Here is a 115,343-nt window from a genome sequence, read left to right as displayed (position 1 = left end):
GCGGTGCATTTGACAAGTTCGGTCTGCCAGGCGGCATGATCGGTGACTCTCTGCCAGCTAACGTTGGCCCTGATCTGGACGGTTCGTTTGGTCAGATTGCCGGTTCCGGTGGTCAAGGCGCCGAAGCCTATTTTGCAATGGCAAAAGAAGCTGGCTTTGACGGTTCTTCGCCTTACTCGCCAGAATCCTATGACGCTGCTGCGCTGGCAATGCTGGCTATGCAGGCTGCCAACTCCAAAGATCCAGCTGATTACGGCGCCAAGATCATGGATGTTGCCAACGCTCCCGGTGAGAAAATCTACCCTGGTGAACTGGCAAAAGGTCTGGAACTGCTGAAAGCTGGCACTGACATCGACTATGTTGGCGCATCAGATGTTGAGCTGATCGGCCCAGGTGAAAGTGCTGGATCCTACCGTGAGATCGAAGTACAGGCTGGCAAGAACGAAACCGTAAAGTTCCGCTAAGTGCGGTTGTAACGGTTACTAAAGAACAGCCCGGGTTTTTCCCGGGCTGTTCCAAATCTAGGGCTGCAAATTTGCAGTTGGGGGAAGAATGAAATGATCGTCGTCGAAGACGTGCACAAGCACTTCGGCGGGTTCCATGCCGTTGATGGTGCAACGCTGGAAATCGCCAAGGGCTCTATAACCGGTTTGATCGGACCAAACGGTGCCGGAAAAACCACTCTTTTCAATGTAATCGCGGGCGTTCTTCCACCCACTTCTGGTCGGGTGACCATGGATGGTGAAGACATCACAGGCCTGCCTCCGCACACCTTGTTCCACAAGGGTTTGCTGCGCACTTTCCAAATCGCGCACGAGTTTTCATCCATGACCTGCCGGGAAAACCTGATGATGGTTCCCGGTGGCCAATCTGGTGAAACATTGTGGAACACTTGGTTTGGTCGCAAGCGGATTGCCGACGAAGAGCGCGCCCTACGTGCCAAGGCCGATGAGGTGATGGAATTTCTCACCATCGAACACATCTCGGACCTAAAGGCCGGACAGATCTCAGGCGGTCAGAAAAAGCTGCTGGAACTCGGACGCACCATGATGGTGGATGCCAAGATCGTGTTCTTGGATGAGGTCGGCGCCGGCGTGAACCGCACCCTGCTCTATACCATTGCAGATGCCATCAAGCGCTTGAACGAAGAGCGTGGATATACCTTTGTCGTCATCGAGCATGACATGGAGTTCATCGGCCGTCTGTGTGACCCGGTGATCTGTATGGCCGAGGGAAAAGTGCTGGCTGAGGGGACCTTGGACGAGATCAAAGCCAATGAGCATGTGATCGAAGCGTACCTGGGCACAGGGCTGAAAAACAAAGATAAACTGGAGGCCGGAGCATGAGCGGCAATCCATACCAAGACGATCGCGGCAACAAAGACGCGACGATCACAAGAACCGAGGGCATGAGCTCGATGGAAGCCGGGCTAAAGCACAGCGGTGAAGTTAAGCCCGCTGATCCAGGAAGTCCGTTCCTGATCGGCGACACCATGACTGGTGGCTATGGCAAAGGCCCTGACATCTTGCATGACTGTACAATCGCCGTGAACCGCGGCGAAATCGCAGTGATCGTGGGCCCTAATGGCGCCGGTAAATCCACCGCCATGAAGGCGGTGTTTGGCATGCTGAACGTCCGTTCTGGCAAGGTGCTGTTGGACGGCGAAGACATCACCAACCTCAGCCCGCAGGATCGCGTGGTCAAAGGCATGGGGTTTGTTCCCCAAACCAGCAATATCTTCACCTCGATGACGGTGGAAGAAAACCTGGAGATGGGGGCGTTCATTCGTACCGACGATATTCGCGACACCATGGAGCAGGTCTATCACCTGTTTCCGATCCTCAAAGACAAGCGAAACCAGCCTGCTGGCGAGTTGTCTGGTGGTCAACGCCAACAGGTGGCCGTAGGTCGTGCTCTAATGACACAGCCCAAAGTTCTGATGCTCGATGAACCTACGGCCGGCGTGTCACCCATTGTCATGGACGAGTTGTTTGACCGGATCATCGAGGTTGCCCGCACCGGCATCCCGATTTTGATGGTGGAACAGAACGCCAGACAAGCGCTTGAAATCGCAGACAAAGGCTATGTCCTTGTTCAGGGGCGCAATGCCTATACTGGCACAGGGAAAGAACTATTGGCCGATCCCGAAGTCCGCAAATCGTTCTTGGGAGGGTGACGTAATGAGAACTGTAGCAGTTTCATGTTTGCTTTTAGTCACCGCATCCGAAATAGCATTCGCGACTTCGAGTAATTCGACATTTCTTACTAACGAATCGAAGAGTGCAAAGGCGCAGTCAGGTATCGTTCTAAACTGCACTTTCTCTCAGCTCTGCGAGCGCACTAGCTGTAGCGATATGCCGGAAACTCGCAAGCTAATACTTAGTCCAGTAAGTCTTACTGGACCGGAAAACCAAGCTTATCGTGACGGCGTTTGGCGTGGCGTTTGGGCGAATGACAAATCGATCCTGGGTGTTTCCGGTGCGATTTCAGAAGGCTCGTTCACTGGTTTTGTAACTGGACAGAACGGCGCGCGCACGATGCTCACGACATATTTTGACGATGGTTCCACGCAATACACATCGCACAACTTAACCGAACGGACGGCTGTTAGCCACTTCGGGCAATGTAAGGTTGAAGACTAATGGATCTTCTTAACGCCCTTGTGGCGCTCACCAACTATGTGATGATCCCCGCAGTTGCCTATGGCAGCCAGCTGGCGCTTGGCGCGCTTGGGGTCACTTTGATTTACGCTGTGCTACGGTTCTCCAATTTCGCCCACGGTGACACAATGGCCTTTGGCGCCATGGTGACCATTCTGGTGACCTGGTGGATGCAGTCGATGGGGATCAACCTCGGCCCACTTCCCACCGCCCTGCTGGCCCTGCCCTTTGGTATCTTGGGCTGTATGGCACTGCTGCTGTTCACAGATCGGGTTGTCTATCGGTTTTATCGCGACCAAAAAGCCAAACCGGTGATCTTTGTGATGGTCTCGCTCGGCGTGATGTTCATCATGAACGGTCTAGTGCGCTTTATCATTGGGCCTGGTGATCAACGTTTTTCAGACGGCGAACGTTTCATCATTTCCGCGCGAGAATTCAAAGCGATGACGGGCCTACAAGAAGGCTTGGCGCTGAAAACTAGCCAGGGTCTTACCGTAATCACCGCAGTTGTGGTGGTCGCAGCCCTGTTCTGGTTCCTGAACCGCACCCGCACAGGCAAATCCATGCGCGCCTATTCCGATAACGAGGATCTGGCGCTGCTGTCGGGCATCAACCCTGAACGAGTGGTGATGTACACGTGGATGATCGTCGCCGGCTTGGCGACCATTGCCGGCGTTCTGTACGGTTTGGATAAATCCTTCAAACCTTTCACCTACTTCCAGCTGCTGCTGCCCATCTTTGCGGCCGCAATTGTGGGTGGTTTGGGTAATCCAATTGGCGCCATCGCTGGTGGCTTTGTTATCGCGTTTTCCGAGGTTTCAATAACTTACGCCTGGAAAAAGGTGCTCAAATATTCGATGCCAGAAAGCCTGGAGCCTGACGGATTGGTGCAGTTGTTGAGTACGGACTACAAATTTGCCGTGTCCTTCGTGATCCTTTTGATCGTTCTTCTGTTCAAGCCAACTGGGCTTTTCAAAGGAAAATCAGTATGACCGATACTGTAAAACACTCACTTATGTTTGCCTTTGTCGGTATGCTTCTTATCCTTGATGGCACTACCAGCTATGGCATTTTCTCCGGCTCTTGGAACTCTTCCCTTGGCATCCTGAACATGGGTCTGGTTTCGGCCATCATGGCCTTGGGCGTAAACCTTCAATGGGGTTTCGCTGGTTTGTTCAACGTCGGCATCATGGGCTTTACAGCTCTTGGGGGGCTGGCGGTTGTGTTGGTTTCCACCTCTCCTACACCAGGTGCTTGGAGCCAGGGCGGTATTGGCATCATGATGGCCTTGATTCTGGGAGCACTGACAGTCATTGCGGCAGTTTTTGTCACCAAATCAATGCCTAGCGGCAAGAAGCGCCTTGCTGTCCTTGCGGCGGTACTGATTGGCGGGTTCTTTCTCTACCGAGCTGTTTTTGATCCTGCCGTCGCTGGAGTTGAAGCCATCAACCCGGCCGCTACAGGTAATCTTGGCGGCTTGGGCTTGTATGTTTTGCTGGCGTGGCCTGCTGGCGGGCTGCTGGCTGCAGGAGCCGCATGGTTGATCGGTAAAACGGCATTGGGACTGCGTTCAGACTATCTGGCGATTGCGACCCTTGGTATTGCTGAGATCATCATCGCGGTTTTGAAGAACGAAGACTGGCTGTCGCGCGGCGTGAAAAACGTCGTTGGTTTACCACGTCCTATGGCTTACGAAATCGACTTGCAGAAAAGCACTGACTTCGTGGAACGCGCTGCGTCTCTGGGCTTGGATCCTGTCACGGCATCCACACTATATGTCAAAGTCACCTACTCTCTGTTGTTCACAGCCGTGCTACTTGCTTTGCTGTGGATGGCCCAAATGGGACTAAAAAGCCCTTGGGGCCGCATGATGCGTGCCATTCGTGACAACGAAGTTGCAGCCGAGGCTATGGGCAAAGATGTGACTCGTCGCCACCTGCAGATCTTTGTGATGGGATCTGCCATCTGTGGCATTGCAGGTGCGATGATGACAACACTGGACAGTCAGCTGACCCCTGGAACCTATAACCCGCTACGGTTTACATTCCTGATCTGGGTGATGGTTGTGGTTGGTGGATCCGGCAATAACTTTGGCGCGGTTTTGGGCGGATTGTTCATTTGGTTCTTTTGGATCAAGGTTGAGCCAATGGGCGTCGCACTTATCGAGTTGGTCACATCTGGAATGTCAGAAGATAGCCCATTGCGTGCACATCTGCTTGAGAGCACGGCCCATATGAGATTGTTCACCATGGGTCTGATATTGCTACTTGTGCTCAGGTTTAGTCCACGAGGGCTCATACCTGAAAGATAGACAATAAAAACGCCACCCAGAAAAACCTGGGTGGCGTTTTACTTTTCCAGCTGCCGAAACATCCCGGCAGCGTCAGCGGCCTTTGAACAGCCCACCCAAAATTCCGCGTACAATTCGGCGCCCAGTTGTACCTTTGAGCTCTTTGATCACCGCTTCGCTCATTGCTGAACCAAACGTATCTCGTGGTCGGTTCACCCTTGAGGAAGAGCGGCTAACTCTTCGGCCAGTATACCGTCGCGCTGAATGATACTCCCGCTCCATCGGAGGCATGGTTTCGGCCTTTTCCTCAGAAGCCTCTGCCTCAGTCGCGGCTTGTTGAGCGCGTTGGGACAAGATCTCATAAGCCGAGAGTCGATCTACCACCTTGTTGTACTTGGTTCCCATGTCAGATGACGACATGATCTCAGCTCGCTCTGACGTAGTAATTGGCCCCAGCTGCGAACTTGGAGGACGGATCAACGTACGTTCAACAACTCCGGGAATTCCTTTCTTCATCAACATCGATGTAACAGCTTCGCCAACGCCAACCTCGCGTATGGCCTCTTCTGTCGAGAACAAAGGATTCTCTCGGTAGGTTTCTGCTGCCAACCTTAGATTCTTACGATCACGCGCTGTAAACGCGCGCAACGCGTGTTGTATGCGGTTCCCGAGTTGGCCAAGAATATCCTCGGGCACGTCAGCGGGGTTTTGGGTGATGAAATAGATCCCAACACCTTTTGAACGGATCAGCCGAGCAACTTGTTCCACTTTGTCGACCAAGGCCTTGGGCGCGTCGTCAAACAACAAATGTGCTTCGTCGAAGAAGAAGACCAACTTGGGTTTGTCCGGGTCGCCAACTTCTGGAAGTTCCTCGAACAGTTCACTCAGCAGCCACAGCAGAAACGTTGCATATAACCCCGGAGAAGCCATCAGTTTGTCAGCCGCCAGTATATTCACCATCCCCTTGCCCGAGGAATCGCAACGCATTAGATCACTTAGCGCCAGCGCAGGTTCGCCAAACAACTTGTCTCCACCCTGGTTTTCAAGCACCAGCAATCGGCGTTGAATTGCGCCAATCGAAGACGTCGACACATTGCCATACCGAAGCGACAGCTGATCGCGATTTTCACCAATCCAGACCAACAAGGCCTGCAGGTCTTTCAAATCCAGCAGCGGCAGCCCTTCGGTGTCTGCAAGTCTGAACGCGATATTCAGTATACCTTCTTGCGGCTCGCTCAGTTCCAGCAACCTAGCCAACAGCAAAGGACCCATCTCAGCGATTGTTGTCCGGACGGGATGGCCCTGCTCGCCGAACAAATCCCAGAACGTTACCGGGCACGCATGATAGGAATAGTCGTCAAATCCGATCTGTTCGGCGCGCGACATAAACGCATCGTGCAATTTGTGTGAAGCGTCGCCAGATTTTGCGAGCCCTGACAGATCACCTTTAACGTCCGATAGGATTACCGGCACACCAGCGTTAGAAAATCCTTCGGCAAGTATTTGTAAGGTTACAGTTTTCCCCGTTCCGGTCGCTCCGGCAACCAGGCCATGCCGATTGGCGTATCTAAGGCTGAGCGTTTGTTTGGTGCCATAATCGACACCACCTCCACCTACAAAAATTGTCTCATCCATGCCTTAGGTATCCTGCTCAAATTCAGTTTTTCGCCTTCAAATACAAAGTTAACCTTTGTGTGCAAAACTAACAATTGTCCACAGCTACTATCCTGGTAGCAAGTGGGCATTCCTCCCTGTCAGACTGGGCCGTGCTTTATGAGCACGGCCATTTTTTTACTTCAACAGGACACACGCTTTTCATAAAAAATCAGAGATATACAGTCTGTGGACGTTTTTTTTCTCCGTAGCTGTTGACCGATCGTCGCCCCTTTCGTAACGTCTGTCCCAATAACTAAGTCGGCCAGTCCGACGGGGAGAAAAAAAACGGAAAAGGGGACCTTATGGGTTCCCTTTTTTGAATTTGTTTCCAGCGTGTTCGTGGCACGCAAAGCAAACCTTGAAACTCCCCCCAAAAACCATCGTTAATTTAACTGACACTGCTTAAACGTCATGATATTGCCAATGCGGAAGTCCATAAAAACGAGGCATTCATGTTTAAATTCCTGCCCCCACTTTCGCTTGCTGCTATTATGGCGCTAGCAGTCCCATTGGCAGCACAAGACACCACTACGGATGCCGATGGCTCCGACGTTACACAAACAGACCCATCTTCGGAAGCAACAGCTGATCAAGGCCTCGACCTTGGCCAACCAGTCGACGCTGGACCGCAGGTTGGTGACCGGTACTCTCAAGAGAAACATGGGGACTGGGATCTTGCATGTGTCAAAACAGACGCTGAGACAGACCCTTGCTCACTCCTGCAGATTTTGACTGACAGCAACGGGAATCCCATGGCGGAATTTTCGATGTTCCGCCTCGGAGATCAGGGAGGTCAGGCTGTCGCGGCAGCTACTGTGATTGTACCATTGGAGACGCTTCTTCCTGCAGCTTTGACAATTTCTGTCGATGGCGCACCCGGAAAACGCTACAACTATTCCTTCTGCAGTCCGCTGGGGTGTGTGGCTCAAATTGGGCTTACTGCTTCAGATATCGAGGCCCTGAAAAAGGGAAGCCAGGCGACACTTTCTCTACGCCCTGCCCCTGCTCCAGATCAGATTATTGAGATGCAGCTTTCGCTCAAGGGCTTCACAGCAGGCTACAACGTAGTAGACGTTGTTCAACAATAAGCCCTTTGCCTAAAACATATTGCAAAGCCGCCGTATCATTGTCATCGGCGGCTTTGTTGTTTCTGCGCTTTCAAATTTTCCTGAGTGCCAGCACAGCATTGAGTCCACCAAACGCAAAAGCATTGCTAAGGGCAACGTTAACCTGGCAATCTCGTGCCTCGTTTGGAACAACATCCAGCGCACATTCAGGATCCGCCTCTTCATACCCAATTGTTGGTGCAATCACTCCATCACGCAAAGCCATAATGCAGGCCAACAACTCAACAGCCCCGGTTCCCCCGATAAGATGACCATGCATCGACTTTGTAGAGGACATCATCAAACGATCTGCGTGCGGACCAAAGACATCAGCAACTGCAGCGCATTCGGTTTTATCATTGGCTGCGGTGCCGGTACCGTGGGCGTTAATATAGCCCACCTCTTCAGGGTTTATCTGAGCGTCCTTTAGGGATCCCGCGATCGCCCGAGCTGCACCGTGCTTGCTAGGCATAACAATATCCGAAGCATCGGAAGACATCGCAAACCCGATAACTTCACACAGAACCTCGGCACCGCGGGCTTTGGCATGATCAAAATCTTCAAACACAAAAATACCGGCACCTTCACCTTGTACCATTCCATTGCGGTTCGCACTAAACGGGCGACAGGCGTCTTTTGACATAACCCGTAACCCCTCCCAGGCTTTTACACCGCCAAAGCACAGCATCGACTCGGATCCGCCAGTTACCATTGTGGGCGACATTCCCGAACGAACCATCTGAAATGCTTGAGCCATTGCATGGTTCGATGACGCACAGGCGGTAGAAACCGTAAAACTTGGGCCCTTTAGATTGTGTTGCATCGAGATGTGGCTTGCGGCAGCATTGTTCATCAACTTCGGGACCACAAAGGGGTGAACACGGTTTTTTCCGTCTTCATAAACGGATCGATAGTTGTCGTCCCATGTGGAAACACCGCCGCCTGCAGTTCCAAGCACAACCCCCGCTTTGGCTGCCAGTTCACCGGTGAACTCCAACCCGGATTGTTCAATAGCCTCTTTCGCGGCAGTCAGCGTAAACTGAGTAAACCGATCATACAGACTCATTTGTTGCCGATTAAAGCGTCCTTCGGCTTCGAAACCGCGAACTTGCCCGCCGATTCTGATCGTTAGTCTCTCAACGTCCCGGAAACGTAATTCACCGATACCACAGCGGCCTTCACGCATGGCTTCAAACGTTTCTTCTACCGAGTGGCCCAAAGCATTGATTGTGCCCGCTCCAGTGATGACTACCCGTTTCATAAATCAACCTTCGGCATGTAGGTTCTTGTTATTTTTCAGAAACAAGCTTTTCGATGCCGACGATAATCGCGCCAACGCTAGAAATATCGAAGTCACTTTTTTCAGGTTCGTTGGCATTGAAGGGCACAGTAATGTCGAACTCTTCTTCAATAGCAAAAATGCTCTCAACTATCCCAAGGCTGTCAATGCCAAGGTCAGCCAGCGTACTGTCCAGCGTAACGTCAGAAGGTTCAAGCACTGCCTGCTCTGCGATTATGGCAATCAATTTGTCCTGAATACTCATGTTCGACCTCTAAAGCCTGATCTTGGGTTGATTTAGCGTTTCGGCGTTTATTTGAAAACAGCCTTTTTCAAGGCCTCGATGTCTCGCATGATACGCGGCAGCCTACGTTGGGCTTTGTACATATCGGTGTGCGTGTCCATTTTGACGGCGGGGTACCCCATCACCACACGACCAGCCGGTACATTGGAGATGATTTTAGTGCCACCACCAGCGACAACACCGTTACCTATGAAGATATTGTCGTTAACCCCACATTGGCCAGCCAACACCACATTGTTCCCGATGTCGGCGGAACCGGCGATCCCAACTTGCCCACACAACAGGCAGTCTTTACCAACGCGCGTGTTGTGGCCAATGTGAACTTGGTTGTCCAACTTGCTGCCACTTTCAATCGACGTGTTTCGAATGGTTCCGTTGTCGATCGTGCAATTTGCGCCGATCTCGACATCATCACCAATTTCAACAGCGCCCAGCGAGTGGATGCGCATCCAGGCTTGCGCCCCGGCCTCGCCCTGATCCGAAAGGGACTTGCGTACATTCTCAACAGCTGAGACTTCGGGTGTTACAAACGAAAACCCATCACTGCCAACACGCGCACCTGGTTGCGCAATAAAGCGATCGCCAATTTTGGCACGCGCCCCGATGGACACCATTTCCCGCATATAGGCGTTGGAGCCAATTTCCACATCAGCGCCAATAAAACAATGTGGGCCAATCTCAGAACCAGCGCCAATACGAGCTCCAGCGCTGATAACAGTAAGTGGGCCAACCGAGACATCACTGGCAATTTCAGCGCTTGGATCAATTACAGCAGAGGGATGAATACCGGCAGCAAACCCCTGCCCTTGGTCTAGAACGGCCGTTACGCCAGCCATGGCCATCCGTGGGCGTGGTGTAAAAATCGCCGCCTTAAGCCCCATCGACTGCCAGTCAGCATCAGGCCAAAGCAAGGCAGCTTGGGCGCTACCTTGGCCCAATGCGTCTGCATATTTGGGGGACATAGCCATGGCCAGATCTTGTGGACCCGCATCACCCGGTTCAGAGGCATGCGCAATTTGTAAGTCCAATTCACCCTGGGCGTCCGCGCCCAAGGCATCGGCAATCTGGCTAATGGTAAACATTTTCAGGCCCTTCACAGTGCTTCGGCGTTGGGCCCGAGGATTACCCCTGAACGCCGCTTAACACCACCCCTGCTCGTTCAAGCGCATTCCAAATTTTGACATCCCGACCATAAACGTCGCGGCGATACTCGGCACGCCCACGGGGTGAAACAACAGCTGTTCTATAGATTATGTGAACGGGAACGTTCTGGTCCAATTCAACTTTGGTTTCCTTCCCGCTGTCCAAAACGCGGTGAAAAAACTCTTTTGGGCTCTCTTCTTGCAATGCCAAAAGCGCATAAGCAAATTCAAAGGGTTGCGCCAGCCTGATACATCCGTGGGAATAGGCTCTCACCTCATGCGAGAACAAACTTTTTTGCGGGGTGTCATGTAGATAAATGTTGTATTTGTTGGGGAACATAAATTTCACAAGTCCCAGCGCATTCCGGCGGCTAGGAGGTTGGCGCATAGCAAATGGAAAACTTCTTGTAGTAAACTGAGTAAAATCAACTGCACTGCGATCTACCCGGCGGCCACGGCTATCAGTAATTTCTATGTGGCCAACAGCGTTAGGATTCGCCTTCAATTTTGGCAAATATTCTTTTGTCACAATGGAACGCGGCACATACCAGCTTGGATTAATCACCATATGTTCCATCTCGTCCGAAAACTCTGGAGAACGGCGGTCGCTTTGATTTTTCCCAATCACCGAACGAGTTTCAAAAGTCACGTCACCATTGTCTATGATTTTTGCGGTGAAATCAGTTTGGTTGACCAAAACGTGGCGAGTACCGCGATCTGCTGGCAACCAGCGCTCGCGCTCAAGCGCTACAATAACTGACTTCAGTCGGGCCGACACCGGCTTATTGATCTCTGCTATCGTGCCTTTGCCGGCCACGCCATCTGCTTCCAGGCCATGATCAGACTGGAACTGCAACACGGCACTAACCATAGAGGCATCATACGTCCGGGTGGCGCTCCGCTCCATGTACCCCAAAGAAATCAAACGATTACGCAGGGAAACCACATCCTGCCCAGTGTGCCCGGGTTCCAGTTTTCCATTTGGAACACTGGGTCCCCACCCGCCGACAAGGACAAGTTGTTCAAGGCGAAGCTTCTCTTTCAGCAGCGCCCTGTATTGTGGAGTTTGCGGCGGCAGCTGACGGATAAACGATTGTGGTTGCTGGTCTCGGATCCCGGTTAAGAACAGGTTCCCATCGACTTCTGGTTTTTTGCGCACCATGCCATCATCGATTTGCGATGGAACAAGGTAGCCTGTTTGAATATCGGTTGCATACTCAACAAACGCACGGCTTAACGCCACCTCGACCTGACCAAGGTCACGGGTGGTTTTAGCGGCTCGCATCTGATCAATGAGTTTAGCAATTTCGACCGAACGATCCGGCAACCCATGAACTGGTGCGTTTCCCAGCGCCTCAAGCAAAGCTGCGCGGCGGAATCGGTCTTCGTCGCCATCACCAGTCCAAATCGACTGATAGTTATTCTCACGATAAAACGCCGCAACACCATCGTCAGCCGAAGCGGCAGCCGCTACGGCTTGTTTGAAAGCTGTAACCTGGGCATGTGCAGCAGGAGCCCCGCCCCCCAACGCCGCACTTCCAAGCGCAAGCACAACAAGGCCGGCCCTTAGCTTTGGCATTAGTTCAGATTGGGATAAGCACATCATATCTTTAGGTCCTTGAACAGTTCGCGCGTCAAATTAGGCCTCTGCCTATATGAAATTCTGGTAAATACTAGGGGGAGAAGTCTATTCACATTTGCATCAGTGACATCATTCTGTGCGTGATGATGCAGGCCTGTCGCACTCGGTTAACCTTACGGAAACTACTTGCCCCCCCGTCATGGTTAATGCCTCTATTTGCGCAGAAATTCGCCGAAAATGCGATGTACATACAAGTTGTCACAAACATTTCTTGGCACACGAATCAAGCTATGGCATACACGTTACATCCGGGGATGGATGAAATAGCGCTCGTAACATCGAGCGCAGGCAGGAATATAGCGTACGGGACGGCGCAGTAAATATGGTAGAAACCAAATCATCGGGTATCACCCGACGGAGCTTATTGGGCGCGTTTGCAGCAACCACTCTTGTTGCAGCGCCAACTTTCACAAACGCAGCAGGGTTCTTACGAGGTGCAGGCGACATTCGCCGCATTCGGATGTACTCAGGGCGAACGGGTGAAAGAATAGACATGATTTACTGGATCGAAGGTAAGTACATCAAAGATTCAGTAAAAGAAATCAACTACTTCATGCGTGACTGGCGCAATGACCAAATCAAAAAAATCGATATGAGAACGATCGATATCATGGCGGCATCACATAACCTACTTGATGTGAATGAGCCCTATATGATGTTGTCGGGCTATCGCAGCCCTCAGACAAATGCGATGTTACGTCGACGTTCACGGGGCGTAGCCAAGAACTCTCTTCACATGCGTGGACAAGCTGCTGACTTACGGTTGGCCTCACGCTCTGTGGGCCAAATGGCGCAAGCCGCGCAGGCCTGTCGCGCTGGTGGTGTAGGCAAATATCGCCGCTCCAACTTCGTTCACATGGATTGTGGACAGGTGCGGAGCTGGAACGGCTAATCCCCTTCTAGTACACTTCGAATAGATAAAGCCCACTTCTTTCTGACGTGGGCTTTTTTATGGTTGGTTATCGTTAGTTCAAGTACCCTAGCAGCAAAATGGACCATGGAGTCGATACACAAATTGCCCACGCCAACAGCGCCCGTTTTTGATGAACAAACGACTAAATTTGCCATTGCAGCGGTTAGTTTCCCCAGATATACCGCCGTTCAAAGATGCACCTGTAGCTCAGCTGGATAGAGCGCTGCCCTCCGAAGGCAGAGGCCAGAGGTTCGAATCCTCTCAGGTGCGCCATTTCCTCCTGACCGAAACAACATCAGATTCGCAGGGTTCGTTGAACTTGGCGAACACCACATCAAAAATCTTTTCGCCACAACCAGATCACACTGTCAGTTCTGAGCGGTTAGGAATTTGGTTTGAACGCCACAACTCAAAATCCTTTTCCAGTAAAGAACCCGTATTGACTAACAGGTGAGTTTCCGTCGCAGTGTTGCAAAAGGATTAGGCCGCGCCGTTACTAATTTGATGCCAGAAAATTCAACCCACGATATCTGGCAATAAGTCATGTGTAACTAAGGCTTGAAAAGTGTTTAGTGAAAATCACTGTGCATAAACAGCAAACAGCCCCAACCAGTTGGTCGGGGCTTTGTCACGCATTCATGCGATCTATTTGTGTAACGAATGTATTAGGCGTCGTTGCCTTTTGGAGGGAGCGCCTCGGCCAGTTCTTCCCAAGACCGACCGGATGCTACCAAACAAGTCTGTCCATTGGGTGTGGTAACTGTAATTGTCCATGTGCCGGTATTCTTGGAAGCAAAAGTTTCGATCAACATGCCTTGCTCACCCAGGCCAATGCTCTGACGGCTTTCGCCATATGTGGTTGCAAGACGTTCGATAACAGCTTCACGAGGAGCGCATTTTCTATTTGCTTGGGCGGTGGCCTGCTGTGCTACCAAAACTGTCAGACCCAGGCTCATTGTCAGTTTGATTATAGTCGTTTTCATGGCTTTGTACCCTTTTTTTGGACTTTGGACGCTGCTCGCGAATTTGCGATTCTGAAATTGGTAGGATTGGGAGTGCCCTAGGAGGCGGTAAGGCAGCACCAGACAGCTACCTGCTTTGGTCAACGTTCTTCGCAATAAGCATTGAAAGGAAACGCTATATTGCGTTTGAGTTTTTAGGACCTTAGCAATCATTGTAACCTCCTACTGTTTACTGTGCTTCACTGAATACAGATTACCTAATATCATGGTTAATCGTCCATGGGTGCAAAAGGCGAAGGGTTCAATCTTCAGTGCAACTGAATGACCAAAAGGATAGTCAAAGATATCCTGCACTGCTTTAAGAGGTCACCTAAAGGCAAAGACCTCAACCCGCATGGGCGGAATGAGGCTTTAGGGACCGCGAAAGCAGAAAAAAAGGCCTCTAGCTGCCTGTCACAGCTTCAACCTGTGCACGTTGCTCTGGATTTCCCATCGCGATCACAAGCGGATCCTGGGCTTGCAGCCGTTTAAAATCGTCTTTCGAAGACATCCCGCGCCACTCTCCAAGAACCAAGGACTGTGCAACAGCACCGCCGAGTGTTGTTCCAGGACCTGTAATAATAAACATATCAGGTGCAAACTCGCGTGCGGCCGTCTGGATCGCACAAGTGAAATCGTAAGATTGCACAACCTGGTGGTCTAATGTGTACTTCCACAAAGACAGGGTGTCACAGGCGCCTGGCCACCATGTATGACCGCGTCCGTCGATCAAAGGCAGATCTGGCTGTCTAAATAGCTCCGACGAAAGCAACTGACGGCCCTGCTCAGCAACAGGCGATTGCAAATCAGTATGAAACGCCGCGTGATTACGCAGCCGCATTGGAAAACGCTCATCCATTGGGGGAACAGCCTTCTCAAACGCCGTTAGTCCGGCTTCATTCCCAGCCAAGACCAACATGCCGCCCAAATCGATGGAAAGCGCAAGGCAGTGCCCCTCCAAACGGTCAACTTCCGACATTATTTCGAGGAGTTCTTGCTTCCGGTCCCCAGCAGCCTGCCAATCGGCTCCGACATAGGGATACACCAGCTGCCCACCAATGAGGTGCTGCTGCATCAAAGTCCCCATAGTGTTCACCAACTGAAACCCATCCTGCGCGGTCAAAGCCCGCGCTGCGGCCAGAGCAATATACCAACCCATTGAGTTTCCAGTTACGGCAACGATTTCGATATCGTCGTCCAATGACTGAACATCAGCCACAGCACTGGCATAGATCAGCGGAGACGCTACATCGCCACGAGAGTATTTGGCCATCGAAAACCGATCAGCCCCATCAAGGTCGGTAATACTCTCCTGCCCCATTTGGTGTCTCTGCTGGTCAAACCCTGAAAACAAAGCCCCCTTGTCGGCGTGATAACGCTTTAGATATCCAAGTTCTGCTTTGTTATAGGTGCCGCGTCCTGGACACACCAATACAGCTGTACGAGTCATTTGTTGTCTCCCAGCAGGTCGAGTGCGGCACTTACGATGCTTTCTTTAGACGGTAGGCTTGCAGCATAGGCAGGACCCGTTGCGATAAAGCAATCTCCAGCAACATGACGCGCCACCTCTGTTTCACTTCTCTCGCCATACAGCGCCATCAACGCCTCGGACTGGCTTCCGGTCGTTCGGCACTCGTCTACGATAAGAACATGGCTGCAGCCTTCTGTAGCCTCCAGCAGCGCGTCAGATGGCATTGGTGCCAGCCAGCGCATATCGATAACGCGCGCCTTGATACCCTTCTCAGCCAGTTCTGCCTGCGCCTGCGTCGACAGGTAACGCCCGTTTCCATAGGTCACGATGGCCAGATCGTCTCCGTCGCCATGTACGCCGACTTGGCCCAAAGGAATCGAACGCCCAACCTCGGGGTAGGTTTTCATCCATCCGCTGTCTTTGGCCTCATGCAAATCGCGCATCGGGTAAAGCGCAATCGGCTCGACAAAAACCACGACACGCTGCTCTTCATGTGCCAACCTTACACATTCACGCAGCATCATCGCCGCTTCGGCGCCGTTAGATGGGCAAGCAATGATCACACCGGGAATATCGCGCAACACGGCCAAGGAGTTGTCATTGTGGAAATGGCCGCCAAAGCCCTTTTGGTAGCCAAGACCTGCAATCCGCAACACCATTGGGTTGGTAAACTGCCCGTTCGAGAAAAACGGTAAAGTCGCCGCTTCACCACGTATTTGGTCTTCGGCATTGTGTAGATAAGCAAGGAATTGAATTTCCGGGATCGGAACAAACCCATTGTGGCCCATGCCAATTGCAAGCCCAAGAATAGATTGCTCGTCCAGCAAGGTATCGATGACCCGGTCAGATCCAAACCGCTGCTGCAATTTTTGGGTAACACCGTAGACACCACCCTTGCGGCCGACGTCTTCTCCCATCATCACCACTTCTGGATGGTCCAGCATCAAGTCAGTGAGTGCCCAGTTGATCAGGCGGCTCATCGGTTGCGGATCCTTCATGGCCCGCAAGTCACTGCCAAACGCCTTGGCACGGGCTTCCTCACTCGGGCCATTGGAAGAGCTGCAGTCTCGACGCGGAGGAATAAGGCTTGCGGCTACCTGTTCCGCCGTCTCCAGATGCGGACGCGATACCACCTCACCTGCGATCCGCTCAACACGGGCACAGGTCTGCTCATAAATCTCCAGCCCGGCCTTTGGCTCTAACGCTCCGGCATCCTTCAGAAGACGCAGTGAATGCAGCACTGGATCATTGGCCTCATCTGCCTCAACCTCAGCCTTGCTCAAATAGGTGGTTGGAACATCGGCACCTGCGTGCCCATACAATCGCACTGTACGCAGATGCAAGAACGCTGGTTTACGCTGGGTTCGAACATATTCAGCCGCTTCCTCAGCAACCTCGTAGGCTTGGTAAAGGTTCAAACCGTCTGCCTGAAAATATTTGATTCCCGGACGGTGCTCCATCGAGGCTTGTATCCACCCCTTGGGCGTCTTGGTCGAAATCCCGATACCATTGTCTTCGCAGACAAACAGCAACGGAAGTGGAACAGATTGGATCGCCGTCCAACCGGCTGTGTTGATCGCACCCTGTGCCGTTGAATGGTTTGCAGATGCATCCCCAAAAGAGCACATGACAATAGCATCGTCGGGCAACTGCTGATGTTGGGGTTTTAAGCGTCGCGCCGCACCTACGGAATAAGCCGCACCAACCGCCTTGGGAAGATGGCTGGCAATGGTCGACGTCTGCGGAGGTATCATAAGAGCCTTGGAGCCAAGCACCTTATGCCGCCCACCAGACGTTGGATCTTCGCTGGAGCAGGCAAAGGACAACAACATGTCCCAGGCAATCTTCTGGCCCTCAACCTGGCCCGCACGGGCAATCTGAAAGGCCGCATCTCGATAGTGCAAAAACGCCATGTCGGTGGGTCGCAACGCCTGCCCCACTGCGGCCATCCCTTCATGGCCACTGGAGCCGATGGTATAGAACCCCTGCCCTTTTTTCTGCATGGCACGGCTTGTAATATCCAATGCTCGGCTCAGGCATTGCGCACGGAAAATTGAAACCGCTTCGTGGTTTTCCAGCGCTCCAGTTGGCAAGTCCCCCTGGGGTAAATCACCGGAAATAGCACGACTTCGTATATTGCTGTCAACGATCTGAGCGCGATCCATTTGCAGTCCTAACTTGGGGTCAATTCTGTTAACCCGTATCGGACAAATCCCGGTCAATAACCAATGATTTTGTGTCGTGAACCTATGCATAAAGCGAATGGTTCAGCTCACAGATCAATTGCTGCAAACAAAAAAGGCCGGGGCTTGTGCCCCGGCCAATTCGAACTCTAATTGGTTGGTTCAGCCCCGGCGACGACGACCACCACCGCGTCGCCCACGCCCCTCGCCTTCACCATCGGCAGATGGCGGTTTGTTCGTTTTGATCCACTCGCCACCGTGTGGGTCATTGTTGGTCAGGAAATTGGCAGCACGAATAGCAGTCATTTCGCTACCCGACCGCGCCTTGGTGGATCCCATGCCAAACATGGTCACAAACGCCTCGTCATCCATACCTTCTGGCAGAATAATACCAGACGCTTCGACCAGGGCTTTCTTTTCAGCGATTTTCTTTTGGGTAACCGGCAAGGCCACTGGGTTCATAATCGCACTGGTCATACCGGCGCCAACCGCCATGGGCAGGAAGGCATTGTTGATACCATGACGATTGGGCAAACCAAACGAGATATTCGATGCACCACAGGTGGTATTCACGCCCAGCTCTTCACGCAACCGCCGAACCAAAGCAAACACCTGCTGACCAGCAGTTGCCATTGCACCAATTGGCATAACCAGTGGGTCTACAACGATGTCATGGGCAGGAATGCCAAAATCAGCAGCCCGTTCTACGATCTTTTTTGCGACAGCAAAACGCACATCCGGATCTTCAGAAATCCCGGTGTCATCGTTTGAAATTGCAACAACGGGCACGTTGAACTTCTTCACCAATGGCAGCACCAGCTCCAGCCGATCTTCTTCACCGGTTACTGAGTTCAGCAATGGACGCCCTTCAGCGGCTTCCAAGCCAGCCTCCAATGCCCCAGGAACCGAGCTATCGATACACAAAGGAACATCTACCAGACCTTGCACCATGTGCACGATCTTGGACATCAAAGGTGGCTCTGTTTCGTTTGGATTGGGATTGGAGTTATACACCACTCCAGCATTGATATCGAGAATGTTTGCCCCAGCCAAAACCTGCGCTACCGCATCCTTTTCTACCGTCGAAAAATCACCGGCCTCCAGTTCCGCCGCCAGTTTTTTACGACCGGTTGGATTAATACGTTCCCCGATCACACAGAACGGCTCATCAAAGCCTAGGACTGCGGTTTTTGTTTTTGATTCTACGACAGTACGGGTCATTATTGATCCTTAGGAGTTGACCGGCTTTGCCGAAGCGCCGCCATTGTTGATGGCCCATGTGGCATTTGTCTTGATGCCGCCCAATGGGAAGAAATGTACATTTGTGATGTTGAAGTCAGGATTGGCAGCCTTGTGCGCAGCCAGCTTAGTAATCACATCCGAGGGCTCATATGGCAGCAGCAGCTTGGTCACATCCATCGCGCGTTTCTGCAGAACTTTAAGCGACGGCCCAACACCACATGCAATTGCGAACTTGATCAGCGTTTGCAGTTTAGCAGGACCGGCAATGCCAATATGGATCGGAATATCCACACCAGCGTCCTTCAGCCCTTCAGCCCATTCAATGATCGGCTCAGCTTCAAACGCAAACTGCGTCGCCAAGGCCATCTTGGCATCCGTACGTTCCGAGAATTTTTGTTTCCACATCAGGGCTTCAACGACATTCTTGGTCGATCCATCCGGATCAATGTCTTTGTTGCCTTCCGGGTGTCCAGCTACGTGCAAGTTCGAAAAACCAGCCTTGTCAAACAAACCAGTTTCCAACAGCTGCATCGAGCTGTCGAACTCACCCACCGGGGTATGAACCCCGCCAGCAAGCAACAGTGCTTGGCTGACATTTGCTTCACCTTGATAGCGCGCAATCCAATCCGCCAGTGTGGCTTGGTCTTGAATAATCCGCGCAGGGAAATGTGGCATCACAGGGAAACCCTGCTCATTCAGCTTGCTGGCTGTCGCGACCATGTCTTTGATCGGTGTGCCTTCGATATGGGCAACGTAAACACGTGTTCCAGCTGGCAAAAGATCACGAAAATCGTCAATCTTGGCAGCCGTACGTGGCATCACTTCAATCGAATAGCCTTGCAAAAAGGCCTCAACCTGAGGATTGAAAGGCTGCGCGCCAACCGCATCACGCCTTTTAAAGTTCAACAAAGCCATCACGGCCTCCCATAATACTGTTGAGCCTACGCCCATCCGTCGTTTTGTATCAATGTCTTGAGACGGTCCTGATCGAACTCCGCTTCAAGACGGTTGGCTTCGGAAACAACAATCTCAGCCGCATCACCCTCAACTGTGTAAGGATCTGCTTTGCGCCATTCAGCCAAATATGCATCGGCGTCCTTGGCGTTCACTTTCATAGCTGCCCGATCAATTGCTTGTTCGAACCTCTCTTCAAGTTGACGCTTTGATCCGCGACGACCTTTGCCAACGATTACCTGCGCAGGGATATCCCTCCAGTAAACGATAGTAACCTCAGGCATTGTTGTGTCCTTCCAGATAGCTCTGATACTTCGGTTCTAGTGCGCCTATGGGAAGCGCGTAGGTCGAATTTCGACAAGCCGAGAGTTCTGAGCGACGTTTTCAGTGATTGGAATTTACATTTTTGCGATCCCAATAGCCACAGCGCCGGATCCTCAAAATATTCAACTGGTTTATGAGTTTGACGCAGAGAATCTGAGTCAACTCAAAAGACCGCTTCACAGCGCCTTGCGCACGCTCTCTTGCGCACCTATTGTCAAAACCAACACGATTATCGGAGGGCGTGACCAATGGCGCCCAGGCGTTCTAATGGTACGGGCGCGTTCCCCAATGCGGTTGAGACCCCCGTGCCTGCCCGACCCGATCCAAATGCGCTTTATGCGGCGCTGGATTTGGGTACAAATAGTTGCCGGATGCTTATTGCCCAACCCAAGGGCAGTGGGTTTCATGTGGTAGACAGCTTTTCTAAGTCGGTGCAGCTTGGCGCCGGATTAGAAAGGACCGGACGGTTGTCTCGGTCATCGATGGCGCGCACCATCCAGGCATTAAGAATCTGCCAGCAGAAACTTAAGCGCAACAAAGTTAAACACATGCGACTTGTTGCCACCGAAGCCTGCCGCCGCGCAAAAAACTCCCGCGAGTTTATCCGTCAGGTAAAGCGCGAAACAGGGCTAACTCTGGAAATCATCCAGCCCGAAGAAGAGGCTCGGCTGGCCGTTATTTCCTGTGCGCCGTTGGTTTCCACGAAAACCGAGCAGCTTTTGGTGGTGGATATTGGTGGCGGCTCAACAGAACTTGTCTGGATCGACATTTCCTCAATTCCCAAACGCGACCGACCTGCCTCTATTATGCGGTTGCACACTGGTTTCCACGCTGTTGAAAGCCTGTTTCCAGCAGCCAAAGTGGTGGATTGGATATCTGTACCACTGGGCGTTGCAACGCTACGTGACCAATTTAACGACGTCGACGATGACGCCGCGCGTTTCGCTCTGATGAGCTGGTTTTTTGAGGAAAATCTTGCCGAGTTTGGCCCCTATAAAAATGAACAGTCTCGCGTTGGATTTCAAATCGTAGGCACTTCGGGAACTGTAACAACTGTCGCAGCCTCACATCTCGGCCTAAAACGCTACGACCGCACCAAGGTTGACGGGTTAAGAATGACCAGTGACCAAATCGACAAGGTTATTCGGGGATACCTAAGCCTTGGCCCACTTGGTCGCCGAAAGGACCCGCGTATCGGTGAAGACCGACAAGCGCTTATCATGTCCGGCTCCGCCATTCTTCAGGCGTTGTTGCGATGCTGGCCAACCGACCGCCTGTCCGTCGCCGATCGAGGGCTAAGAGAAGGTCTGCTTTATGCTCAGATGAGTGCCGCTGGCGTCCTTACTGAAAGACCGTCCTAATAGTTTCGAACCAAAGTTCCCCTATTTATGTGAAGGAGACATAGATTCAGAGAAGGCGGCTTTGGCGACATTACAACTTATGCCCCTTTTCCTTTGGGTCATGTTACCCTAAATCGGCATACAACACGTGCTGGGACACCCCAGTGTACCGCCGCGCGGCATGAAACGGATCTTTGTGATGGCTAAAACACCAACTGGTAAAAACACTTCGGGACGCGGCCAACGTGACCTCAAAGTCAAAGTTAAAACCGCCCGCGGACGCACCACCAGCTCAAGCCGGTGGCTACAACGCCAGCTCAACGACCCCTATGTGAAACGTGCACAGTCCGAAGGGTACCGGGGACGCGCCGCATATAAGATCATGGAAGTGGACGATAAATATCGGTTTTTGGTGCCCGGTGCTCGTGTTGTAGATTTGGGATGCGCCCCCGGAGGCTGGTGTCAGGTGGCGGTCAAACGGATCAACGCGCTTGGTGAAAGAAAAGGCAAAGCCGTGGGAACGATCCTAGGCGTTGATCTGCAGGAAATGGAAAGCCTGGCCGGCACAGAACTCTTTCAACTCGATTTCATGGACGATGGAGCCGACACTCAAGTGAAAGAGTGGCTTGGCGGCAAAGCTGATGTTGTCATGTCAGACATGGCTGCCGCCAGTTGCGGACACAAGCAAACAGACCACCTGCGGATTATTTCACTATGTGAAGCCGCCGCCTACTTTGCTTTTGACGTTCTGGAAGAAGGAGGCACATTTGTCGCTAAGGTTCTTGCGGGCGGTGCCGAGGGAGACTTGCAAAAACTGCTGAAGCAAAAATTCACAAAAGTTGCGAATATCAAACCTCCGGCTTCACGCTCTGACAGTTCGGAAAAATTCGTTGTTGCGATGGGGTTCAGAGGTTAGCACGGGTTTGAGCTAGGCTAGCTATGCTGCCCCTGAGGCAGCAATAAAGACCGTTCAGCAATCGAACGCAGGGCTAGGGTTTCAGTGCCCTCTCCTTCACTCCGGCGAGAGATATTTAGACGCTTGACTACATTCTCAGTCACGTTCTTTTGGCGCAGCACATCAAAAATCTGCGCATAGCGGATTTTATCACCAAGTTTGGTCATCAAAAGTCCTTTCCAGCCAAAACACACATCATCAACTTGGTTAATAAATGGCCAACAACTACGCCAAACGAATGGCGCAAATATGGCGATATTGCCACATTTCAGAAATGAGGCATTGTTAGTTGTTGGGAAGCTTCTGTTTTTGACCTTCAAGAACCCGGATCAGTGCCCCATTAAATTCAGCACCAAAAATCAAAATCGCTGCGTTGAGGTACAGAAAAATCAACGCCGCCATAGCACCTGCCAAACCAGCATAAGTGGCTGAATACCGTGCAAAACCACCAACATAGGCCGCAAACCCCCAACTTGCTGCCCACCACAATAGTACTGTCAGAACCGCACCTGGAATAATTTGACGAAACCCATGCACGTGCCCCGGTAGCCAAATATGGCATGCAAGCACAGCAACCATTGGTGTCAGGGTCACGAGCAAGCCGTTCAATCCTGTTTCCCACCTCATACTGATCTCCAGCTGAGGTAAGAACTCGGCCAGGTAACGTGCGGAAAGTGGCAGCAAGAATTCAAAGAACGCCGTTGCCATGATCCCTGCCCCACCCAGAATAACAAACGTAATGCACAGCAGCCGACTTTTCCAAAATGGCCTGGGATCTTCGTCCCGATAAGCCTGAACCATAGCCAAGCGCACAGCATCCACGCCATTCGACGCAAAATACAGCGCCAAGGCCCCACCAAGGGTCATCAGCTTGGAATTGGAAGCTGCCAACACAGAATAAAGCTCACTGACAATGGGTTCCGCAACCGCTGGTGGCCAGCCTCCAAAAACCAAATCAACCATATCATCAAGTTGCACATCCTGAGACAACATGTCGGCAATGGCGCCGGCTAACGCCACGGTGAACAACACAAATGGAAACAGCGCCAGCATCATGGACATCGCAATATGGCTGCTCAGCACCCATCCTTGCTTGTTATTGAACCTTTTGAACGCCGCCAGAAAAGCGATGGCTAAAGCTTGAAAATATGACGCCATAGAATGTGTTCCAGTCTTACCCACGCCCCACGATCCAGTAACTTCTTCAAAAACGAAGAACCAGAACAGAGGTAATTAAGTCTTGTATTACCAAAAGAAGCACCATCAATATGAAGGTGTTACCCTTTAAACCGAGTGCTTTGATGTCAGTTATAGATCAGATCCAAGAATTAAAAAACCACATGCGACAATCCATTGTCGGCCAAGAAGATGTGATCGATCGGCTTCTGATTGGCATATTGGCAAATGGCAATCTTCTGATCGAGGGCCTGCCGGGGCTGGCAAAAACCCGAGCCGTCAAAGCAATGGCCAAAAATCTCGATGCCAAGTTCAGCCGCATTCAGTTCACGCCCGACCTGCTGCCGTCTGATGTTACAGGCTCTGAAGTGTACAGCCAGACCGAGCACGGCGGCACCTTCCGTTTTGATCCCGGGCCCATTTTTGCCAATATCGTATTGGCAGACGAGATCAATCGTGCCCCTGCCAAAGTTCAGGCCGCCTTGCTTGAGGCTATGGAAGAACGCCAGGTAACGGTGGCGGGAACCACGCATATAATGGAGCCGCTATTTTGTGTCATGGCCACCCAAAACCCCATCGAGCAAGAAGGCACCTACCCCCTGCCCGAGGCGCAGATGGACCGTTTCCTGCTACACGTGGAAGTCAAATACCCACCTGTTGAGGACGAAGTTGAAGTCATCCGCATGGTACGCAACGAGGAAATCTCGGCCCATAATCAAAATCAATCGGGCAAGCCGAAAAGGGAAAAGCCACCAGCCATTCCGCAACAGGTGGTTTTTGATGCCAGAACCGAAATTGGCCAGATCCATGTGTCCGATGCAATGGATCGCTATATCGCCGATCTTGTCCATGCCACGCGTGCGCCTGCCAATTTTGGCGATGACCTAGTTCGCTGGATCGAGATCGGATCGAGCCCACGCGCCTCACTGGCGCTCGACAAGGCTGGCCGTGCCCATGCCTGGATGAAAGGCCGCGACTATTTAGACCCAATTGATATTCGCGCCATCGCTCCAGACGTGTTTCGCCACCGCCTGACGCTCAGCTTCGAAGCGCAGGGTGACGGCGTTAGCCGCGACCAAGTCATACAGGAAATCATCACCCAAGTTGCCCTGCCCTAACGAGTGTGAGTGCCAATGGCGCAGCAAAGACACCAGCTTAATAACGAATTGGATCCGCGCATTTACGTGGACGTCAAATCGCTGCAAGCCTTGGCAAATCCTGCGCGCAGAATCAGCCTTTTGCCCCGCCAATCGGTCGGCTCGCTTCTAAACGGTCGCAATGCCTCAAAACTGCGTGGCCGCGGCCTCAACTTCGAAGAGCTCCGCACCTATCTGCCCGGTGACGATCCACGCACCATCGACTGGCGCGTAACCGCGCGCACCAGAACACCACATGTTCGGGTCTATAGCGAAGAACGCGACCGCCCCGGACTTGTTGTGGTTGATCAACGCATGTCGATGTTCTTTGGCACTGTGGCCTACATGAAATCAGTTGTGGCTGCCGAAGCCGCGGCAATTCTGGCACATCGCCTGCTGGGGCAAGGCGACCGTGTCGGCGGGCTGATATTTGGCGACGATGTGATAAGCGAACACAAACCCAAACGAAGCCGCGCAACGCTGTCCCAGTTCCTCACCGCCTTGGCCCGTGCAAACCACCTGCTAAATGCGCAGCACAAGCAGCCTTCGGTGATCCCCCTAGCGCAAACTCTGCAACGTACGTGCAAGTTGATGCATAAGAGCAGCCTGGCTGTGATTATCTCTGATTTCGATGGAGTCGACGGCAATTGCGAACCCCTGCTTCGGCAACTGTCACAACAGGGCGATCTTATTCTCATTCATGTCTCTGACCCGGCATCAGAAAAACTCACACACGGAATTTTCCCAGTTAGCGACGGCGACCTACAAGCCTCGCTCGACCTGACAGACCCAACTGTCCACGATCGCGTACAACACGCCTCTGACAGCCGCCTAGACATGCTCAGAGATTGGTCTCGCAAGTACAAATTCAGCATTCTCCCGCTCAGCACCCGTCAAGCTGCACTGCCACAGATGCAACACCTGTTTGGCCTTCGCCCGAGGTTGAAATGAGTCAGCATCTCGAAGGTTTAAATCTGGTCGAACTGTTAGACCAACTCAGGCCAATGACCCCACCGCCTGAAATTTCCATGATGCCGCAAACTACGGGCTGGCTGGTCCTGTTCGTCACGTTTTGTGCTTTGACCTTCCTGGGCCTCTACGCCCTTATGAAACACCGAAACCAAAACGCTTACCGGCGCGCGGCTTTGATAGAGCTGGAGGCGCTATCTAGTGACCCGGCCCAGCTGGCTAATCTACTGCGCCGCACTGCACTAACGGCCTATAGCCGAACCACAGTCGCAGCCCTGCAAGGCGACGACTGGTTGACGTTTATGGATCACAGTTACGGCGGTAATGGCTTCCTGAGCGAAGAAGGTCAAAAACTGATTTCAGCTCCTTACCGGCCAACACCACAAGTGTCGCCAGAGCTTAAACACCTTGCAGCGCAATGGATCCGCAAGCATCGGCGACAGGCATGTTGACCCTTTCAGCCCCTTGGTTCCTGCTGCTTCTGCCCCTTCCGTGGCTGGTTTGGAGGTTTGCACCTCCGCATCAGTCCGAGGCCTCGGCCATCCGCATTCCCTTCTTCCGCCAGATTACTGCCGCAGCAGGTCTAACTCCTAAGTCGGGCTCCCGCGTTCTGTCTCGTACACGACTACAAATGGCTGCTGCTTTGGCAATTTGGGGCCTTATTCTTCTGTCGCTCGCCCGGCCTGAGCACCTCGGAGATCCCGTCATCATTGAAACATCAGCCCGCGACATTGTCCTGGCACTGGATGTTTCTGGATCAATGGATGAGCGCGATTTTCGAACAGAAGAAGGCGCCCCGCAGCAGCGGCTCGAGGCGGTCAAACATGTGCTGGAACAGTTCATCAGTCAGCGGGAAAGCGACCGGATTGCTCTGATCATCTTTGGCACCCGTGCCTTTATCCAATCGCCTTTCACCCAAGACACGCAAGCCCTGAGTGGCTTCCTGGAACAAATCCAACCGGGCATGGCGGGTCCCAACACCGCACTGGGTGATGCCATTGGCCTGTCGATCCGGATGTTTGACACCAGCCAGGTCGAGGACAGACTGCTAATTTTGCTGAGCGATGGGGCAGACACTGCCTCTCACATGACCCCGATCAACGCCGCCGCAATTGCACGTGACCGCGGTGTTTCCATCACGACAGTTGGGGTGGGTAACCCGGACGGAAGTGGTGAGAACCGTGTTGATCTGGACCTGCTACAACGGATCGCAGCAACCACAGATGGCGACTATTTCTTTGCCGATGACACGCAAGGGCTTTCAAACGTCTATGCACAAATCGATGCACAAGCCCCGCGCGTAATTAACCAACAAAGCTATCGCCCAAAGAAAAGCCTAAGCCATATTCCCCTGGCAATCGCACTGACCTTGCTGCTGCTTACCACGTCCATCTTGCACTTTCGCAAGGAAGGGCGCTCACAATGATCGACCTCCTTGCAAATTTCCACTTCCTACGTCCATTCTGGTTCCTAGCAGCCCCAGTTTTAGTGGCATTGTGGTGGGTGATACGGCGCAGCGAAACCAAAAGCACGGCTGCGCCACAGGGCATTGCGCCCCATCTGGCCAGCGCATTGCAGGTTTCCTCATCTCAGCACCGCCGGATCCTTCCTATCGATAGTGTTCTAGCCGCAGGCCTGCTGATGATCTTCGCGATGTCGGGCCCGGCCTGGACACGAATTCCAAATCCATTGCTTGCAGATACATCCCCGCTTGTCATCGCATTCAAAATGACCCCAAGCATGGAACAGACCGATCTGGCGCCAAGTCGGCTTGACCGGGCGCGCTTCAAAATCCTGGATCTGGTCGACGCACGCGCGGGCGGTCGGACCGCATTGTTGGCCTATGCAGGTACATCGCATCAGGTTGCGCCATTGACCGAAGATGCCAACGTGCTGCGCCCTCTTATCGAATCCCTGACCCCAGCTGTCATGCCCCGCGAAGGAGACGTGCCAGCAAGCGCGTTGGCCCAGGCGTTGGATATTCTATCTGCCTCAGATGTTCCTGGCTCGGTTATGTTTGTGTTGGACGATTTTTCACCGAGTGACCTCACCGCGTTTTCGTCCGCCAACACCAACGCAACCGGCGTGTTCTTCTTGATCGCCGCTCCAGATAAAACGTCCCTTCCGCAGTTGGGCAAGATCAAGGGCGCGAAATCGGTGCACCTTGCTCAGGATGACAGTGACCTGGACCAGATCGAACGTTGGATTGATCAGGCCTATGTCGCACAGCTTAGCGGAGATGAGCGCCTGCAGTGGCAGGATCAGGGTTGGTGGCTCCTCTGGCCAATTGCAGTGGTCCTGCTGTTCTGGTTTCGCCGCGGCTGGACCATGCGCTGGGTCTTGGCATTTTTGACCTTCCCTGCTCTATCGCCCAACACAGCCCATGCCGATGGCTTAGTCGATTGGTTTTGGACGCCAGATCAACAAGGCCAGCGCGCGATGAACCGCAAGGACTATCGCGCTGCCAGCGAGGCCTTTCAAGATCCAATGCACCTTGGGTACGCCCAAATGAAGGCCGGCCAATATGAGCTTGCAGCCGAAACCTTTGGCAAAATCGGCAGTTTTGATGCCGCTATGGGGCAAGGCATGTCGCTGATCCGAAACCGCCAATACCGCCCATCCATCAAAGCGTTTGAAACCGCATTGCAACGAAAGCCAGGCGACCAAGATGCCCAGAACAACCTCGAGGTCGCAAAGGCCATTCTTGCCTATGTCGAAACAGCGCGAGAACAGTCCGATACCGGAGAGGACACAGGCATTGGGGCTGATGATGTTGTATTTGACAACGAGGCCAACCGTGGGAGCGACAGCGTGGCTCAGGCCAGCGACACTGACACCGCACCGCAGACAGCTGACCAGTGGATTTCCAGCATCGATACAGGAATGTCCGATTTTCTTAGGTTCCGGTTCCAACAAGACCTGACAGGAGCGGAGCAATGAGGATCATAGCAACATTTTTGCAGATAATTGCACTGTTAATCCTTCCAGAACTCACATTTGCGCAAAATGAACCACGTGTTTCCGCAAATTTTTCTTCTGAAGAAACGCCAATTGGGCAACCCTTGACCCTTACGATTGAAATTTTGGTGCCAACATGGATGCCCAGCCCACCGGTTTTTCCGGATCTTGAACAGCCTGATCTGTTGGTTCGCCAGCCCCCACGCGCCGGATCACCTATTAGCCAAACGGTCAACGGCGAAACATGGTCAGGCGTTTCACGACGCTATGTGTTCATCCCGCTCACCGCGGGCCAGTTTTCTTTTCCCAGCCAAAACCTGAAAATCACTTGGTCGGATCCCAAAGACCAATCCAAAATCACCCAAACACTCCCCCTATCCGTTCCGGAATTTCGCTCAATCATCCCCGCAGGTGCGACGAACCTGCAACCGCCGCTTTTTGCCAAGGATATTCAGCTAGAGCAGGACATCCAGGCTGGAACACACCTGCAAATAGGGGATCCAATCAAGCGTACAATCACAGCAAGGATCACCGGAACCACGCCAATCTTGTTACCACTTTTCCTCGAAAACCTTCCTGAGGATAGTTCTCTACGCGCCTACCCCGAAGAACTCAGGACCAACGAAGAGCTCGAACGCAGATCAATATCTGGAAGCCGAATTGAAACCGTAACCTACCTTGCCCAGCAGGGCGGGACAGTCACCCTGCCACCAATCGAGCTAGGCTGGTTTGATCTGGAAGAGGGAGCAATCAAAACCGAAGCCCTTCCGGGCGCAACGTTTCAAATTGCGCATCCGCCACCACCACCTCCGGACACCAAGGCTATCCTATTTTGGATTGTCTTCTCTATCTGCGGCGCTGCGCTGCTATGGGCCGCAATGCAAAGACTAAAGCCAAGGATTACGGGCTATTTCACCAAAGTCAGAACGCTTTGGCGACAAAGCCCCTACTACTTGGCAAGACAAGTCGCATCCGCACTGCACAGCCAAGATCTCTCCGCCTCCCATGTCGCGATTGAAAGTTGGAGCAAGCAGCTCACGAGCGACGAACAAGTTGAAATCTCTGAACTTCTAACGCCGCTTGGAAAGCTCAAGTATTCCAAGAACGCAGAACCGGATGAAATGCAGCCTTGGAAAGAGGCCGAGCGAAACTTTCGATCCCACTACCGGGCGGTATTGCGCCGTCGACCGAGAATTCGGAAAATTCCCCTAAGGGATAAACTCAACCCTTGATATAAAGGACCTCATACTGGTGTGTTTTGCCCCAGAACCGGTTGGGCAACCAGCCAAATGACTGACTACACTAAGTTTTTCACGACCATATAAGTAACCACCAAATCATTCCACATGGAGGGAACAATGAATTGGATACCATTGGGCTTTAAAACAGCTCTGGCAAGTTTTGCCGTTTTTGGACTCAGTTATTCGGCTGCACAGGCATCCGACAAACCCAATATTCTTGTGATATGGGGAGACGATATCGGGCAATCCAACATCAGCGCCTATACCATGGGTCTGATGGGATACCGCACGCCCAACATCGATCGTATTGCCAGCGAAGGCATGATTTTCACTGACTATTACGGCGAACAATCCTGCACCGCTGGTCGCTCATCTTATATCATGGGCCAATCGGTATTCCGCACAGGTCTATCCAAAGTAGGCCTGCCCGGCGCCAAAGAAGGCATGCGCGTAGAAGACCCCACAATTGCCGGACTTCTCAAAGCCGAAGGCTATGCCACCGGCCAATTTGGTAAAAACCACCTTGGTGACCGGGATGAAATGCTTCCGTCAAACCACGGGTTTGATGAATTTTTTGGCAATCTGTACCACCTAAATGCCGAAGAAGAGCCGGAAAACGTAGACTATCCCAAAGATCCCGCATTTCGTGAAAAATATGGCCCACGCGGTGTGATCCGATCAAGCGCGGATGGCACCGTCGAAGACACCGGACCGCTGACCAAAAAGCGAATGGAGACCGTGGATGATGAAACCGTGGCAGCCGCCATCGACTTCATCAAACGTGCCAACGAACAGGGTCAGCCGTTTTATGTTTGGTGGAATGGCACCCGTATGCACTTCCGAACCCATGTCAAAGACGAATTGCGCGGTATTTCGGGGCAGGATGAATACAGCGATGGCATGGTCGAACATGATATGCATGTGGGTCAACTGTTGGCCGTCATCGACGAGCTTGGCCTGACCGACAGCACAATCGTGCATTATTCTACCGACAACGGCGTCCATATGAACACATGGCCTGATGCTGGTATGACTCCGTTCTTTGGTGAGAAGAACACCAACTGGGAAGGTGGCTGGCGGGTGCCATCAATGGTGCGCTGGCCCGGTCAGATCGAGGCAGGATCGGTTTCAAATGAAATCATGCACCACATGGACTGGCTTCCAACCTATCTGGCGGCCGCTGGCAATCCAGACATCAAGGAACAGCTGATGCAAGGTGGTGTTCAAGCTATCGGCCGTGAGTACAAAGTGCACTTGGATGGCTACAATTTCTTGCCGCATCTGACTGGACAGGATGAAACAGGGCCACGCAACGAGATTTTCTACTTCTCGGACGAAGGTGATCTAACCGCCCTTCGTTATCAGGACTGGAAACTCATGTTCATGGAGCAAAAGGCCTATGCAACCCTGCGCGCCTGGATCGAGCCCTGGACCGAACTGCGGGTGCCTCTGATATTTAACCTGCGTCGGGACCCATATGAGCGCGCCTATCGTACGTCGAACTCTTACTACGATTGGCTGATCGACCGGGTCTATTTCTTGGTACCTGCCCAAGAATATGTTGCGCAATTCCTAGGTACCTTTGAAGAATTCCCACCGCGTCAAAAGGCAGCCAGTTTCTCTCTGAGCAAAGTCATGGAGAAAATGTCGGGCGCAGTTGGCGACTAAAAACCGTACAAATCAAAACGTCAAAATTGGTCGCCCAGTTCTGCTGGGCGGCCTTTTTTGTGGCATATCTCTGTCTGCACGGGCATGCTTCAAACTAACTAATTTCAAACCTCTCTCACCGTAATGGGCCCAAGTTCGTTGATTTCGCATAGTTTGTCCGGGGCAAATGAATGTTATCCATAACACTCAGCACTATTGTTGTTCTTGTCATGTGGACAGCAGCAGGCCTGTCCGCCCTTAGTGCCGCACGCACTGCCAGAACGCCTCAGGGCGCTATGGGCTGGGTGGTGTTCCTCTTGGCTCTGCCCATCCTAGCCCTGCCCGCCTACATGTTCTTTGGCCATCACCGGTTTAAGGGCTACCGAAACGCAAGGTTGCAGTCCGAACGCGCCGTAAAGGGCATCAAGAATTTCGCCAAAACCCATACCATTGAACCCAGCCAAGTCTCGGTAGACCCCGCTCCCTTTGAAGCAGTGGCAGGGCTACCCATCTGTCGCGGAAACGGGATGGAACTGATGATCAACGGCGAAGAGACATTTGCAAAAATATTCCAGGCCATGGATGCGGCACAGGATTATGTGCTTGTTCAATTCTATATCGTGCGTAACGACAGTCTGGGCAAACGTCTCAAAGAGCACATGATAGCGGCAGCACATCGTGGGGTTGCTGTGTGGTTCATGACAGATACCGTAGGGAGCCATGCGCTCCCCTATCAATACTCATCTGAGCTAGAAGCTGCGGGTGTTAATCTGGTTGATCCAGCAACCCGTCGTGGCCCCAAACATCGCTTCCTTCTGAACTTTCGCAACCACCGAAAGACCGTAATCATCGATGGCAAAACAGGCTTCACCGGGGGGCTGAACGTCGGAGACGAATACCTTGGGCTCAGTCCCGAATTTGGTTTTTGGCGCGACACTCATGTGCAACTTTTTGGCCCAATTGTATCACAGCTGCAGCTCGTATTTGCCGAAGACTGGCATTGGCTAACCGAAGAACCACTTTTGGACTTGTTGAACTGGGTCTCGCCCCCAGCAAGTTCAAACATGGCAGCGTTGCTCATCGCCACGGGCCCGGGTGATAACACCACCGAAACCGGATCCATGATGTATTTCTCGGCCATTTCGGCAGCTCAGCATCGAGTCTGGATTGCCTCGCCATATTTTGTCCCTGACCTAGATGTCATTGCAGCCCTAAAACACGCAGCGTTGCGCGGCATAGACGTGCGCATTTTACTGCCTCAGACCATTGACCATTATGCCCCTTGGTTGGCGGCATTTTCCTATTTTGATGACTTGCGGTCGGTCGGCGTTAAGATACTTCGCTACAATGCCGGTTTTATGCATCAAAAGGTCATTCTTGTAGATAGCGCCATTGCTGGGGTTGGAACCACGAATCTGGACAACCGATCATTTCGGCTAAATTTCGAGGCCATGGCGTTTTTCTTCGACGAGACAGCCTCAAATAAAGTGGCGGAAATGCTGGAAGCCGATTTTGGCCAGGCCGAAGAGCTAACCAAAAACCTGTCTGAACAAAGGCTGCTAATCCGCGTAGGCGCTCCGATTGCCCGGCTGTTTGCGCCAGTTCTCTAGCTGTTTGTGTCGTGGGGTATCGAAACCACAAACACCTTGCCAATAGCGCCAACCAGAAACGCGGTGCTAATGCCAAAGCCCAACAAGCCCGTGACCGCTGCAAAGGCAGCAAATATGCGCAGCAACGGCCCCAGCACCACATCGCCATAGCCGAGTGTCGTGTAGGTCACCAGTGAATAGTAAACGGCGGTATTCCAGTCTGGTAAGGCACCGGACAATACAAACCCCGACGACCAGATCCACACCTGCAACGTATGCGCAAACAGGATAAAGGCCAGGGCAACAAATATGAGCAACGTCGTATGACGCGGTTTCAATTCCGCTCCAAACCGTTTGGTCATTCGTCCCAATGCCTTAGCGCACATCAACAGGATCGCAGTCTCTAAGATCAGGCAGAGGATCAGAACAAGGCTTCCCCAAATAAGCTGCTGTGGTAGCGACATGCAATTTTCCCTGTGCCCAATCGAACAATGAGCATCCTCAGCCCACTTTATCTCCTACTATCAACTCATTGGTTACTCATACAATCGTCAAATACTTTCCAATAATTTTCCCGCTTCGCATCCAACCTGCGGTCCGCACCTGAATCGCGATCACTGCCCGAGCCATTTTCAAAAGTGCCATCTCCCCAGGTCCGACTTACGCCAACAGACACGGAACCAGAAATGCTTAGCCGTCCACGCCGATCGCCAATGGTCAAACCACTCGGTTTGTAATCCGTCAGGTTCTCGGCCTTTTTCGCGCAGACATCCTCCATTACAGTGGAGTGCGCTGGAAATGTGAACAACAGTGTTGCTGTAAGCCCAGCAATAAGAACATGTTTTCCCATTTGATTTCCATTTTGCCAAAGATCAACGAAACACCTGAGTGAAATCAGTATAATGGTCAAACCGCTTTATGGCGACACGCGACATTCTGCCTGCCTGTGATCGCTGGACAGTTCAGACGAACAGGTGTTCAGTGCGTCATATCCGTAAGGACAACAAAGAAGTATTATTAATGCAAAGTGATACACTGCTAAGCATCCAAAACGTTAGTAAGTCCTATCCCGGACAAGACAAATCTCGGCCTGTTCTACGGGATGTTTCACTTGAGCTAAAAGCAGGTGCAAGCATGGCTTTAACAGGCGAAAGCGGGTCCGGCAAAAGCACACTTCTACACTTGGCCGGCGCATTGGATCACTACGACAGTGGCGAGATAAGGATCAACGGCACCAGCCTGACAGGCCTTAATGACACAGCCCGTTCAAAACTAAGGCGAAATGAGATATCTCTGGTATTTCAGCAGTTTAACCTAGTACCCTCGCTCACAGTAGCCAAGAACATCTCGCTTCACGCTCGAATGAGTGGCCAACCGGATGAATCTTGGATTACCAAGCTTACCAAACGGCTTGGTCTTGCCGAGCTGTCTGATCGATACCCCGAGCAGCTTTCTGGAGGTCAACAACAGCGGGTTGCCATCGGTCGGGCCTTGGCGCTGCGGCCCAAGCTGCTTCTTGCTGATGAGCCAACGGGGAACTTGGACGAAACAACAAGTTCCACCGTGATGGACCTGATGCTTGAACTTATCCAGGAAAGCGGAGCAGCGCTTTTCTTGGTGACACACTCCCACAAAATCGCCAGCCAACTCGATGAACATGTACACCTAAGCCAGGGTCAAGTTACATGAAGCGATCTGCTTTTGGCGCCTTGCTGTCACACTGGTGGCGCCATCCCCTGCAATTGCTCACCCTGCTCACCGGCTTGGCCTTGGCAACCGGGCTATGGTCGGCGGTTCAGGCAATCAACGCAGAAGCCCGCGCCAGCTATGCCAATGCCGCTGCGCAACTTGGCGCTGGTGACGCAAAAACTCTGGTCTCAAATAGCGGATTTATCCCGCTTTCCCGTTACGTCATGTTGCGCCGGGCGGGTTGGCAGGTGGCCCCAGTACTCGAAGGGCGATGGCAATTGAACAAGGGCTCGGTCAAACTCATTGGGGTTGATCTGTTAAACCACCCAAAGGTTCCTTTTTCAAATACCACCACCAACAACGAAGCACCTCCACCTCTTGATGCCCTTACCCCCCCTGGCCGCCTATTCGCGCACCCAAGTACACATGACCGTCTGGCTGATCAGCCCGACCTTCCACCAATTACTCTGACCGACGCACTACCATCCGGAGTAGTCCTAGCGGATATCTCGTTGGCGGCCCAGCTTCTTCAACGCCCAGACGAGTTGTCCCGTTTGATTGTGCTCACCGATCAGCCACATGGTCTGGAACCTCTAAGTACTCTGGCCCCCGAACTTACCCTCCAAGGTTCGGAAGACACGCAGATTTCCCGCCTGACCGATAGTTTTCACCTAAACCTCACGGCATTTGGGCTGCTCTCCTTTGCCGTTGGGCTCTTTATTGTTCATGGGACAGTGGGGCTTGGCATTGAACAGCGGCGTGGATTGTTTCGCACACTGCGCGCACTTGGGCTTCCACTACGGGTGTTGACGTCGCTGATATTGGCGGAACTCATTTTTGTTGCCTTTGTAGCCGGGGCCATCGGCTTGGTTCTGGGCTACCTCGTTGCCGCTGCACTGCTTCCCAATGTCAACGCAACACTAGATGGCCTGTACGGAGCAACCGTAGATGGCAGCCTCCAGCTGCGGCCTGGTTGGATCCTGTCAGGGATAGGCATGTCCGTAGCTGGCACTCTTATTGCCGGCCTTCATGGGATTTCTACAACGTATAAAACACCTCTTCTAATCGCGTCCGGGGTTCAAACACGGGTTGAGCACACAAACCGGAACCTGCGCATTATGGCAATGGCAGGCGCTGGGCTCGTCTTTGCAGGATTGGCAGCCCTTTTCGCCTTTGATGGTTTGATTTCCGGATTTGTGTTTTTGGCCGGCTTGATGTTGGGCGCCGCTTTGATCTTCCCCCTTATTATTACCGCGCTACTATCCGTCGGAGCCCGATTTACACGCAGCGCACTGGGCGAATGGTTTTGGGCAGATATGCGTGCCCAAATTCCCGGAATCTCTTTGGCCTTGATGGCCCTGTTGCTGGCCATGGCGACAAATATCGGTGTGGGAACCATGGTCTCCAGCTTCCGCCTGACATTCCTGGGCTGGATGGATCAGCGTCTTTCTTCAGAACTCTACATAACCATAACAGATGAAAGCCAAGCCCCAGACCTGATTAATTGGCTGGATCAACAGGGCATCAGAACTCTGCCAATCCGATGGCACGAGCAACCACATGCTGGCGGTGTATTGCGAATCTACGGCGTCGTGGATGACCCAACCTATCGCAGCAACTGGCCCATGTTACAGGCCATTCCCAATGTCTGGGATCACATAGCTGACGGCTCCGGCGTTCTCGTCAACGAGCAGCTCGCGCGGCGTCAAAACCTATGGCCAGGCGGCACGCTCACACTCTCATCAACTTGGCAGGCAAAGGTTGTTGGTGTCTATTCCGATTATGGCAACCCCAATGGGCAGGCTATAACGTCTCTTTCCACGCTGCTTGATCACTCACCCAATATCCCAAACCGGCAATTTGGCCTTAGACTGGCACCGGAACGCGCCCCAGAAGTTACTAGAAACCTCTTAAAAACGTTTGAAACTGTAGGGATTACCGTAACTGATCAGGCCAACATCAAAGCACAATCTCTTAAGGTTTTTGACCGAACATTTGTTGTGACCAGCGCCTTGAACTTACTGACCCTAGGTGTCGCCGGCTTTGCAATCCTCACCAGCCTTCTGACCCTTTGGAACACCCGATTACCGCAACTGGCTCCGATATGGGCGCTGGGCATCACCCGACGCCAGCTCGCCCGGCTCGAACTGTTGCGCAGCCTGGCACTGGCCCTGCTCACCTCTGTGATCTCGCTGCCACTAGGGCTGGCATTGGCCTGGGCGCTGTTGTCTATCATCAACGTTGACGCCTTTGGTTGGAAACTTCCAATGTACCTGTTCCCCTGGGATTGGGTGCGCTTGTTCCTGCTGGCCCTTGTTGCGGCCGCCGTCGCCGCAGCAATCCCCGCCAGCAAACTGGCGCATATCAAGCCGTCTGACCTGCTCAAGGTGTTTGCAAATGAACGTTAGATCCTGGCTCCTCCCCCTCTGTTTCTGCCTGCCACAGACGGCAATCGCGCAAAGCTATGCTGGCCTTGGTAGCCAAGCCGAGGGTTTTGCAATTCCAGAACGCGGATACCAGCTGACCTTCCCCGGCGATCACGGCCCACATCCGGATTTTAGAATTGAATGGTGGTACCTCACCGCAAATCTGAAAGACGACGCCGGAAACGACTACGGCGTGCAGTGGACCCTGTTTCGAAGTGCGCTTGAACCGGAAGAACGCGAAGGATGGTCAAGCCCGCAAATCTGGATGGGCCACGCAGGTCTCACCTCCCAAACCAACCACTACTACGCCGAACGCATCGCCCGCGGTGGGATCGGCCAGGCAGGCGTCACCGCTGAACCTTTCTCTGCGTGGATCGACAATTGGGAAATGACCGGGCTTGAAGCTGGCTTGAAACAGCTAAGCGTGCGGGCCAGCGGCAGCGACTTCTCTTATGATCTGAAATTGTCGTCTCACACACCTTTGGTGTTTCACGGAGACAATGGATACTCGGTTAAATCAGCCAGTGGCCAAGCCAGCTATTACTATTCACAACCAAGATACCAAATTGCCGGAACCCTCACTCTTCCCACCGGACTGGTAATGGTCACTGGCCAAGGGTGGTTGGATCGCGAATGGTCCAGTCAGCCACTTGCCGAAGATCAAAGCGGCTGGGATTGGTTCTCGCTCAGCTTTGACAGCGGCGAACAATTGATGGGGTTTGTGTTACGCGGCGAGACTGAAAACTTCACCTCAGGAAGCTGGATATCAGCAGATGGCACCGTTTCCCCCCTGCCCCCCAACACCTTCCAAGCCATTCCACTGGCCATATCAGAGGTTGAACAGCGCAGCATTCCCACACAGTGGAACGTCAGCTACCCGGATCAGAATGTTGCGGTGCAGGTCCAGGCCATCAACGACCATAGTTGGATGGGAACCTCTTTTTCTTACTGGGAGGGCCCGGTAACGATATTCGGCAGTCACAGCGGCCAAGGTTACCTTGAAATGACCGGATATGAATAGGGGCGCCCTAAGGCGCCCCTGATATTTCTATCGAACCACAAAGACCGAACAGTCTGAATGCCGAACCACCCTGGCGGCGTTTGGCCCCAGAAGATAGTCCTGCAAATCCGGCTTGTGCGCGCCAATTACGATCAGATCAGAACTGGCAGCCTTGGCCGTTTTCAGGATTTCCTGATAGGCGGTCCCGGTAGCAACCAGATGTCGGATGTTTGCATTTCGCTCACTCCCCACCGCCTGCTCGCAAACTTCGCTTAGACGTGCCGAAGTTTCCTTGACCGCTTTTTCATGGTGATGTTCTTCAAAGAACCCCGAAACCCAGCTTTCGCCAAAATCAGGCAGAACAGTCACCACATCCAATTGGGCACCATCCTGTTCAGCCAGCCTTGCCGCCTGAACCAGCACTTTGTTAAGGATCTCAGCATTGCCTAGATCGACAGCACAAAGGATAGACTTGCTCATGCCGGTACTCCTTCTTTGCTGGCCCGCCCGCGCTGCAACAGAGCTATTAGCGCCAGCAACAGCAGCGCTGGTAGGAACACCAGCTCTTTGGGCAGTTGATCAGCAGGTGCTTGGACTGAAGTGATTTGAACGGGTTCATCACCATAGAAATCAAAACTATCGATTTTGGCTGAAACCGGAGTGCCAAACATCGGTTCGTCCAGTTTCATCAACCCGTCATCCTCAAGCAGCATAAGCCCATATGTATCTGCACGGGATTGACCGTCACCTTCGCCTTCGATCACCATCACCAGTGTTGTAGATTTCACTTTGGAGGTATCGAAATCGGGACCTTGCACGGTAATGCGCAGTTCACTTCCTGGTTCAGCAGCATTTAGCGCCTGCACGATTTCAGTTGGTGCAACTTCACTATGGGCAGGCATCAGCCGGTCCATAAAAAAGTCAGGCCTGAATAGAACAAAGGCCACCAACACCAGTGCAACGCTTTCGTAAATACGCGAGCGGGTGAGGAAGTAACCCATTGTACCAGCCGTAAACACAAGGATCGCAATGGTCGCTGATATCGCCACCAATATCCCCTGCACCAACGTCACATCAATCAGCAACAGATCAGTGTTGAAGATGAATACAAACGGCAGTGCCACCGTACGCAGGCTATAGAAGAACGCGATGAACCCGGTTTTGATTGCATCCCCGCCTGAAACGGCCGCAGCGGCAAAGCTAGCTAACCCAACAGGCGGCGTTACATCTGCCATGATGCCAAAGTAGAACACAAATAGGTGTACCGCGATCAACGGAACCACAAGCCCCGACTGTGCGCCAAGCTCGACCACAACCCCAGCCATAAGCGAGCTGACAACAATATAGTTTGCAGTGGTTGGCAGACCCATGCCCAGAATAAGTGACAGCAGTCCTACCAGAACCAACATCAGGATCAAATTGCCACCGGACATGAACTCGACCAGATCCGCCATCACTTGGCCAATACCGGTAAGGGTTACTGTACCAACGATAACACCAGCCGTAGCAGTGGCCAGCGCGATGCCAATCATGTTGCGCGCGCCTTCGATCAGGCCATCCCAGAGATCCACCAAGCCCTCTTTAAAGGCGTTGGCTGTTTCGCTTTCACCACGGAACATGGATTTGATCGGTTTCTGCGTTAGCAGGATCACAAACAGCAGTGCTGTAGCCCAAAACGCCGACAGACCCGGAGATTTCTGTTCGATCATCAGGAAGTAGACCAACACAATGATCGGCAGAAGGTAGTGCAAACCAGCCTTGTAGATTTCAGACACAACTGGCAATTCAACTACTTTTGCATTTGGATCATCTGGAACCAGGTCTTCGACACCCGAAGCAACCCACAACAGCCCAACATAGGTTGCTGCAACAATTGCCGACATAACTAGGTTCGAAACACCAGGCATCAGGTAGGCCACCAACTGCACCGGATATTGCACGCCGTAACACAGCGCAGCAAAACCGGCAAAGAACACGGCCATACCGCCAATGGTTCTGCCCATTGACACAACCCGGTTGCCCAGGGTTGGCATGTTACGCTTTACCGCTTCCAAATGCACAATATAGACCAGTGCAATGTAGGAAATCGTGGCAGGCAGGAACGCATGGGTGATCACCTCGACATAAGAAATGCCGACATATTCCACCATCAAGAACGCCGCAGCGCCCATCACCGGTGGCATAATCTGCCCATTCACAGAAGAGGCCACTTCGACAGCGCCGGCCTGCTCACTGGAAAACCCGACCCGTTTCATCAGCGGAATGGTGAATGTACCAGTGGTCACAACGTTGGCGATCGACGAGCCCGAGATCAGACCTGTTGCAGCCGAGCCAACAACAGCCGCCTTGGCTGGACCACCACGAAGGTGACCAAGTGCGCCAAATGCCATCTTGATAAAGTAGTTGCCCGCACCTGCTTTGCTCAGCAGCGCGCCAAACAACACAAACAGGAAGACAAATTTGGTCGAAACACCCAGAGCAATGCCAAACACCCCTTCCGAAGTTATCCACATATGGCTCATTGCCTTCTTCAGGCTGGCACCTTTCCAGCGGATCACATCCGGCAAGCCGTCCCAAGAGCCAAAGAATACATAACCTAGGAAGATCACAGCGATGATAGCCATAGCTGGTCCTAAGGCACGTCGAGCGGCTTCAAATAGTAATACCAACCCAACAAGCGCAAACCATTTGTCTACGTCGTCAGCTAATCCACCAGAATTCACAACTTTCTGATAGAAAATATAGCCATACAACGCAATGAAAGCCCCGCCTATGGCCATAATCCAATCTTGGATAGGAACATAATCTCGCGGGCTGCTTTTGAACATTGGATAGGCCGTATAGGCCAGAAATATAGCAAATGCCAAATGGATCTGCCGTGAATTGTTGACCACGCTTCCGGGTAACAAAACATTAGATAATGGTGAGGCCAGTATGACCTGAAACACCGACCATATTACCGCAACAATTGCTAGGAATAGCCCGATTGACCCCGGTGGGTTCCTCGCGCCGGCGTCCGAGGACGCCACCAGATCTTGCAACTCTTCTTCGGTAAGTGGCCGATTTTCATGAACATCAGATGTCATGGATAATCTCCCCTATGGCCGTCGTTTGGACGCGGCCTTGATTTTGACGCCCCAGTTCCCCGGGCGTGAAACGGGGCGCAAGTTGCGCCCCGTAAGTATATTAGAGTAGATTATTCAATCCAGCCTTGCTCTTTGTAGTACTTCGCAGCACCAGCGTGCAGCGGAGCCGACAGACCAGCAGTGGCCATTTCTTCAGGCTGCAGGTTTGCGAATGCAGGGTGCAGCTTGCGGAAGGCATCGATGTTCTCAAAGACCGATTTAACAACGGTGTACACAGCTTCTTCCGAAACCGCATCCGAAGTCACAAAAGTCGCGCCAACACCAAAGGTTGCAGTGTCCGCATCGGAACCACGGTACATGCCGCCAGGAATGTTAGCTGTACGATAGAACGCATTGTCGTCGATCAGGCCTGTAACGGCATCGCCATCAACAGTCACCAGAACGGAATCACAAGCTGTGGTCGCTTCCTGGATCGAACCCGATGGGTGGCCAACGGTGTAAACCATGGCGTCGATCTGGTTGTCACACAGCGCTGCAGACTGTTCAGCAGCTTTCAGCTCGGTTGCCAGTGCAAAGGCATCCATGCCCCAGCCCTTGGCACCCATCAGAACTTCCATAGTGCCGCGCTGACCGGACCCTGGGTTACCGATATTTACACGCTTACCTTTCAGGTCATCAAAGTTGGTGATGCCTGCATCGGCACGTGCCACAACGGTAAAGGGCTCTGGGTGAACCGAAAATACAGCGCGCAGGCCTTCAAACGCACCAGCTTCTTCGAACTTGGATGTGCCGTTAAAGGCATGGTGCTGCCAGTCAGATTGCGCCACACCAAATTCCAACTCGCCTTCGCGGATGGTGTTGATGTTGTAAACCGAACCACCAGTGGATTCGACCGAGCAACGAATACCGTGCTCTTTACGGCCTTTGTTTACCAAACGGCAGATCGCGCCGCCTGTTGGATAGTAAACGCCAGTCACACCACCGGTGCCAATGGTGATGAATTCCTCAGCCATGGCTGCAGGCGCCATGAATGTGGCGGCCAACAACGCGCCAACTGTCAATTTAGTAGATGTCATGATCAAGTCTCTCCCACTTGTATTATGTGCAGTTTGGGATCTGAGACATGTGGCGTTCAAACAAAGCATAAGCTCCGGATGACACCCAATGGGCTTACAAAGCCAACTTTTTAACAACGTCCCCGATCCAAGCTGACGGTTCCATCGACCACTGCGCAAGTCAAGAGTGCGAATTTTTGTCGCAACCGCCAGATCGTGAATTTTCGCGTATTTGACAAGCTTGGCGAAACTTTCCCCGCAGAATGGTAGTTCAAACAGCCACCAATCACGCTTGGGACGACACTAATGAGAGCTAACAAAAACAATCAATCCTACCACACCCTGAACTCCACCAACTAACAGGTATATTAAAATAACCTTTCACTACAATTAGTTGAAGCGCCATTCTTAAGAAGAAAAACACCTCAAACCTCAACAATCCAAGCGTTAAATTAGGATCGCGGATTTCAAAGATGACAAATCATTAAAAGTCCGTTATTAACGCCGACAAAAAATTACGACTAATTATTTGAAGACCATGCCAACTAGGAGGGATTGAGGTGACGTTACTCAGTCAGTTAATTTCTGAAAATCCCAGCATTGATAATTTTTGGTGCCTCGAACGCTGCGTTTCAGTGGCAGCACGGTCTGTACCCCACGGTGCCATTGCGCCCCTAACATTTGATGTCGAACCCGAGTTCCGAACCACCCCTCGAAAGTGGGACCTGATCCTGACCGCGGCTTATGAACGTGGAATGCGCGCACGTTAGGTCATCCAATTTCTGTCGCAGAATTCCCTAAGAATGTCGTAGTACCGATGGACCTTCCCTAAACACACGCCTATCCTCCCGCTCTGGAGAATTTTTCTTTTTAAGAAGAGCCGAGGAGCATTTATGCAGTACCATAGTCCAACCAGTTTTGAGGATGCTTCCAAACTGGCCCAAGAGGCGACGGGCACAACACGATTTCTAGCTGGTGGGACCGATGTTCTGGTACAGCTACGTGCAGACATTGTCACGCCAGACACCCTGATCGACATCAAGAAGATACCTGGCGTGGGTGACATCACCCAGAATGCCGATGGCGGCTGGACCATTGGAGTTGCCGTCTCTGGCGCTGAAATGCGCGAGCACAAAGAACTCGGGAAAGACTGGCCTGGTGTAGTCGAAGCAATGGACCTGATCGGTTCTACTCAGGTACAAGGGCGCGCGACATTGGTCGGCAACCTGTGCAATGGCTCCCCAGCCGCGGATTCTGTTCCGGCAATGGTGGCGGCTGGCGTTGAGGTTTCGGTAACGGGTCCCGATGGCACCCGTCGCGTCGCTGTAACAGACATCCCAACCGGCCCTGGCAAAACTTCACTTGCCCAGGGGGAGGTGGTTTCTGCCGTTCATATTCCAGCTCGCGGTTCCAACGCAGGCGACGCCTATTTGCGCTTTATCCCTCGCACCGAAATGGACATTGCCGTTGTTGGCTGTGCGGTTAACCTGCGACTGAATGCAGATCGTGTGGTAACTGAAGCCCGCGTTTCCTTTGGTGCAGTCGCCCCAACAGTATTACTAGTCCCTGAGGCCGCCGACGCCATAATTGGCAGCACGCTAGACGACACAGCCCTCGACAACTTAGCCAGCGCCGCTTCTGCCGCTTGTAACCCAATTTCCGACAAACGCGGTACCGCCGAATATCGCATCCATGTAGCTGGTGTTCTGGCCAAACGCGCCGCCAAAATCGCCTATGCCCGCGCTCTGGGAGAAACCACATGAAAAAGATCCACGTAACCACCACGGTTAACGGAGACAGCGTCGAATACCTTTGCGATCCGCGCGAAACCGTTCTTGACGTATTGCGTGACCGCCTCAACCTTACCGGAGCCAAAGAAGGCTGCGGCACCGGCGACTGCGGCGCCTGCTCAGTCACAGTAGACGGACGACTAGTCTGCTCCTGCCTGATGTTGGGGGTTGAGGCTGAAGGCAAAGAGATCGCCACCGTCGAAGGCATGGCAGACGGCGAAGAGCTGCACCCGTTGCAGACAAAGTTCATTGAATACGCAGCATTGCAATGTGGCATTTGCACCCCCGGCATTCTGGTTGCCGCCAAATCGCTGCTGGAAAAGAACCCGGACCCAACCGAGACCGAAGTGCGCTATTGGCTGGCTGGCAACCTGTGCCGCTGCACCGGATACGATAAAATCATTCGCGCCGTGATGGATACGGCCGCAGACATGCGAAAGGCTTCCTGATGGCTTTGGACGATCGCAAAACAACCGACTTCAAATTTGTCGGCACCCGCCCCGACCGCCCCGATGGGCTAGACAAGGTTACTGGCCGCGCCCGTTTTGGCGCTGACTCCCACGCACCTGGCATGTTGCACGGTGCAATTGTGCGTAGCCCCCACGCCCACGCCCGCATTGTCAGCATCGACACCTCCAAGGCCGAGGCTCTGGAAGGCGTCAAAGCCGTCGTCACCCGTGCGGACTTCGCTTCTGGCCTGTCCGGTGAATTTGGTTACGTGCTTGAAAACGTCATGGCCGGGGAAAAAGCCCTGTATGACGGTCACGCCGTGGCAGCCGTTGCCGCCTCTTCATCTTTGATTGCGCGCGATGCAATCAAACTGATCGAAGTTGAATACGAAATCCTGCCGCATGTCACCGATGTTGACGCCGCCATGGCCAAAGGTGCGCCAGTTCTGAACGACTCCTACGCAGATTCCTCGGTCCCCGAAGGTCTGCATCCAAACGTGGTCCGTTATCACGACAGCGGCCACGGTGATGTCGAAGCAGGCTTTTCCGAGGCTGATCTGGTGATCGAAGACAGCTTCAAGACTGAGGCCACCCACCAGGGCTACATCGAACCCCATGCCTGCCTGGCGACATTGGGCAATGACGGCAAGGGCGAATTGTGGTGCACCACGCAAGGCCACTGGATTGCGCAGAAAACCTGCGCTGCGCTGGTTGGTATTGAAACTTCGCAGCTCCGCGTAACAGCCTCAGAAATCGGCGGCGGCTTTGGCGGCAAAACCACGGTGTTCATCGAACCGGTTGCCCTAGCCCTGTCGCGCAAGGCCAACCGTCCGGTCAAGATCGTGATGAACCGCTCCGAAGTGTTCCGCGCCACCGGCCCAACCTCGTCGACCTCGATGGATGTCAAGATCGGCATGAAAAAGGACGGCACCATCACCGCCGCCCGGGGCACCTTCCGTCTGCAAGGCGGTGCTTTTCCCGGTGCACCAATGGAATTTTCCGCCATGTGCGCCTTTGCGCCCTATGCTTTGGAAAACGTCCATCAGGTTGGCTACGACGTCATCTCCAACCGCCCCAAGCAGGCCGCCTATCGTGCCCCCGGCGCGCCAATGGCCTCCTTCGCAGTTGAATCTGTGATTGATGAGCTCTGTGGCAAGCTGGGACTTGACCCAATCGAAGTGCGCCTGAAAAACGCATCTCGCGAAGGTACCAAGGCATCTTATGGCCCGCGTTTTGAACGCATCGGTTTGGTCGAAACGCTTGAGGCTGCCAAAGCCCATCCGCATTACTCAGCCCCGCTGAAAGACGGCCAAGGCCGCGGCATTTCTTGCGGGTTCTGGTTCAACCACGGCGGCGAAACCTCTGTTTCTCTTTCACTTTCCGAAGATGGCACTTGTCAGCTCTCAGTCGGCACACCAGACATCGGTGGCTCCCGCGCTTCAATGGCATTGATGGCGGCCGAGGTTCTGGGCATTCCATATGAAAACATCCGCGTGACCATCGCTGACACAGCGACCTTGGGTTACAACGACGTCTCACACGGCAGCCGGGTGACCTATGCCTCTGGTCTGGCCACCATCAAGGCAGCCAAGGATGCGGTAAACAAGCTGTGTAAACGGGCCGCTGCAAAATGGGGCATCCCCGAGGATGCTGTTTACTGGGAAGACGGTTGCGCCAAGCCATCTGGTCCCAATGCCGGCAACTTTGACCCAATGCCAATGGCGGATATCACCAAGAACATGGGCAGCACTGGTGGACCAATCTCGGGTCACTTCGAGGCCACCCCCGAGGGGGCCGGCGTATCCTTTGGCACCCATCTTGTTGATGCTGAAGTTGACCCCGAAACCGGTAAAACATCCGTGGTGCGCTACACCGTCATCCAGGACGCCGGCAAGGCGATCCACCCCACCTATGTCGAAGGGCAATACCAGGGTGGCGCAGCTCAGGGTATCGGCTGGGCCCTGAACGAAGAGTACATCTATGGCGAAGATGGTCGGTTGCAAAACTCGATCTTCCTGGATTACCGCGTGCCTGTGGCCTCGGACTTGCCCATGATCGACACGGTGATTGTCGAAGTGCCAAACCCCGGCCACCCCTACGGTGTACGTGGCGTTGGTGAAACCGGCATCGTGCCACCGCTTGCTGCGATCGCAAATGCCGTTTCCGAAGCGGCGGGTGTGCGCTTGCGTCACTTGCCCATGTCGCCTCCTCGTATCCTCAAGGCTTTAGAGGACAAGGCAAACGATGGTTGAAGTCCATCTTTGGTCAGGGCTCCGCGCCCTGACTGGCGGTTTGGAAAAGGTTGAGGTTGAGGCCTCAACCACGGGTGAGCTATTGGCCGCTTTGGCCAGTAGCTACCCGGAACTGGGTCCAGTGATTGAGGCGGGCGTATCAGTTGCCATCGACGGGCGCATCATAGCCACAAGCCTGACCGAACCTGTGAGTGCAGGCAATGAGATCTACCTGATGCAGCGGCTGAAGGGCGGCTAGTAAGACTTGGGGCTCTGCCCCAAACCCCGGGATTTTTTTTTCCGACAGGTGAAAGCAGATCCCAATAGAAAAAGGCCCGCTGGATGTCCGGCGGGCCTTTTTAGTTTCTGCTATATCTGCCTTATTCGGCTGGCGTTTCCAGCTCTGGCGCGCCTTTTACCTTCTCGCGAAGGCCCTGCATAAAGGCATAGAGCACCGGAATGACGATGACGCCAACAACCGTTGCCATCAGCATACCGCCAAACACAGCCACACCAATCGCCTTTTGGCTGGCAGCCCCTGCCCCAGAGGCGATCAACAGCGGAACCACGCCCAACAGGAACGAGAAGGCTGTCATCATCACAGCCCGGAACCGCTGGCGCCCAGCTTCATGTGCAGCCTCTTTGATCGACAGACCTGCGGCGCGGCGTTCCATCGCAAACTCCACAATCAAAATACCGTTTTTGGCCGCCATGCCAATCAGCATGATCATCCCGATCTGAGTATAGAGGTTGATGTCACTGCCGGTAACCGACACCGCCAGCACCGCACCAAACATGGCCACGATGACTGACAGCAAAATGGCCACCGGCATGGTCCAGCTCTCATATTGCGCCACCAGGAACAAATAGGTGAACAACACCGCCATGCCTAAGATGACCACCACCAGACCAGACGAGGAAAGCTGCTGTTGCGCTGTCCCTGTCCACTCAAAGCTATAGCCAGGCGGCAGTGCGGTCGCGGCCTCCTCCTGCATTACCCGGATTGCATCGCCCGTCGACAGGCCCGCAGCGGGAACCCCTGTAACAGTTGCCGAACGGAACATGTTGTGACGTTTAAGAATAACCGGCCCAAGCACGTTCTCCACGTCAATCAATGTAGACAGCGGCACCATGTTGCCCGCTTGTGAGCGCACATAGAGATTGCCGATGTCATCGATTTTATCCCGGTACGACCCATCAGCCTGCACCATCACCCGGTACACCCGGCCAAACAGGTTGAAGTCATTCACATAGAACGACCCCAAATGGGCTTGCATGGTCTGGAACACCTCGGAAATAGAGACATCCAAGGTCTTTGCCTTTTCGCGATCCAGATCGACAAACAGCTGTGGAACATTGGCGCGGAAGGTGGTGTACGACTGGCCAATCTCTTCACGTTGATTGGCTGCATAAACCAGCGACCCAACCGCAGCAGCCAGATCCTGAGGCGTGCCGCCTCCGGTTTGCTGAACCTCCATCTCAACACCTGCGGACATACCCAAACCTGAAATCGGCGGTGGGTTAAAGGCCACGATGCTGGCCGCAGCCTCACCATTGGCGATGCCATAGATCTGTTTCAGGATCGCACCCGGCTGTAGTTCTTCCGTTTGACGTTCATCCCAAGGATCAAGGTTTACAATGATCATCGCACCATTGGCGCTTGCGCCGTTCAGCAGGCTGAACCCGTTCACCAGAATGGTGCTATGGACACCCGCAATCTGTTCGATCTTGTCATTGACACGTTTTGTCACAACCTCGGTTCGACCCAGCGCCGCAGCATCAGGTAGCTGAACATCTACAAACAGATAGCCGTTGTCTTCGGCTGGCAGAAAACCCTTGGAGGTGACACCAAACAAAGTCCCGGTGCCAACATACATGGCGATGACAATGGCCACAGCCAAGAATGGCAGGCGTAGCAACCGCCCAACGATCCCCAAATAGCCGTTGCGCATGATGTCAATCATGCCCTCAAACTTGGCCAGTAGGCCCGTAGGAGGCCCCGAACGTGCCTTCAGAACCATGCCACATAAGGCTGGTGAAAGGGTCAGAGCGTTGATCGACGAGATCACAACCGCAACCGAAATAGTAACCGCAAACTGCGAGAACAATTCGCCGCTGATGCCCGGCATAAATGTTACCGGCACAAACACCGCCAACAGAACCAGTGTGGTTGCAATAACCGGCCCGGTGATCTGTCCCATGGCCTTGCGCGTTGCATCCGGCGGGCTTAGGCCTTCTTCGGCGATGATCCGTTCGACGTTTTCAACCACGATGATCGCGTCATCCACCACAATCCCGATGGCCAGCACCAGCGCAAACAGCGAGATGGTGTTCAGCGACATGCCCAGCAGCAGCAGAAACGCAAAGGTCCCGATCAGTGACACCGGAATGGCCACCGCCGGCACAATGGTTGCACGCCAGGATCCCAGGAACACAAACACCACTGAAACAACCAGAACAAAGGCCATAACCAGCGTTGAAATCACATCTTTCAGCGACTGCTCCACAAAGTCGGTGGTGTTGAAGGGCACCGAGTAGACCACATCATCAGGAAAGGCCTCCGACAGACGGTCCAGCTCTGCCAAAACGGCCTCGGACACAGCCAGCGCATTTGCGCCTGGCGCCTGGTACACCGCAAGAATAGTGGCTTCATTGCCGTCGTAATACCCCGATGCACTGTAATAGGATGCGCCCAGCTCAATCGTAGCCACGTCGCGCACCCGAACTGTGCTTCCGGCTTCACCAGTGCGGATTACAATCTCGCCAAACTCTTCAACCGTCTCAAGCCGACCTTTGGACTTGATAGTATACTGAAAGGTCTGATCGCCAGGCACCGGTGGCGCACCAATTTGCCCCGCTGACACCTCGAGGTTTTGTTCGCGTACTGCATTGATCAGATCGCCCGGCGTAATACCCAAACCGGCCATCTTGTCCGGGTCCATCCAGATCCGCATTGCATAGCTCAGGTTGTTCAGAATATCGGCCTTACCAACCCCAGCGACCCGGCTCAGCGCGTCCTTGATGTTAATCTCGGCATAGTTGGACAGGAACAGGTCGTTATAGGTGTCGTTGGGCGAGGTGAGTGTGGCAACCAGCAACATATTGGTTGAACTCTTCTGCGTGACCACACCTGACGACGTTACTTCGGACGGCAAGCCGGACATAGCTTGCGCCACCCGGTTTTGCACGTTGACCGAGGCAATGTCCGGGTCGGTTCCAACTTCAAACGTGACTGAAAGCGAATAGCTGCCGGTGTCTGATGAGCTAGACGACATGTAAATCATGTCATCCACACCGTTCACCTGCGCCTCAATTGGGGCGGCAACGCTTTTCTCAACCGTTTCGGCATTTGCACCGGTATAGTTGGCGGTCACACTGACCACCGGAGGTGTGATATCTGGAAACTGCGCCACCGGCAGGGCTGCATAGCCAATCAGCCCCATGATCGTCAGCACCAGCGAGATCACGATCGCAAACTTGGGCCGTGAAATGAACAAGGATGAGAACATGGCTTATTCTCCGGCCTGATTGGCAAGCACCGGATCAACCTTGGCACCTGGGCGAATACGCTGCAGTCCTTCGACAACCACGGTTTCCCCTTCTTCCAATCCGCTTAGAACAATGATCCCGGTTCCAACAACATCACCTGTTTCGATATAGCGTTGTTCAATCATCTGCTGATCATCGACCACCAGCACAAAGGCCCCCTGCTGATCACGCTGCATAGCGGCCTGACTGATTACAATCTGGTCAACTGGTTTTTGCGCTTCCAGACCAACTGTCAAAAACGCACCATCCACAATCAAACGACTGGCATTTTCAAATTTGGCGCGCAGTGTGATCGATCCGGTCGCAGGATCAATCCGGTTGTCGGCAAATGCAAAAACACCACGTTCGTCCAGATCGGTGCCGTTTGGCAGCACCACAAACACCTCAAACATACCAGACTGTTCTGTTTCGGTATTACCGTTTTCTTGAACCTCCTGAAGAACGCTGACAAACTGCTTTTCGTTCAGCGCAAAGGCGACATAGGTTGGCGCCTCGCTCACCACATTCACCAATGGCTTGCTGTTGGGTCCGACGACATCGCCGACACTCACCGCAACACGGCCAACTCGGCCGGAAAACGGTGCGCGCACTTCTGTATAGCTCAGATCCAGCTCTGCTTGCTGAATCGCGGCCTTGGCAGCTGCCACCTGTGCTTCGGCAACTTTTTCGTTGGCCAGCGCAGTATCCCGCTCGGCTTCGGGCACGGCCCCGCGCTCAAACAGCTCTTTCTTACGGGCGAGGTCAACAACGGCCAATTCCAGATTGGCCTCGGCCTTAGCCAAGTCCGCCTGCCTTGCGGCCAGTGTCGCCAAATACGAACTTTGTTCAATCTTGAACAAAAGTTCCCCAGCCTCAACCTCTGCCCCGTTTGCAATAAGAACCTCTTCCAGATAGCCGCTCACCCGCGCGATCACATCAACCTTATCGATGGCTTCACCACGCCCGATAAAAGTTTCTGATGCCCGAATAGGTTTAACAACGGCAGCCATCACCGAAACCTTGGGGGCTGGCTGCGCCTCCTGGGCAAACACAACTGGCGCAGAACTCAGTGTCAGCGCAATGCTGGCAACCGCAACTTTTGCGGCAATCCCTTGACCTAAGAAAATTGATTTAGCGTAACGGGTCATTACTGCGCCTTTCATTTGGCAATCACAAACGGCATCCCAAGCAGAAGCATTCAGTTGGGCACACGGAATCGAATTAAAATCATACTTACCAACCCGGCTGGCAACCACAAGGAACCACCGGATCTAAAACAACCAGTTAGAAGGCTGACTTTGCTAGAACTCACTAAAACAATCTGCCTCATTGTACTTAGGACAAACAAATCTATTCTGGCTTCACCAATAATGGCAGCCAAAGTGTAGTCAGCCCCAAGCCTACATTCACACTGGAGAAATTCTAATGAAAGTTGACGGTAAACACTACCGATCATTGTGGTGGGACGCTGATAAGACCGCGGTTCAGATCATTGATCAGCGGTGGCTACCGCACCAATTCAAAGTTATTCAACTCGACACACTCAGTGGTTTTGCCGAAGCCATTGTCGATATGAAAGTGCGCGGAGCTCCGCTCATTGGGGTCACGGCCGCCTATGCGATGGCGCTTGCCATGCGCATAGATGCGTCCGACGGCGCAATGGACCGCGCCTGGACATACTTCAACGCAACCCGTCCCACAGCCATCAACCTGCGTTGGGCCTTGAACCGATGTCGCGATCTTCTTCGCGCTCTGCCAATAACAGACCGCGCCCAGGCTGCGCTTAACCTCGCCCATGAAATGGCCGACGAAGACGTTGAAATCAATCGTATGATTGGGGTGCACGGGCTTGAACTCATTCGCAAAATCGCCAAACAAAAACCAGCAGGCGATCCCGTCCGTCTGTTGACCCACTGCAATGCCGGATGGCTGGCCACAATCGACTGGGGCACCGCCACCAGCCCAATGTATCACGCCCATGATGCCGGAATTTCGCTACATGTTTGGGTGGATGAAACACGCCCGCGAAATCAGGGTGCACTCACGGCCTGGGAGCTTGGCAGCCACGGCATTCCCCACACCTATATCACCGACAATGCTGGCGGCCATCTGATGCAACATGGTCAGGTTGATCTGGTGATCACCGGCACCGACAGAACAACCCGTCGCGGCGATGTCTGCAATAAAATCGGCACCTATCTCAAGGCTCTGGCGGCGCATGACAACGGCGTTCCCTTCTATGTTGCCCTGCCCTCGCCCACAATCGACTGGACAGTGGATGATGGTGTCGCCGAGATCCCGATCGAGCAACGAAACGCCGAAGAAGTCACTCATATTCATGGAAAAACCTCTGAAACCAAAACTGGCACCGTTCAGGTCACGCCTGATGGCAGCGCAGCAGGAAACCCTGCCTTTGATGTCACGCCAAACCGATTGGTCACGGGTCTAATTACCGAACGCGGCATTTGTGACGCCACCCCTCAGGGCCTTGCAAAACTCTTCCCCGATCATTCCAATCGCGAGCCCCGCTAAATGACCGCCTCCTATTCAGACAGTACAAAACTCAGGCAGGCTATTATTGATGCTTGTCTGATGTTGAATGCGCAGGGCATTAACCAGGGAACCTCTGGCAACATTGCTGTGCGCGTTGATGATCAGATGCTGATAACCCCCTCTGGCGTTCCGTATGAACAGCTCACACCGCAAATGATCGTCTCTATGCCATTAAATGGGAACCAGCCTGATACAGGGCAGCTAGAGCCCTCTACAGAGTGGCGTTTTCACCAATCGCTGCTGTGTTCAAAACCTGACATGCATGCAGTGGTTCACGCCCATCCCCATTATAGTTCAGCACTGGCCATAAATCGTCAGGACATACCAGCCTGCCATTACATGGTGGCTGCTTTCGGCGGCAACTCTGTGCGCGTGGCTGATTACGCAATATTTGGCAGCGAAAAGCTTTCAAACAATTTGGATGTGGCGATGCTTGATCGTCATGGCTGCCTGATGGCCAATCATGGCGCAGTGGTTGTTGGTGAAACACTTGAAAAGGCCATGTGGAGAATGGTCGAACTGGAAGCTCTAGCTAGGACCTATGTCACTAGCCTAAGTATTGGTAGGCCGCATATACTGAGCGATGCTGAGATTGATGATGTCCTTGTCGCGTTTTCCAACTACAGGCTGCAAACTCATCAAGCCACCTGATGGAACACATTACATTTTTTTGTTACCCTGCAAACGATTGAATTTACTTCAAAATTTCAAAATTGATCGCATAACGAACCTTAAGCGTATGAAATAATTCAACTATTCCCACACCTCCTCTTGCAATGCATTGCTTCATGTTCCACCGTAAGCCTGCACAAGGGTGTACAACCCTGGGCTAACAGGGGAATTTTTAGATGCGCGAACCGTTGATTTTTGACGGCCACAATGATGTTTTGCTACGGATTCACAAAGGGGACATCAGCGCTGGGTCAGATGGGTTTCAAGGTTCCGGTGGACAGCAAATAGATCTGGAAAAGGCCCAAACCGGTGGATTTGGCGGCGGCTTCTTTGCGATTTATGTTCCAGACGATACGCCGTTAGCCAACCACGAAACCGAGATGATGGCCGAGCAGTATGATTTACCTCTGCCTCCTCAAATCGACCAACCAACAGCCATCCAAGTCGCTCTGTCCCAGGCCTCGATCCTGATTAACCTGGAACGTGACGGAGCCTTGAAAATCTGTAGATCCACTCAGGACATCCGCTCTGCATTGTCTGACGGCAAATTGGCCGCCATCATGCATATGGAAGGTGCCGAGGCGATTGACCCAAATTTCAATTCTCTTGATGTCCTCTTTGATGCAGGCCTGCGCTCGTTGGGCCCAGTGTGGAGCCGCCCGACCATCTTTGGCCACGGGGTTCCTTTCACCTTCCCCAGCTCACCCGATACCGGCGATGGCCTAACCCAACACGGCACAAGGTTAATCCGAAAATGCAACGACTTAGGTGTGATGATTGATCTATCTCACCTGAACGAAGCCGGGTTCTGGGACGTTGCAAAGATCAGCACAAAACCTCTGGTAGCCACCCACTCGAACGCACACGTTCTCAGCACCCACAGCCGCAACCTGACTGACCGTCAATTGCACGCAATTCGCGACAGCGATGGTATGGTTGGCCTAAATTTTGCAGTTGCCTTCTTGCGTAATGACGGTCGAATGGACGAAGATACCCCTATTGCTACCATGATGAACCACTTGGATCATCTAATGGAACAACTTGGGGAAGACCGGGTGGGTATGGGCTCTGACTTTGACGGAGCTACTGTGCCTGCCGATATTGAGACCATCGCCGGACTACCAAAACTAAGAGCCGCAATGGCCGAACACGGTTACGACGATGCACTAATAAAGAAGCTCTGCCATAAAAACTGGCTAAGGGTTCTCGACCTGACCTGGTCGTAACGTCGAGCAGGTCCAATTCTAATAAATCAGCAAGGGAGAAATACAATGAATGCATTTACAAAACTAATGGGCACCGCCGCTCTGGGCTTTGCCCTCGGCGCTGTGGCCATGCCTGTAATGGCTGAAACTCCGGCCAACATGCTGGTGATTGCCAACCGCATTGACGACATCACCACACTGGATCCTGCACAAAGCTTCGAATTTGCAGGCTCGGATGTTCTGCGCAATGTCTATGGCAAGCTGGTCAACTTTGACCCGATGAACCTGGATGCCGGTTATCAGCCAGATCTGGCCGAAAGCTGGACCGTCTCTGAGGATGGAAAAACCATCACATTCACCATGCGTGAAGGCATTAAATTCCACTCGGGTAACCCTGTTCGCGCCGAAGACGTAGCCTTTTCGTTCAAGCGCGTCGTTGCTCTGAACAAAACGCCATCCTTCATCCTGACCCAGTTTGGCTTCACTCCAGAAAACATGGATGAAACCATCACCGTCAGCGGCAACACCGTGTCGATCACCACCGACAAAGAGTATGCTACATCGTTTGTGTTGAACTGTCTGACAGCCACTATCGGCGGCATCGTTGACGAAAAAACCGTTATGGCCAACGAGGTTGACGGCGACTATGGTAACGAGTGGCTGAAAACCAACTCTGCCGGTTCCGGCGCCTACACAGTTGCCAGCTGGAAGCCCAAGGAAAGCGTCACTCTGAACGCCAACCCAGACTTCTATCTGGGTGAACCAGCGATGAAGCGTGTCATCGTTCGTCACGTTCAGGAAAGCGCAACTCAGCGCCTGATGCTCGAACGCGGTGACATCGACGTTGCGCGCAACCTGAACCCATCCGACGTCGAAGGCATTCGCAACGCCGAAGGTGTTGAGGTTCTCGAAGAGATGCGCGGTCGTTTGATGTACATCTCGATGAACCAAAAGCACCCCGAGCTGTCCAAGCCCGAAGTTCGTCAGGCTCTGAAGTACCTGATCGATTATGAAGGCATGCAGAACAGCTTCCTCAAGGGCGCGTATGTCACACACCAGAACTTCCTGCCACGCACCTATCTGGGCGCTGTCGACGAGAACCCGTTCTCGATGGATGTTGAAAAAGCCAAGGCCCTGCTGGCCGAAGCTGGTGTTGACGGGCTCGAGCTGACAGTTGGTGTTCGCGAAGCGCAGGAACGTCTGGAAATCGGCCAGTCGCTACAAAACACCTTTGCGCAGGCCGGCATCACGCTGAACCTCGAAGTTGGTACAGGCAAACAGGTTCTGTCCAAGTATCGCGCCCGCGAGCTGGATATCTATCTAGGCGCTTGGGGTCCCGACTATCCAGATCCACACACCAATGCTGGTACATTTGCCTATAACCCCGATAACTCGGACGAGGCTCAGGCTACTGGTCTGCTGGCATGGCGCAACAGCTGGGATACCGGCAAGCTGACTGGCATGTCCGCCGCTGCCGTGGTCGAAGGCGACCGCAGCAAGCGTGAAACAATGTATCACGAAATCCAGGCGACCTTCCGCGATACATCGCCATTTGCGGTGATGTTCCAGAAGATTGAACCGGCTGGCATCAACGAAGATGTCGAAGGTCTGAACCTTGGTGGTGCGATCACCGCAGTGTCATACTGGACCGTGACCAAGTAAATGTCGTCCACACATTACACTCCAAAGAGGCAGCCCCGGCTGCCTCTTCCTTCATGGCTCAAGGGTACGCTTGTCACCCTCGCGTCAATCTCGGTCACAATGCTTGGCCTCTTGTTTGTCACCTTCTTTATTGGCCGGGTGATGCCAATCGATCCGGTCATTGCTGTTGTCGGCGAACGCGCCACACAGGAACAGTACCACAATGCTTATCTTGAGCTTGGTCTCGATAAGCCGCTTATCATGCAATTCGCTTATTATGTCTGGGACGTCTTGCACGGCAATTTTGGCATGTCGCTGCTGAATGCCCGCCCGGTCTCCGAAGACATCGCCCGTGTGTTCCCAGCCACAATGGAACTTGCCACAATCGGCATTCTTATTGGTGTTATTCTTGGTGTTCCTCTCGGCGTAGTCGCCGCAGTTCGTCGCGGCAGCTGGATTGACCAAATCGCCCGCGTCATCGCGCTTGTCGGCTATTCCATGCCAATTTTCTGGCTCGGCCTGATGGGTCTTTTGCTGTTTTACGGCATATTGGGGTGGGTCGGTGGGCCTGGTCGTCAGAGCATTTTCTACGAAGACATGTTCCCATCCGTCACTGGAATGATCTTGGTCGATGCGGCCCTTGCTCGTGATTGGGGCGCATTCAAGGATGCGTTTTCTCACATCATCCTGCCCGCATCCCTGCTTGGTTACTACAGCCTCGCCTATATCAGCCGCATGACCCGTTCGTTCATGCTGGAACAGCTGTCGGCCGAGTATGTTACCACCGCCCGCGTCAAAGGTATGAGCGAATGGGCCGTGATCTGGCGCCATGCGTTCCGCAACATCCGTGTTCAGCTGATCACAGTGATTGCGCTCAGCTATGCCAACCTGCTCGAAGGATCGGTCCTGACCGAGATTATCTTCTCGTGGCCCGGCATCGGCAACTATATCACCACGGCTTTGCTATCTGCCGACATGAACGCAGTTCTGGGCGGTACGGTTGTGGTTGGACTGATCTTTGTCTGCCTGAATATCTTCTCTGACCTTCTCTACAAAATTTTCGACCCGAGGTCCAAATGACCAGTCAAAATCTAAGCACGCGCGAATGGCTGTTGTCTGACACCCCTGAATCGCGCCGCCACGCACGGCTGGCAGCAATGTACAAAGGCTGGCTAACCCTACGCGGCAACCACATGGCCATGATTGGCCTTGCAATTATCGTGGTGCTGATTGGCACCGCGCTATTTGCCCCACTGCTGGCGCCTCATGATCCCTTTGTCCAAGAGCTGGGCAACCGGCTGCAACCACTGGGCACCGAAGGTCATCTTTTAGGCACTGACACATTGGGCCGCGATATCCTGAGCCGCATGATCTATGGTTCACGGATCACCCTCTATATCGTTGCGCTGGTGGCGATGATCGCGCCAATCGCAGGTCTGCTAGTGGGAACAGTGTCCGGTTACGCCGGTGGCTGGACTGATGTCATCCTGATGCGGATCACTGATATCTTTCTGGCCTTCCCTCGTCTGGTTCTTGCACTGGCTTTTGTGGCCGCGCTGGGTGCCGGCATTGAAAACGCGGTTCTCGCGATTTCTCTAACGGCCTGGCCCCCTTATGCCCGTATGGCCCGGGCTGAAACGCTGACAATCCGCTCGTCGGACTACATCAGTGCGATCCGCCTGCAAGGGGCTGGTCCATTGCGTATCATCACCAAACATATCTGGCCGCTATGCATCAGCTCGCTGATCGTGCGTGTTACCTTGGACATGGCCGGGATCATCCTCGCCGCTGCGGGCCTTGGCTTCCTTGGTCTTGGCGCACAGCCGCCCTCACCCGAATGGGGCGCGATGATCTCCGAAGGTCGCCGTTTCATTCTCGATCACTGGTGGATAGCAACCATGCCTGGTCTGGCCATCTTTGCCGTCTCGCTGGCCTTCAACCTGCTTGGCGATGGCCTGCGCGACGTACTCGACCCAAAGGATAGCAGCTCATGAGCACGCTTCTGGACATAGAAAACCTCTGGGTAAAGTTCCCAACCCGCAACGGTATCTTCGATGCAGTGCGTGGCGTTTCGTTCTCGCTTGGTCGCGAACGGCTTGGTATCGTCGGCGAAAGTGGATCGGGCAAATCCATGACCGGCCGCGCCATCCTGCGTCTGATCCGAAGCCCCGGAATTGTCGAGGCCGACCACGTCAGCCTGCACGGTGACAACCTTCTGGACAAAACCGAAAAGGAAATGCGCAGCGTCCGGGGCGAGAAGATCTCGATGGTGATGCAGGACCCCAAGTTTTCACTGAACCCGGTGATGACTGTGGGCGCCCAAATCATCGAAGCCTACCGCCTACATGCCAAGGCTAGTAAGGCCGAGGCTTACAAAAAGTCGGTTGAGATGCTCGAGGCGGTGGCCATCCGTGACCCGGAACGGGTTATGAAGGCCTATCCACACGAAATGTCTGGCGGCATGGGCCAACGCATCATGATTGCCATGATGCTAATCCCCAACCCTGAAATCCTGATTGCGGATGAACCCACATCAGCGCTTGATGTGTCTGTTCAAGGGCAGGTTCTGTCAATCATGGACAAGCTGGTCAAGGATCGCGGTATGGGACTGATCTTTATCAGTCATGACCTCAACCTTGTCTCGCAATTCTGCGATCGGGTACTGATCATGTATTCCGGCCGCATCGTCGAGGTTTGTGATGCCGACAAGTTGCACGAGGCAAAACACCCCTATACTCAGGGGCTTTTGGGCAGCCTACCCCGCTTTGACGAACCGCGTGACCGGCTCGAAGTATTGACCCGCGATCCCGCCTGGCGAGACGCCCCAAGCGTTGAGGGCCGCACATGAGCACCGCAATTTCGATCGAAAACCTGAATGTCTACTTTGGCGATCACCACGACCTGTTTCAGGCCGTAAAAAACGCCGGCCTGTCCGTTGAACAAGGCGCAAGCTTTGGTCTGGTCGGGGAAAGTGGTTCTGGCAAATCCACCATCCTCAAGGCTATCACCGGTCTGGCACCTCAGTGGGACGGCAGCATGTCCATCGAAGGCACGGCACTGACCCACAAACGGGACAGGAGTTTCTACAAGACCGTGCAAATGGTGTTCCAGGACCCCTACGCCTCGCTGCATCCTCGCCATTCCGTTGATCAGGTTCTTAGTGAGACCCTGCAATTGCATGGGTTCAGCGATATCAATGACCGTGTGAACAAGCTGCTAGAGGATGTGGGATTGGGCCCTGCCTTCCGTTTCCGCTATCCACACCAGTTGTCGGGTGGTCAACGTCAACGGGTCGCCATCGCGCGAGCTTTGGCCCCTGAACCGGATATCTTGTTGCTGGATGAACCTACATCGGCTTTGGACGTCTCGGTGCAGGCAGAAATTCTAAACCTTCTCAGCGACTTGCGCGCCGAACATGGCCTGACCTATCTGATGGTGTCGCATGATCTGGCCGTAATTGCGCATATGTGTGAACGCGCTGCAGTGATGCAAAACGGTGAGATTGTCGAAGTCATCGACGTCGCAGACATGCGTTCGGGCAAAACAACACAGGATTATACTGCGAAACTGCTATATGCCTCGGCAAACCGGGTCGCCTGACAATTTGCCCAGCCGTATCAGGGCTGGGTAAACTAATCAGTGCTGTGTCTCTGTCTTGGGAACCGAGAAGAAATAGTCCTCGGGCAAGTCCGGTGACAAAGCTGCATCTGGAATGCAGTCGGGGCCAACCAGAAACACCGATGATCCAAAATTCGCATGAAGCCTCGACAGTCGACGCAAACGATCTCCGGTCAAATCCTTATAGAATTCAGTGTACTTGGGTGCCGCTTTTAATTCATCAATCCGGGTCCGGTGGCGTTTCACCGAATATGCATGAGCAGCCGCGATTTCCGGATCTGCCAGGAACTTATCCATCTCAGCCCTCAACGCAGGCAGCATTCGATAAATCGAGCGATCCTGCTCCGCGTTGTTGTTCATCCGAAACCAATAGGCCAACCCCTGGTCCCGATCCACGTGGTTCACTCTGCCCCGGTCGCGTTTGACCAAAAAGCTCTCGGCCGAGCGCAGCGCATAGTGGTTCAGCGTGACCAGGTTATAGCCCACAGTCTGCACAGTAGATCGCCAGGCATTGCGATACTCGTCCTTTGGCATCCGCTCGCCCGAACCATTGACCCAGTTGATCTGATCCAACAGCTGCGGCTTCAAACCCTTGGGGCGATGCACCCCCAGCTTCTTGAACAATCCGATATTGCGGAACAGGGTCTTAAACCCCCAGGCCTGATGCGGCTTTCGCGTCATCAACGGCGCACAATTGGTGAACCGTTCCGTGATCAACTCATCCCGGAACTCTTCAACATCCGCATTGCCAAACAGTCGCCAGGTCATTGAAATCATGTTGGCAGCTGGCACCGCTTCAAACAGCGCCTTCAACGTGCCATCGCCGGTATGGATGGTTATGAATTCGTCCACATCCATACAAATCGCCCAACCCGCATCGCGGATCACCGGCTCATCCTCAGCCGAGGCCAGCGCCGCATGCTGCGGCTTCAGCCCCGTTTCGCGAAATTTGTTGTCCCGGTGCTGAACAATCCCCTTTTCCTGCAATAGCTCCAGCATGGTGTCGGTGCCATCGTCACAATCATTGGTATATACAAGGAAATTCTCGACCCCAATTGCCCGATGATAGGCCAACCATTCCAGAATAAACGGGCCTTCGTTTTTCATCGTGGTCACAATAGTAACGCTGTTGTTGGTCTGCACCTTGGCCGGAGCTTTTTCTGCAGGCATTCGCACTGGTTTAGCACCAAACGATTTAGCCAATGCCAGCAAATCATTGTTTTCTATCAAGCTTGACTTGGGAACGATACGCGACACCTTGCCCGCATCCGCCCCCTCGGCCCGATACCGCAACGCCATGCAGCGGTAAAACGGAACCACCTCAGGCGCAGGGTCCGCCCCAACAATCCTCACCAGCCGCCACACAACAGATTGCGCCGCAACCGAAGGCGCGATAACCCAGCGCCCATGCCGCTTTGCGCCATCAAACCGGCTGCAAATGTGATCCGCAAAAATCGCCTCGCGCCCCTTTCGAATGGCCCAGGGGTACACCCGCTCCCCAGCCAGAACGACAACGCCGTCGGGCGCATCAACAGCTTGGTCAAACACGGCTGGTGCGCCGTCCTTTGGGGCCGGGATCAGATCATAAACATCGATATTCATAACAGCACGCGCCTGCGCCAAAAAGCGCCAGCGCACCAACTCATAGATGTTCAAGGTCCCCAGCGGCGACCGCCAAGCGTCAGCTTCGGGGTGTTCCATACGATCCTTACCCGGAGCATCGGGCGCATTCATCGGATGTGACTCTGCTCCCACACCCAGCTTTCCAAGTGGCACTGCCGAGGCCAGAACAACTACTGTTAGTTTGCTGACCTCAGATCCACCCTGCGCAAGTTGCTGTTCCAGATCTTTTGCAAACAAATCCGCCTGCTCTGGTGACGAGCGATCAAGTACCACTGCCCCCTGCAGCCCATGGGTTTTCTGGTGCCAGGTCAACCAATCCAAAACCGTCTGAACACTTTCGCCATTTCGCTCAGCCACAGCACAGTTCAGGCCAGCAAAAAGATCCCATTCAGGGTCAGTTACAGGCAACTCCAACCCGTCATTATCAATATTTATAAAGGACTTAGAACCAGCTTCAAAAGCGACCGAAGCAATAATTGATCCACCAATACTCCGGCCCATTATGACTGATCTACCATCTCCAGACTTAATTTGATCTGCTTGGATCGCGTTGGTGAAATAGACCGCAGCAGCCCGCCGTCCGTCCTTAGTCTCACCCATATCAATGCAGTCCAAAACACCATCATGGTTCTGGTTGCCCGAACGCCCTGTTGGTGAATGCGCTGCCAGTGTCCGTCTGATTACGGTCATAAATCGTTTCCTGATATTTCTTGCAGATCAGAGGACCGACAGGCCGCTCATCCCCTGCACTACCGCCGTAGCTGCGGATTTCCAATTCTCGACCTGCGCTTCAGCTGACGGATAAGGGTCGTCGTCATTTTCCAAGTCCGACAGATCGAATAATTCCGGGGCCTCTGGGCAGAACGCCCGACGCACGGCGTCATTATCTTCTTTGTGATACGCCATGATGTCACGCCGTGTCGCCTTGTCGTACACATCGTTAGAGCAGATCGCACCCGAGACATTTTGCCGGATGATTTCGCGTATCAACTCGCGTGTATTAATCTCGCTGTTCCGCTTCAACATACCCAGCATTTCGGACACCGGACTAGACAGGGTTTTGTTTGTTTCCGGATCCGGTTTTTGAAATTTGTCAGTCATGTCAGCCCCGATCAGATCTAGGAAATCCTCGATCACATCTCCGCCTTTAAACAGCGATCTTTGAAACGGACGCACCCGCATGGGCTGGCCATCAAACGCCTCCGCATACGAGGTAAGAACGTTTGAATAGGCCAGTGTCTCAATCCGCGCAGCATGAAACGCCATCGCGTCGGGCTCGATACGTCCGTTTTTGACGATCTGTTTGTACATGGCCTCCAAGTATTTGTCCTGGCGGCGAATATACCCCAACACCTGCGTGTTCTGGCGCAGCTCGTCAGGAATCCCACCCGCCAATGCCCGTGCAATGCCCGGCCTGAAAAACATCTCAGACGACACAATATGCACCTTTGCCGGGCTCGCCTGAATTTCCTCGGAAATGGCCTGAAATACCTCAGCGGCTCGTCGCGTCTTGATGGCACGCATCATGCTATTATGGGCAATATTGCTGCGCCCGGCTGATACATAATTCACACCAACTTCCAGCAATGCGTCTTGGTTCAGCTTCAAAAACCCCTGGATCGAAGTTGTACCGGTCTTAGGCGAGCCAATATGCAGGATAAGCCGTTTGCCCTTCATTTGCGCTGCTCCATCACCTGCTTGGCGAGCTTCATCTCTTGGCGAAACTTCGGTGCACGACGTTTGTTCAGCACGCTTTGGCAGTACTGGATGATCAATGGATACCGTTTCAGCTGCCGCAATCGTTCCAGCATTTCCCGCTGATATCGCGTGGTCTCCAGCCGTTTTCGCATCAGCTGATAAAACTCAACCCGCGTCATGGTCCCATCAATGCAACCCTCGACAACAGGCTTCAAAACCCCCATGGCCATCCATAGTGACGCGATCCGATGCCCCATGAACCGACACTTCAACCGGACCACATTGTCAGATTGAAACAGCGCCGCATGCATCGCATCCAACGGCGCCAATGGGTCAAAGAACAGGTATACTTTCTCAGCCTTTTTAACCATTTCCGGGCCAAAGCCATAGCGTCCTGAAAAGCTGCGTTTCCAGGCCTTTTTGTATCGGGTCTCCCAAGAGGTCACTTCCCGATCCAATGTCGCCTGTGGGCTGATACAAACCACAGTCGCGCCCGGCGCAGCACTTGAAAACACACTTGCCGCATAGGCCCCCATGGACGCGCCATAAAACACAACCCTGTCAAAGCCTTCAAAAAAGCCTTCGTCCCGCAGCCGATCAAAGAAATCAAAAACAGGCTCGTCCCGGTACCAGCTCCAGTCATGCGACATCAGGCCCAGAACCGACCAGCCGCGTGACTGGGTAAAGGCAAAGCCCCAAGGCATCCTGTCTTCGCTGCGCTCGTAAACGTGGTCCAGATTATCAAACGTCACCACCAGCGTTTTGCCGCGTTTTACAAACAGCGCACTGTGCTGCGCGCCCAGCTCTTCATAGAACCCTTCGCGTTGCCCCAGCTCGGCAAGGCGCTGACGCCAGGCGTCTTGCGTTTCACCTTCTGGAGCCTCAGATAAACTGTCTTGCGCTGACACGTTCATTTCACTTGCCCCTCCTGCTTCGCCGGCCGCCGCTTATTCGCCTTGCGCCTTTTCTTGAACGCAGTGCGTAGAATATCCACCAATCCGTTCCGCCCACGGTTCAGCAAATAGCTCTCCATATTCACCCGATACAGGTAGATATCCTTGCGGTTCTTGATCAGCTGATAAAACGATTGCTCGGTCAACTGGCCCGTTATGGCTTGCTTCATCACTGGTTTAAGCCGATCCATTCGGCGCAACACCAAAGCTGATTTATGCCCCAGCCCAAACCCGCGCAATGGGACGATATTATCCCCCTGCAGGCGGTTGATATGTTTAACGTCATCCTCAAAAAACGGATCATAAACCACATATATCCGCTCGGCTTGGGCAGTTTGCTTGGCCGCGTCAGAGTAGGGCAACGACCAATCCATCCGGCGGCCTTTGGCAAACCGTTTTTCCCAGGGCACCAGATCCGCCGCCAGCGAGGACTGCGGGCTAAAAGCTATGACCGTTGCGCCGGGCGACAACGCACTAAAGGTCAACGCGCCAAAGCCCCCCATCGAGGTGCCACAGAACGTGACCCGGTCAAACTGGCGAAAGAACCCACTATCGCGCAGATACTCCAGATACTGGATCAACGCACCATCGCGAAACCACGACGGCGGCTGCGCAAAGATCCCCAAATGGCTCCAGCCATTGTCAGCGCAAAACTTGCCAGCCCAGGGTTCCCGATCATGTCGCGTGCCACCGGCCTCGGCCAAATTGTCAAATGACACCACCAGCTGATGTTTGCCACGATCAATAAACACCGCTGAGTGCAGGCCCAGTTTCTGATAGAACCCATCCCGAGGGCCAGCCGGAAAAATCTCGCGATACCAATTCGGTACCCCGCCCAGCTCATCTTCTACAGCTGCTATCTCGTCTGACATGGCTGGTTACCGTTTGTGAATGACAGCGACCTGATCCCGCTTCTTCTTATTGTATCCGGCCTGGAATACAAAACATCCCGAAATGTCCTTGCGCAGCGCATTGAACTGCTCGGCAACCTCCGGATCACTGTGCGAAAACACACCGCCAACCTGATACTCCTGGAACATATCGGCCGTCTTGGTGATCCCCGGCTTCTCCATCATCTTGGGCTGCCATCGCATATCTTCGATCACATAAAGACCGCCCGATTTCAGCCGCGGAAACAGCTCCAGAAACGCATTTTGCTGGTGGTGCGACGCATGCGAGGCATCATCGATGATGATATCCATCGACGGCATCGTGCTGGATGCCTCTACAATATTCTCGCGCGTATCCATGTCGCAACGGAAGAACTTGAACCGCTCGTGCTCGAACCAGGAAAAATCAGACACATCCAAACCGTGAATGTTGGCCTTGCTGAAATACTCAAGCCACATCCTGATCGACGGCAAATCGTTTGTTTTTCGATCCTTATCAATGCCATGCTCAGGCCCGCCAATCAGCAGCCCCATTTCCAGAAAATTGATCTTGCGCTCGCGAAACGGCAGGAACAGCATCTGGTACAACTCGGTATACCGGTGCTTGGTTGATCCCTTGTCCGACCCGAACTTATCCGCCAAATCCGTCAGATTTTTCTGCCCCCGGCCAATCCGATCCGAAGCAGGCAGCGGCGCGTTTTTCTTAACTGGAGCAGCCTCTGCCGCTTTCTCCTGCGCAGCACGTGGCATCGGCAATGGCGCTTTGGCGGGGTCGATATTATGCTTGACCAGCAACTTGCCCAACAGGCTTTTGGGATGCGGCGCGCCACCCTCCTTCTCAACCAAACGGGCGCGCATACGGCGACCATACAGGTGAACAGAGTATGTGTTTTCAGTGACATAAGGCGTTGTGTCAAAGTTGCGCTTCAACATCATACGCCGGTCTTTAAAGGTGAACGGATAGAGCCCTTCCTGTGGCAGCGCATATTTGGCCTCGCCGGTCTTATGCAGGAAATGGGTCACCGCATGCGGCCCCCAAACGCCCCAGGGCTGCTCGCTGGCATGCACCGGATTACCAGCGTCGCGCGCCTGTTCCAGTTCCTTTACATAGTCTTCGCCATACCAGCTCGGAATGGCAAACTCATCCTCGGTATATTCCAACAACTCGCGCAGGGTGTCGCTATCCGCAGGCAAGCCCAAAACACCGCCATTGATATGTTTGCTGGATTCCCAACCATAGAAATGACCATTGGGCGTTTCAAACCGCTTCATGCAATAGGCATCGGTATCTGCCCAGATGGTATCAGTGCTTTGCGCCAGCATCTTGTATCGAAACAAGTCCGAATGCAGCGCCGGGCTCCCGGTGCGCTGATGGGTCAGAAAATCGGTGCGCGGCAAAACATCATCCGCACTGGCCAGTTCAATGCCGTCAGGCACGTTTTGCAGTGGACCATAGTGGTAAAGCTTCACATGGTGGCCAGCATCCACAAAAGACTTCAGGCAAAGCTGCTCTAGAAAGCTAAGAGACCCCTCCATCCAAAGAGCTGCAATTGTGTAATCTCGTGAAGAAACGGTAGTTGCCACGTCGTTTTGCCCCATGCCCACGCTACCAGCGCCACACTTAATCCTGGTGACCGCCTGCGTTTAATTTGCCGTCGACACATCCGGTGCAGGCCCGTGCCCCACCCTCTGATCAACGAATGTCCACCCAATGTTTTACGGGTTGTTTTGCTCGATATTGTTAAAAACAGTCACTTATTTCGCCCCTGTTGTCAACGAAACAGAACCAATCCAGGCCCACAGCCAATTATTAACAAGCCATTATGACCGCGAGATCACACCCGAAGATCAACCAGCCCTTGCCAAGCTACAGCTCAAGGGTTCAAACAGCCAAGCACAGGCGGTTAAACAACGACCAAAATAGCCCAAACCACCTTGCAGCCCACGTGAATGGCCTGATCGACGTTATAGGAAATCCGCCCCGAGCACTTTGCGTAGTCGGTGATCCCATGAATAACGAATTCAGCAACTCCCATCCAAAGCGACCCGGTTAGTATCCCAACAAGCCCGCCATGAATAACACAATGAGCAGCAAGCGCTTGATACCATGGAACACCACAAACAGGGGCGGTATGGTTTTTCGCACTGGACAAAAACGCCCCCTGCAACGGGTAATCAGCCATTGCATGAGCAAAAATCAACAGCGCCAAAAGTTCCATCTCCGCCCCTTTGCTGGATTATTGAGAGCACGTTTGAAAAGCCTAGCAACAAGATTTCCTTCCATCTGTGATCTTGATCACTTTGCGAAAAGTAACATCAGCAGTGACATTTTATGGGGAGACGCCGAAGATGAGCACAAGCCAACCCACCTTCCGGCGCCAGCACACTCTGTGCCAAAGCCCGGAAAGCCGCATTATGCCACTTCACGCCACAGCCCCAGGGTGAGTAAAACACGGCAAAGTTGAAACGGGCCGCATTGCCGTGCAATAAGTAGATATTGAACACAACAAGTTGGAATTTTTATGCCGTCCCTTCACCAAAAAATAGAATCTCTCATGAGTGACAAGGGGCTAACAAGGCGCAAAACAGCCGAGAAGGCAGGCATAAACTACAACACCTTCCACAGCGCCTTGACACACAAGCGAAAAATAGTCTTTGAAACAATCGACGCACTATCCAGGGCTCTTAATGTCGACATTCGCTTCTTCTCAAAAACGACATCAGTTGTAACCCTGGCCCCCGGTTCGGATCTGGCTGAAACCGACGCCAGAGCAATAGATACCCTAAACACCACGTTTCAAGCTGGCATTCGCCATCACCTATACACAGGTAAGGTCATCTCTCTCGAAGCCTTCTTGAACTGGTGGTTTGCCAGCAACGGCAGGCTGGAATATGCCGACCAGCTGATCCCGTATTTGGATCTTTTCACCACCCCGGAAAACGATGCCAAGCTTATAAAACCCCTGCAAACCGGATCGCAAAGCCTCGCATCAGTCTGTTTTGACGTCCAACACCCGGGCCAGCTTGTGGAAACCCTTCAGGGGTTTGACGGCGACATAAATTCAAAACTGCTGACAGCACATCGTGAAGCCCTTGTAAAAGGCGAACCGGTCCTCAGCCACCCCTCGCTAGACGTCACCCTGCGCAATGGAAAGCAGTTCAAACGCAGATATCGCAGAGTCCTAGCCCCAGTCACTCTGGCGGACGGCACAACTCTGGTTGCCAACTATTCGCAAGACATTCAGTTACATTAAAAAACAAGCGCAGAGGCCTTCCACTTGGCCTGCACGGTTACCCTTGCAAGGCTCCTTAGCTGGCCGCCTTAATGACCCATCGCGCTACAAACGCAGTTGCAGCAATGAATCAAAATGCAAACTTAATCAGTGGATAGGGCTCCCAGGGGAAAAAGCATCCGAATAAAAAAAGAACAACGACTAAGGCTATAAATTGATATTCATCCATCAAAGCCCTCCTAAATGGACACACAGAAGTCGGGGGAGTGGCATTTCAGAGCTTAGTATCACAGCTTCAACGCCTCGACCTTTTCGCTAGATAGCGCGAAATGCCCAGAGCCAAGACCGTCAGTAAAGCCCAGGCCACCCCTGATTGCTCCAAATATACGGCTCCCGTCTCGCTATCAAAACACCGGCCCACCTCATCAAAGCAATTCCGCCATTTGAAATATTGGACGTAAAAAAGGTATCCAAACAAGAGCCCCACCCCAAGGAACACCAAAGATACAACTCGCCTAATCACTATCCCCCCTACAATGGATCACGCCTACTCAATGGGTAAACCCACGCTATGTAATTACGCTTTGAATGGCGACCAATTTCCCTGCGCATCAGCGCGAATTCAATCTGTAGAATAAAAAAAGTCTCTGCCTTTTCTTTCGGAAAAGCAGAGACTTATCATGGTACCCAAGGCCGGACTCGAACCGGCACGCCCGTTAAGGCGGGGGATTTTGAATCCCCTGCGTCTACCATTCCGCCACTTGGGCCTCGGAGAACTCTCTACCCAAGGCACGCGCAGAGGTCCAGAGGCAAATCCCCAAAATCGACCAAGAATTTTCAGCTTTGTTAGCCCGTTGTGTTGACCTGCCCTTAACAGCAGTGTTCAACCTCAACGACACATGGCAACAGGGTAAAAACAAATGCTGCGCAGCCTATATAACCGCACTATGGCTTTGGCCGATCACCCCCATGCGCTGTGGTTTCTTGCTGCCGTGGCCTTTGTCGAAAGCTCGTTCTTTCCAATCCCGCCAGATGTTTTGATGATTCCCATGATCCTCGCCCGACCTTCGCGCGCCTTTCTGATTGCTTTGGTCGCATTGGTGGCGTCGGTTCTTGGCGGCTTGCTGGGATATGCCATCGGCGCCTTCTTCTATGAAAGTGTCGGGCAACCGATTCTCGAGGCCATGGGCAAAGGTGATGCAATGGAGGCCTTCAACACCAAATTCAATGACTTTGGCTTCTGGGCCGTCCTGGGCGCTGGCGTCACTCCCTTCCCGTTCAAGGTCATCACCATCATGTCCGGCTGGACCAGCATGCCGCTAGGCACCTTTGTTGCCACAGCAATACTGGCGCGCGGGTTGCGCTTCTTCTTCGTGGCGGCGCTGTTGTGGAAGTTTGGCACACCAATTCGTGACTTCATCGAAAAACGATTGGGGCTTGTTTTCACAGTCTTTATCGTGCTGCTGTTCGGCGGATTTCTCTTGCTCAGGTACCTCTGACACATGCGACGTTTCTTGATACTAGCCGCCGCTGGCGGCTCTGCAGCGCTGATGCTCGGCGCACTTGGCTTTCAATATATCGGCGAAATGGCCCCCTGTAAGCTGTGTTACTGGCAGCGTTATCCACATGTCGCCGCAGCGGGTATCGGCGTTTTGGCCCTGATGATCCCAGGTGCAATCCTGCCCTACCTTGGCGCACTGGCAGCCCTTTCGACCGCTGGCATTGGGTTTTACCACACCGGGGTTGAACGTGGATGGTGGGAAGGCCCCAGCACCTGCACCTCGGGGCCTATTGGCAACCTTACCCCTGAACAGTTGATGGAACAGATCATGGGCGCACCGCTGGTCCGCTGTGACGACATCCCGTGGGAGCTGTTTTCACTGTCGATGGCGTCGTGGAATGCCATTGCGTCATTGGTCTTGGTTGGCTTCTGGATTGCCGCCGCCAAGCAAAGCCGCAGCTAGCACCTCACCCCAGCGGCCCAAACGGGCCGCTCAGGTTTCTTTCTTGGTCGACAACAGCAGATTGGTCTCACTGCTGACGACCCCGTCAAACGTTCTGATTTTGGCCAATGCCATATCCAGTGTCTCCAGCGTTTCAGTCCCCAGCTCTACAATCAAGTCCCAACGGCCATTGGTCGAATGAATTGCGCGCACTTCCGGTATGCCTTGCAGCTGCCGGGTGATCCGGTTGGCCCCACGCCCTTCAATCCCGATCAACATCAATCCGCGCACCGGATCTCGCAGCACATCCTCCTTGACCACCACTGAAAACCCAAGGATATCGCCCCGCGATTGAAGCCGCTCAATCCGGGCCCGAACCGTTGTGCGGGACAGGTTCAACTGCAGCGCAAGATCCGACAGCGATGCCCGCGCATCATGCCGCAGTGCCGAAACCAGCTTTTCATCCGTTTTGTCCATTACCACATCCAATTTGGCCAATTTGTCGCCCTTATGGGCAATTTTCACTCTGTGCACCACCGCAAAACGGAGAATATTGATATGCAACATTGTATTTCAAACGGAGAACCGCCCCGTGACACTGCAAACCTGTATCCTCGTTGGAGCTCCAGTCGACAGCGGCAAACGCCGCGCCGGGTGCCTGATGGGCCCGGATTCTCTGCGCACAGCAGGACTGACCGCCGCGCTGGAAAGCCTGGGCCATGGTGTCAAAGACCTGGGCAACCTAACCCCTGCCCCTTACAACCCGGATAGCAACGATGGCCAGATGTTTGCACCAAATGAAACCATCGGCTGGACCGAAAAGCTCATCGAAACCGCCGAATCTGCAATGACGTCCGGCCTGCCCATCTTTCTGGGCGGCGATCATGCGTTGTCATTGGGCTCGGTTGCGGGCGTTAGCAACTATGCAGCCAAACAAGGCCGACCTCAGTTTGTGCTTTGGCTCGATGCCCACACCGATTTCCACACGCCTGCCACCACCGACAGCGGCAATCTGCACGGTACACCCGTTGGATATTTCACCGGACGCGAAGACTTCGACGGTTTCCCAGCGGTTGCCAACCCTGTTCCTCAGGAAAACGTCTGCATGATTGGTCTGCGCTCGGTGGACAACGCAGAACGCCTGGCGCTCGAATCCACAGACATCCATCGCCACGACATGCGCGACATTGATGAAAATGGCATCGCTGGCCCGCTGGCTGCCTTCCTGGAAAAAGTGGCCAAGGCCAATGGCATGCTGCACGTTTCTCTGGATGTCGACTTCCTTGACCCATCCGTTGCCCCGGCAGTTGGAACCACAGTCCCCGGCGGCGCAACCGTCCGAGAAGCCCATTTGGTCTGTGAAATGCTGCACGACTCGGGCCTGATGACATCGCTGGACCTGGTCGAGCTCAACCCCTTCCTCGACGAACGCGGACGCACCGCGCATCTGATGGTGGAACTCTGCGCCTCGGCCCTTGGTCGTCGCGTCTTTGACCGCCCTACCCGGAGCTATTCGTGAACACGCTGCAGGCCCCGCGCGCGGTGGTAATGGTGCGCCCTCACCACTTCCGCTCGAACCCACAGACCAGCGGTGACAACGCGTTTCAGACAGCAAGCAACCAGTCGTCAAGGGACACCGCCAAATCAGCCCTGGCTGAGTTTGACCACGCGGCCGAGGCACTGCGCACAGCTGGCGTTGCAACTCATGTGTTTGACGACACCAGCACCGATACCCCTGACAGCGTCTTTCCCAACAACTGGTTTTCAACCCACACCGGTGGCCAGATTGCAATCTATCCGATGTATGCCGCCAACCGCCGCAAAGAACGACGCTGGGACATCATCGAGTTGCTGAAACAGCAATACCGGGTCCAAGACGTCATAGATTATTCCGGGCTCGAGCAAGACAACCTCTCACTCGAAGGCACGGGCGCCATGGTGCTCGACCATATCGGACGCATTGCCTACACCGTGCAATCCAACCGCGCCGATCCGGTTCTACTGGAACGCTTCTGCACCCACTTCAACTATGAACCCATTGCTTTTGAAGCCAAAGATGCCAGCGGTAGTGATGTCTATCACACCAATGTCCTGATGGGCATCGGCACCGAGTATGCGCTGATATGCCTGGACATGATCGTTGATCCCACCCGCCGCGCGACCATTGCGCAGCGCCTCGAAGAAAGCGGCCGCGAGGTCATTGACCTTAGTGCTGCACAGATCGCTTCCTTTGCCGGAAACGCAATCGAGTTGACCGGTGACACCCGCATCCTGGCCCTCTCGGCTCGCGCGTTGGACGCCCTGTCGCCCAGCCAAATCACCACAATCGAGCGCAGCGCCACGCCGCTACCGCTCACTATTCCAACTATCGAAACTGCAGGAGGATCCGTGCGCTGCATGCTGGCCGGCATCCACCTGACCGCCCGCGAAAGGTTCCCCCAATGACCCAACCATCCGACAAAGCCCTGGTGCCTTTTGTCAGCGTAGACAACATGATGCGTCTTATTCATCATGTTGGCATCGAACAGATGCTCTGCGATCTGGCCACCTATGTCGAGGAAGACTTCAAACGCTGGGAGCTGTTTGACAAGACCCCACGCGTCGCCAGTCACTCAGAGGTTGGCGTCATTGAGCTGATGCCCACATCAGATGGTGAGGCCTACGGGTTCAAATACGTCAACGGTCACCCCAAGAACACTTCTGAGGGTCTGCAAACTGTGACCGCCTTTGGCCTCTTGGCTGATGTTTACACCGGCTATCCAGTGCTGCTGACTGAAATGACCATCCTCACTGCCCTGCGCACCGCCGCAACTTCGGCCATGGTCGCCAAATACCTCGCCCCCAAAGGCGCAGACACCATGGCGATGATCGGCAATGGTGCCCAGTCTGAATTCCAAAGCCTGGCGATGAAGGCGATTTGCGGCGTAACTTCGGTCCGTCTGTATGACAAAGACCCAGCCGCCGCCGCCAAATGCGCCGCCAACCTGCAGGGAACCGGTCTGAACGTGGTGATCTGCAAAACGCCCGAAGAAGCCATTGAAGGCGCGCAGATCCTCACCACCTGCACCGCCGATAAACAGTGTGCCACAATTCTCAGCGACAACATGGTTGGCGCCGGCGTCCACATCAACGCCATTGGCGGTGACTGCCCTGGCAAAACCGAACTGGCTGCAGGCATTCTCGAACGCTCAGATGTCTTTGTGGAATTCCCCCCACAAACCCGCGTTGAGGGCGAAATACAGCAGATGGCCGAGGATTTCCCGGTAACGGAGCTGTGGCAAGTAATCACCGGTGAAAAGCAAGGCCGCACCAGCGACCGCCAGATTACCCTGTTCGACAGCGTCGGCTTTGCAATCGAGGATTTCTCGGCCCTGCGCTATATCCGCGACCGTATCAAAGACAGCGATTTGTTCTTTGAATTGGATATGTTGGCCGACCCGGATGATCCACGTGATCTATTTGGCATGGTGCAACGCGCCGCGAAATAATCACTCAAGCCCGGTCAATGTACCGGGCTTTTTTATGCATCCAACTCAGCATCCCAATACAGGAAGTCTAACCAACTGCCATGCAAATGGTTGGGTGGAAACTTACGGCCTATATTGCGCAACTCTTCCGCCCCTGGCTGGCGCGGTGCCTTGTGCAGTGACATGCCCGTGCGATGCAGCGGCCTAGATCCTTTGTGCAAATTACACGGCGAGCAGGCCGCGACGACGTTCTGCCAACTGGTGACCCCACCAGCGGCGCGTGGCACCACATGGTCAAAGGTCAAATCCCCACGTGCGCCGCAATACTGGCAACAAAATTCATCCCTCAAAAACAAATTAAAGCGCGTGAAGGCCACGCGCTTTTGAGGTTTTACATAGTCTTTCAGTACAACAACCGAGGGTATTCGTATAACGGTGCTAGGGCTGTGCACCACCTCATCATATTCGGCCACGATATCAACCCGCTCCAGCCAGGCCGCCTTGATCGCATCCTGCCAGGGCCACAGAGACAGCGGGTAATAGGACAAGGGGCGGTAATCCGCATTCAACACCAGTGCCGGATGCTGTTTTAATGCGCCTGGAGCGCGTACAAAATCAGTTCTAAAGTCGCCGTCCATCTCTAACGTCTTCCTCACCCCGTCTGCCCTATCTCGGCACCAGAGCGGGGAACCCGCCCCAGCATATCAATGACTATATATCGTGGTAAAACCCTGACAACCCCTCAGTTTCCACAATATCTCGACACTAACTTGCCCTGCCTGTGTATCAACCAAATGACGCAAGCCCTTGCTTTGACGCCTTCAGCCTCTTATGGGCGGGCATGACCCGTTTGATCCGCCTCAACAAACCCTTTGATGTCCTTCCGCAATTCACCGATCGCGGCAGTCAGGACAGCCCCCGCCGCACGCTGAGCGATTTCATCGACGTGCCACGGGTCTATCCGGCAGGACGGCTCGATCGCGATAGCGAAGGTTTGATGCTGCTCACCGATGATGGACGCCTGCAGGCCCGCATTTCCGACCCCAAGCACAAGATGGCCAAGACCTATTGGGTGCAGGTTGAAGGTGAGCCAAACGCGGAAGCTGTCCTAGCCTTGGCCAAAGGAGTTGAGCTCAAAGATGGCCTGACCAAACCGGCCATGGCGCGTATTATGGAAGAGACATCAATCCTCTGGCCGCGCACCCCTCCAATCCGCGTGCGTAAAAACATCCCCGACACCTGGATTGAACTCACCATTCGCGAAGGCCGCAATCGTCAGGTCCGTCGCATGACCGCCGCTGTGGGCCACCCCACCCTTCGCCTGATCCGCTATCGCATTGGCGATTGGACGCTGGATGGATTGGAAACCGGAACCTGGCAAGATGCGGAGGTTCCAGCCCCCAACCAACAATCGCGCCGCCGCTGAGACCTATCAAGAAGCCTCTATCTTTGGCTTGTTTGGCCAGGTCGGAGATTTGAGTATTTTCAGCAAAAAGAAGTTCTTGTACGAGTTAGCTATCACGTCCGGGTTCATCTGGATTGCATGAAAACAGTGCAATCTTGTTGCCCTGCGGATCGCGAAGGTAGCCAACATAGAACTGAGGCCCATAAGACGCCCGAAAGCCCGGCTGCCCCTCGTCGGTGCCGCCTGCGGCCCCTGCAGCGGTGTGCAGCTCTCGAACCAACTCCTGACTCTTCGCCTCAAAGGCAACCATCGCGCCGTTGCCAGCCGAGGCCGGGCGTCCATCAAAGGTTGGCTTAACGTAGAAATCAGGCAGAACCGGCATCTGCCCCTCTGGAACAGGTAGCGCATAACTCAGGCCCTCAGGGCCATCTGTCTGCACATACCCAAGCGCTGGCAGGAATGCTGAATAAAACCGTTTTGCCTGCGAGATATCGTCGGCACCAACTGTGACATAGGCAATCATGCTGAGTGTCTTTCTAAAAATGGGTCAATCAATGTGACTTCGGCCCGTTGCCTGGGCAGCGTACGCTGCCGTAATCAGGCATTCATTCAACTATGCCACAGTGGGCGCAATCGCCCATGTAAAAACCGCCAAGGCACCCCCTGGCGGCTAAGTCATTTGGTGATGCGGTTCAAACCGGGTAACCCATGGGTTACCTACAGACCCAGCTTATCGCGCATAAAGGCCAGCGCAACGCTTAAGCCATCAGGTGCAATACCGTGTCCGGTGCCCTTTTGGATATGGGCAAATACGTCTTGAAAGCCCGCTTCCTGAAGGGCTTCGGCCGCCTCGGGCAAAGACTGCGGTGGCACCACATCGTCAGCGTCCCCATGCACCAGCAGGATGGACATCTTGCTGACAACCTCGTCCTTCAGTGTTTCGGGCGACAGCAACCGGCCGGAAAAGGCCACGATACCCGCCACCGAATCCTCGCGCCGTGGGGCCACATGCAGAGCCATCATGGTGCCCTGGCTGAAACCAAACAGAACCACCTGCTCGGGCAGCACGTCTTCGTCGACCATGAGGGCATCCAGAAAGGCATTGAGGTCATCAATCGCTGACAACATGCCACGCTCGGACTCTTCTTCCGAGGAGCCATCAATCCAGGGGATCGGGAACCACTGATAGCCCATTGGTGCACCGGCGCAGTTTTCTGGCGCATCAGGGGCAACAAACAATGTGTCCGGCAGGTGTTCGCTCAGCGGGTCAGCAAGCCCCAGCAGGTCAGCCCCATTGGCCCCATAGCCATGCAGGAACACCACAACCGACCGGGTTGTGCCCGAAATTGGCTCTTTGCGTTCAGCGGATAATACGCGAGTCATCTGATCCCTTCCCTGGATTTTGCTACTCGGTAATAGGTAAACAACAGCCGCGCCGCAACCGACCGCCAGGGTGACCAGTCTTCAGCCATTTTGCGCAGCTCTTTTTCTTTGGGGCGTTCTGGTAGTTCAAACAAGATTCGCGTGGCCTCTTGCAAGGCCAGATCACCCGGCGCAAAAACATCAGCTCGCCCCAGTGAAAACATTGCATAAATCTCGGCTGTCCAGGCTCCAATACCCGACACTTGGGTCAGGGTCGCAATAACTTCGCGATCCGAAACACCTCGTAACGCGTTGTAATCAATAGAAGCCTCAGCAAGAGACCTCGCATACTTCACCTTCTGCCGGCTCAACCCAATCGCGCGTAGGTCCTCGTCACTTACTGCTGAAACCTTAGCTGGCAAGATCAGGTCGGCCGCTTGCATTCGGCCCCAAATCGCATTGGCCGAGGCTACACTGACCTGCTGACTGACAATCGCCGACAACAGCTCAGCAAACCCATCTGGTTTACGACGCAATGGCAAAGGGCCGGTCAGCGCCAAGGCCTCTGCAAACCGAGGATCGCTAGCCGCCAGCCACGCGGCGCCTTCTGCCACGCAAGCGTCGCCGGTAATAATACGCCCCACATCTTGATCTGACGCCACGTCACTTCTCCACTTCACAAACACATGCAGATTAGTCGCAGGTTTCCCCGCTGCAAGCCGCTTGTGCCCAGAGATTTTCGCAGCTACGCATCCCCCATGACTATTAGTATGACCACTCACGATGACCGTGTCGCCAAACGAAATGTCGCCATTCTGGTAATGGCTCAGGCGTTTCTTGGCTCGCAGATGCCAATTATCTTTATCATTGGCGGTCTGGCAGGCCAGTCTCTGGCCTCCAATGCCTGCTTTGCGACATTGCCCATTTCGCTGATCGTGCTGGGGTCTATGCTGTCAGCCACGCCCATTTCCGCAATCATGCAAAAATGGGGCCGCAGGTTTGGTTTTATGGTTGGCGCTATGGGCGGCGCAACCGGTGCTCTCGTCGGAGCCTATGGTCTGTATCTGGGGTCCTTCCCCATCTTCTTGGCCGGTAGTTTCCTAACCGGCATCTACATGAGCGCCCAGGGTTTCTATCGCTTTGCCGCCGCCGATACCGCCAGCGAAGAATTCCGTCCCAAGGCGATTTCCTATGTCATGGCCGGTGGATTGCTGTCCGCCATCATTGGCCCGCAACTGGTCAAGGCCACCAGCGACGCCTTTGTGATCCCATTCCTGGGTGCATACATGGCTGTGATCCTAATCAACGTCATCGGTGCCTTGTTGTTCCTGTTTCTCGATATTCCCAAACCTGCTGCCCCCAGCGCTGACGCGCCGCGTGGCCGTACCCGCTTGGAACTGTTGAAAACGCCGCGCATCGCCGTTGCGGTGATCTGTGCCATGGTGTCCTACGCTCTGATGAACCTGGTGATGACGTCGACACCACTGGCTGTTGTTGGCTGTGGTTTCACACAGAACAACGCCGCTGATGTTGTCACCCTGCATGTGCTGGCAATGTATATTCCGTCGTTCTTCACCGGCCACCTGATTTCACGGTTCGGTGTCGAAAAAGTCGTAGCCGCTGGCTTGGTCATCTTGGCTGGTGCCGGTGCCGTGGCACTAAATGGTGTCGAGCTAGAGAACTTCTTTGTTGCTTTGATCCTACTTGGGTTTGGCTGGAACTTTGGCTTTATCGGCTCTACCACCATGCTGGCCAGTGCCCATGAACCACACGAGCGCGGCCGTATGCAGGGCTTGAACGACCTGTTGGTCTTTGGCGGCGTCACCTTTGCGTCGCTGTCGTCAGGTGGCTTGATGAACTGTTCGGGCGGCAACCCGGTGGATGGCTGGAACGCGGTCAACATGGCCATGGCTCCGTTCCTGGTGTTGGCTGGTGGAGCCCTGCTGTGGCTTATGCTGCGCCCCAGCGACGATCCTGTACCACAAGGAAAGGCATAGCAGACCTATATTCCCCATCCCTGTGCCATTCATTGATCGGCGCCCAACGGATGAACACCCCATTTTTGCAAAAGGTATTTTACCATGTTCTGGAAACAACCGCTCATCGGAGAAGATCTCCGGTTCTGGATCGAAGACAATTTTGACTGGGTACAGGAACATCGGCCCGAATGGTGGCAGAAGTCTGAGCTGATTACACCGACCAAAGACCATTTCACTGCGGCGCGCGGCGACGATCACCAAACAGCGCTGGCTGTCACCCAGGACATCATGCGCCACCTTGGAATGACACATGACATCGAGCTGGAGCCGCTGCCGGAACTGCCAGACGAATTACGCCACGAATATGGAAAAACATCGGAAGTTGTCGGGGAATATTGGCATGATGACAGCAAGCCGGTGATTACCTACCGTCCAAGCCTGTTGCGTAGCCCACTGGCCTTTATCAACACCATGACTCATGAGTTGATGCACGCGCGGCTTGAGCCTTTTGCCGACAGCCTGCCAGGAGGTTGGGAGGCTCATGAACTGGCCACCGACCTGCATTGCATCATTGCCGGTTTTGGATTGATCCAACTACAGGCCGCCGAGCAAATGGGCTGGACAGGATATATGACACAGCCTTCACGCGCCGTGGCGCTGGCCGAGTTTTTGCGACGCAAAAAACTGGAACCCGATCAGGCTTTGGGACAGCTCACCGGACGCCCCAAGAAATGGGTCAAGAAAGCGCTGAAAACCGCTTGAGTGCTACCAGCGCCCCAAGGCAGATCGCCACATCAGACCGGCACGGCGACGAAACTCACTTTGGCCCAATGCTCCGTTAGCAACGCGTTCTGGCTGTGAAATTGCCTGTTTCAGGATGGTTTCAGCCTGCCACCCGGACAATAGTGCAACGCCAGCTGCCTTAGAGACCCTGCCGCTTTGCGTTCTTGCCGCAATCAGGCGTTCCAGACCTTTCGAGGCCAGCTCGCGTATCCCGCTCGACGTGCCATCCACCAATGGAACGCGTTTATGCTCTTCCAACTCCGGAATGGCCAACAGCCAGTTGGCGACGCCACAGCCATAAGCAAAGTCGCGCACCACAGTCTCGTCCGCCTCACCCAGCGAGGCAGCCGCCATCCACATCAAACCACCACTCGTGTGATCGATATGGCGATCCAGCGCCGCGGCATCCTCAAACGGGTCGCGGTAGATATCCCATCGCCGCGCCTCGGCCATGGCATCAATGACTGTTGCCAGTTCGGGCCTTAAGAGCCGCGCCAATGGCGTTGCCACAAAATGCCGCCGCGCTGAATTGCCTGCGGCGATCTCGGTGCCAATATCCCGCCACCACTGCACCCGCATTTCAGCAATCATGCTTTCGGCACTGGCCCAGGGTGCGCGCGACAGTTCCAAATTGAACGCATAAAGCGCAAACAACAGTGGCCGTGCCTCAACCGGGGCGGCCATCGTGGCCATGAACCGGTCGGGATCACTTTTCTGAACCAGCTCAGCGCAGGCGGTCAGGTCGTCGTCAAACTGCATGTTACGCCTCGGTCACATCGTCATGGATCAGCTTCCAACGGATCGCATCCAACAGCGCCTCAAACGAGGCATCTATTATGTTCGGGCTGACGCCAACAGTGGACCAACGGCGCCCCTTGCTGTCTTCACTGTCGATGATCACCCGCGTCACCGCTTCGGTGCCACCCTGGGTGATACGCACTTTGAAGTCGACCAGATGCATATCTTCCAGCACGCTGGAATAGCGCCCCAGATCCTTAATCAGGGCCTTGGCCAATGCGTTTACCGGACCACGATCACTGCCGGTTTCGTCCATCGACTCACTGACAGACAGACGCTTTTCACCATCAACCTTAACCACAACAACCGCCTCGGACAGGCTGACCATCTTGTTGTACTTGTTTTTGCGCCGCTCCACCGTGACTTTGTAGCGCTTCACCTCGAACAGGTCCGGCAACTGGCCCAGCTCATCGCGCGCCAGCAGCTCAAAACTGCCCTGCGCGGTGTCATAGGAATAGCCCTCGTCCTCGCGCAGCTTGATCCGCTCCAGAATACGGCTCAGAGCCGGATCGCCCTTCTCTACCGTTAACCCGGCATCCAACAATCTCTTGCGCAGGTTGCTTTGCCCGGCCTGGTTCGACATCGGAATGATCCGTGCATTGCCCACCTGCTCGGGTTCAATGTGCTCATAAGTGCTGGGATCTTTCAGGATCGCGCTAGCGTGCAGCCCCGCCTTATGTGCAAAAGCCGAGGCCCCCACATAAGGCGCCTGCCGCGTGGGTACGCGGTTCAAGATATCGTCCAGCATTCGGCTGATCTGGGTCAGACCAGCCAGCGCACCCATGCTGACGCCTATTTCGAACTGGCTGGCATAGGGCTCTTTCAACAGCAGCGTTGGGATCAATGTGGTCAGATTGGCGTTGCCGCAGCGCTCGCCCAATCCGTTCAAGGTCCCTTGAACCTGACGCACCCCAGCCTCAACCGCCGCCAGCGAACAGGCCACCGCGTTTTCGGTGTCATTGTGGGTGTGAATGCCCAGGCGATCACCCGGCAATCCGGCTGCAATCACTTCGCGCACAATCCGGCCCACTTCGGTTGGCAGCGCACCGCCATTGGTGTCGCACAGCACCACCCAACGCGCACCAGCATCAAGCGCGGCCTTACAGGCCGCAATCGCATAGTCCGGGTTATCCCTGTAGCCATCAAAGAAATGTTCGGCATCATAAAGCGCCTCGCGCCCCTGCGCCACGATATGCGCAACTGAGGCACGGATGTTCTCCAGGTTTTCTTCCAGAGAGATGCCAAGCGCGGCGGTCACGTGATAGTCATGCGACTTACCCACCAGACAGACCGACTGGGTGCCGGCATTCATCACCGCCGCCAGTACGTCGTCATTTTCAGCCGACCGTCCCGACCGCTTGGTCATGCCAAAAGCGGTCAGTCGTGCCTTGGTCTTGGGAGCCTCATCAAAAAACGCACTGTCGGTTGGGTTAGCGCCGGGCCAGCCGCCTTCGATATAATCTACGCCTAGGGTATCCAATGCCTGGGCAATCTGCTTTTTTTCAGCAGTTGAGAACTGCACACCCTGGGTCTGCTGCCCATCCCGCAGGGTGGTATCATAGAGATAAAGACGCTCTTTGCTCATGCCCAACATTCCTCAGCGGTGATGATCTTAGCTTGACCAAGATCATTTGCCCGCCCCCCGTGGGGGGGCGTGGGGCGGGCGTTGTTTTGCACATTGGACAAGTGCTGGATTGTCATGTCAAAGCCTCCAGCTTGGCGGCATCAAAACCGGCACCCGCAACCAACTCAACACCCGCCTTACTCATTCGAACTTCAAGCCCTGCATCCACAAACACGGACTTCAACCTGTCAACTTCGGCAAAGTCCTTGGTGTCCATCGCCGCGGCCCGTGCTTCGGCCAGTTGCGCCTCGAACGCTGACAGATCAACATCCGCGATCTCGGCCCAGTCGCCAGCGTCCTCGGTCAACAACCCAACCAGCTGCGCCGAAGCCAACAAACCTGCTGAATCGCCAGCAGCCGCAAGCTTATGTAGCTCAGTAATGGCACCGGCGGTATTGAGATCATCTGACAAAGCCTCGACAACCGCGGCAGCAGCGTTGGCAGTGGGTTCGATGCCCGCTGTCAACGCCCGCCACTTGCGCAAAGTTGCCTCGGCTTCTTTGGCTTTTTTGTCGGTCCAGTCCATCGGTTTGCGATAGTGGGTCGATAAAAACACAAAGCGGATCACTTCACCCGGAACGCCTTGGTCCAGCAAGTCCCTGACTGTAAAGAAATTCCCCAGGCTCTTGGACATCTTCTTGCCCTCGACCTGCAGCATCTCGTTATGCAGCCAGTATTTTGCAAAGCTTTGATTGCCATTGGCACAGCAGCTTTGTGCAATCTCATTTTCATGGTGTGGGAACATCAGGTCGTTGCCGCCACCGTGTATGTCGAATGTATCGCCCAGCAGCTCGTACGACATCGCGGAACATTCAATATGCCAGCCCGGACGCCCGCGGCCCCAGGGGCTGTCCCAGCCTGGTTGAGTATCGTCCGATGGTTTCCACAGCACAAAGTCCATCGGGTTGCGTTTATATGGGGCCACTTCGACCCGGGCGCCTGCAATCATGTCATCCACCGAGCGGCCTGACAGCTTGCCATAGCCCTCTTTCCAGCTGTCCACAGCAAACAGCACATGGCCCTCGGCGGCATAGGCATGGCCCTTGGCAATTAGGTCCTCGATCATCGCAACCATCTGCGGAATGTACTGCGTAGCGCGTGGCATGTGATCGGGTTCAATGGCCCCTAGCGACGCCATATCATCCAGGAACCACTGGGTGGTCTCTGCGGTGATCTCACCAATTGACCGACCACTTTCAGCGGCGCGGGCGTTGATTTTATCATCCACATCCGTGAAGTTTCGCACGTATGTCACGTGATCTGCGCCATAGGTCTGGCGCAGCAGGCGGTTCAGAATATCAAACACCACCACTGGACGCGCATTGCCTAGATGGGCGCGGTCATAAACCGTGGGACCACAGACATACATCCGCACATTATCTGAATCGATCGGGGTAAAGACCTCTTTTTGACGGGTCATTGTGTTGTGCAGTTTGATCATGGTCTCGCTCGTCATGACAGCTCCTAAGTTCGGCACAAAAATGTACCTGGCGCGCAGCGCGGGCATAGCAAGTTGTCAGATGAATTGAAACGACAGATACCGGCCCGCTGGATGGATCAGCAGGGAATGCAACAAATAATAATGGTGCTTGTCTGTTTCATAAGGGCTGGATAGCACAGAGCCCCTGCCCCGCCAAGTCTGTTCTTTGTTGCCAAAACGATTGATCGGCCGTTCAAACCCGCAAACTGACAGGATCAGAACTGAAACGTTGCGCGCAATGAGAAGGAGTTGCTGCGCCTTAGACCTGATTGGTCTAACCCTTCTATATCCTGGTACAGGACTTCGCCGCCAAGCCTGACATTTTGATTGAGAGAATAAGACAGACCAAGCCCAACCACGGCTCCGGTCTCGTGATCCTGATCGTTTTCGGCACGTACGCCGCCCAGAGACAGGTAGCCAAGTGTCTGGCCAAAATCGTACCCGGCCCGCAGCTGTAAGCGCTGCATCTGTTGAGATTCGACCGAGCCAGCCTGAAACTGCGACCGTTCCACCTCAACCTCACCACCAAGTACAATCTGGCCAAAATCAAGATCGTAGCCGAAGTGAAACGCCGGGGTATTGCTGCGCTGGCGGCCAATGCCATTGGGATCAGAGACTTGCCTGCCAATCGAAGCCCTAACAAGAGCACCACTCCAATCTTCGGACACTGCAGACGTGCCAAGGGACACAGAGGATACTACACAGGCAAACAGCAGGGCTGGCTGGTTAAATTCGAGACAGTTGAGCATCGGAGTTGGCTTTCTACAGACACCTTCTGGTGGCTGACATTCACTGGGAAGCTTAAGCTTCGCTCAAAAAGCTTAATACTTAGTTCAAATGAGAGTGTTTTCCTCGTCACCAGGTCCAAGACGCACATCAAAAAAGTCCCCAAAAAACGCGTGGCAATATAGAATTTGGAGAGGCCTAAGCCCCCCCAAACCCGCTGTCTTAGCAAGGTAGTTTACCGCTCGTTGCTCTGCCTGCAACCTGCTCAATACTCGGGGCGACTGCACGCGCCCAACGCAACCAAGAGAGGCTTCGAACTTCTCAGACTGCGCCTTTTAGCCTGTATTTACTGCTCTTTTACGCTAGTAACCTTTTCTGACGTGAGCCTGACATGGCTAACTTATTTTTTAGGATCGCTAAATTTAGCTACACCCAGATGTACCACCACAAGTGTTGCATTTCATGCAGGTGCCATTGCGTACCAGTGTGTAATTTCCACACTCGTTACAGGCTTCACCTTCATAACCCTGCATTTTTGCCTTGGTGCGTGCATCCATACCCGAAGCTGTCGAAACAGAAGCTGTGGTATTTACCCCCGTTTCCGGCACCAGTGATTGCAGACTAGAGACCGGGTCCGAGCCAGTCTTTAGCTCACCCGTGGCCCCCTGCCCGCCTTGCAGCACAACCAGCTCTTGCGGCAGACGCTTACGCAGATACCCGGTTGATGAAATCTGCTTGAGAACTTCCAGCGACTTGCTAGCCGAGCTTTCGCTGACTTCCGAAACATTGGATACGCCCTCGTTCTCACCACGACCGATATCATCAAATGACGCGCCTTCGGGTTTGACATGGGCCAGATCGGTGCGGTCCAGATAGCTGACGGCCAGTTCGCGGAACACGTAATCCAGCACCGAAGTGGCGTTTTTGATGCTGTCGTTGCCCTGCACCATGCCGGCAGGTTCAAACTTGGTGAAGGTAAAGGCATCGACAAATTCTTCGAGCGGCACGCCGTATTGCAGACCAACCGACACCGCGATGGCAAAGTTGTTCATCATGGCGCGGAAGCCAGCGCCTTCCTTGTGCATATCGATAAAGATCTCGCCCAGGGTGCCGCTTTCGTATTCACCGGTGCGCAGGTAAACCTTGTGACCACCTACAACCGCCTTTTGGGTATAGCCCTTGCGGCGATGAGGCATCTTTTCGCGATGCGATTTGATCACCTCTTTGATGACGATCTTTTCAACGATCTTTTCAGCCAGAACCGCTGCTTTTTCGTGATTGCTGCCGGTTTCCAGCACCTCAGCTGCCTCGTCATCATCCTCGACCAAAGCTGCTGCCAGTGGCTGGCTCAGTTTTGAGCCATCACGGTACAGAGCATTGGCCTTGATGCCCAAGGACCAGCTTAGCTCATATGCTTTCTGGCAATCCTCGATGGTGGCATCGTTTGGCATGTTGATGGTTTTGGAGATCGCGCCCGAGATGAACGACTGGGCCGCCGCCATCATGGTGATGTGGCTGTCGACAGACAGGAAGCGCTTGCCCTTTTTCCCGCAGGCATTGGCACAGTCAAAGATCGAATAGTGCTCTTCCTTCAGGTGCGGCGCACCTTCCAGGGTCATGGTTCCACAGACGTGATCATTGGCAGCGTTGATGTCAGCCTTGGTAAAGCCAAGATGGCGCAGCAGATCAAAGGTTGGGTCATTCAGCTTGGTTGCCGGGATACCCAGCACGCCAGTGCAGAAGTCCTCGCCCAGGGTCCACTGGTTGAACACAAAACGCACATCAAAGGCACTTTCCAGAGCGGCGTCGATTTTAGACAGCTCATTTGGCCCAAACCCGTGGCCAGTTAGTGAGGTATGGTTGATACCCGGTGCATTGCCAATGGTGCCATGGCCAACAGCGTAGCCAACGATCTCTTGGATCTGAGCCGAGGAATAGCCCAAGCCTTCCAACGCAGAGGGCACCGAACGGTTGATGATCTTGAAGTAGCCACCACCCGCAAGTTTCTTGAACTTCACCAGTGCAAAGTCTGGTTCAATCCCGGTGGTGTCACAGTCCATCACCAGACCAATGGTGCCTGTTGGTGCAACCACAGTGGTTTGGGCATTACGGAAACCGTATTTTTCGCCCATTTCCAGTGCCTCGTCCCAAGCGCTTTTGGCCAGATCAGTCAGATGGGCATCCGGGCAGTTGTGTGAATCAAGCGGCACAGGCTTGACCGAGAGGCCCTTGTAACCGGTCTTTTTGCCGTATGCGGCATTGCGGTGGTTACGGATCACTCGAAGCATGTTTTCTGCGTTGCGTTCATAGCCAGCAAATGGCCCCTGCTCACCCGAGATTTCGGCTGAGGTCATATACGCGACACCGGTCATCAGGGCCGTCAGTGTACCACAAAGTGCGCGGCCTTCGTCGCTGTCATAACCATAACCCATGTTCATCAGTAGGCCGCCAATGTTGGCATAGCCCAGACCCAAGGTGCGGAAGTCGTAAGACAGTTGGGCGATTTCCTTTGACGGGAACTGCGCCATCATCACCGAGACTTCCAGCGTCAGCGTCCACAGACGGCAGGCGTGCATGTAGTCTTCGGCCTGAAACTCGCCGCCCTTGAGGAAGGTCAGAAGGTTGACGGACGCCAGGTTACAGGCGGTGTCATCCAGGAACATGTATTCGGAACAGGGGTTTGAGCCGCGAATCTCACCGTCGGCTGGGCATGTGTGCCACTCGTTCACTGTGTCGTGGTACTGGATACCCGGATCAGCACAGGCCCAAGCGGCGTGGCCGACCTTTTCCCACAGGTCACGCGCCCTGATGGTGCGGGCAACTTTGCCGTCGGTACGGTTGATCAGCTGCCAATCGGCATCTTTTTCCACGGCCTTGAGGAAGGCATTGGTAACGCGGATCGAGTTGTTCGAGTTCTGACCTGAAACCGAGCTGTAGGCCTCGGAATCCCAGTCAGTGTCGTATGTGGGGAATTCAATGCTGGTGTGACCCTGCTTGGCATAATCCAGAACCCGTTTGATATAGGTTTCCGGGATCATCACCTTTTTGGCTTCACGAATAGCAGATTTCAGACCTGTATTCTTGGCGGGGTCATATGCGTCAACTTCGGCACCGTCCCAAGATCGGATTGCCTCGAAAATGGCGTTCAGCATCTTTTCGTGCATTTTAGAGCCTGCCACAATCGAGGCAACCTTTTGCTCCTCGAGTACTTTCCACTCGATGAACTGCTCGACGTCCGGGTGATCAGCGTCAACGATGACCATCTTGGCGGCACGTCGAGTGGTACCGCCAGATTTGATTGCACCTGCAGCCCGGTCACCGATCTTCAGGAAACCCATCAGGCCGGAGGATTTACCACCGCCTGACAGAGCTTCACCTTCGCCACGCAGGTGGCTGAAGTTGGTACCTGTGCCTGACCCGTATTTGAACAGGCGGGCTTCGCGAACCCAAAGGTCCATGATGCCACCCTCGTTTACCAGGTCGTCTTGTACGCCCTGGATAAAGCAAGCATGTGGCTGCGGGTGCTCATAAGAACTGCTAGATTTGGTTAGCTTGCCGGATTTATGGTCAACATAGTGGTGACCCTGGGCTGGACCGTCGATGCCATAGGCCCAGTGCAGGCCTGTATTGAACCACTGTGGGCTGTTGGGCGCTGCGCGTTGGCTGGCCAGCATATGGCGCATTTCATCGTAATAAGCGCGAGCGTCTTCCTCAGTCGAAAAATAGCCGCCTTTCCAGCCCCAATAGGCCCAGGCGCCGGCTAGACGATCAAACACCTGCTTTGAGGAGGTTTCACCGCCAAAATCTACATCGTCGCCATCAGGAACGGACCGCTGCAAAAATTCAGGAACGCCCTTTTCACGGACTTTCTTCAGCTTTGAAGGCACTCCGGCTTTGCGGAAGTATTTCTGGGCAATGACATCGCTGGCCACTTGGCTCCATTCGGATGGGACTTCGACATTATCAAGACGAAAAACAATTGTACCATCCGGATTTCGGATCTCGGATGTGGCAGTAACAAATTCCAGATCCGCGTAAGCATCACGCCCGGCTTTGGTAAACTTTCTTTCGATCTTCATTCTACTGCCTTTGTTATCCAGTGTCCCAGTATGCGATGCCCGCGCAAATCGTACATAAAACCGTAGGATACACCGTAGGCACCACACAAAAAATGGGCGCTCCCGGACCATACTGGACCGTTCTCACAGTGTTTCCATTGTTAGCATGCCGTAGGTGCTGCCGCGATAAATCACACAAGATTTAGTGGCGTCATATACGACACCTACAATTTGGCGTAATTTGGCATATCCGGTCAACGCAAAAGTTAGCCCTTAGACCCGATCTTTTCTGTTGACCAATGATTAGGATTTATCCGGATCAAGTTCCAAAGTGATTCATCCACAAACCTCTCCACAAGATCAGCGCTAAAATCGTTTTAAACCGAAACTGGAATTATTAAGAAAAGGTAACAGCTTGCTTCTCGAACTTAACAATTCATCCCCATAGCAGTCACAAACCGTGAATCAGGTTTCTTGTGCGGCGGCCTCAAAGGAGTAGTGAATCAAAATTTCAATTCACCTGTTGATGACATTTTGCCTCTCACTGGGAAATCGAGTTTCTCAACCAGTGCTGTGTACCAAATGCCACGAATCCATTGCACTACTGAACATGCCAAGTGAGGCAAAAACGGAACCATCGACACAAATGGTCGCGCCAGCACAGAATCACAAATCAATAGAAACAGGTCCATTTCGTCCTGTTCTGCGCAACATGCGGAGTGCTAAGTTTCGCTGAACAGGAGGAAAATGGTCGGGGCGGCGAGATTCGAACTCACGACCCCCTGTACCCAAAACAGGTGCGCTACCAGACTGCGCCACGCCCCGGACCGTGCGCCTTCTCTAGCCGCGCCAAAAAGATTCGAAAACCCCTAACACGACCATTTCGGCTCTCGGTCAGAAAAAACTTGGTGGCGCATCTCGGTTCCTGGCGAAATACCATAACGTGATGCCAGCCCTGCGTTGATTTCAAGAACGGCAAAGACCTGGTCGCCGCCAGGAAGCGGGGATAAATCGCCAGGCACGGCGTTGGAATGAACATGTCCAACCACACCGTTCTGGTCGAGGAAGATAATATCGAGTGGAATCAGTGTATTCTTCATCCAGAACGCAGCGCGTTGAGGGTATTCATACACAAAGAGCATGCCAGCCCCGCGCGGCATAGACTCGCGGAACATCAAACCCTGGGCACGTTCATCGGGGGTGTCTGCGATTTCTACGGTAAAGGAGGCCTGCCCCCAATCACCACGTAGATCGACGCGATTGTCCTGGCATTCAGCCAGGGCTGCGCCAGACGCGGTCGCAGCAAAACAAAAGATCAATGCTGCGACACTGTTTTTCATCTAACTAATCTCAATCTTCCTGAACTGCGCTTTCCCAAGCCAGAACTTCAACAGCCATACGGCCGCGATTACCATCAATAACGCGCATCGCCAAAGCTTCGCCTGGCTGCAAGTCTGCCAAACCGGATTGACGTAAAACTTCGACATGCAAGAACACGTCGTCGTTGCTGCCAAACACATTGGCAAATCCAAAGCCTTTGCCCTTGTCGAACCACTTAACGCGAGCCGCTTCTAGAGGCTCGGAACGCAAGGAATCGAGATCAAGCTCGGCAAAATCTGCCAGCACAGGTGTATCATCCCGCTCGGGTGCAACAATCGACACCACTTCAACGGCTTGCACACCACGATCAGTATTATGAGTGAGAATTTCAATCTCGGCGCCGTCTGCAACAGAGCTTTGCCCGAAATTTCGCAGCACATTTACGTGCAACAGGATGTCTGGACCTCCAGATTCCGACACCACAAAACCATAACCCTTAGCTGGGTCAAACCACTTAACCATGCCTCTTACATGATGCATGCTGCTTAAATCTTCTGCCACTTTGAAGTCCACCGCGTGTTCTTGTTTTTATTGCTATTCCTAAGAGTAATGCGCGATTTTGTGTGACAATTTCAAGCCCCAAAGTTTCGAAAGCATCTACTCAATGTTATTCATGTCACACTAAAATTAGGGACTAATCCTCGAAATTTGCCAATTTGACGCAGGATTCTCGCGTCGCCAGACAAATCTGTCGTGCAACCTAAACGTGCCGTCAGCCCAAAGTTCAATCTCGGTTGGGACCAGTCTATAGCCCCCCCAAAATGGAGGTCTTTCGGGCGAAGTTCCCTTTGCTGCCGTGACCTTAGCGACCTCGGCCATCAGGGCGGACCGACTGGATAGCGGCTGTGATTGACGGGAAGCCCATGCTCCCAAACGACTTTTTAGCGAACGCGATTGATAATACTCGTCCGCCTGCGGGCCATCTTCGCGGCTGATGAGACCGCGAACACGCACCTGACGCCGCAAGGACTTCCAATGTAGGACAAAAGCAGCTTTCCCGGCATAGTCCAACTCACCAGCCTTGGCACTCTCGTAATTAGTGTAGAACACAAAAGCATCCACTTCAATTTCCTTTAGTAGCACCATACGAGCATTTGGCATGCCATCGGCATCTACCGTTGACAAAGCGATCGCATTGGGATCGTTAAGTTCAGTTTTTTCTGCCTCCCTTAACCACTCCTTAGCGATTACCAAAGGGTCGTCTCCGGCAAAGATTCCACTGCGATCTGACATTTGTCCCCCGACTGTTGTTGACGGCAACCTAGAAGGCTTCTGTTAAGTCGACAAGTGCAGCCACCCTTGAAGCAGGGCGTGCTATAACATAAAGGTCGCTAAATCATCGAGAACACGGGCGGAGAACCTGCATGTCTAATCAGCTGATGGCTGGAAAGCGCGGCCTTATTATGGGCCTGGCCAATAACAAATCAATCGCCTGGGGTATCGCCAAGGCCTGCGCTGACGCTGGCGCAGAGCTGGCTTTTTCCTATCAGGGCGATGCCTTGAAGAAACGCGTAGGCCCGTTGGCCGAAGAACTGGGTAGCGATATTGTCCTGCCCTGTGATGTTTCGGATGAAGGATCAATCGACGAATTGTTCAACGCGTTGGAAGAAAAATGGGGCAAGCTGGACTTTGTTGTGCACGCCATTGGTTTCTCGGACAAAGGTGAACTGCGTGGTCGCTATGTCGACACCAGCCGCTCAAACTTCCAGATGACCATGGATATTTCGGTCTATTCTTTCACGGCTGTTGTTAAGCGCGCCGAAAAGATGATGACCGAGGGTGGTTCGTTCCTGACCATGACCTATTACGGTGCCGAGCAGGTGATGCCACATTATAATGTCATGGGTGTGGCCAAGGCCGCGCTGGAGGCATCTGTCAAATACCTAGCCGAGGATCTGGGCAAAGACGGCATTCGCGTCAACGCGATTTCGGCTGGTCCGATCAAGACCCTGGCGGCTTCGGGCATTGGCGATTTCCGCTACATCATGAAGTGGAACGAGTATAACTCGCCGCTGCGTCGCAATGTGACCATTGATGATGTGGGCAAGTCCGCCCTATACCTGTTGTCCGACCTTAGCTCGGGTGTGACCGGTGAAAACCTGCACGTGGATGCGGGCTATCATGTGGTTGGCATGAAAGCGGTCGACGCGCCGGATATCTCCAAGGGATGAGCATCGCAGCTTTCATAGCTGCGGTAACGCTTTGCCTGATGGCAGCCATCAGCCCCGGCCCTGCCGTATTGATGGCTGCGCGCATTGGGCTAACCGAGGGCTGGCACACCGGCCTGGCCCTCGCCATTGGCATTGGCCTTGGCGCCGTGGTCTGGGCGGGGGGGGCTCTGTTTGGGCTGGCCCTGCTGTTTGACTATGCGCCAGTTTTATTGACGGTGATGAAGATCGGCGGCGCCGCTCTGCTGCTTTGGATGGCCTACAAAATGTGGCGCAACGCTGACGCGCCGATAGCCGAGGCGGATGTACCCGCTACTCCACGTTCGCCGCTGGCGGCCCTGCGGTTGGGTCTGGTTACCCAGTTGGCCAACCCAAAACCGGCCATTTTCTTTGGCGCGGTCTTTGTTGGCACTGTACCCACTGGCACCTCTGGTGCGGTGATGGCGGCATTGCTGGCCTGTATTTTCCTAGGCGAGACCCTGTGGAACGCCCTGGTGGCGCGGCTTTTCTCTTTGGAAAAGACACGCCGTATCTATATCAATCTGAAACATGTAATCGACCGGACCTTTGGCGGGCTACTTGCCCTGCTGGGGGCCAAGATCGCAGCAACCTGACGCGCTAAGCGGGGAGCCCAAACAATGACCGATCGTCTGCCACACGAAAAAGGCTTTCACATCTCGTGGGATCAAATCCACCGAGACAGCCGTGCCCTGGCCTGGCGCCTAGATGGACAAGGCCCAAATGACGGCGCTTGGAAAGCTGTTGTTGCAATTACCCGTGGCGGCATGGCGCCAGCCATGATTGTTGCACGAGAGCTGGACATCCGCACCGTCGACACCATCTCGGTGCAGTCTTACCACCACCAGGAACAGGGTGAGGCTGAGGTGCTAAAGGCGCCGGATGCTGACATCATGGGCGACCAGGGTGAAGGTATCCTGGTCATCGACGATCTGGTCGACAGCGGCAAAACACTGGATCTGGTGCGCAGCCTGTACCCCAAAGCGCATTTTGCCACCGTTTATGCCAAACCCAAAGGCCGCCCCATGGTGCACACCTTTATCACAGAAGTCAGCCAGGATACCTGGATCTTCTTCCCCTGGGATATGGCGCTGCAATATGTTGAGCCGTATCGCGGAACCGACTGATAGAGTTCCAAATTATTCCGAAAAGCGCGTCCATCTGGGCGCGCTTTTTGTTTGTATCACTGCTTGGAGTGCAAGCTGATCAAATGTTCAGTTCGATCTAGCAGCTCTGGCCCGGCAGGCGCACCATGCCCCGGCACCACAAGTGTCGCCTGTGAAAACTGATGTTTGACCGAGGCTACGGCCTGCGCCCAATGCCCGATATCGGCGTAATTGGTATTGCCCAGCCCCTTGGCCTGCATTGAGCGCAGCAAGCACCCTGCAAACAGCAGCCCGTCTTTGGCAACATAGACAACGATATTGTCGGCAGCGTGGCCTGCGCCGGGATGGTGCAGTTGCAGCCCATAAAAGTTCACCACTGCATCAGTTTGGTTCAAAGCCAAATCAAACTCTGCAGCCATCAACCCCTCTGAAGGTGCCAACTGGTTGCTTAAAGGATGGGCATAGGTCTCAATCCCGCGCGCACGAATTGCCCCTACTCCGCCCATCCGATCGCTATGAGCATGGGTAAAGACGGCGCGATCAATTGGCTGATTGAGTTCTGCTCTGGCCCAATCGAGAATCTCTGTGGTCTGTTCATCGGTCCAGGCGCCGTCGACCAGGATCGTATGCTCGCCACCAACAACGATGAGCCCATTTGATGGGACCAGCCCAAATTTAGGGAAGGTTTTGTAGCTGGTATGCATCCAGATGGTTTCAGTCAGCTGGGAGAATTCAACAGGCCGCTGGTTGTTTTGATCTGCGGTCTGGGCACTCGCTGCCGCCACACCAAGGACCATCACCACAGCACCCAATATCACTTTTGCCTTCAAAAACATTTGCCTGCCTCGCTTTCTGGGCAGTCTGCAAAGATCAGAGAGAAAAAGGCAAGCCTTGGGCTGATGACCGGCAATAAGCTGCATATTCCGCAAATTTCCGGCTTGCCCCTAAATCCAAAATTGGGTTGTTCTTTGCCCAACAGCGATAGATCCGTCGCCTCTCATACTCTGACTACAGTCAGGACAACCCCAACAGGACCCGGTGATGTCTCAGCCACGCACAACAGCAACCTTTACCTCCCCCATTGTCGAATCCCGTCGCTGGCTAGACGGCGTCACCTTTCCCGACAACAGGCCTCTGCTTAATGTCAGTCAGGCAGCACCAATTGATCCACCACCTGTTGAGTTGCGCAAAGCGATGGCGCAGGCCGCGCTAGAGGATGACAGCGCTCATCTATATGGGCCAGTTTTGGGTCGCCCCGATCTACGGGCAGGATTGGCGGCGCAGATTTCGGAACACTACGACGCCGTGGTCTCAGCCGACCAGGTCGCGATAACTTCGGGCTGTAATCAGGCCTTTGCCGCAACGATCGCCTCGCTTTGCGGCGAAGGGGATGAAGTTATCATTCCAACCCCATGGTACTTCAATCATAAAATGTGGTTGGATATGGCCGGGGTTAGCGCCCAACCGCTGCGAGTTGGTGACGACATGTTGCCTGACGTAGGCCAGGCCAAGGCGCTCATCACTCCACAGACACGCGCAATTGCGCTGGTTTCGCCCAACAACCCCTGTGGTGTCGAATATCCGGCGGACCTGCTGCGTGCGTTCTATGATCTTGCGCAGGAACACGGGTTGGCGCTGATTTTGGACGAGACCTATCGCGACTTTGATAGCCGGTCCGGACCGCCGCATGGGTTGTTGCAATTGCCCGATTGGGATCAAACCCTGATCCACCTTTACTCGTTTTCCAAAGCCTATCGACTGACGGGTCACAGGGTTGGAGCCATCGCAACCTCTCCTGCCTGTTTGTTGGAAATGGAGAAGTTTCTCGACACGGTTACGATTTGCCCCAATCAACTGGGCCAGATCGGTGCGTTGTGGGGGATTGAGAACCTGACAAATTGGTTGAGCGGTGAACGATCTGAAATTCTGGACCGCCGGGCCGCCATTGTTGAGAACTTCGACCTCTTGGCCAAGCAAGACTGGAAGTTGCTGGGCTGTGGCGCTTACTTTGCGTATGTAGAGCACCCGTTTGACATGACCTCGGACCAAGTTGCTCGCAGGCTGGTGACCGAGCAATCAATCCTGATGCTACCCGGATCGATGTTTGTACCCGTTGATGACCCCGTCGGCGCACGGCAATTCCGCATTGCCTTTGCCAATGTAGACCGTTTGGGGATCGCTGAACTGTTCAAACGGCTCGCGTCCTTTCAACTTTAAGTGCCATTTCATACCAGTGGCGCAACACGGCTTGCCCCTTTGAGGGCAGCAGCGTATTCAGGGCACCAGACATTTTTTCATCCCCTGCTGCGGCTGCCAAAACGGCGCCCAATATGCAGAGGCACCGACAATATGAGGGCATCATGGCCGCAGGCATGAAACATCTTTCCAAAACCTTTGTGTGGATCCTGATGGGATTGATCATGCTAAGCCTTGTTGGCTTTGGCGCGGTAAACTTCACCGGCTCGGCCAGCTCTGTGGCCACCGTCGGTGACGAAGAGGTTTCAATCGAGAACTATTATCGAGAACTTCAGCGCGAGCAGCAGGCATTGCAGGCCCAAACCGGCCAATACATATCTCTTTCACAACTTTCCGCCTTTGGCATGGATCAGGTTGTTCTCAATCGGCTGATTACGATTGCAGCAATCGACAATGAAGTGAACCAGTTGGGCATTTCAATCGGCGACGAAAACCTGCTGAAGGAAATCGTTGAAATCCGGAGTTTTCAGGGCATCAATGGCGAGTTTGACCGCCAGTCTTACGAATATGCGTTGGAAAACAATGGGCTGTCGGAGCGTGAGTTCGAAGCTGATCTGCGCCGCGAATCTGGCCGCACGCTGGTTCAAGGCGCGATACTTGTTGGAGCAAAGATGCCAACAACCATGCGTGACACTATCACCGGTTACATTGGTGCCCGTCGCAGCTTTACCCGGGTTCAGTTGGACAATAACGATATGGCAATGATTGCCTTGGCCCCGACAGATGCCGAGCTGCAGGCCTATTACGACGCCAACCCTGACATGTTCACACTGCCCGAAACCAAAGAGATCAGCTATGTGGTGCTGTCGCCCGACACACTGCTGAGCGACGTAGAGGTGTCACAGGACCGTATTCAGAAGCTGTTTGAAGAGCGGGCAGACCAGTACCAGTCGCCCGAGCGTCGTTTGGTCGAACGTTTGGTGTTTTCTGACGACGAAAAGGCAGCCAGTGCAAAGGCACAATTGGAAACAGGCGGAACCACCTTTGAAGCGCTGGTTGACGACCGTGGTTTGGCATTGGCCGATGTCGACATGGGCGACATGACAATCGGAGCTTTGGGCCTGGCTGGTCAGGACGTATTTTCGGCGCAAGTGGGTGACGTTGTGGGCCCGCTGTCCACAGATCTGGGCCCTGCACTGTACCGTATCAACGGTCGCCTTGAGGCGCGTGTGACGCTGCTTACCGACGTTGAAGCTGAACTGCGCGCCGAGCTGGCCGCAGGTGGCGCCCGCCTCATGATCGAGCAGCAGTCCGAAGATATTGACGATCTGCTGGCTGGTGGCGCGACACTGGAAGAGGTCGCAAGTGAAACTGACATGGTTCTGAACACCATCAGCTGGACCGCTGAAACCACCGCAGACATCGCTGCCTACAACGGTTTCCGCGAAGCGGCTGCGGCTGTGACAGTCGAGGACTTTCCTGCTGTTGCCTTCCTTGAGGACGGCAGCCTGTTTGCGATCCGCTTGGACGAAGTTCTGCCTCCGCGCCCTGAACCGCTGGCTGATGTTTACACCAAGGCGCTGCAAGGCTGGAACGCGCAGCAGCGCCAGAACGCCATCAATACCGAAGCCAACGCCATTCTTGGCCGCGCCAAGGATGCTGGTAACTTTGACGAAGATCTGAATGCCTCCGTTGAGACAGGCCTGACCCGCACTGCCTATATCGACAACTCACCTGCCGACATGATGAACCAAGTGTTTGAGATGGAAGTTGGTGAAATGCGTGTTGTGTCTGGTGAGGGATCAACGGTTGTTCTGCGTCTGGATGAGGTTCTGCCCCCGGCTGAAAGTGATGATCTGACAGCGATGTCCGAAGCTCTTCAACAGCAACTGGACCAAGCCCTGTCAGAGGCTTTGTTCCAGGCGTTTGCGCAGGATGCACAAATTCGTGCGCGTCCCTTTATTGACCAGCAGGCGCTCCACGCCGTGCAGGCCAATTTCCAGTAACCAAGGCAGCAGATCATGGCTTTGACACCCGATTTCGACACGTTCGCCAAGGCCTATGAGGCGGGCGAAAACCAGGTCGTTTACACCCGCCTGGCCGCCGACCTCGACACGCCTGTGTCCCTGATGCTCAAGCTGACAGGTGCCCAAAAGGACGCCTTTATGCTGGAGTCGGTGACCGGCGGCGAAGTGCGTGGGCGCTACTCGATTATTGGGATGAAGCCAGATCTGGTGTGGCGCTGTCGGGGTAACACATCCGCCCTGAACCGGTCAGCCCGGTTTGATGCGGATGCCTTTACCGATCAGGCTGGTGATCCGATGGATAACCTGCGCGCCCTGATCGCCGAAAGCCGGATTGATCTGCCCGAATATTTGCCGCAGGCCGCTGCGGGCCTGTTTGGCTATCTCGGCTATGACATGATCCGCCTGGTTGAGCACCTCCCAAATGTGAACCCGGATCCGCTGGGCCTGCCTGATGCTATCATGCTGCGCCCCTCGGTGATTGCCGTTCTGGACGGTGTCAAAGGCGAGGTCACGGTTGTGTCCCCCGCCTGGGCCAGCGAAGGGCAATCTGCCCGCGCCGCCTATGCCCAGGCAGCTGAACGGGTGATGGATGCGGTGCGTGATTTGGAACGTGCCATGCCGGCCGAAACCCGTGATCTGGGTGAGGCAGATGATGTGGCTGATCCGGTCAGCAACTTCACCAAATCCGGCTATATGGAAGCGGTTGAAAAGGCCAAGGACTACATCCGTGCGGGCGATATTTTCCAAGTGGTTCCGGCGCAGCGCTGGACCCAGGAGTTCCGCCAGCCGCCGTTTGCTCTGTATCGCAGCCTGCGCCGCACCAACCCGTCGCCGTTTATGTTCTACTTTAACTTTGGCGGCTTTCAGGTGGTAGGCGCCAGCCCAGAAATTCTGGTGCGGGTCTTTGGTGATGAAGTCACCATTCGCCCCATTGCCGGCACTCGCCCCCGTGGCGCAACCCCCGAAGAAGACCGCGCACTAGAGGCGGATTTGCTGGCTGACAAAAAGGAACTGGCCGAGCACTTGATGCTGCTGGATCTGGGCCGCAATGACACCGGCCGCGTTGCCAAGATTGGCACCGTGCGTCCAACCGAAAAGTTCATTATCGAGCGTTACAGCCACGTGATGCACATTGTATCAAACGTGGTAGGCGAGATGGCCGAGGACAAAGACGCGCTGGATGCCTTCTTTGCCGGGATGCCTGCGGGCACCGTATCTGGTGCGCCCAAGGTGCGAGCGATGGAGATCATTGACGAGCTAGAGCCGGAAAAGCGCGGCGTCTATGGTGGCGGGGTTGGTTATTTCTCGGCTGGTGGCGACATGGATATGTGTATCGCCCTGCGTACTGCCGTGGTGCAGGATCAAAAGCTGTACATCCAGGCCGGTGGCGGTGTGGTCTATGACAGCGACCCTGAAGCTGAATTTATGGAAACCGTCCATAAATCCAATGCCATCCGGCGTGCAGCGGCTGATGCGGCGCGTTTTACCGGGAATGGCAACAGCTGACGCCGAACCTCATTTTCTAGAATACTCCTTTCGGAGTCACCGGGCTTTTGACTGCAAGAGCCCGGTATTTTTATGCCAGGCTTCGTGCGAAAAACACCGCCGTCATGACCAGACCAACAATAACAACAATGGTTTTGACCATTGCCACCGGCATCAAGCGGGCCAAGCGTGCACCGACGTAGCCGCCAGTCGTGGCTGCCACCATCATGATTGCGGCCTCTTTCCAGTACACAATACCGGCAAGGGCAAATGTCGCCACTGACGCAGCTGACAGGACAAAGGACAGCATGTTCTTGAGCCCGTTCATCAGGTTCAGATCGCGATAACCAAGGGCCGAAAACAGGGCCAGCAGGACAATCCCCAGCCCACCGTTGAAATAGCCGCCATAGATCGACACGATCAGGGTGGCGAACCATCCCTGCGAGTCCCCTTTTCCACGCGCCGCGACCCAGGCGTTGATCTTCCCCCCTAACAAAAACAGTATAGTGGCAAACAATAACAGCCAGGGCACAACCCAATTGAACACGGTTGCCGGTGTGACCAGCAGCAAAAGTGAGCCAGATACACCGCCGACGATCGACAGAATGATCAAACGGATCAGCGTCTTACGGTCAAACGACTTGATTTCGTTCAGGAATCCCAGCGCACCGCTGGCGTAGCCCGGAAACACCGCCACAGCACTTGTTGCATTGGCCGCAATCGGTGGCACGCCGACAAAAACCAGGGCTGGAAAAGTCAGGAAACTACCGCCGCCCGCAATGGAATTCAGCCCGCCGGCCAGAAAGGCCGCGACAACAAGAAGTGTGAGGTCGATCATCTGTCTACTTTTTTACGAGGATTGGACTGGGAATTTGGTTTTCGCGTTATTGGTCAGCTGCGTTAAGGGCAAGCGCGGCTGACACCGGGGCCAGTGCAACCCGCGCAGCGCGATCTTGTAGCCCCCACAGAAGCAGCGCCGAGATGGTATCGGGACGGACCCGCCCCAGCATTACAACCGCGCCTTCTTGGCCAGCGCGGAACGCGGCCTGGTCCAGGAACCTGCGAATGGCGCGCGGGTTCTGGCCGGCACCGTCAAAATCGCGAAAGACCACGGCTGCCGGGACGCCATCACGCGCCGCAAGTTTGTGGACTGTGTTCAAACCATGATCTTGTGTTAGCAAGCCACGACCCGAGGCGGCCGCCACGGCCGAAACCTGATCTGCCAAAGGTCGGTTACCCTGAAACCCGGTTACGGTGCCCTCCAGAATGCCGACAGTTTCCGGCAGGGTATCCATCCAAACAGCCAAGGCTGTTTCAGCATCTTGAGGCGCCGCTTCACGCGGCAGGTCTGTCAGAACCAAGACCTCGAACCCTGCGGCCCGACGTGCCGCCATTTTCTCGGCGGCTTTGGGATCTTGGGGGTCGATGGCAAAACTCAAAGGATATGGAAATCCAAGCAGGGCCTCGGCGCCAATCGACTGCGCGTCGTCGATCAAGACAATCGACATCAGCGGCCGTTCGTCCGGGTTTTCGAACAGTTCAGCGTAGGCTTCGAACGGGGAAACACCGCCAGTATCGGAGCCAACCTGTGCGCTGTTTCGTTCTGTCAAAGGCACCACCGGCGTGCCAAACGTAGTTCCGCCGCTCGTGTCCGAAGAGGTTGCCTGCAACACTGCAACCCTTTCCTCTGCTGTGTCGGCGACAGCATCCGAAGCGGGATCTTGACTGGCCTCTTCGCGCGCTTCGCCTGGCACGGATTGCGGTGCAGGCGCATCGACGATCGTTGGTAGTGTAGTGGGAACTGTAGTTCCCGGCACCTGCACGGTATCGGGGGCTGTCATAATTGGCACATCAATTGCCACCTGTGGTGCGGCCACAGTTTCAGTACTGGGAACTTCTGATGTTTCAACACCTTCTGATCCGCTGTTAATATCGGGAGTAGCTCCAGATGGCGCGGTGTCTTCAGATCCGCTGTCGATCACCGGAACCATCTCTGGCGCGGCAGTCGCCACATCAACGCTGGGCAGCGACTGAACCACAGCGGGTTGTGGGGGCTGCGCTGGCTCGCTGGAAACCTCGATCTCGTTTTCCTGAGACGGAGCTTGTGGAACAGGCAACGCGCCAATTGGCACAACAGGGGCATCTGTTTGCAATGCGATCTGCGGGGCGGTTTGTGACCCGGGCGCAGCAGTAAGAGGATCAGCAACTGAAGCGTCGCCAGACCCAATCTGGGGGCGGTCGGCGGGCTGAATATCGGCGTCTTGCAGCGCACTCAGGTCGTCACCCACAACACCCTCGGGGGCAACTGGCGCGGCCTCTACCAGATCGGCATCCGGCCCGGTCGCCTGCACTTGCAAGCTCGCTTCATCCGCCGGAACCACTTGGCTGGTTGGCGTATCAACTGCTACGTCCACTACTTTGGGAAGTGGCACCGAAAGTGATAACATCGCGGCACCAGCAGCGGCCACCAGGGCACCTATACTTACGCCACCTAAAAATCCTCGCATGCCTGTCTTGCCTTTCCAGTCTTTCATCTGCCCGTCGAGACCGCTGAATCTGCGTTCATCCGTCCCATTAGAATAGTTGTTACACAGCCCTACGCACTTGACGCTGCCGCGCAACCCTGAACATGTATGTTGCAACCACTATACTGCGGCGCGGCCCTGCCCCGCCAGCCCTTAAAAGAGCCTGCCAAGATGTTGCTGCTAATCGACAACTACGATTCCTTTACCTACAACCTAGTGCATTATCTGGGTGAGCTGGGTGCCGAGATAGAAATCCGCCGCAACGATGCCATCGATGTGCAAGAGGCAATGGCGATGAAACCAAGTGGCATTTTGCTGTCACCTGGCCCCTGTGACCCCAATCAAGCAGGCATTTGTTTGGCGCTGGCTGAGGCCGCCGCCGAAACCAAAACACCACTGATGGGCGTGTGTCTGGGGCACCAGACCATTGGCCAAGTGTTTGGCGGCAAGGTTGTGCGCTGCCACGAGATTGTGCACGGCAAAATGGGCAGCATGTCCCACACTGGTAAGGGGCTGTTTGCTGGCCTGCCATCGCCATTTGAGGCGACCCGTTATCACTCGCTGGTGGTTGAGCGTGAGAGCCTGCCAGATTGTCTGGAGATTACCGCCGAGCTGGAAGATGGCACCATTATGGGGCTACAGCACCGCGAATTGCCCATTCACGGCGTACAATTTCACCCAGAATCAATTGCTTCCGAGCATGGCCACGCCCTGCTGCAAAACTTTTTGAACGAGATGAAGGACCCGACATGAGTGACCGTTTGAAGCCACTGATCGGGGCCGCTGCCGAGGGCCCTTTGACACGTGAACAGGCGGAGACCGCCTTTACGCTGTTGTTCGAAGGTGAGGCAACGCCAAGCCAGATCGGTGGTTTGTTGATGGCGCTGCGTACGCGCGGCGAAACGGTGGATGAATATGCCGCTGCCGCCGGGGTCATGCGCGCCAAGTGTAATGCTGTCAAAGCCCCTGCTGGCGCGATGGATATCGTGGGCACCGGTGGGGATGGCAAACACACACTGAATATCTCTACCGCAACCGCTTTTGTTACCGCAGGCGCAGGCGTGGTTGTGGCCAAACACGGCAACCGCAATCTGTCGTCAAAATCCGGAACTGCCGACGTGCAAACCCAGATGGGCATCAATGTGATGGTGACACCGGATGTGGTGGAAAAGGCGCTGGCCGAGTGTGGCATCGCATTCATGATGGCACCGATGCACCACCCGGCAGTGGCCCATGTGATGCCAACACGGCAAGAGCTGGGCACCCGTACGATTTTCAACATTCTGGGCCCGTTGACCAACCCGGCGGGTGCCAAACGCCAGCTGACCGGAGCCTTTACCCGCGACCTGATCCGCCCAATGGCGGAAACGCTGGGGCAATTGGGATCTGAGTGCGCCTGGTTGGTGCATGGATCCGATGGCACGGATGAGCTGACCATTACCGGCATCAGCTGGGTTTCGGCGCTGGAAGAAGATGGCAGCATCCGCGACTTTGAACTGCACCCCGAAGAAGCCGGCCTGCCGGTGCATCCGTTTGAGGACATTGTGGGCGGCACGCCCGAAGACAACGCCAATGCGTTCCGGGCATTGTTGAACGGTGAACAATCGGCTTACCGCGACGCGGTCCTGCTCAACTCGGCCTCGGCCATCGTGGTGGCTGGCAAGGCCAACAGCCTGACCCAAGGCGTTGAAATGGCGCGCGAAAGCATCGATTCCGGTGCTGCAAAATCCAAGGTCGAGGCCCTGGCAAGGATCACCTCTGAGGCCAAGTGATGATGGACAAACTCCCGGCAGGCTGGTCAGACCTGTCGTTTTTCACATTAGACTGGCCTGCGATTAGCACGGCGATCTCACTGGATTCACGGCAAATTCTGCCCCCAGTTCATCAGCGCTTTGTGGCGTTTGAACTGACGCCACCGGAACAGACCCGTGTGGTGATTTTGGGGCAAGACCCATACCCTACGCCTGGGCATGCCCATGGGCTGGCGTTTTCAGTCGAGCCGAATGTGACGCCCCTGCCCCGGTCGCTCAACAATATCTACAAAGAAATGGCCGAGGATATCGGCGCAACGCCAACCAATGGTGATCTGCGTGGCTGGGCCAAACAAGGTGTTTTGCTGCTGAACACGGCCCTGTCGGTGCCCGCTGGTGAGGCCAATGGCCACAAAAGCCTGGGCTGGGCGCACCTCGTGCACCAGGTGCTGGATCACACCTCGCGCCGCCCCACCGCCTATGTTCTGTGGGGCAACGCGGCGCAAAAGCTTGAATCTTTTATCAATCCGGGCGATCACCTGATCCTGAAATCTGCCCATCCCTCGCCCCTGTCGGCCCGACGCGGCTTTTTTGGCTCGCGCCCGTTTTCAACCGTGAACAACTGGCTGGCATCCCGGGATGAGGCTACAATAAATTGGACTACACCACCGGAGGCCGTGGAATGACGATAAATGTGCTGGATAAGATCAAGGCCTATAAGCTTGAGGAAGTGGCCGCCGACAAGGCAGCCAAGCCGTTGAGCGAAGTGGAAGCCGAAGCCAATGAGGCCAGCCCAACCCGCGGCTTTGCCGATGCGCTGATGACAGCCAACCGCGAAGGTTATGGTCTGATTGCCGAAATCAAAAAAGCCAGCCCCTCCAAAGGTTTGATCCGCCCCGATTTTGAGCCTGCCGCACTGGCGAAGGCTTACGAGGATGGCGGCGCGGCTTGCCTGTCGGTGCTGACCGATACCCCAAGTTTCCAAGGGGCCAAGGAATTTTTGGTTCAGGCCCGTGCAGCCTGTTGCCTGCCTGCCCTGCGCAAAGATTTCATGTATGACACCTATCAGGTGGCTGAGGCCCGCGCGCTGGGGGCGGACTGTATCCTGATCATTCTGGCTTCTGTGTCTGATGCCCAGGCGGCTGAGTTGGAACAGGCTGCGTTTGAATGGGGCATGGATGTGCTGCTGGAAGTGCATGACGCCGAAGAGCTGGAACGCGCCTGTGCGTTGAAATCGCCGCTGATGGGAATCAACAACCGCAATCTCAAGACATTTGAGACCACGCTGGACACCACTCGCAACTTGTCGAAACTGGTGCCCGCAGATCGCACCATCGTTTGCGAAAGTGGCTTGAGCGCACCCGCAGATTTGTCGGCCATGGCCCAGTACGGCGCGCGTACCTTCCTGATTGGCGAAAGCTTGATGCGTCAGGACGATGTGGCCAGCGCTACTCGTACTCTTCTAGCCAACCCACTTGTTCCCGGAGCTGTCTGATGTCGCTGACCCATTTTGATTCCAAGGGCGACGCCCATATGGTGGATGTTTCGGACAAGGCAGTGACCTCGCGCATCGCCACCGCCGAAGCGCATATCCGCATGGCGCAGGCCACCTATGACATCATCGCTGAAGGCAAGGCCAAAAAGGGCGATGTGCTGGGCGTCGCACGACTGGCAGGCATCATGGGGGCCAAGAAAACTGCGGATCTGATCCCGTTGTGTCACCCACTTCCAATTACCAAAGTAGCGGTTGAACTGACTTTGGACCCCACTCTTCCTGGCGTTCAAATTGAGGCCACGGTCAAGACCACCGGCCAGACTGGGGTTGAAATGGAAGCGCTCACTGCTGCCAGCACTGCTGCACTAACGGTTTATGACATGTCCAAGGCCGTGGATAAGGCGATGGAAATTGGCGGATTGCGTGTCATTTTGAAAGACGGCGGAAAATCAGGTCGTTACGAGGCATAAATGATCACTGTAGACGACGCTCTTGCGCAACTTTTGGCACTGACATCCAAGCTGGAAACTGAAACGGTGCCGCTGATCGAGGCCGCAGGCCGTGTATTGGCGCAGGACGTCGAAGCGCGCCGGGACCAGCCTCCCTTTGCCGCCTCGGCCATGGATGGCTATGCCATGCGCGCTGATGAGGCTGAGCATCATTCGATCCTAAAAGTGGTGGGCGAAGCCGCTGCAGGCCATGGCTTTGACGGTGAGGTCAAACCCGGCCAAGCAGTGCGCATTTTTACCGGCGCCCCGGTTCCCGAGGGCTTGGATTTTGTTGTCATCCAAGAAGATATCACCCGCTCTGGCGATCTGATCACCATTGCCAATGACCCCGGCGATGGACACAATATCCGCGCTTTGGGAAATGATTTTAAATGCCGCAGCATGGTCAACGCGCCTCGCATCCTAACCCCTTCAGACATCGCCCTGCTGGCCTCGATGAATATCGCCACGGTCCCAGTGACCCGTCGGCCACAGGTTGCGCTGATTTCAACCGGCGACGAGTTGGTGATGCCCGGCGAGGATCCCGGTCCGGACCAGATCATTGCCTCAAACACCTTTGGGCTAAAGGCGATGCTGGATGCCATAGGCGCCCATGCGCGCATCTTGCCTATTGCCCGCGATACCGAGGTCTCGCTGCGCACAGCCTTTGATCTGGCCAAGGGAGCCGATCTAGTTATCACCATCGGCGGAGCCTCGGTTGGTGATCATGATCTGGTGGGCAAAGTGGCAGCTGATCTTGGCATGGAGCGGTCATTCTACAAGGTGGCTATGCGCCCCGGTAAACCCTTGATGGCTGGTCGCATGGGCGATGCAGCAATGGTCGGCCTTCCGGGAAACCCTGTATCGGCAATGGTTTGCGGGCATATCTTCATCGCCCCGATGATCCGCGCAATGCTGGGCCTTGGCACGGAACCCGCCGTCCCACTCCGTGCTGCTCTTTCAGCCCCACTCTCTGCCAACGGTCCGCGCCAACACTATATGCGGGCGCAGCTGGAAAACGGGCAAATTCGCGCCTTTGAGCGCCAAGACAGTTCCTTGCTATCCGTTCTGTCCACCGCCAACGCGTTGTTGATCCGCCCACCGCATGATCCCGCTCGCGCAGCCGGAGATATGGTCGACTATCTTCCGATCTAAACCGGTGTTTCTTTTTACCCCAAATACTCTCGCCGAAGGCACAGGCCTTTGGCCTGTTCCCTACATCTTCTGTTAACCATGACCGTTGACACAAAACAAGAACATGCGTAGAACAAAAGAAAACACGAGGCTGCGGAGGGAACAACCATGCTGACCAAGAAGCAACTGGACTTGTTGGAGTTTATTCACAAACGCCTGCAAAAGGACGGTGTGCCCCCGAGTTTTGACGAAATGAAGGAAGCCTTGGACCTGCGGTCCAAATCCGGCATCCACCGTTTGATTACCGCCTTGGAAGAGCGCGGCTTTATCCGTCGTCTGGCGCACCGGGCCCGCGCCATTGAAATCATCCGCCTGCCCGAGTCGCTGGGCGGTAGCAGCTCACCTGTTGGATTTTCCCCCCGCGTCATTCAAGGCGGCCATCCATCCGCCGCGCCTAGTGCGCCTGCCAATATCGAACCCTCGCGTCTGTCGGCAGTTGAATTGCCGGTAATGGGTCGCATCGCAGCCGGTGTTCCGATTGAGGCAATCAGCCAAGTTTCGCATCAGGTTGCGGTGCCAAATTCGATGCTGTCGACCAATGGCCAGCACTACGCACTTGAAGTACGTGGCGATTCCATGATCGAGGCGGGTATCAACGACGGCGATGTGGTTGTGATCCGCGAAACCAAAGTGGCCGACAATGGTGATATTGTTGTTGCCCTGGTCGAAGGCCACGAAGCCACATTGAAGCGGTTCCACCGTCAGGGCGGATCTATCGCTTTGGAAGCTGCAAACCCAGCCTATGAAACCCGTGTTTACCCAGAAAACATGGTCAAGGTTCAGGGGCGGCTTGTTGGATTGATCCGCACCTACTAACCATATGGTCTAGTAAAGCTGCAACCGCTCAGCGGGTGGTTGCAGTTGTCCACAACCGGCGCCCGGCCAGTTGTTGAGCACTTATCAAATCACCATTATTGTTGATCATTAAACTACCCAGAGAGCGGAGCTGTTTTGGGTCGAACAACAGACAGTCCCCTGGCAAGGTTTTGTCCGCAGTGGTCACCACAATCTGTCCCTCTAGACATTCGGTGTGTCGCTCTACTGCACGCTTTCCAATCACGTGCACCACCTCTGCCTGGCCAATCCAGATCCGTTTTTCAGGGCCGATCCATCGTTCGGCGGCCAGCGCCTGATCCACGCTATCCCCATCATTTTCCAGCCAAATACGCGCTGAGAATCCAGCCCCTTTGGATTTTGTCAGGGCGCGCCCGGTGTCCATCATGGCGCCAACAAGTGCACCGTCTGAGGATACCAGCACTGCTGGGCGTTCAGCTTGTGTCCACAGGTAGGCCCCGATCAGCATGGGGAACAGGCCCGCCAGCCGGAGCCTTCCTTGCCACAGGATCATAAGTAAACTGCCCAAAGCGACAAGCGGAAGGACGGCGCTGCCCGGTGCAATCACCCTGCCCTGCGCGCCATCCAGGGCGCTGACCCAATGGGCGATGAACAGGATCCAATCCAATCCCCAGCCCATTAATGTCAAGCCAATGTTCTCTAGCCCAAACGGGTACAAACAGAGTGCCAGAACCGCAGATGGGATAATCAGAATTCCCATCACCGGCACCGACAGTAAATTGGCCAAAAGCCCATAGTGCGACACCATGTTGAAATGTGCCGCCCCAAACGGAGCTGTTGCCAGGCCTGCAACCACGGATGAAATGACAAGTGCCACAACGCCTTTGGCCCAGCTCGGACCAACTGAAATACCAGTATCTCGGATCCAGCCAAACACCGCGACCAGTGCCGTTGTCGCCGCAAAACTCATTTGGAACCCGGGGCTTAACAGGCTTTCGGGTCGTCTGATCAAAACGATTAGCGCCGCCAGAGCCACTGCACGCAATGAAAAGGCACGGCGGTCCAAAATAACGGCGGTTAAAACCACAGCGGCCATGACAAAGGCCCGCTCGGTGGCCACATTGCCGCCTGACAGCGCCAGATAACCTGTAGCGATGCAGAGCGCACCCGCTGCCGCTATTTTCTTGATCGGCAGACGCAGGGCCACCCAGGGCCAAAGACAAAGCAGGAACCGCAACGCTGCAAAGACAAACCCTGTGAGTAGACCCATGTGGAGCCCCGAAATTGCCAAGAGATGCGCCAGGTTGCTGCCTCTGAGGGCGATTAGGGTATCTTGGCCAACGCCACTGCGGTCTCCGGTTGTGATCGCGGCGGCAAAACCGCCGGTCTCTCCGCCCAGTTTTTTCTGAATGAGAGCAGAGACCTGCCCGCGCAGCTGCTGCAACCAAAGATCCCCGGTCGGCTGCGCTGACATCAACACAGGCACCCGCGTGTAGCCCACCCCGCCAAGGCTCTGAAACCAGGCGTGGCGTCGAAAATCAAAGCCCCCCGGTTCAACGGGCCCTTGCGGGGGCATCAGGTGGCCCGTTGTCATGACTTGGGCCCCTGCTTGGGGGATTTCGGTTGTGTTATTGACAGATACCCTGACACGCAGAGACATTTTACTGGGGCGCACATCCCGCAGCCGCACTTGATCAAGGGTCAACCTGATCCTGTCACTGGCAGAGCGATCAATGGCAATCACCCGCCCTTCGATTGGACCATAGTATCGAAAGCTCAATACATTAGCGCCGACGTTATGGGCGCGATATCCAGCCAGGCAAAAGCCAAAGATAGTGAGGCTTGACGCCCAGAAAAGCGCAGTTCCGCGATCTTTTGAAATCAAACCAGCCAGCACCAGCAAAGCAGCTAGTGCGGACAGAATAACATAGGCTTTGAGTTCTGGTTCATTGAGCAGCGCAAAGTATATCCCAACCCCTGTGGCTAAGAACACAGGTGTCCAGGGAAACAGATGCCCCCGTTGCGCCAGCAACAGGGCGTTTAGGGCCGTCAGTGCTCGCATCTTGCTCCTCGCCGTTAGGCTCGGTAGACAGGCGTCAAAACTACTTCCACAAAAGTTTCCAAAAGGTAAATGGCCCACATGTCCAAACCGGTCGTCACCCGTTTCGCCCCTTCGCCCACCGGCTTTCTGCATATCGGTGGCGCCCGCACCGCGCTGTTCAACTGGCTTCATGCCCGTGGCCGCGGCGGTAAATTCCTGCTGCGGATCGAAGACACTGACCGCGAGCGGTCTACACCCGAGGCCACCGCCGCTATCTTGCAAGGCATGGAGTGGCTGGGGCTGGACCATGATGGCGAGGTCATCAGCCAGTTTGAAGGCGCCAAACGCCACGCCGAAGTTGCGCATCAGCTGCTGGCCGAGGGCAAGGCCTACAAGTGCTATGCCACCCAGGATGAAATTGCTGCGTTCCGCGAGCAGGCCAAGGCCGAGGGGAAATCGACGCTATATCGCTCGCCATGGCGCGACGCGGACGCGGACAGCCACCCAGATGCGCCCTTTGTAATCCGTATCAAAGCGCCGCAGAGCGGCGTTACCACTATCAAGGATCAGGTGCAGGGCGATGTGACCATCCGTAATGACCAGCTGGATGACATGATCTTGCTGCGCTCGGACGGCACCCCTGTTTATATGCTGGCCGTTGTGGTGGATGATCACGACATGGGTGTGACCCATGTGATCCGTGGCGACGACCACCTGAACAACGCTGCACGCCAGATGACCATCTATGAAGCGATGGGCTGGGATGTTCCGGTTTGGGCCCATATCCCATTGATTCACGGGCCAGATGGCAAAAAGCTGTCTAAACGTCACGGCGCGCTGGGGGCACAGGAATATCAAGTGATGGGCTACCCGGCGGCAGGTATGCGCAACTATCTGGCGCGACTGGGCTGGAGCCACGGTGACGACGAGTTCTTCACCGATGCGCAAGCGCTCGAGTGGTTTGACCTGAATGGAATTGGCAAAAGTCCGGCCCGTTTTGATGTCAAAAAGCTTGAAAATCTCTGTGGTCAGCACATCGCTGTTAGCGATGACGCTGCATTGCGGCAGGAAATTCAGGCCTATTTGGCAGCATCCGAGCTGTCAGCGCTAACTGACGCCCAGTCAGCCAATCTTGAAAAGGCAATGTATTGCCTTAAAGAACGCGCCAAGAAGTTCCCGGATCTCCTTGAAAAGGCTGAATTTGCGCTAGCCTCACGTCCAATAAAGCCGGATGAGAAGGCCGCCAAAGCGCTGAACTCAGTATTCATACGTATACTGAGAGAATTGACGCCGCAGTTGCAAAATGTTAGCTGGTCGCGAGACGATCTGGAGACGCTTCTGAATAATTTGGCAGAAGCCCATGACACCAAGTTCGGTAAGCTGGCTGCCCCCCTGCGTGCGGCACTTGCTGGACGCGCGGTGACACCTTCAGTTTTTGACATGATGTTGATTCTGGGCCGCGAAGAAACAATGGCCCGTCTCACTGACGCCGCAGGTTGAACGGAAACACTGTTCCGACCTGTTTCAAGACATAACGCCTGCGATCAAACAGCAGGACGTGCCCCGTGTGGAGCGTGGCCCTGTGCCACCTCCATGCCTAACAGGAAGGGATATCCATGACCGATACCAAGAAATCCGCCACGCTCAGCCTAGATGGCAAAGACTATGAGCTGCCGATCTTTTCTCCAACTGCTGGGCCTGATGTTCTTGATATCCGCAAACTCTACGGTCAGGCGGGTGTTTTCACCTATGATCCGGGTTTCACCTCGACTGCAAGCTGCGACAGCACCATTACCTTTATCGATGGCGACAAGGGCGAGCTGCTGCACCGTGGCTATCCCATCGACCAGCTGGCACAGAAATCGCATTACCTAGAGGTTTGCTATCTGCTGCTCTACGGTGAGCTGCCAACCGCTGCGCAACTGGAAGATTTTGAAGCCCGTGTGACCCGTCACACCATGGTGCACGAACAGATGCACAACTTCTTCCGTGGCTTCCGTCGTGATGCGCACCCAATGGCAACCCTGGTGGGTGTAGTTGGTGCCATGTCGGCTTTCTACCATGACTCCACAGATATCTCGGATCCTTGGCAGCGTGAAGTTGCGTCGATCCGTCTGATCGCCAAGCTGCCAACCATCGCTGCGATGGCCTATAAGTATTCGATCGGTCAGCCGTTTGTGTATCCACGCAACGATCTGGATTACGCCGCCAACTTCTTGCACATGTGTTTCTCGGTTCCAGCTGAGCAATATGAGGTTAACCCGATCCTGAGCCGTGCAATGGACCGGATCTTTACCCTGCATGCTGACCACGAGCAAAACGCATCAACTTCGACCGTGCGTCTGGCGTCCTCGTCCGGTGCAAACCCGTTTGCCTGTGTTGCGGCTGGTATTGCCTGTCTCTGGGGCCCCGCCCACGGTGGCGCCAACCAGGCGTGTTTGGAAATGCTCAAGGAAATTGGCACTGTAGACCGCATTCCTGAGTACATCGCGCGCGCCAAGGATAAGAATGATCCGTTCCGTCTGATGGGCTTTGGCCACCGGGTTTACAAAAACACCGACCCTCGTGCCACAGTGCTGAAGCAATCCGCTGACGAAGTTCTGGAACTGCTGGGTGTCGAAGACAACCCACTGCTGCAGGTTGCCAAAGAGCTGGAACAAACTGCTCTGAACGATCCTTACTTCATCGAGAAGAAGCTGTTCCCGAACGTGGACTTCTATTCAGGTATCATTCTTGAGGCGATGGGTTTCCCAACTTCGATGTTCACGCCGATCTTTACTCTGGCACGGACAGTTGGCTGGGTGTCGCAGTGGAAAGAAATGATTGCAGATCCACAGAACAAGATTGGTCGCCCACGCCAATTGTATCTGGGTGAAACAGAGCGAGATTACACCGATATCGAGAATCGGTAATCGTTTCACTCTCCCTCAAGGTGGAGTAAGATTAATGAAACGCCCTGGATTTACTGATCCAGGGCGTTTTGTCGTACAATCCCACCACCTATCCTTCATTGAACACCAATTGGAAATAGTTAACCTCATTCAATTGACGCGCCTCTAAAAGAGACCTTAATATATCTCAAAACTGCTATTAATATTAATCACTTTTGAGAAAGAGATATTGTTATGCTTTGGATGACATTGTTGAGCCTAGGGCTGTTGGCCGGAGTTGCTACTGTATCCGACGACGATGATGATACGTCTGAACCCACCCCGCTTGAGCCAACCGACGAGTTTGAGGGAACAGCAGGGAACGATCTCATAAATGGCACCTCCTCTTCGGAAACGCTGTTGGGACAGGGTGGCAACGACGCACTAAACGGTGAAGGCGGCGACGATCGGCTTTTTGGCGACGGTGGCGATGATACCCTGGACGGCGGAGAGGGTTTGGACCGGGTTTTTGGCGGCAACGGCAATGACGAGCTGGACGGTGGCGCCGGTAACGACCGAGTCTTTGGCGGTGATGGTGACGACAACGCAAGTGGTGGCGCTGGCAACGACAGCGTTTATGGCGGTGCAGGCGCAGATACTGTGTTGGGCCAAGATGGCGACGATTTGCTGCGCGGTGGTGGCGATGATGATCGCGTCTTTGGCGACAATGGTAACGACACCGTAACCGGTGACTCGGGCAACGATTCCGTTTTTGGCGGCAATGGCAATGACCAGGTCGATGGTGCTGTTGGGGATGACTTGGTTGCCGGCGGCAACGGAGATGATGTCGTCTCAGGCGGAGAAGGCAATGATACGGTTCTAGGAAATGACGGCGACGATGTCGTGCTTGGCCGGTCCGGCGATGACCTGCTGCGGGGCGGACACGGCAATGACGTCCTAATTGACGGCGATGGCACCGACACGCTGCTGGGTGATCTGGGCAATGATGTCATTATCGCCAGTGGATTTATGAACGAAGAAGCCGCTCAGGAGCTGTTCCAGAACCCTGATCCTGAACTCAGCACAGCCGAGCTGATTAGCAGACTGGAGCTAAATTACGCCGAAGATACAGACACCAACGGCGACCTGGTGCGCGGTGGCTACGGAAGTGACACAATATTTGGCGGCATCGGAGACACCATTGAAGGCGGCGCTGGCGCAGACACATTTGTCACAGGCCAATGGCTTGAAGGCGAAGAGGCTATCGTGATTACAGATTTCGGCACAGGCCAAGATGTCCTGCTGTATGGCTATGATGACACCCAGCCCGAACCCGAGCTGACCATAGTCGCGCAACCAAATGCGGACGGCGGTAGTGATGCTGTGGTGATGGCGGATGGTGTCGAAGTCATTCGACTGGTGAACATGGGCGACACATTTGATGTCAGCCAAGACATCGCTTTGATGCCCAGTAACGCCTAAGCAAACTGTTCGATGGGATTGTTCAAGACTGAACGTCTCATCGCACACCATTGAATTAAACCTGAAAGATATTCTCTCATGATAATGCTCACATTGCTTGGGCTAGGCTTGGCTGTTGGCCTTGCCAGTATGGCTTTGGACGACGACGATTCCGGCCAAGAAACAACCAGATGGGACGACACAGAAAACCAGGACGTTGTTGAGGGCAACAGCGGCGACAATTCCCTTTTTGGGCGCGATGGCGATGACCTGATGGGTGGTGGCGCGGGTGATGACCGGATATTTGGTGGCGAGGATGACGACGTCATTCTTGGCGAACAGGGCGACGATCTGGAACGTGGAGGTCATGGCGACGATCTTATTATTGACGGTCAAGGCTCCGATGATCTTCGTGGTGATGCCGGTAATGACACCATTATTGCCAGCGGCTTTCAAAATAATGCGGCGACCTTTGAGACCTTTCTCAACACTCCAGTGAATGCGACAGAAACTCAGATCATTGAAATGATGCAGGTCGACTATGGGCAAGACACCGACACTGAAGGAGACAGTGTCAGCGGCGGCAACGGCAACGATCTGCTGATTGTTGGCATCAATGATACCGTGTCATCCGGTGAGGGGTACGACGAAATCGTAATTGGTGATTGGGTCGAAGGATCGGATCCGGTGACAATTACTGATTTCAGCCGTCTCGAGGATATGCTGGTCTACAGCTATGATCCGTCTGATCCAGAGCCTGAGTTAACACTTGAAGAGACCCAAGACAGATATGGAGACCCGGATGACCTGCTGCTCTATGCAAATGGTCAGTTGGTTGCTGAGTTCCCAGGTGGCGCCGGATATTTCACCTTGGACAATATTGTTCTTACAACCAGACCGTCCTAAGCTGGCTCGCTAAGTTCAGTAGCCCATTCAGTGATGGGCTACTGAATCCTTATTAGCGCCCTTCGAACCGAGCTGGGCGTTTTTCCATAAAGGCTGTCACACCTTCCAAGAAGTCACGTGATTTACCGCATTCGCCCTGCAAATGTGCCTCGACCGACAGCTGTTCCGGCAGGCTGTTGCCATAGCTGGCCCGGATCGACTGTTTGATCGCACCAAAAGCCATGGTCGGCCCCTTCGCCAAATACGTGGCGCGTTGGCGCCAGGTATCGGCAAACTCATCATCTGGAACAGCTTCCCAGATCATGCCCCAGTCGCTGGCCTGCTTGGCCGAGATTTTGTCGGCAAACAACGCCGCCCCCATAGCTTTGGCCAGGCCCATCTGACGTGGCAAGAACCAGGTTCCGCCGGCGTCGGGCATCAGGCCAATACGCGAGAACGCCTGCATAAAGTAAGCACTCTCGGTGGCAATCACCACATCGGCTGCCAGCGCAAGATTGGCCCCTGCCCCGGCCACCGGACCATTCACAGCCGAAATGGTTGGCACCGGGCAGTCATAGACGGCCTCTAGCATTGGGGTGTATTCATCCCGCAGGGTACGCTCTAGGTCCAGCTCCCCGGTGCTATTGGCATCGCTCAGGTCTTGGCCCGAACAGAACGCCTTGCCCTCACCGGTCAAAACAACGGCGCGCGCTTCGGCACCGGCGCGGCGCATGGCGTGGGTGATCTCGGCCCGCATCTGACTGGTCAGCGCATTCATCTTCTCGGGGCGGTTCAATGTCACCACTGCCAGCCCATCGGCCAGCAGATAATTGATTTCTTTGTAGTCCATCACTCGGCCTCACCTTATCCGTTGCTTGCATGCTGACTTAGGTAGCCGGACGTGAAAAGGCAAACGCCACGTCAGGTAAAGGTTCCTTTTGTCGCTCGCGAAGCGCAGAAATCAGCGCGCGGGCGTCAACGGGGACCGGTTGCTCGACCCGCTGATAGCGGGAACCGTCGATATTGCGGGACAAAAGCTTGTTTTCCACTAGCGAGCGGCGGATCTGGGCAGCGTCTGAGAGCGCCGTGAGCTCATCGATCACGCTGCTGACCTCGCGTTCATTCATGGTTGTTTTAGAGGGGATCAGCGCCCAAACCGCCCACAGGCACAGGTTCTGCATTCTGGTTTTACCCGGCCAGTTGTTAAACCGCCCCTTGGCATCGAAATTTCGAAGGGCTCGGTCCAGCTTGCGTTGGTCCACCTGTGGTTCGGGCGTGTTTGTGGCACGCAGATGCTGGAAATTCTTGAAACCAG

General features: G+C 54.3%; 106 protein-coding genes and 3 tRNA genes (2 of these 109 cut by a window edge). 61 read left to right on the top strand and 48 right to left on the bottom strand.

Annotated features, from left to right (window positions below; all coding sequences use genetic code 11):
- The 6 genes from AC2T28_RS06845 to AC2T28_RS06820 form a co-directional block, all read left to right on the top strand.
- Positions 1–464: the end of an ABC transporter substrate-binding protein gene (locus tag AC2T28_RS06845; RefSeq protein WP_486748228.1), read on the top strand. Its footprint begins 730 nt before the window's first position; the window shows 464 of its 1,194 coding nt (coding positions 731–1,194); its start codon lies off the left edge, out of view; it ends in the stop codon at positions 462–464.
- A 93-nt stretch (positions 465–557) separates the two neighbouring features.
- Complete coding sequence (locus AC2T28_RS06840; RefSeq protein WP_486748227.1) at positions 558–1,346, top strand: ABC transporter ATP-binding protein; 789 nt, start codon at positions 558–560, stop codon at positions 1,344–1,346.
- Positions 1,343–2,176: an ABC transporter ATP-binding protein gene (locus AC2T28_RS06835; RefSeq protein ID WP_486748226.1), complete on the top strand. Its 834-nt coding sequence runs from the start codon at positions 1,343–1,345 to the stop codon at positions 2,174–2,176. Before AC2T28_RS06840 ends, AC2T28_RS06835 begins: the two co-directional genes overlap by 4 nt.
- A gap of 4 nt (positions 2,177–2,180) precedes the next feature.
- Positions 2,181–2,642 carry a hypothetical protein gene (locus AC2T28_RS06830; protein ID WP_486748225.1) on the top strand — a complete coding sequence of 154 codons (462 nt, stop codon included), beginning with the start codon at positions 2,181–2,183 and terminating at the stop codon, positions 2,640–2,642.
- On the top strand, positions 2,642–3,652 hold the full coding sequence (locus tag AC2T28_RS06825) for a branched-chain amino acid ABC transporter permease (RefSeq protein ID WP_486748224.1): 1,011 nt from the start codon (positions 2,642–2,644) through the stop codon (positions 3,650–3,652). The genes AC2T28_RS06830 and AC2T28_RS06825 overlap by 1 nt, the downstream gene beginning before the upstream one ends.
- Positions 3,649–4,971: a branched-chain amino acid ABC transporter permease gene (locus AC2T28_RS06820; RefSeq protein ID WP_486748223.1), complete on the top strand. Its 1,323-nt coding sequence runs from the start codon at positions 3,649–3,651 to the stop codon at positions 4,969–4,971. The genes AC2T28_RS06825 and AC2T28_RS06820 overlap by 4 nt, the downstream gene beginning before the upstream one ends.
- Before the next feature lie 72 nt (positions 4,972–5,043).
- Here AC2T28_RS06820 and AC2T28_RS06815 read toward each other — a convergent pair whose 3' ends face one another.
- Entirely contained in the window at positions 5,044–6,585 is a 1,542-nt protein-coding gene (locus AC2T28_RS06815) for a helicase HerA-like domain-containing protein (RefSeq protein WP_486748222.1), read from the bottom strand.
- A gap of 473 nt (positions 6,586–7,058) precedes the next feature.
- Between AC2T28_RS06815 and AC2T28_RS06810 the strand changes: the two genes are divergently transcribed.
- A complete protein-coding gene (locus AC2T28_RS06810) occupies positions 7,059–7,694 on the top strand; it encodes an invasion associated locus B family protein (protein WP_486748221.1) in 636 nt (211 codons plus the stop codon).
- Between the two features lie 70 nt (positions 7,695–7,764).
- On the opposite strand, the gene AC2T28_RS06805 is transcribed toward AC2T28_RS06810, so the two are convergent.
- From AC2T28_RS06805 to AC2T28_RS06790, 4 genes are read right to left on the bottom strand one after another with little or no spacing between them, the layout of a single operon-like run.
- Positions 7,765–8,973, bottom strand: a complete 1,209-nt coding sequence (locus AC2T28_RS06805; protein WP_486748220.1) for a beta-ketoacyl-[acyl-carrier-protein] synthase family protein — start codon at positions 8,971–8,973, stop codon at positions 7,765–7,767.
- Positions 8,974–9,001: 28 nt separating this feature from the next.
- Positions 9,002–9,256 carry an acyl carrier protein gene (locus tag AC2T28_RS06800; RefSeq protein ID WP_486748219.1) on the bottom strand — a complete coding sequence of 85 codons (255 nt, stop codon included), beginning with the start codon at positions 9,254–9,256 and terminating at the stop codon, positions 9,002–9,004.
- 47 nt (positions 9,257–9,303) lie between these two features.
- A complete protein-coding gene (lpxD, locus tag AC2T28_RS06795) occupies positions 9,304–10,377 on the bottom strand; it encodes a UDP-3-O-(3-hydroxymyristoyl)glucosamine N-acyltransferase (RefSeq protein ID WP_486748218.1) in 1,074 nt (357 codons plus the stop codon).
- Between the two features lie 40 nt (positions 10,378–10,417).
- Positions 10,418–12,043: a L,D-transpeptidase family protein gene (locus AC2T28_RS06790; protein ID WP_486748217.1), complete on the bottom strand. Its 1,626-nt coding sequence runs from the start codon at positions 12,041–12,043 to the stop codon at positions 10,418–10,420.
- Between the two features lie 358 nt (positions 12,044–12,401).
- Here AC2T28_RS06790 and mepK point away from each other — a divergent pair, with 358 nt between their 5' ends.
- Positions 12,402–12,971, top strand: coding sequence for a peptidoglycan L,D-endopeptidase MepK (mepK, locus tag AC2T28_RS06785; protein WP_486748216.1), 570 nt, complete (start codon positions 12,402–12,404; stop codon positions 12,969–12,971).
- 217 nt (positions 12,972–13,188) lie between these two features.
- Positions 13,189–13,265: transfer RNA gene (locus AC2T28_RS06780), tRNA-Arg, on the top strand.
- 392 nt (positions 13,266–13,657) lie between these two features.
- Here the strand turns inward: AC2T28_RS06780 and AC2T28_RS06775 are convergent.
- The 6 genes from AC2T28_RS06775 to AC2T28_RS06750 form a co-directional block, all read right to left on the bottom strand.
- Positions 13,658–13,975 carry a hypothetical protein gene (locus AC2T28_RS06775; protein ID WP_486748215.1) on the bottom strand — a complete coding sequence of 106 codons (318 nt, stop codon included), beginning with the start codon at positions 13,973–13,975 and terminating at the stop codon, positions 13,658–13,660.
- Positions 13,976–14,396: 421 nt separating this feature from the next.
- A complete protein-coding gene (locus AC2T28_RS06770; RefSeq protein WP_486748214.1) occupies positions 14,397–15,443 on the bottom strand; it encodes an ACP S-malonyltransferase in 1,047 nt (348 codons plus the stop codon).
- Positions 15,440–17,629, bottom strand: a complete 2,190-nt coding sequence (locus AC2T28_RS06765; RefSeq protein WP_486748213.1) for a thiamine pyrophosphate-dependent enzyme — start codon at positions 17,627–17,629, stop codon at positions 15,440–15,442. Before AC2T28_RS06765 ends, AC2T28_RS06770 begins: the two co-directional genes overlap by 4 nt.
- Before the next feature lie 180 nt (positions 17,630–17,809).
- Positions 17,810–18,868: a methyltetrahydrofolate cobalamin methyltransferase gene (locus AC2T28_RS06760; protein WP_486748212.1), complete on the bottom strand. Its 1,059-nt coding sequence runs from the start codon at positions 18,866–18,868 to the stop codon at positions 17,810–17,812.
- A 9-nt stretch (positions 18,869–18,877) separates the two neighbouring features.
- Positions 18,878–19,804: a methylenetetrahydrofolate reductase gene (locus tag AC2T28_RS06755; RefSeq protein ID WP_486748211.1), complete on the bottom strand. Its 927-nt coding sequence runs from the start codon at positions 19,802–19,804 to the stop codon at positions 18,878–18,880.
- A gap of 26 nt (positions 19,805–19,830) precedes the next feature.
- Entirely contained in the window at positions 19,831–20,127 is a 297-nt protein-coding gene (locus AC2T28_RS06750; protein ID WP_486748210.1) for a virulence factor, read from the bottom strand.
- 288 nt (positions 20,128–20,415) lie between these two features.
- Between AC2T28_RS06750 and AC2T28_RS06745 the strand changes: the two genes are divergently transcribed.
- Together AC2T28_RS06745 and AC2T28_RS06740 are read left to right on the top strand one after the other, a co-directional pair.
- On the top strand, positions 20,416–21,528 hold the full coding sequence (locus AC2T28_RS06745) for a Ppx/GppA phosphatase family protein (protein WP_486748209.1): 1,113 nt from the start codon (positions 20,416–20,418) through the stop codon (positions 21,526–21,528).
- A 178-nt stretch (positions 21,529–21,706) separates the two neighbouring features.
- On the top strand, positions 21,707–22,423 hold the full coding sequence (locus AC2T28_RS06740) for an RlmE family RNA methyltransferase (RefSeq protein WP_486748948.1): 717 nt from the start codon (positions 21,707–21,709) through the stop codon (positions 22,421–22,423).
- A 17-nt stretch (positions 22,424–22,440) separates the two neighbouring features.
- Here the strand turns inward: AC2T28_RS06740 and AC2T28_RS06735 are convergent, their stop codons facing one another.
- Complete coding sequence (locus AC2T28_RS06735; protein ID WP_486748208.1) at positions 22,441–22,629, bottom strand: hypothetical protein; 189 nt, start codon at positions 22,627–22,629, stop codon at positions 22,441–22,443.
- Positions 22,630–22,747: 118 nt separating this feature from the next.
- The gene (locus tag AC2T28_RS06730; protein ID WP_486748207.1) at positions 22,748–23,620 is read right to left on the bottom strand and encodes a YihY/virulence factor BrkB family protein; all 873 of its coding nucleotides are present in this window, start codon (positions 23,618–23,620) and stop codon (positions 22,748–22,750) included.
- A 143-nt stretch (positions 23,621–23,763) separates the two neighbouring features.
- On the opposite strand from AC2T28_RS06730, the gene AC2T28_RS06725 reads away from it, so the two are divergent.
- From AC2T28_RS06725 to cls, 8 genes are all read left to right on the top strand, one after another.
- Positions 23,764–24,756 (top strand): AAA family ATPase, encoded by a 993-nt coding sequence (locus AC2T28_RS06725; protein WP_486748206.1) that lies wholly within the window; start codon positions 23,764–23,766, stop codon positions 24,754–24,756.
- Positions 24,757–24,771: 15 nt separating this feature from the next.
- Positions 24,772–25,725: a DUF58 domain-containing protein gene (locus tag AC2T28_RS06720; RefSeq protein ID WP_486748205.1), complete on the top strand. Its 954-nt coding sequence runs from the start codon at positions 24,772–24,774 to the stop codon at positions 25,723–25,725.
- Positions 25,722–26,195 (top strand): DUF4381 domain-containing protein, encoded by a 474-nt coding sequence (locus AC2T28_RS06715; RefSeq protein WP_486748204.1) that lies wholly within the window; start codon positions 25,722–25,724, stop codon positions 26,193–26,195. The genes AC2T28_RS06720 and AC2T28_RS06715 overlap by 4 nt, the downstream gene beginning before the upstream one ends.
- Positions 26,189–27,169 carry a VWA domain-containing protein gene (locus AC2T28_RS06710; protein ID WP_486748203.1) on the top strand — a complete coding sequence of 327 codons (981 nt, stop codon included), beginning with the start codon at positions 26,189–26,191 and terminating at the stop codon, positions 27,167–27,169. Before AC2T28_RS06715 ends, AC2T28_RS06710 begins: the two co-directional genes overlap by 7 nt.
- Positions 27,166–28,683 (top strand): VWA domain-containing protein, encoded by a 1,518-nt coding sequence (locus AC2T28_RS06705; protein WP_486748202.1) that lies wholly within the window; start codon positions 27,166–27,168, stop codon positions 28,681–28,683. The genes AC2T28_RS06710 and AC2T28_RS06705 overlap by 4 nt, the downstream gene beginning before the upstream one ends.
- Positions 28,684–28,805: 122 nt before the next feature.
- Entirely contained in the window at positions 28,806–29,933 is a 1,128-nt protein-coding gene (locus tag AC2T28_RS06700; protein WP_486748201.1) for a hypothetical protein, read from the top strand.
- A 126-nt stretch (positions 29,934–30,059) separates the two neighbouring features.
- Entirely contained in the window at positions 30,060–31,610 is a 1,551-nt protein-coding gene (locus tag AC2T28_RS06695) for an arylsulfatase (RefSeq protein ID WP_486748200.1), read from the top strand.
- A 170-nt stretch (positions 31,611–31,780) separates the two neighbouring features.
- Positions 31,781–33,199: a cardiolipin synthase gene (gene cls, locus AC2T28_RS06690; RefSeq protein WP_486748199.1), complete on the top strand. Its 1,419-nt coding sequence runs from the start codon at positions 31,781–31,783 to the stop codon at positions 33,197–33,199.
- Here cls and AC2T28_RS06685 read toward each other — a convergent pair.
- The gene (locus AC2T28_RS06685; protein ID WP_486748198.1) at positions 33,196–33,642 is read right to left on the bottom strand and encodes an ion channel; all 447 of its coding nucleotides are present in this window, start codon (positions 33,640–33,642) and stop codon (positions 33,196–33,198) included. The two genes, cls and AC2T28_RS06685, sit on opposite strands and share 4 nt — an antisense overlap.
- 65 nt (positions 33,643–33,707) lie before the next feature.
- A complete protein-coding gene (locus AC2T28_RS06680) occupies positions 33,708–34,028 on the bottom strand; it encodes a hypothetical protein (RefSeq protein ID WP_486748197.1) in 321 nt (106 codons plus the stop codon).
- A gap of 170 nt (positions 34,029–34,198) precedes the next feature.
- Here AC2T28_RS06680 and AC2T28_RS06675 point away from each other — a divergent pair, with 170 nt between their 5' ends.
- From AC2T28_RS06675 to AC2T28_RS06665, 3 genes are read left to right on the top strand one after another with little or no spacing between them, the layout of a single operon-like run.
- A complete protein-coding gene (locus AC2T28_RS06675) occupies positions 34,199–34,867 on the top strand; it encodes an ABC transporter ATP-binding protein (RefSeq protein WP_486748196.1) in 669 nt (222 codons plus the stop codon).
- Entirely contained in the window at positions 34,864–37,275 is a 2,412-nt protein-coding gene (locus AC2T28_RS06670; RefSeq protein WP_486748195.1) for an FtsX-like permease family protein, read from the top strand. Before AC2T28_RS06675 ends, AC2T28_RS06670 begins: the two co-directional genes overlap by 4 nt.
- Positions 37,265–38,314: a lipocalin-like domain-containing protein gene (locus AC2T28_RS06665; RefSeq protein WP_486748194.1), complete on the top strand. Its 1,050-nt coding sequence runs from the start codon at positions 37,265–37,267 to the stop codon at positions 38,312–38,314. The genes AC2T28_RS06670 and AC2T28_RS06665 overlap by 11 nt, the downstream gene beginning before the upstream one ends.
- Positions 38,315–38,341: 27 nt before the next feature.
- Here the strand turns inward: AC2T28_RS06665 and AC2T28_RS06660 are convergent, their stop codons facing one another.
- The 3 genes from AC2T28_RS06660 to AC2T28_RS06650 all read right to left on the bottom strand — a co-directional run bounded on the left by AC2T28_RS06660 (position 38,342) and on the right by AC2T28_RS06650 (position 42,455).
- Positions 38,342–38,773, bottom strand: coding sequence for a universal stress protein (locus AC2T28_RS06660; RefSeq protein WP_486748193.1), 432 nt, complete (start codon positions 38,771–38,773; stop codon positions 38,342–38,344).
- Positions 38,770–41,379, bottom strand: a complete 2,610-nt coding sequence (locus AC2T28_RS06655; RefSeq protein WP_486748192.1) for a TRAP transporter permease — start codon at positions 41,377–41,379, stop codon at positions 38,770–38,772. The genes AC2T28_RS06660 and AC2T28_RS06655 overlap by 4 nt, the downstream gene beginning before the upstream one ends.
- Positions 41,380–41,489: 110 nt before the next feature.
- The gene (locus tag AC2T28_RS06650; RefSeq protein WP_486748191.1) at positions 41,490–42,455 is read right to left on the bottom strand and encodes a TAXI family TRAP transporter solute-binding subunit; all 966 of its coding nucleotides are present in this window, start codon (positions 42,453–42,455) and stop codon (positions 41,490–41,492) included.
- Positions 42,456–43,069: 614 nt separating this feature from the next.
- Between AC2T28_RS06650 and AC2T28_RS06645 the strand changes: the two genes are divergently transcribed.
- The 5 genes from AC2T28_RS06645 to AC2T28_RS06625 all read left to right on the top strand — a co-directional run bounded on the left by AC2T28_RS06645 (position 43,070) and on the right by AC2T28_RS06625 (position 47,163).
- On the top strand, positions 43,070–43,204 hold the full coding sequence (locus AC2T28_RS06645; protein WP_486748190.1) for a hypothetical protein: 135 nt from the start codon (positions 43,070–43,072) through the stop codon (positions 43,202–43,204).
- A 123-nt stretch (positions 43,205–43,327) separates the two neighbouring features.
- Positions 43,328–44,197: an FAD binding domain-containing protein gene (locus AC2T28_RS06640; RefSeq protein ID WP_486748189.1), complete on the top strand. Its 870-nt coding sequence runs from the start codon at positions 43,328–43,330 to the stop codon at positions 44,195–44,197.
- Positions 44,194–44,673: a (2Fe-2S)-binding protein gene (locus tag AC2T28_RS06635; protein WP_486748188.1), complete on the top strand. Its 480-nt coding sequence runs from the start codon at positions 44,194–44,196 to the stop codon at positions 44,671–44,673. The genes AC2T28_RS06640 and AC2T28_RS06635 overlap by 4 nt, the downstream gene beginning before the upstream one ends.
- Positions 44,673–46,925 carry a xanthine dehydrogenase family protein molybdopterin-binding subunit gene (locus AC2T28_RS06630; RefSeq protein WP_486748187.1) on the top strand — a complete coding sequence of 751 codons (2,253 nt, stop codon included), beginning with the start codon at positions 44,673–44,675 and terminating at the stop codon, positions 46,923–46,925. Before AC2T28_RS06635 ends, AC2T28_RS06630 begins: the two co-directional genes overlap by 1 nt.
- Complete coding sequence (locus AC2T28_RS06625) at positions 46,918–47,163, top strand: MoaD/ThiS family protein (RefSeq protein ID WP_486748186.1); 246 nt, start codon at positions 46,918–46,920, stop codon at positions 47,161–47,163. The genes AC2T28_RS06630 and AC2T28_RS06625 overlap by 8 nt, the downstream gene beginning before the upstream one ends.
- 121 nt (positions 47,164–47,284) lie before the next feature.
- Here the strand turns inward: AC2T28_RS06625 and AC2T28_RS06620 are convergent, their stop codons facing one another.
- Positions 47,285–50,413, bottom strand: coding sequence for an efflux RND transporter permease subunit (locus tag AC2T28_RS06620; protein WP_486748185.1), 3,129 nt, complete (start codon positions 50,411–50,413; stop codon positions 47,285–47,287).
- 3 nt (positions 50,414–50,416) lie between these two features.
- Positions 50,417–51,580 carry an efflux RND transporter periplasmic adaptor subunit gene (locus AC2T28_RS06615; protein ID WP_486748184.1) on the bottom strand — a complete coding sequence of 388 codons (1,164 nt, stop codon included), beginning with the start codon at positions 51,578–51,580 and terminating at the stop codon, positions 50,417–50,419.
- A gap of 277 nt (positions 51,581–51,857) precedes the next feature.
- On the opposite strand from AC2T28_RS06615, the gene mtnA reads away from it, so the two are divergent.
- From mtnA to AC2T28_RS06575, 8 genes are all read left to right on the top strand, one after another.
- Positions 51,858–52,964, top strand: coding sequence for an S-methyl-5-thioribose-1-phosphate isomerase (gene mtnA, locus AC2T28_RS06610; protein ID WP_486748183.1), 1,107 nt, complete (start codon positions 51,858–51,860; stop codon positions 52,962–52,964).
- Complete coding sequence (locus AC2T28_RS06605) at positions 52,965–53,636, top strand: class II aldolase/adducin family protein (RefSeq protein WP_486748182.1); 672 nt, start codon at positions 52,965–52,967, stop codon at positions 53,634–53,636. It begins immediately after the preceding gene.
- 197 nt (positions 53,637–53,833) lie between these two features.
- Positions 53,834–54,883: a dipeptidase gene (locus tag AC2T28_RS06600; RefSeq protein ID WP_486748181.1), complete on the top strand. Its 1,050-nt coding sequence runs from the start codon at positions 53,834–53,836 to the stop codon at positions 54,881–54,883.
- 45 nt (positions 54,884–54,928) lie between these two features.
- Complete coding sequence (locus AC2T28_RS06595) at positions 54,929–56,524, top strand: ABC transporter substrate-binding protein (RefSeq protein ID WP_486748180.1); 1,596 nt, start codon at positions 54,929–54,931, stop codon at positions 56,522–56,524.
- Positions 56,525–57,583 carry an ABC transporter permease gene (locus tag AC2T28_RS06590; protein WP_486748179.1) on the top strand — a complete coding sequence of 353 codons (1,059 nt, stop codon included), beginning with the start codon at positions 56,525–56,527 and terminating at the stop codon, positions 57,581–57,583.
- Positions 57,580–58,497: an ABC transporter permease gene (locus AC2T28_RS06585; protein WP_486748178.1), complete on the top strand. Its 918-nt coding sequence runs from the start codon at positions 57,580–57,582 to the stop codon at positions 58,495–58,497. The genes AC2T28_RS06590 and AC2T28_RS06585 overlap by 4 nt, the downstream gene beginning before the upstream one ends.
- Positions 58,494–59,351, top strand: coding sequence for an ABC transporter ATP-binding protein (locus tag AC2T28_RS06580; protein ID WP_486748177.1), 858 nt, complete (start codon positions 58,494–58,496; stop codon positions 59,349–59,351). Before AC2T28_RS06585 ends, AC2T28_RS06580 begins: the two co-directional genes overlap by 4 nt.
- On the top strand, positions 59,348–60,103 hold the full coding sequence (locus tag AC2T28_RS06575) for an ABC transporter ATP-binding protein (RefSeq protein WP_486748176.1): 756 nt from the start codon (positions 59,348–59,350) through the stop codon (positions 60,101–60,103). The genes AC2T28_RS06580 and AC2T28_RS06575 overlap by 4 nt, the downstream gene beginning before the upstream one ends.
- Positions 60,104–60,139: 36 nt before the next feature.
- Here the strand turns inward: AC2T28_RS06575 and AC2T28_RS06570 are convergent, their stop codons facing one another.
- The 6 genes from AC2T28_RS06570 to AC2T28_RS06545 all read right to left on the bottom strand — a co-directional run bounded on the left by AC2T28_RS06570 (position 60,140) and on the right by AC2T28_RS06545 (position 67,504).
- Positions 60,140–62,434 carry a glycosyltransferase family 2 protein gene (locus AC2T28_RS06570; RefSeq protein ID WP_486748175.1) on the bottom strand — a complete coding sequence of 765 codons (2,295 nt, stop codon included), beginning with the start codon at positions 62,432–62,434 and terminating at the stop codon, positions 60,140–60,142.
- Between the two features lie 27 nt (positions 62,435–62,461).
- Positions 62,462–63,421, bottom strand: coding sequence for a hypothetical protein (locus tag AC2T28_RS06565; protein WP_486748174.1), 960 nt, complete (start codon positions 63,419–63,421; stop codon positions 62,462–62,464).
- The gene (locus AC2T28_RS06560; protein WP_486748173.1) at positions 63,418–64,356 is read right to left on the bottom strand and encodes an alpha/beta hydrolase family protein; all 939 of its coding nucleotides are present in this window, start codon (positions 64,354–64,356) and stop codon (positions 63,418–63,420) included. The genes AC2T28_RS06565 and AC2T28_RS06560 overlap by 4 nt, the downstream gene beginning before the upstream one ends.
- A complete protein-coding gene (locus AC2T28_RS06555) occupies positions 64,353–65,267 on the bottom strand; it encodes a hypothetical protein (protein WP_486748172.1) in 915 nt (304 codons plus the stop codon). Before AC2T28_RS06555 ends, AC2T28_RS06560 begins: the two co-directional genes overlap by 4 nt.
- 6 nt (positions 65,268–65,273) lie before the next feature.
- Entirely contained in the window at positions 65,274–66,869 is a 1,596-nt protein-coding gene (locus tag AC2T28_RS06550) for a hypothetical protein (protein ID WP_486748171.1), read from the bottom strand.
- A 320-nt stretch (positions 66,870–67,189) separates the two neighbouring features.
- On the bottom strand, positions 67,190–67,504 hold the full coding sequence (locus AC2T28_RS06545; protein ID WP_486748170.1) for a DUF3307 domain-containing protein: 315 nt from the start codon (positions 67,502–67,504) through the stop codon (positions 67,190–67,192).
- Positions 67,505–67,807: 303 nt separating this feature from the next.
- Between AC2T28_RS06545 and AC2T28_RS06540 the strand changes: the two genes are divergently transcribed.
- A complete protein-coding gene (locus tag AC2T28_RS06540) occupies positions 67,808–68,539 on the top strand; it encodes a helix-turn-helix domain-containing protein (RefSeq protein ID WP_486748169.1) in 732 nt (243 codons plus the stop codon).
- A 660-nt stretch (positions 68,540–69,199) separates the two neighbouring features.
- Here AC2T28_RS06540 and AC2T28_RS06535 read toward each other — a convergent pair.
- A tRNA-Leu gene (locus tag AC2T28_RS06535) sits at positions 69,200–69,285 on the bottom strand.
- 153 nt (positions 69,286–69,438) lie between these two features.
- Between AC2T28_RS06535 and AC2T28_RS06530 the strand changes: the two genes are divergently transcribed.
- Together AC2T28_RS06530 and AC2T28_RS06525 are read left to right on the top strand one after the other, a co-directional pair.
- The gene (locus AC2T28_RS06530) at positions 69,439–70,017 is read left to right on the top strand and encodes a YqaA family protein (protein ID WP_486748168.1); all 579 of its coding nucleotides are present in this window, start codon (positions 69,439–69,441) and stop codon (positions 70,015–70,017) included.
- Between the two features lie 3 nt (positions 70,018–70,020).
- Positions 70,021–70,482: a disulfide bond formation protein B gene (locus AC2T28_RS06525; protein ID WP_486748167.1), complete on the top strand. Its 462-nt coding sequence runs from the start codon at positions 70,021–70,023 to the stop codon at positions 70,480–70,482.
- A 30-nt stretch (positions 70,483–70,512) separates the two neighbouring features.
- Here the strand turns inward: AC2T28_RS06525 and AC2T28_RS06520 are convergent, their stop codons facing one another.
- Complete coding sequence (locus AC2T28_RS06520; protein ID WP_486748947.1) at positions 70,513–70,938, bottom strand: Lrp/AsnC family transcriptional regulator; 426 nt, start codon at positions 70,936–70,938, stop codon at positions 70,513–70,515.
- A gap of 115 nt (positions 70,939–71,053) precedes the next feature.
- Here AC2T28_RS06520 and rocF point away from each other — a divergent pair, with 115 nt between their 5' ends.
- Genes rocF through AC2T28_RS06505 form a run of 3 tightly spaced genes read left to right on the top strand, consistent with a single transcriptional unit; the run spans position 71,054 to position 73,949 of the window.
- Complete coding sequence (rocF, locus tag AC2T28_RS06515; RefSeq protein WP_486748166.1) at positions 71,054–71,980, top strand: arginase; 927 nt, start codon at positions 71,054–71,056, stop codon at positions 71,978–71,980.
- Positions 71,977–72,906 (top strand): citrulline utilization hydrolase CtlX, encoded by a 930-nt coding sequence (ctlX, locus tag AC2T28_RS06510; RefSeq protein WP_486748165.1) that lies wholly within the window; start codon positions 71,977–71,979, stop codon positions 72,904–72,906. Before rocF ends, ctlX begins: the two co-directional genes overlap by 4 nt.
- Positions 72,903–73,949 carry an ornithine cyclodeaminase gene (locus AC2T28_RS06505; protein WP_486748164.1) on the top strand — a complete coding sequence of 349 codons (1,047 nt, stop codon included), beginning with the start codon at positions 72,903–72,905 and terminating at the stop codon, positions 73,947–73,949. The genes ctlX and AC2T28_RS06505 overlap by 4 nt, the downstream gene beginning before the upstream one ends.
- A gap of 32 nt (positions 73,950–73,981) precedes the next feature.
- Here AC2T28_RS06505 and AC2T28_RS06500 read toward each other — a convergent pair whose 3' ends face one another.
- Complete coding sequence (locus tag AC2T28_RS06500; RefSeq protein WP_486748946.1) at positions 73,982–74,566, bottom strand: HNH endonuclease; 585 nt, start codon at positions 74,564–74,566, stop codon at positions 73,982–73,984.
- Positions 74,567–74,769: 203 nt separating this feature from the next.
- Between AC2T28_RS06500 and AC2T28_RS06495 the strand changes: the two genes are divergently transcribed.
- Complete coding sequence (locus AC2T28_RS06495; RefSeq protein ID WP_486748163.1) at positions 74,770–75,354, top strand: pseudouridine synthase; 585 nt, start codon at positions 74,770–74,772, stop codon at positions 75,352–75,354.
- 85 nt (positions 75,355–75,439) lie between these two features.
- On the opposite strand, the gene AC2T28_RS06490 is transcribed toward AC2T28_RS06495, so the two are convergent.
- The 3 genes from AC2T28_RS06490 to AC2T28_RS06480 form a co-directional block, all read right to left on the bottom strand.
- A complete protein-coding gene (locus tag AC2T28_RS06490) occupies positions 75,440–75,856 on the bottom strand; it encodes a VOC family protein (protein WP_486748162.1) in 417 nt (138 codons plus the stop codon).
- 194 nt (positions 75,857–76,050) lie between these two features.
- Positions 76,051–76,716 carry an alpha/beta hydrolase gene (locus AC2T28_RS06485; protein ID WP_486748161.1) on the bottom strand — a complete coding sequence of 222 codons (666 nt, stop codon included), beginning with the start codon at positions 76,714–76,716 and terminating at the stop codon, positions 76,051–76,053.
- Positions 76,713–77,357: a DNA-3-methyladenine glycosylase family protein gene (locus tag AC2T28_RS06480; RefSeq protein WP_486748160.1), complete on the bottom strand. Its 645-nt coding sequence runs from the start codon at positions 77,355–77,357 to the stop codon at positions 76,713–76,715. The genes AC2T28_RS06485 and AC2T28_RS06480 overlap by 4 nt, the downstream gene beginning before the upstream one ends.
- Positions 77,358–77,453: 96 nt before the next feature.
- Here AC2T28_RS06480 and AC2T28_RS06475 point away from each other — a divergent pair, with 96 nt between their 5' ends.
- Both AC2T28_RS06475 and AC2T28_RS06470 read left to right on the top strand, forming a co-directional pair.
- Entirely contained in the window at positions 77,454–78,692 is a 1,239-nt protein-coding gene (locus AC2T28_RS06475) for an MFS transporter (protein ID WP_486748159.1), read from the top strand.
- Positions 78,693–78,776: 84 nt separating this feature from the next.
- Positions 78,777–79,436: a hypothetical protein gene (locus tag AC2T28_RS06470; protein WP_486748158.1), complete on the top strand. Its 660-nt coding sequence runs from the start codon at positions 78,777–78,779 to the stop codon at positions 79,434–79,436.
- 3 nt (positions 79,437–79,439) lie between these two features.
- Here AC2T28_RS06470 and AC2T28_RS06465 read toward each other — a convergent pair whose 3' ends face one another.
- The 10 genes from AC2T28_RS06465 to pdxH all read right to left on the bottom strand — a co-directional run bounded on the left by AC2T28_RS06465 (position 79,440) and on the right by pdxH (position 90,756).
- A complete protein-coding gene (locus AC2T28_RS06465) occupies positions 79,440–80,216 on the bottom strand; it encodes a squalene/phytoene synthase family protein (RefSeq protein ID WP_486748157.1) in 777 nt (258 codons plus the stop codon).
- Between the two features lies 1 nt (position 80,217).
- Complete coding sequence (gene cimA / locus AC2T28_RS06460; protein WP_486748156.1) at positions 80,218–81,840, bottom strand: citramalate synthase; 1,623 nt, start codon at positions 81,838–81,840, stop codon at positions 80,218–80,220.
- Between the two features lie 112 nt (positions 81,841–81,952).
- Positions 81,953–83,335 carry a cysteine--tRNA ligase gene (gene cysS / locus AC2T28_RS06455; RefSeq protein WP_486748155.1) on the bottom strand — a complete coding sequence of 461 codons (1,383 nt, stop codon included), beginning with the start codon at positions 83,333–83,335 and terminating at the stop codon, positions 81,953–81,955.
- A 239-nt stretch (positions 83,336–83,574) separates the two neighbouring features.
- Positions 83,575–84,108 carry an outer membrane protein gene (locus tag AC2T28_RS06450; RefSeq protein WP_486748154.1) on the bottom strand — a complete coding sequence of 178 codons (534 nt, stop codon included), beginning with the start codon at positions 84,106–84,108 and terminating at the stop codon, positions 83,575–83,577.
- A gap of 399 nt (positions 84,109–84,507) precedes the next feature.
- Complete coding sequence (locus AC2T28_RS06445; protein ID WP_486748153.1) at positions 84,508–88,164, bottom strand: vitamin B12-dependent ribonucleotide reductase; 3,657 nt, start codon at positions 88,162–88,164, stop codon at positions 84,508–84,510.
- A 482-nt stretch (positions 88,165–88,646) separates the two neighbouring features.
- Positions 88,647–88,835, bottom strand: coding sequence for a hypothetical protein (locus AC2T28_RS06440; protein ID WP_486748152.1), 189 nt, complete (start codon positions 88,833–88,835; stop codon positions 88,647–88,649).
- Positions 88,836–88,891: 56 nt separating this feature from the next.
- Positions 88,892–88,968, bottom strand: a tRNA-Pro gene (locus tag AC2T28_RS06435).
- 44 nt (positions 88,969–89,012) lie between these two features.
- Positions 89,013–89,483 (bottom strand): DUF192 domain-containing protein, encoded by a 471-nt coding sequence (locus tag AC2T28_RS06430; RefSeq protein ID WP_486748151.1) that lies wholly within the window; start codon positions 89,481–89,483, stop codon positions 89,013–89,015.
- Positions 89,484–89,493: 10 nt separating this feature from the next.
- Positions 89,494–90,024, bottom strand: coding sequence for a cold-shock protein (locus AC2T28_RS06425; RefSeq protein ID WP_486748150.1), 531 nt, complete (start codon positions 90,022–90,024; stop codon positions 89,494–89,496).
- Between the two features lie 126 nt (positions 90,025–90,150).
- On the bottom strand, positions 90,151–90,756 hold the full coding sequence (gene pdxH, locus AC2T28_RS06420; RefSeq protein WP_486748149.1) for a pyridoxamine 5'-phosphate oxidase: 606 nt from the start codon (positions 90,754–90,756) through the stop codon (positions 90,151–90,153).
- Positions 90,757–90,887: 131 nt separating this feature from the next.
- Here pdxH and fabI point away from each other — a divergent pair, with 131 nt between their 5' ends.
- Genes fabI through gpt form a run of 3 tightly spaced genes read left to right on the top strand, consistent with a single transcriptional unit; the run spans position 90,888 to position 92,836 of the window.
- Positions 90,888–91,694, top strand: a complete 807-nt coding sequence (fabI, locus tag AC2T28_RS06415) for an enoyl-ACP reductase FabI (protein WP_486748148.1) — start codon at positions 90,888–90,890, stop codon at positions 91,692–91,694.
- On the top strand, positions 91,691–92,305 hold the full coding sequence (locus AC2T28_RS06410; RefSeq protein WP_486748147.1) for a LysE family translocator: 615 nt from the start codon (positions 91,691–91,693) through the stop codon (positions 92,303–92,305). The genes fabI and AC2T28_RS06410 overlap by 4 nt, the downstream gene beginning before the upstream one ends.
- 24 nt (positions 92,306–92,329) lie before the next feature.
- Entirely contained in the window at positions 92,330–92,836 is a 507-nt protein-coding gene (gene gpt, locus AC2T28_RS06405; protein WP_486748146.1) for a xanthine phosphoribosyltransferase, read from the top strand.
- 56 nt (positions 92,837–92,892) lie between these two features.
- On the opposite strand, the gene bla is transcribed toward gpt, so the two are convergent.
- Positions 92,893–93,651, bottom strand: coding sequence for a subclass B1 metallo-beta-lactamase (gene bla, locus AC2T28_RS06400; protein WP_486748145.1), 759 nt, complete (start codon positions 93,649–93,651; stop codon positions 92,893–92,895).
- A 205-nt stretch (positions 93,652–93,856) separates the two neighbouring features.
- Here bla and AC2T28_RS06395 point away from each other — a divergent pair, with 205 nt between their 5' ends.
- From AC2T28_RS06395 to trpE, 3 genes are all read left to right on the top strand, one after another.
- Entirely contained in the window at positions 93,857–95,032 is a 1,176-nt protein-coding gene (locus AC2T28_RS06395; protein ID WP_486748144.1) for an aminotransferase, read from the top strand.
- Between the two features lie 143 nt (positions 95,033–95,175).
- On the top strand, positions 95,176–97,017 hold the full coding sequence (locus AC2T28_RS06390) for a peptidylprolyl isomerase (RefSeq protein ID WP_486748945.1): 1,842 nt from the start codon (positions 95,176–95,178) through the stop codon (positions 97,015–97,017).
- 15 nt (positions 97,018–97,032) lie between these two features.
- A complete protein-coding gene (trpE, locus tag AC2T28_RS06385) occupies positions 97,033–98,544 on the top strand; it encodes an anthranilate synthase component I (RefSeq protein ID WP_486748143.1) in 1,512 nt (503 codons plus the stop codon).
- Positions 98,545–98,614: 70 nt separating this feature from the next.
- On the opposite strand, the gene AC2T28_RS06380 is transcribed toward trpE, so the two are convergent.
- Complete coding sequence (locus AC2T28_RS06380) at positions 98,615–99,361, bottom strand: sulfite exporter TauE/SafE family protein (protein ID WP_486748142.1); 747 nt, start codon at positions 99,359–99,361, stop codon at positions 98,615–98,617.
- Positions 99,362–99,407: 46 nt separating this feature from the next.
- Positions 99,408–101,030 (bottom strand): divergent polysaccharide deacetylase family protein, encoded by a 1,623-nt coding sequence (locus tag AC2T28_RS06375; protein ID WP_486748141.1) that lies wholly within the window; start codon positions 101,028–101,030, stop codon positions 99,408–99,410.
- Positions 101,031–101,219: 189 nt separating this feature from the next.
- Between AC2T28_RS06375 and AC2T28_RS06370 the strand changes: the two genes are divergently transcribed.
- The 7 genes from AC2T28_RS06370 (at position 101,220) to lexA (ending at position 106,792) form a co-directional block, all read left to right on the top strand.
- Positions 101,220–101,801: an anthranilate synthase component II gene (locus AC2T28_RS06370; protein ID WP_486748944.1), complete on the top strand. Its 582-nt coding sequence runs from the start codon at positions 101,220–101,222 to the stop codon at positions 101,799–101,801.
- The gene (gene trpD, locus AC2T28_RS06365) at positions 101,798–102,820 is read left to right on the top strand and encodes an anthranilate phosphoribosyltransferase (RefSeq protein ID WP_486748140.1); all 1,023 of its coding nucleotides are present in this window, start codon (positions 101,798–101,800) and stop codon (positions 102,818–102,820) included. The genes AC2T28_RS06370 and trpD overlap by 4 nt, the downstream gene beginning before the upstream one ends.
- 2 nt (positions 102,821–102,822) lie before the next feature.
- A complete protein-coding gene (locus tag AC2T28_RS06360) occupies positions 102,823–103,485 on the top strand; it encodes a uracil-DNA glycosylase (protein WP_486748943.1) in 663 nt (220 codons plus the stop codon).
- The gene (gene trpC, locus AC2T28_RS06355) at positions 103,482–104,294 is read left to right on the top strand and encodes an indole-3-glycerol phosphate synthase TrpC (protein ID WP_486748139.1); all 813 of its coding nucleotides are present in this window, start codon (positions 103,482–103,484) and stop codon (positions 104,292–104,294) included. The genes AC2T28_RS06360 and trpC overlap by 4 nt, the downstream gene beginning before the upstream one ends.
- A complete protein-coding gene (moaC, locus tag AC2T28_RS06350) occupies positions 104,294–104,764 on the top strand; it encodes a cyclic pyranopterin monophosphate synthase MoaC (RefSeq protein ID WP_486748138.1) in 471 nt (156 codons plus the stop codon). Before trpC ends, moaC begins: the two co-directional genes overlap by 1 nt.
- Positions 104,765–105,937: a molybdopterin molybdotransferase MoeA gene (locus AC2T28_RS06345; RefSeq protein ID WP_486748137.1), complete on the top strand. Its 1,173-nt coding sequence runs from the start codon at positions 104,765–104,767 to the stop codon at positions 105,935–105,937. It abuts the gene before it with no gap.
- A gap of 147 nt (positions 105,938–106,084) precedes the next feature.
- Positions 106,085–106,792 carry a transcriptional repressor LexA gene (lexA, locus tag AC2T28_RS06340; protein WP_486748136.1) on the top strand — a complete coding sequence of 236 codons (708 nt, stop codon included), beginning with the start codon at positions 106,085–106,087 and terminating at the stop codon, positions 106,790–106,792.
- 28 nt (positions 106,793–106,820) lie between these two features.
- On the opposite strand, the gene AC2T28_RS06335 is transcribed toward lexA, so the two are convergent.
- Positions 106,821–108,833 (bottom strand): ComEC/Rec2 family competence protein, encoded by a 2,013-nt coding sequence (locus AC2T28_RS06335; RefSeq protein ID WP_486748135.1) that lies wholly within the window; start codon positions 108,831–108,833, stop codon positions 106,821–106,823.
- Between the two features lie 78 nt (positions 108,834–108,911).
- Between AC2T28_RS06335 and gltX the strand changes: the two genes are divergently transcribed.
- The 4 genes from gltX (at position 108,912) to AC2T28_RS06315 (ending at position 114,049) form a co-directional block, all read left to right on the top strand.
- Entirely contained in the window at positions 108,912–110,312 is a 1,401-nt protein-coding gene (gltX, locus tag AC2T28_RS06330) for a glutamate--tRNA ligase (RefSeq protein WP_486748134.1), read from the top strand.
- Positions 110,313–110,428: 116 nt separating this feature from the next.
- Positions 110,429–111,724, top strand: a complete 1,296-nt coding sequence (gene gltA / locus AC2T28_RS06325; protein ID WP_486748133.1) for a citrate synthase — start codon at positions 110,429–110,431, stop codon at positions 111,722–111,724.
- 222 nt (positions 111,725–111,946) lie between these two features.
- Entirely contained in the window at positions 111,947–113,164 is a 1,218-nt protein-coding gene (locus tag AC2T28_RS06320; protein ID WP_486748132.1) for a calcium-binding protein, read from the top strand.
- An 84-nt stretch (positions 113,165–113,248) separates the two neighbouring features.
- The gene (locus AC2T28_RS06315) at positions 113,249–114,049 is read left to right on the top strand and encodes a calcium-binding protein (protein WP_486748131.1); all 801 of its coding nucleotides are present in this window, start codon (positions 113,249–113,251) and stop codon (positions 114,047–114,049) included.
- A 52-nt stretch (positions 114,050–114,101) separates the two neighbouring features.
- Here AC2T28_RS06315 and AC2T28_RS06310 read toward each other — a convergent pair whose 3' ends face one another.
- Both AC2T28_RS06310 and AC2T28_RS06305 read right to left on the bottom strand, forming a co-directional pair.
- A complete protein-coding gene (locus AC2T28_RS06310; RefSeq protein ID WP_486748130.1) occupies positions 114,102–114,878 on the bottom strand; it encodes an enoyl-CoA hydratase-related protein in 777 nt (258 codons plus the stop codon).
- Between the two features lie 37 nt (positions 114,879–114,915).
- A protein-coding gene (locus AC2T28_RS06305) for a DUF2087 domain-containing protein (RefSeq protein ID WP_486748129.1) crosses the window boundary here: on the bottom strand, positions 114,916–115,343 show its 3' portion. It continues 121 nt past the right edge of the window; only the last 428 of its 549 coding nucleotides appear in the window; the start codon falls outside the window, past its right edge; the stop codon is at positions 114,916–114,918.

This window comes from Parasedimentitalea nitratireducens (genome assembly GCF_057444295.1).
The sequence above is the reverse complement of the archived record's forward strand: the minus strand, read 5'-3'. Positions and strand labels throughout refer to the sequence as shown.

Excerpts from the sequence above, each read along its gene's own strand:
- AC2T28_RS06840 (WP_486748227.1), top strand. The coding sequence starts at position 558 with ATGATCGTCGTCGAAGACGTGCACAAGCACTTCGGCGGGTTCCATGCC.
- AC2T28_RS06835 (WP_486748226.1), top strand. The coding sequence starts at position 1,343 with ATGAGCGGCAATCCATACCAAGACGATCGCGGCAACAAAGACGCGACG.
- AC2T28_RS06830 (WP_486748225.1), top strand. The coding sequence starts at position 2,181 with ATGAGAACTGTAGCAGTTTCATGTTTGCTTTTAGTCACCGCATCCGAA.
- AC2T28_RS06825 (WP_486748224.1), top strand. The coding sequence starts at position 2,642 with ATGGATCTTCTTAACGCCCTTGTGGCGCTCACCAACTATGTGATGATC.
- AC2T28_RS06820 (WP_486748223.1), top strand. The coding sequence starts at position 3,649 with ATGACCGATACTGTAAAACACTCACTTATGTTTGCCTTTGTCGGTATG.
- AC2T28_RS06815 (WP_486748222.1), bottom strand. The coding sequence starts at position 6,585 with ATGGATGAGACAATTTTTGTAGGTGGAGGTGGTGTCGATTATGGCACC.
- AC2T28_RS06810 (WP_486748221.1), top strand. The coding sequence starts at position 7,059 with ATGTTTAAATTCCTGCCCCCACTTTCGCTTGCTGCTATTATGGCGCTA.
- AC2T28_RS06805 (WP_486748220.1), bottom strand. The coding sequence starts at position 8,973 with ATGAAACGGGTAGTCATCACTGGAGCGGGCACAATCAATGCTTTGGGC.
- AC2T28_RS06800 (WP_486748219.1), bottom strand. The coding sequence starts at position 9,256 with ATGAGTATTCAGGACAAATTGATTGCCATAATCGCAGAGCAGGCAGTG.
- lpxD (WP_486748218.1), bottom strand. The coding sequence starts at position 10,377 with ATGTTTACCATTAGCCAGATTGCCGATGCCTTGGGCGCGGACGCCCAG.
- AC2T28_RS06790 (WP_486748217.1), bottom strand. The coding sequence starts at position 12,043 with ATGATGTGCTTATCCCAATCTGAACTAATGCCAAAGCTAAGGGCCGGC.
- mepK (WP_486748216.1), top strand. The coding sequence starts at position 12,402 with ATGGTAGAAACCAAATCATCGGGTATCACCCGACGGAGCTTATTGGGC.
- AC2T28_RS06775 (WP_486748215.1), bottom strand. The coding sequence starts at position 13,975 with ATGAAAACGACTATAATCAAACTGACAATGAGCCTGGGTCTGACAGTT.
- AC2T28_RS06770 (WP_486748214.1), bottom strand. The coding sequence starts at position 15,443 with ATGACTCGTACAGCTGTATTGGTGTGTCCAGGACGCGGCACCTATAAC.
- AC2T28_RS06765 (WP_486748213.1), bottom strand. The coding sequence starts at position 17,629 with ATGGATCGCGCTCAGATCGTTGACAGCAATATACGAAGTCGTGCTATT.
- AC2T28_RS06760 (WP_486748212.1), bottom strand. The coding sequence starts at position 18,868 with ATGACCCGTACTGTCGTAGAATCAAAAACAAAAACCGCAGTCCTAGGC.
- AC2T28_RS06755 (WP_486748211.1), bottom strand. The coding sequence starts at position 19,804 with ATGGCTTTGTTGAACTTTAAAAGGCGTGATGCGGTTGGCGCGCAGCCT.
- AC2T28_RS06750 (WP_486748210.1), bottom strand. The coding sequence starts at position 20,127 with ATGCCTGAGGTTACTATCGTTTACTGGAGGGATATCCCTGCGCAGGTA.
- AC2T28_RS06745 (WP_486748209.1), top strand. The coding sequence starts at position 20,416 with ATGGCGCCCAGGCGTTCTAATGGTACGGGCGCGTTCCCCAATGCGGTT.
- AC2T28_RS06740 (WP_486748948.1), top strand. The coding sequence starts at position 21,707 with ATGGCTAAAACACCAACTGGTAAAAACACTTCGGGACGCGGCCAACGT.
- AC2T28_RS06735 (WP_486748208.1), bottom strand. The coding sequence starts at position 22,629 with ATGACCAAACTTGGTGATAAAATCCGCTATGCGCAGATTTTTGATGTG.
- AC2T28_RS06730 (WP_486748207.1), bottom strand. The coding sequence starts at position 23,620 with ATGGCGTCATATTTTCAAGCTTTAGCCATCGCTTTTCTGGCGGCGTTC.
- AC2T28_RS06725 (WP_486748206.1), top strand. The coding sequence starts at position 23,764 with ATGTCAGTTATAGATCAGATCCAAGAATTAAAAAACCACATGCGACAA.
- AC2T28_RS06720 (WP_486748205.1), top strand. The coding sequence starts at position 24,772 with ATGGCGCAGCAAAGACACCAGCTTAATAACGAATTGGATCCGCGCATT.
- AC2T28_RS06715 (WP_486748204.1), top strand. The coding sequence starts at position 25,722 with ATGAGTCAGCATCTCGAAGGTTTAAATCTGGTCGAACTGTTAGACCAA.
- AC2T28_RS06710 (WP_486748203.1), top strand. The coding sequence starts at position 26,189 with ATGTTGACCCTTTCAGCCCCTTGGTTCCTGCTGCTTCTGCCCCTTCCG.
- AC2T28_RS06705 (WP_486748202.1), top strand. The coding sequence starts at position 27,166 with ATGATCGACCTCCTTGCAAATTTCCACTTCCTACGTCCATTCTGGTTC.
- AC2T28_RS06695 (WP_486748200.1), top strand. The coding sequence starts at position 30,060 with ATGAATTGGATACCATTGGGCTTTAAAACAGCTCTGGCAAGTTTTGCC.
- cls (WP_486748199.1), top strand. The coding sequence starts at position 31,781 with ATGTTATCCATAACACTCAGCACTATTGTTGTTCTTGTCATGTGGACA.
- AC2T28_RS06685 (WP_486748198.1), bottom strand. The coding sequence starts at position 33,642 with ATGTCGCTACCACAGCAGCTTATTTGGGGAAGCCTTGTTCTGATCCTC.
- AC2T28_RS06680 (WP_486748197.1), bottom strand. The coding sequence starts at position 34,028 with ATGGGAAAACATGTTCTTATTGCTGGGCTTACAGCAACACTGTTGTTC.
- AC2T28_RS06675 (WP_486748196.1), top strand. The coding sequence starts at position 34,199 with ATGCAAAGTGATACACTGCTAAGCATCCAAAACGTTAGTAAGTCCTAT.
- AC2T28_RS06670 (WP_486748195.1), top strand. The coding sequence starts at position 34,864 with ATGAAGCGATCTGCTTTTGGCGCCTTGCTGTCACACTGGTGGCGCCAT.
- AC2T28_RS06665 (WP_486748194.1), top strand. The coding sequence starts at position 37,265 with ATGAACGTTAGATCCTGGCTCCTCCCCCTCTGTTTCTGCCTGCCACAG.
- AC2T28_RS06660 (WP_486748193.1), bottom strand. The coding sequence starts at position 38,773 with ATGAGCAAGTCTATCCTTTGTGCTGTCGATCTAGGCAATGCTGAGATC.
- AC2T28_RS06655 (WP_486748192.1), bottom strand. The coding sequence starts at position 41,379 with ATGACATCTGATGTTCATGAAAATCGGCCACTTACCGAAGAAGAGTTG.
- AC2T28_RS06650 (WP_486748191.1), bottom strand. The coding sequence starts at position 42,455 with ATGACATCTACTAAATTGACAGTTGGCGCGTTGTTGGCCGCCACATTC.
- AC2T28_RS06640 (WP_486748189.1), top strand. The coding sequence starts at position 43,328 with ATGCAGTACCATAGTCCAACCAGTTTTGAGGATGCTTCCAAACTGGCC.
- AC2T28_RS06635 (WP_486748188.1), top strand. The coding sequence starts at position 44,194 with ATGAAAAAGATCCACGTAACCACCACGGTTAACGGAGACAGCGTCGAA.
- AC2T28_RS06630 (WP_486748187.1), top strand. The coding sequence starts at position 44,673 with ATGGCTTTGGACGATCGCAAAACAACCGACTTCAAATTTGTCGGCACC.
- AC2T28_RS06625 (WP_486748186.1), top strand. The coding sequence starts at position 46,918 with ATGGTTGAAGTCCATCTTTGGTCAGGGCTCCGCGCCCTGACTGGCGGT.
- AC2T28_RS06620 (WP_486748185.1), bottom strand. The coding sequence starts at position 50,413 with ATGTTCTCATCCTTGTTCATTTCACGGCCCAAGTTTGCGATCGTGATC.
- AC2T28_RS06615 (WP_486748184.1), bottom strand. The coding sequence starts at position 51,580 with ATGACCCGTTACGCTAAATCAATTTTCTTAGGTCAAGGGATTGCCGCA.
- mtnA (WP_486748183.1), top strand. The coding sequence starts at position 51,858 with ATGAAAGTTGACGGTAAACACTACCGATCATTGTGGTGGGACGCTGAT.
- AC2T28_RS06605 (WP_486748182.1), top strand. The coding sequence starts at position 52,965 with ATGACCGCCTCCTATTCAGACAGTACAAAACTCAGGCAGGCTATTATT.
- AC2T28_RS06600 (WP_486748181.1), top strand. The coding sequence starts at position 53,834 with ATGCGCGAACCGTTGATTTTTGACGGCCACAATGATGTTTTGCTACGG.
- AC2T28_RS06595 (WP_486748180.1), top strand. The coding sequence starts at position 54,929 with ATGAATGCATTTACAAAACTAATGGGCACCGCCGCTCTGGGCTTTGCC.
- AC2T28_RS06590 (WP_486748179.1), top strand. The coding sequence starts at position 56,525 with ATGTCGTCCACACATTACACTCCAAAGAGGCAGCCCCGGCTGCCTCTT.
- AC2T28_RS06585 (WP_486748178.1), top strand. The coding sequence starts at position 57,580 with ATGACCAGTCAAAATCTAAGCACGCGCGAATGGCTGTTGTCTGACACC.
- AC2T28_RS06580 (WP_486748177.1), top strand. The coding sequence starts at position 58,494 with ATGAGCACGCTTCTGGACATAGAAAACCTCTGGGTAAAGTTCCCAACC.
- AC2T28_RS06575 (WP_486748176.1), top strand. The coding sequence starts at position 59,348 with ATGAGCACCGCAATTTCGATCGAAAACCTGAATGTCTACTTTGGCGAT.
- AC2T28_RS06570 (WP_486748175.1), bottom strand. The coding sequence starts at position 62,434 with ATGACCGTAATCAGACGGACACTGGCAGCGCATTCACCAACAGGGCGT.
- AC2T28_RS06565 (WP_486748174.1), bottom strand. The coding sequence starts at position 63,421 with ATGAAGGGCAAACGGCTTATCCTGCATATTGGCTCGCCTAAGACCGGT.
- AC2T28_RS06560 (WP_486748173.1), bottom strand. The coding sequence starts at position 64,356 with ATGAACGTGTCAGCGCAAGACAGTTTATCTGAGGCTCCAGAAGGTGAA.
- AC2T28_RS06555 (WP_486748172.1), bottom strand. The coding sequence starts at position 65,267 with ATGTCAGACGAGATAGCAGCTGTAGAAGATGAGCTGGGCGGGGTACCG.
- AC2T28_RS06545 (WP_486748170.1), bottom strand. The coding sequence starts at position 67,504 with ATGGAACTTTTGGCGCTGTTGATTTTTGCTCATGCAATGGCTGATTAC.
- AC2T28_RS06540 (WP_486748169.1), top strand. The coding sequence starts at position 67,808 with ATGCCGTCCCTTCACCAAAAAATAGAATCTCTCATGAGTGACAAGGGG.
- AC2T28_RS06530 (WP_486748168.1), top strand. The coding sequence starts at position 69,439 with ATGCTGCGCAGCCTATATAACCGCACTATGGCTTTGGCCGATCACCCC.
- AC2T28_RS06525 (WP_486748167.1), top strand. The coding sequence starts at position 70,021 with ATGCGACGTTTCTTGATACTAGCCGCCGCTGGCGGCTCTGCAGCGCTG.
- AC2T28_RS06520 (WP_486748947.1), bottom strand. The coding sequence starts at position 70,938 with ATGGACAAAACGGATGAAAAGCTGGTTTCGGCACTGCGGCATGATGCG.
- AC2T28_RS06505 (WP_486748164.1), top strand. The coding sequence starts at position 72,903 with ATGACCCAACCATCCGACAAAGCCCTGGTGCCTTTTGTCAGCGTAGAC.
- AC2T28_RS06500 (WP_486748946.1), bottom strand. The coding sequence starts at position 74,566 with ATGGACGGCGACTTTAGAACTGATTTTGTACGCGCTCCAGGCGCATTA.
- AC2T28_RS06495 (WP_486748163.1), top strand. The coding sequence starts at position 74,770 with ATGACCCGTTTGATCCGCCTCAACAAACCCTTTGATGTCCTTCCGCAA.
- AC2T28_RS06490 (WP_486748162.1), bottom strand. The coding sequence starts at position 75,856 with ATGATTGCCTATGTCACAGTTGGTGCCGACGATATCTCGCAGGCAAAA.
- AC2T28_RS06485 (WP_486748161.1), bottom strand. The coding sequence starts at position 76,716 with ATGACTCGCGTATTATCCGCTGAACGCAAAGAGCCAATTTCGGGCACA.
- AC2T28_RS06475 (WP_486748159.1), top strand. The coding sequence starts at position 77,454 with ATGACTATTAGTATGACCACTCACGATGACCGTGTCGCCAAACGAAAT.
- AC2T28_RS06470 (WP_486748158.1), top strand. The coding sequence starts at position 78,777 with ATGTTCTGGAAACAACCGCTCATCGGAGAAGATCTCCGGTTCTGGATC.
- AC2T28_RS06465 (WP_486748157.1), bottom strand. The coding sequence starts at position 80,216 with ATGCAGTTTGACGACGACCTGACCGCCTGCGCTGAGCTGGTTCAGAAA.
- cimA (WP_486748156.1), bottom strand. The coding sequence starts at position 81,840 with ATGAGCAAAGAGCGTCTTTATCTCTATGATACCACCCTGCGGGATGGG.
- cysS (WP_486748155.1), bottom strand. The coding sequence starts at position 83,335 with ATGACGAGCGAGACCATGATCAAACTGCACAACACAATGACCCGTCAA.
- AC2T28_RS06450 (WP_486748154.1), bottom strand. The coding sequence starts at position 84,108 with ATGCTCAACTGTCTCGAATTTAACCAGCCAGCCCTGCTGTTTGCCTGT.
- AC2T28_RS06445 (WP_486748153.1), bottom strand. The coding sequence starts at position 88,164 with ATGAAGATCGAAAGAAAGTTTACCAAAGCCGGGCGTGATGCTTACGCG.
- AC2T28_RS06440 (WP_486748152.1), bottom strand. The coding sequence starts at position 88,835 with ATGGACCTGTTTCTATTGATTTGTGATTCTGTGCTGGCGCGACCATTT.
- AC2T28_RS06430 (WP_486748151.1), bottom strand. The coding sequence starts at position 89,483 with ATGAAAAACAGTGTCGCAGCATTGATCTTTTGTTTTGCTGCGACCGCG.
- pdxH (WP_486748149.1), bottom strand. The coding sequence starts at position 90,756 with ATGTCAGATCGCAGTGGAATCTTTGCCGGAGACGACCCTTTGGTAATC.
- fabI (WP_486748148.1), top strand. The coding sequence starts at position 90,888 with ATGTCTAATCAGCTGATGGCTGGAAAGCGCGGCCTTATTATGGGCCTG.
- AC2T28_RS06410 (WP_486748147.1), top strand. The coding sequence starts at position 91,691 with ATGAGCATCGCAGCTTTCATAGCTGCGGTAACGCTTTGCCTGATGGCA.
- gpt (WP_486748146.1), top strand. The coding sequence starts at position 92,330 with ATGACCGATCGTCTGCCACACGAAAAAGGCTTTCACATCTCGTGGGAT.
- bla (WP_486748145.1), bottom strand. The coding sequence starts at position 93,651 with ATGTTTTTGAAGGCAAAAGTGATATTGGGTGCTGTGGTGATGGTCCTT.
- AC2T28_RS06395 (WP_486748144.1), top strand. The coding sequence starts at position 93,857 with ATGTCTCAGCCACGCACAACAGCAACCTTTACCTCCCCCATTGTCGAA.
- AC2T28_RS06390 (WP_486748945.1), top strand. The coding sequence starts at position 95,176 with ATGGCCGCAGGCATGAAACATCTTTCCAAAACCTTTGTGTGGATCCTG.
- trpE (WP_486748143.1), top strand. The coding sequence starts at position 97,033 with ATGGCTTTGACACCCGATTTCGACACGTTCGCCAAGGCCTATGAGGCG.
- AC2T28_RS06380 (WP_486748142.1), bottom strand. The coding sequence starts at position 99,361 with ATGATCGACCTCACACTTCTTGTTGTCGCGGCCTTTCTGGCCGGCGGG.
- AC2T28_RS06375 (WP_486748141.1), bottom strand. The coding sequence starts at position 101,030 with ATGCGAGGATTTTTAGGTGGCGTAAGTATAGGTGCCCTGGTGGCCGCT.
- AC2T28_RS06370 (WP_486748944.1), top strand. The coding sequence starts at position 101,220 with ATGTTGCTGCTAATCGACAACTACGATTCCTTTACCTACAACCTAGTG.
- trpD (WP_486748140.1), top strand. The coding sequence starts at position 101,798 with ATGAGTGACCGTTTGAAGCCACTGATCGGGGCCGCTGCCGAGGGCCCT.
- AC2T28_RS06360 (WP_486748943.1), top strand. The coding sequence starts at position 102,823 with ATGGACAAACTCCCGGCAGGCTGGTCAGACCTGTCGTTTTTCACATTA.
- trpC (WP_486748139.1), top strand. The coding sequence starts at position 103,482 with ATGACGATAAATGTGCTGGATAAGATCAAGGCCTATAAGCTTGAGGAA.
- moaC (WP_486748138.1), top strand. The coding sequence starts at position 104,294 with ATGTCGCTGACCCATTTTGATTCCAAGGGCGACGCCCATATGGTGGAT.
- AC2T28_RS06345 (WP_486748137.1), top strand. The coding sequence starts at position 104,765 with ATGATCACTGTAGACGACGCTCTTGCGCAACTTTTGGCACTGACATCC.
- lexA (WP_486748136.1), top strand. The coding sequence starts at position 106,085 with ATGCTGACCAAGAAGCAACTGGACTTGTTGGAGTTTATTCACAAACGC.
- AC2T28_RS06335 (WP_486748135.1), bottom strand. The coding sequence starts at position 108,833 with ATGCGAGCACTGACGGCCCTAAACGCCCTGTTGCTGGCGCAACGGGGG.
- gltX (WP_486748134.1), top strand. The coding sequence starts at position 108,912 with ATGTCCAAACCGGTCGTCACCCGTTTCGCCCCTTCGCCCACCGGCTTT.
- gltA (WP_486748133.1), top strand. The coding sequence starts at position 110,429 with ATGACCGATACCAAGAAATCCGCCACGCTCAGCCTAGATGGCAAAGAC.
- AC2T28_RS06320 (WP_486748132.1), top strand. The coding sequence starts at position 111,947 with ATGACATTGTTGAGCCTAGGGCTGTTGGCCGGAGTTGCTACTGTATCC.
- AC2T28_RS06315 (WP_486748131.1), top strand. The coding sequence starts at position 113,249 with ATGCTCACATTGCTTGGGCTAGGCTTGGCTGTTGGCCTTGCCAGTATG.
- AC2T28_RS06310 (WP_486748130.1), bottom strand. The coding sequence starts at position 114,878 with ATGGACTACAAAGAAATCAATTATCTGCTGGCCGATGGGCTGGCAGTG.